Origin of the sequence: Streptomyces sp. NBC_00448, from assembly GCF_036014115.1 — a bacterium.
Taxonomy (GTDB): domain Bacteria; phylum Actinomycetota; class Actinomycetes; order Streptomycetales; family Streptomycetaceae; genus Actinacidiphila.
Genome location: NZ_CP107913.1, coordinates 7,478,186 through 7,593,528, shown reverse-complemented (window position 1 = coordinate 7,593,528; position 115,343 = coordinate 7,478,186). Strand labels below are relative to the sequence as shown.

The following is a 115,343-nucleotide window of genomic DNA, read 5'->3' as shown; positions in this document are numbered from 1 at the left end:
CCGGATCGCCGTCGGCCAAGTGCTGGGCGCGGGGCTCGGCTTCAGTGCCACCGTCGCTGCCGCGGTCCTGGCCACCGTGATCAGCCTCGGCACCACCAACGCCTTCATCGCGGCCGTCTCCCGGCTCGGCTACGGGCTCGGACGGGACGGCTGGCTCCCAACCCCTCTGGGGCGCCGCAACGCCGACGGGGTCCCGGTGGCCGGTGTGCTGACCGTGGGCGGGATCGGAGCGGCCGGTCTGGTGGCAACCCGGCTCGGCGGCTGGGGTACGGAGGACATCGTCGGCCTCCCGGCCTCGCTCGTGCTGGTGACCTACCTCATCGGCACGGCGGCCGGGGCCCGGCTGCTGAGCGGCCGGGCCCGCGGTTACGCCGTGACCGCCTTGGCCTTCACGGTCGTGATCGCGCCCTTCGCAGCGGGATACATCGCCGTCCCCGTGATCGTCGCGGCCGTCGCCCTCGGCTATCGGTGGAGCCGACACCGCTTTCCGCGCCGACCCGGCGGGGCGGAGTGAGGCCAGCGCGAGTTACCGGCGGGCCACGCCCCCCCCCCCCGCGCACGCCTTCACGGACTGCGAGTCGATGACCGCGGCCGTCGGCGCCGCTTCCCGCCCGGCCTGCTCGCGGACCTTCCCGCGCAGCCGGTCACGGAGTTCGGCGATCAGTCCGGCCTCGCGCCATCGTCGGAAGAAGGCGTAGACCCGGTCCCAGGCGGTTATGTGGAATCGGACTTGTCAAGGTCATTGGGCAGTGCCAGCGACTGCCGGCCCGCACTCGGGGGGAAGGTGGGCGACGACCGTCCCAGACGGTCCTGAACACGATCGAGCGCACCGTCGCCGCCGACGCCCGCGGGAGGGACGCGATCATCGAAGCCGCCACCGTGAAAGCGGCACTGACCGCGATGAAGACCGGCCGCCTCGCCCAGGAAGTCGCCCAGCCGCGCGGGGAAGCAACACCACGTAAGGACCTACGCGCAGACACCGAGTGGTTCGAGCGTGTCGCCGCCGCCTACGCACAAGAGGGGGCGATGTGAACGAGGACGCACGAGGCGCTGTCCAAATCACCTCGAAGCGCCGCGGTTGGAGCCTCCCGGCTACGCCAGAATGCCTACGGCCCGCTGGCGCGAGGCAGCGGGCCGTCGTGAAGAGCTACGTGCCACGTGAGGTGGCGGGGCGCAGAAGTCTTGCGCCCCGCCACCCGGTTACGGCTGGACGATGTCGAAGTCGGCGGCACCGGAGCGGACGAGGTCGAGGAAGGACGACCAGGCGCTCGGCGTCACGAGCAGTGCCGGCCCCTGCTTGTCCTTGGAGTCACGGATGCCGACGTTCTGCGTGAGGGCGGCGATCTCCACGCACGCGTTGCCCTCGGCTCCGCTGTAGGAGGACTTGTACCAGGAGGTCTCGGGAGCTATGTCGGTGGACTTCAGTGGAGTGTTGATGGTCCTGTCCTTCGCTGTAGTGCTTCCAGGAACTGCGGCGTCTCGTGGGGTGCGAGCGCCGAGGCCCGCAGTGCTTCGAACCTGCGGGAGAACCGTCCCACGTCGGGCTTCTTGTCGGTCACCCAGGCTTGGCCGTTGACATGGTCGGCCTGGACCATGCGCCCCAAGGGCTCTTCCAGATCGAGGATGATGAAGTTCTGGCTCGCGCGGTAGCCGGCTGACGAAGCCGGCAGCACCTGGACGGTGACGTGGTCGAGGCTGCTGAGCCGCGCGATCTCCTCGTACTGCCGCGCCATCACCTCTGCGCTCCCGATGGTGGCCCGCAACGCGTCCTCGGCCATGATGACCCACAAGGGCCGGGGCTCCTCTTCAGAGATGATCCGCTTTCGGAGCATCCTCAGTTCGACGTTGGAGTCGATGAACTCGGTGGTGATCTCGTCCGTCGCCTTGGCGCTCTGGAGCAGGGCGCGGGCGTACTCCTCCGTCTGAAGCAGTCCGAACACCAAGTTGGGCTGCCACGCGCTGATGGCGAGCGCATCGGTCTCCATGCCGACGTAGTCGCGCATGCCCTTTTGGAAGTGGGGGTTGTAGGGGACCCACCATCCTGCTTGCAGTGACTCGCGATGGATCGTCAGCAGGCTGTCGATCGTCTCGTCGTCCTGTTGGTAGTACTCCAGCAGGGAAGTGAGGTCTTTCGGGTTCGGCAGGCTGGTCCGACCGCTCTCGACGCGCCACAACTTCTCCTTCGAGAACCCGAGCGCGGAAGCGACCTCGGCCGTGCTGAGGCCGCGGTCCTCCCTCATCTTCTCCAGCACCTTGCCGAGGTGTACTCGGCGACTCGTGGGTCCTTTCGGCGCTGCCACGTTACGTCGTCCCTCCTCCGAGCTGGGCGCTGCGGCGCCCGAGTCCGGTCTGGTCGCCGTCGAGTCCGGTCTCACCGTACCCGGGCGACGGGTGGTCAACCTTGAGCTCCCTGCGGATTTCGAGAGCTCGTGCAACTGCATATACCAATGTCCGTCTGAATTGCACGAGCAGTTGCACGTCAACTCTGTCATGCATCAACCTGGTTGAGCCGAAGGGTTCCGAAGTACGGCAGCGCCGACGCGGAACGAATGACCTGACGGCTCCCCAACTGTCCACGCTGCGAAGGGCACAGCCATGGCCGGCGCCACTCAGAGCTACGAAGTTCGCCTCGACTCTCTCCGAGTCGCTGCGGGAAGTGTCGCGAGTACGTCGGATACACCTGTGGTGGCTCTTGAGCGAGTCGCGCCTCGCAGCGCAGCGGTGACCACGGACGTGCTTCAGCCCGGCGTGATGCGCCGCCTCGCGTGCGTCGCGTTGGACTGGTGGGGGCTGGAGGCGCTCAGCGACGACATCGCCCTCGTGATCAGCGAGTTGGTGACCAACGCACTTCAGCACGGGGGTGGTTCACCGGCTTCTGCCTCACCCACGATGCTCGCGATTCCGTGCGCGTCGAAGTGGGCCAGCGCTCGCCCTGCCGCCCGCATGTGCAGAGAGGTGACGCTGGAGACGAGTGCGGGCGAGGAATGCTGATCGTCTCGACGCTCGCCGACGCTTGGGGCGTGGGCGAGGCCGGCGACTCGGTGTGGTGCACGCTCTCCGCCCGGGCCGGTGAGGCGGCATGAGGCGAGTGCCCGACAGACTGAATCGGCCGCAGACGATGCTAGGCAGCCATCTCCCTGCGCAGTTCGTCCAGAGCTTGCCCGGCCGCAGCGTGCACGTCGGGCAGTTGTCGCTCGGCCGTTCTCATGACGCGCTGGAGCTGGTGCGGCAGTCGCTGCGTGGTGGCTTCATGAGTGGCCGCAACCAGCGCCTCGAAGGCGCCCTGGCGATCGGCTCCGCTCAGGCGAACATCTGCGGTGGTGATCATTGCGATCACGTGCCATTGCGGGGCCACCGTCGTGGTCGGCCTCGGAGCATCGTCCGCCAGTCTTATGGCCGCGCCGGTTCGGCCGGTCGCCACCAGGCCCCGCAACCGCACCTCGTGCAGCGAGTACGGATTGAAGAGGCTGGTGTGCGTCACCTGCCCCAGCGCGGAGTCGGCCTCCCGGATCACGCGGTCGAACAGCTCGGAGTCGCCCAACGCGCCTGCGGCGCGGGCCAGCAGGGGAAGCACGGCAGCACGTGCATCACGGTCGGGTGCCAACGCGGCCGCTTGGAGGAGGCGTTCGACCGCGGCTCCGCGAAGCCCCGCCTTGCGCAGTTCGTTGCCGTGCATGCGCAGCGCGTAGGAGGTGGTCTGCGGGTCGTCGATGAACCTGGTGATCTCCAGCGACTTCGCGGTCCAGTACGCCGCGGTGCCCAGCCGTTCTTCCGGCAGCACGTTGCCCAAGGCGACGCCGAGGCCGACCCGGGCGCGAGCGACCAGGTGCAGGAGCGCGCGCTCCGCGTGACCGTCGGCGACGCGGGCTTCCAGGCGCGCGACGAACGGCCACAGTTCGGCCACCGCGACGTCTGCCTGGCCGGACTGGCGTGCGATCTCGGCGAGCCGGACGGTGGATTCGCCGAGTTGAAGCACCAATTGGTGATCAGTGTCGGCCGCCGTCGTGACGCCCAGGACATGAGGTGGCAGCCCCAGCCGCTCGCAGACCCGCTCGATCGAGCCGAGGTCGGTCAGGCTTCGCCGGCCGGTCTCCAACAGGCTGACGTACGTCTTGTCGTACCCGAGCAGCATGCCCAACCGGGTCTGGTTGAGGCCGTTGGCAGCCCGGTAGAAGCGCAGGATGGCTCCCAAGTCACGTGTCTCAAGCACTGCTTGGGCCGCAGGCGTGGCCCAGCGCCACTGCCGTGCTGGCGCGCGGAGTCCGAAGTCCTCGGCCATCGCGGGTCACACCCGGTCGTACCAGGCGCGGATCGATGCCTTGTAGCCCGAGGGCATATGGAGGCCTGCCACCTCATCCTTGGTGAACAGGCCGACGTGCTTGTGCTCGTGGCTGGCCACCGGTTCCACCCGTGGGTCCAGGGCCACCGCACCGTACGTGACGATCAGCACGCGGCGCCCCGGAATCGGCTCGTAGATCCAGACGCCGTCGTCGATCAGGGGACCGACCTTGACCTGCCAGCCGGTCTCCTCCCAGACCTCCCGCGCGACCGCGTCCTGAGGTGTCGAGTCGGCGGCCTCACCGTTCTCCTGGTCGACGATCTCCAGTCGGCCGCCCGGCAGTTCCCACTCGTCGCGCTCGTTGCGCAGCAGCAGGACGCGGCTTCGGTCGTCGAGAACCACGGCCTTCACCGACACCGGCCACATCGGCGGCTTGTACGACGACATCATGCTCCTTCCGTAGCCGCGAGGCTTCGGACCGTAGCACGCGGTCCGCCCGGACGCGTTCGGTCGGTCGCTGCTTCGGAGTCGACAATCTGTCGCTTTACCGCTCCGACGCCTCGTGCCGACAGTGAAGCCATCATCGCGTCTCGGCCAAGGAGTTCAACGATGTCCGATACCCCTGAATCCACCGGGCTGTTTGCCAAGCGCTACATCGACCTACGAGCCACCACCGCGCTGACCGACGTCATCACTTCGCAACTGCGCGATGTCGGCCTGGTGACCCTGGACGGATTACAGTCCCGGGCCGCCGTGGTCGCGCTGGCCTCGGCTCTCATGCGCATCGCCCCTCACCGTGACAGCGAACCCGACGGGCTCACCGTCGTCCAGGACACGGGCCGCCACACTGCCCGGTCCGGGTTCGCCGGACTGACCAACGTGGAGTTGGCCGCGCACACCGAACGGTCCGGGGCTCCGGCGCCGCCCCGGCTGATGCTGCTGGCCTGTGGCCGGCCGGCGGCCTCGGGAGGCGAGTGCGTCCTGATCGACGGCCACGACGTCTACACCGACCTCGCGCGGCACCATCCCGACGCCGCGGAGGCGCTCTCGGACGAGCGAGCGGGTCTCTTCGGCGGCCAGAACGGTACCTTCTCCCCCGTCTTTCGGCACCACCCGAGTGATCGGATCTCCATCCGGCTCCGACTGGACGACCTCGCGCTGTGGAACCCCCTCGCCCGGCGTTTCATACCCGCCCTCACCGCAGCCATCTCACGTCACCGCCAGGCGATCCGCCTCGACACCGGCGACGCCTATCTGCTCGACAACCACCGCTGGCTGCACGCGCGAACCGCCTTCACGGGGCCCCGCCTGCTGTACCGCGCCCTGGGCACACCGTTCCTCGCGATGTCCGAGGGATTTCCGATCGACGCGCCCCGGCGGTGGTTGCCGCCGCTTTCGGAGTTGACCAGATGACCTATCAGCCACGGCGCCGATCCGGGTTCGGTACAGCACCGAGAGCTGCACGGACGCCTCGCCGCTCCCTCCCCCACGAACCGTTCTCCATGGGAAACAGTCGGTCCCCCACCTGGCCCTGACTCATTGCAGCGGCCCTATAGGCGCCCCGATACCCCGCTCCAGCGGCATGCCCACGCGTCACCCAACGCGCCGTACGTACTCACGTCCCCGTGCGCACGGCTGTGGGTAACCCTGCCGCCGCTGGAGCGGCCACTCCCCCGCTCCGGCCACGCCGAGTCAAGCAGGCAGCCACGCCCCCAACTCCCCTGGGGCATGACGGACTCACGGCGACTGCCCGTGGCCGGAGTGGGCTCCACCCCCTCTAGGAAGCCGTCACCGAAGGAGCCGAACACGATGCCCAGCCGCAGCCCGCAACGCTTCATCTGCGGCCGGCGAACCCTCATGCCGCCCCAACTCGTCACGACGGCAGTGAACATGGCCAACGCCGCAGACCCAAACTCGGACGACCTCGGTTACGTCGCGGACGATGCATACGACCTGCTGATCTGCACGCTCCAGCTCCACCGCGGGCCGGTGCACCACGGCGCGGTACTGAACCTGCGCGGGCCCGAGGCCGGCACGGTCTGGGCGGTCTGGCGCGACGACGTGGGCTCCAGCCTGGCCCTCGTGTTCCCCGACTGCCCCGCCCGATCCAACGGCGAAGCATGCAGCGAGTTCGCCGGGCACCCCGGCGCCCACAGCTGGGACCTGACCGACCCACCCCACCAACTCCGGTTCACCACGCAGATACCGCCCCCGCAGCCGCCCGGCCAACCCCGCCCGCCCGATGGCCGCCTGCTCCCCGCCACCACCCGATTCCCCCGACCCGCCACGAACAGGAACCCCGCACAATGAACGCGGTCCCCTCGCCCTCCGCCTTAGCTTGATGTTTAACCTCGTACGTCACCCGACCTGCTGATCTGCGGTTCTTTCCGGGACAGCCGAGGCGGCCGTTCTCCACGCTTCGAGATGTCGAGTAACGAAGCACGAGAGAACGGCCGCTGCGTATGAGTCTGCCTGTCCCGGGGTCCGCTGGTGATGCGTTGGGTGTCTTGTCCCGCTTTCGGGTCGAGTTCTACGAGTGTCTGTACGCCCGTGCAGACGCGCTCTTCGAGCTCACCGACGCGGTCTTGTGCAAGGACGGGCCCGTGCAGACCTTGGTCGACCTGAGTCTGGAGGCCGAGCACCGACGTGGGCACGGTGCCCTCTACCAGGCGCTGAACGCCGGCTGGGCCGAGCCGGCACGGCTGCGGAGCTTGCTGGCCTCGCTGCCCGTGCCGCGTGCGGTTGACGGGCGGATCGTGCTGGCCGTGGACGTCTCCACGTGGTTGCGCCCCGATGCCGAGACCAGCCCCGACCGGCTGTTCTGCCACGTCTACGGACGCGGCCGCAGCAAGGACCAGTTCATCCCCGGCTGGCCCTACTCCTTCGTGGCCGTGCTGGAATCGGGCCGGACCTCCTGGTGCCGCCTGCTGGACGCCCTCCGGCTCGGCCCGGCCGATGACGCCGCCGCCGTCACGGCCGCCCAACTGCGCGACGTCATCGAGCGGATCATCGCCGCGGGCCACTGGAGCGAGGGCGCCCCCGAGCTGCTGATCGTCGCCGACGCCGGCTACGACCTCGCCCGCCTGGCCCACCTGCTCGCCGACCTACCCGTGGAGGTATGCGGCCGACTGCGCTCGGACCGCGTGATGGCCCGCGACCCGGCCCCGCACAACGTCCGGCCACGATCCGGCCGTCCGCGCATGCACGGTGCCCCGTTCGCCCTGGCCAAACCCACCACCTGGGGCGACCCACACACCGAGACCCTCACCGACACCACCCGCTACGGCACCGCGACCGCCCAGGCATGGGACCGGCTCCACCCCCGACTCACCCGACGCTCCGCCTGGATCACCGACCAGAACACCGAACTCCCCGTCCTGCACGGCCTCGTGATCCGCCTCACCGTCGAGCACCTGCCCGGCGGACGGGATCCCGACCCGGTGTGGCTGTGGTCCTCACGCCCCGGGGCCGACCCCTCCCACGTCGACCAACTGTGGCGGTCCTACCTGCGCAGATTCGACCTGGAACACACCTTCCGCCTGATGAAGCAGACACTCGGCTGGACCGTGCCCAAGCTCCGTGACCCGACCAGCGCGGACCTGTGGACGACGCTCATCATCGCCGCACACACCCAGCTATGGCTCGCCAGGCCGGCCGCGCAGGACCTGCGCCGCCCATGGGAACGCCCACTTCCCTCAAACAAGTTGACCCCCGCCCGGGTCCGGCGGGGGTTTCGCAACATCCGCGCGAAGACCGCCCGCCCCGCGGCTGCGCCGAAACCCTCCCGCCCCGGCCCAGGACGCCCCCGCGGATCGAGCAACCATGCGAGAGTACCCCGCCACACGCCAGGAAAGACCGTCAAACGCGCCGAAACGCTCGACCAGCACTACGGCCGTCGACCATAAAGATCAAGCTTAGTCCCCGCTCTCCCAGGCCAGCGAGACGAACCGTTCCAGCCGTCCCAGGTCCAGTTCGAGGGCGAGCGAGACGCACACCGCCACGTGGTCCAGGTTCGCCGCCAGCACCTGGCCCTCCGACCGCTTCGACGACGTGGACCGGACGAACCGGGAGCGCCGGGGCAGCAGTTCCCGCACGAAACGGGGGTCGTGGCCGGCCGGATCGAGCGCGGCCCAGTCCCCGGTGCACACCACGCGCATCGGGTCCTTCGGCACGACGTACTCGGTGTCGGCGCGCGCCACGCCCTCGGCCGTGAACACATCACACCGTCCACGGTCCACCCGCACCACCCGCCCGGGCACCAGCCCACGCTCGGCGTACGGCACGAACTCCGCCTCCCACACGTCGTCCCAGCCGTAGGGCACGAGAGCATGTGAGGAGACATCACGAAAAGAGAAAGACAAGGGAAACCCTTCGAACAGGGCCCCGACCCGCGCGCCCACAGGCGCGACGAACAGCAGAAGAGGTCAGCCGGAGACCACAGAGGTGAACCGCACGATCAGCTGAATGTGGGCAACGCCCGTCACGGAAACAGCCATCGGGTCACACCTCCCAGGTCACACACACGACCGACACGGCCACCCAACCGGGCACCGCGCTGCGAACACCCGCACCGTAGCGGCTCCCCCACCACCCCCGCCACCCAATTACGCGCCCTGCCCAGCAACCGCAGCGCGCACCGCGCCTCCCCCACCGGCGGCTCCGAAGAACCCGCCAGAGCTTCGAGCCGCTCACCGCATTCCACATCGCACCCGCTCCAAGGGCGCCTGGCTCACACCGGGCTCACCCATGGGCGCCGGAACAGCGGCGCTGGCGCCGGCATTGGCGGCGGGCCGGGTTCGCATCGACGGTCGACGCCGTCGTGCGGCGCGGCGGATTCACGGAGCCGACGTGCGGCGGTGTGCGCATGTTCGGGACGTCCGGTCGCGGCACCACCGGACGAGGTCCGACGGCCCAGGTCTGGGCATGGGCCAGTGGAATATTAATGTGATGATTATGTGATCATAAGGCGGCTATAGTGCGGAGGTTGTCGCGCGGCCATGGGCCCGCCTCAAGGAGAGGACCCAGCCCTGCTCACGGTCGATCACGCACCGCGCCGCCACCGCATCCACTGGCGTGCCGACATGCCCCTGCTCGGCGGCATACGCCCACCCATCGCCATACTGCTCTGTCTGCTGCTGGCGGTTGCCGCCACCACCGTGCTCACCATCTCGCTGACCGGCCGACATGACGTGCCGCAGGCCACGCGCGACTCCGAAAGCGCGATCGCCGCCGATGCCGCCAGCTCGCTGCGCACCTCGGTGGAGGCCGAAGCCGACGCGCTGCGGCACGCGACCCGGACGTACAAGCCGGCGAAGAACGCCGCCCCGTCGGCGGTGGTCCGGGCGCTGCTGGCCACCCGGCCGACCGCGCGGGGCGCCGGCCTCTTCGATCCACGCACCGGGCATCAGTCCGCGGCCGGCGGCGAAACCCTGTCGCTGGTCGGGGTGGATGTGGTGGCACAGGACCACGACAGCCACGGCGGCGACATCCCGGCGCGGCTGACCCGCTCGGACGGTGGCACGCCCCGGCTGCTGTTCTTCAGCCGGATCAAGTTGCCCGATGCCGCGAAGGGCGCGGCCGCATCACGGCGGCGCACGTGGCTGCTGGTGGTCTCCGAGCCCGTGTCGCTGCCGCCGGTGCACGGCGAAGGGCGCACCGTCCGGCTCATCGACGTCGACGGGAACGTGCTCAACACCGGCGCCGCGGGGACCACGGCGCCCACCGCCGCCGACCGTGCTCTGGCCGAGACCGCCGCCGACACCGCGCACCGCGGACCCCGGACGACCGACACCTCCGGAAGTCTGCTGGGCGAGCGGGCAGCCGGCCGGCGCACCCTGGCCGGCTGGGCTCCGGTCGTCCCCACCGGGCATGCTGACGCCACCCGCGACCTCGGCCTGACGGTGCTCACCTCCCGCCAGGTCGCCTCCTCGACCGCCGGCGCCGGCCATGTGCGTTTTGCCGCGGTGGCGGCTGCGGTGCTCGTCCTCATCGCGCTGCTGGTCACCGCGGTGCTGACACTCACGCTGCAACGGCCGCTGCTGCGGCTGCACCTGTCGGCCACCCGGCTGGTCCGCGGCGCCCACAACGTACCGGGCGCCGACGCCGAGGAGGATGACCTGACCCGGCCGGTCCCCCTGCCGCGGTTCGGCGAACCCGCCCGCATCGGCCGCGCGTTGGAGTCGATCCGCCGTCAACTCACCGATCAGGCGGGACCGGCCCGGGTGCCGAGCCGCCGCCGCCTCGGGTCCCGGAGCGTCCTCGCCGTCTGCGCGGTGCTGATCGCCGCCTGGGCCCTGCCGATGCTGTTCCTGATCAACCGGGCGCAGGCAGCCACGAGCATCCCCGCCGTCGTCGTCGCCGACCAGCAGGCCCGCACCCAGGCCGCCGCCGACCGGGTCCGGCAGTCGCTCGACCAGCGCTACACCGACCTGACCGCCCTGACCCGTACCCTCGCGGGGCGGTCCCCGGACAAGGACCGGTCACCGATGCAGCGGGTGCTGGACGACCATCCGCAGTACCGGTCGCTGTACGTACTGGACCGCGCCGGAGCCATCCTGGAACGGGTCGGCGCGGAGCCGCTGCGCACCATCACCCACACGCCGACCGGTAGCGGTATCACCACCGTCAACACCTCGGGTCGTATCCCCTCGATCGCCGCCTACGCGCAGATCCCGCCGGCCACACCAGGCGCCGTGGCGAAGGCACACGATCCGGTCGTCCTCTTCGGCGAGATCGATGTGCGCGCGTTGGACCGCACGCTCTCCCGGCCGAGCCTGGGCAACGTTTGGCTGACCGATCAGCGGCACCGGGTGCTCGCCGCGAACGTCGGCTTCCGCGCCTTCCAGACGCTGCCCGACCACCGGCTGACACGGCTCGCCGTGCAGACGGAGGGCGCAGCCGGTACCGCGGGCGCTTCGAAGTCGGCGGTGCTCGACGCGGACGCCGCGCCGATCGGCAAGCAGTCGGTGGCCTCCGCGGCACCGTTGGCGCTGTCGGGGCCGGCCGCCGGACTGGACTGGCGGGTCGTCTCCGCCCGGCCGGCCGCTTCGCTGCGGTTGACCGCGTACCAGGTGCAGTGGCGCACCATGCTCGCCGGGCTGCTCGCGCTGAGCGCGGGGGTCGCCTGTCTGGGCTGGCTGCATATCGTGGCGGTCCGACCGCTGCGGGCGCTGGCCACCCTCGCGGAGCGGCTGGCCGGCGGCGACCGGCGCACCGTCCTCTACCCTGTCAACCACGACGAGACCGGCTCGGTGACCCGAAGCCTCGAACTGCTCCGGCAGGCCCTGGCAGCGACCGCCCGCCCGTCCGGTCCGGGTGCCCGTCTCCCCGTCCCGTCGGCCACCCGCGAAACCGCGCCACGGTCTTAGCAGAAACGAATCGACGTGCTGTTCCTCTATCTCGTGCTGCTGTCGTGCTGCACCGTGCTGCTCGTTGCCGGTGTGGTGGAACAGCGCCGCCACAACGCCTCGTTGGACCAGATACCGACGCGGGTGCTGGTCAACGGTATCCGCGGCAAGAGCTCGATCACCCGGCTGTGCGCGGGTGCGCTTCGCGGCGGCGGCATGGTCACCGTCGCCAAGACCACCGGTACCGCGGCCCGGTTCATTCACCCGGACGCCACCGAGGAGCCGGTGTACCGCAAGTTCGGCCTGGCCAACGTGGTCGAGCAGATCGGCATCGTGCGACGGGCGGCGACCTACCGGCCGGACGCGCTGGTGATCGAGTGCATGGCGGTGATGCCGGCGCTCCAGGAGATCAACCAGGAGAAGCTGATCCGCTCCACCATCGGCGTGCTCTGCAACGTCCGCGAGGACCATCTCGCCGAGATGGGGCCGACCCTGGACGACGTCGCCCGCTCCCTGTCGCGGTCCATGCCGATCGGCGGCGTCTGCGTCACCGCTGAGCGGGACCGGCTGCATATCCTGCGAGAGGAAGCCGCCAAGCGCGACTGCCGCCTGATCGCGGTCGATCCGCAGACCGTGACGGACGCGGAGCTGCGTGGCTTCAGTTGGTTCACCTTCAAGGAGAACGTCGCTATCGCGCTGGCCGTCGCCGAACTACTGGGCGTGGACCGGCAGACCGCGCTGCGCGGCATGTGGGACGCTCCTCCGGACCCCGGCGTGCTCTCCGTCGAGCGGTATGTGACCGCCGAGGGCAAGCGGCTTCGGTTCGCCAACGTCTTCGCGGCCAACGACCCCGAGTCCACGCTGATGAACGTCAGGCAGCTCGAGGAGCTCGGTGCGATCCGCCGTCCGCTGAACGTGGTGATCAACTGCCGTCCGGACCGTGTCGAGCGCAACGCCCAGATGGGCGCGATCATCCCCGACCTCGACCCGGAGGCGGTCTTCCTCATCGGCCACCCGGTCAAGAGCGCCCGCGACGGCATCCCCGCCGACTGGCCCGGCCGCGTTGTCGACCTGGGCGGCGATCGCCGAGACCCGCGCCTGCTGACCCGGGACATGCTCGCCGAACTCAGCTTCAGTTCCTCCCTGGTGGCGATCGGCAACATCCACGGCCAGGGCGAGCTGTTCCTGGAGTGCCTCTCGGAACTGCCGCTGGACGACACCGATGAACCGGTGACGTACGCCCTGGAAGGCGATCCGGAGGACACCATGCAGATCGCGGTGGGCCGCCCGCCGGAACCGGAGCCGTACAACTGGGTGGCCGCTCTGGACAACCCGACGCCGCACAGTCCGTACGCCGCCCTGCCCGCGCACGTGCCGAAGCCGCGTGAAGCCGAGCCGTACCCGTACGGCGCCGACGACCGCGACCACATGATGAGGAAGCCGCTGTGATCCCCGCCGATGTCACCCCGCAGATCGCCGCTCTGGGCATCGGTCTCGGCCTGGTCTTCTCACTGATCTGCTACCTCACCACCAACCTGTCGCCCGGTGGGATGATCACCCCGGGCTGGCTGGCGCTGACGTTGATCACCGACGTCGGCCGTGCCGGACTGATGGTCGGCGTGACGGTGCTGACCTTCGGCGCCACCAAGCTCCTCCAGCGCAACGTGATCCTCTACGGCAAGCGGCTGTTCGCGGCCGTGGTGCTGGTGGCGGTACTCCTGCAGGCCACCGTGATGCTCAGCCTTCAGCACGAGTACCCGCTGCTGTACACCACCCAGACGCTGGGCTTCATCGTGCCCGGCCTGATCGCCTACCAGATGGTGCGTCAGCCGATGGCTGCCACCGCGGTCTCCACGACCGCGGTGACGCTGGCCGCGTACGTCGTACTGGCCACCGGGCTGCTGCTCGGTGTGCTGCCCACCACCTGATCCGTCCCCGCGCCCCGCACCCGAAGCCGTATCCGAACCCGAGGAGACCGTGTCATGAGTCCCGATCCGTCGCACCGCGGCGTCCCGACGCGCGGAGTCGGCCGCCGCAAGGTCCTGGGCACCATTGCGGGCGTGGCCGTGGCCGGAGCGGTGGGCGGGTATGCCGTCGATCGTGCCCGCGGTCACGGCGACGGGTCGGACGCCGCCGCTCCGTCGCAGGACAGCACGCCGCCGACGGCCGTGCCCACCGGCGGATACCGGTACGAGCGCCTGTCCAAGCCCGCTCGCACGGTGGTCCGCTCCGCCGACGGCGGAGTGCTGGCCACCTTCACCGACGGTGCCCGCACGGCCGTGCTCACCGGCCCCACCCGAACCTGGAGCGAGCCGCGCACCACCAGCGCAGTGGTGCGCAGCGATGCCTGGGTACGGCTGATGCCGCACGAGTGGAGCCACGGGCGCGAGCAGACCGCGTGGTTCCGCGGCTGGTTCCCCAAGACGCTCGCCGACCGCGGCGCGGACGTCATCGCCACGGCCTTCGAGTACGGCGACGGCGCTCCCGTGCGCCGCAACGCGGATGGCCTGCGATACGCCGGCGACGCGGCCTTCGGCCCCAAGGTGCCCGGCGAATCGCAGACGTCCTTCCACTACCGCGACGAGAAGTCCGACTTCTACGACTACCTCGGCATCCCGTGGACCTTCCCCGACGGCACCCACATGACCCCCGAGCGGGCCCGCTACGGCGATGTCGACTGCTCGGGCTTCATGCGCCTGGTCTGGGGCTACCGCAGCGGCTACCCGATGCACACCACCAACACCCCCGGCATCGGCCTGCCCCGCCGCGCCTACGCCATCGCCGCCTACGCGCCGGGGGTGCTGCTGATCCCGGACACCAAACAACAGCCGACCGACCTGAGCACACTGCAACCGGGCGACCTGGTGTTCTTCGCCATCAACATCGGCAAGCCGCTGGCCGTCGACCACTGCGGGCTCTATCTGGGCCTGGACGACCAGGGACATCCGCGGTTCTACTCCAGCCGCTCGCAGGCCAACGGCCCCACGATGGGCGACCTGGCCGGCGTCGCCCGCCTGGACGGCACCGGCTTCTACGCGCAGGGGCTGCGAGTGGCCCGCCGGCTGTGAACCGCTGTTGTGCGTGCCCGGCTTCAGCGTCGGCCGGACGCCGACCGCAGCATGCCCGAACCGGCCGTGGCGGCGTTGCGGCCCGGCCGTAGTCCGTGCTCCAGGGCAGTTCGCCGGGCGGGGTAAGGGTGGTGACGCGGCCGGGCCTTGCCCCCTGATCTTGGACGCGGTCCACCAGCATGGTCAGCAGCCCGGCGGACAACGCGCTCGCCGGGTCCTTCCACGCAACGTTCGAGCCCGGGACCTTCCAGGGCCGAAAAGGCCGGCGTTCCAAGATCCGGGGTCAAGGCCCGGTCCGGTCGGCACCCGCTTGCCGGACACTCTCGCGGGCTTCATCGAGCCGCTCGGCCCCCTGGGGTGGCGCGGCGGGCGAGTATTCCTCTGCGCGGTGTTTCTTCGAGTGCCGCTCCGGTGGACGGTTCCGGGGAACCTTCGGCGGAACTCGCGGTCACGGAGGCGGCCCGGCGCCCGCATCGGGAACAAGGCGCATTGGTCTGGGAAGGGTCCGTCACCGGCTGCAGAACGTATCCGTGCCCCCATGCCGTGTCCAGGGTGAGGCCGACGATGGACAGCCGCTGCCGCAGGCGCATGATGTGCAGGTCGAACGCGTTTCGTGTCGGCAGGTCGGCTGACCGCTCACGCAGCCGCAGCAACAGTTCGTCGCGCTGCACCACTTCTCGAAAACGTTCGATGAACAGGCCCATCAGCCAGCTCTGCGTGGCGGTCAGGCCGACCGAGCGGCTGCCGAACCCCAGCACGTCGGCCGAGTTCAGCGAGGGACGGCGGGTGCGCACCCGCGTCCGCAGGGTGGCTATGCGGATGTCCAGGTCGTCCTGGGATATCGGGGGACGCACCCAGTCCTCGTACGGATGGACACATAAGGGCGGTGGTGCACCGCCTTCGACGACCAGGAGATGCGGGATACCGCCCCGTTGGCACTCTTCACGCAGTTCCGACTGGGCGGGCCATCTGATGAGCAGCACATCAGGAAACGTCGAGCGCGGTGACATTTTTCCTCCAACCCGAGAAACTTGCCGGTGGGCGGAAGTGGCGCGCCGATGCTGTTATCCCTTCGGTGTACTTCGGCGTGTCAATTCCTGCTTGCGTCGTGTGCTCTCCACCTTCGTCAGCCACAGCGACTGGCACAGGGCGATGAAGACCGCCCCCGCCAGCCAGAGGCACGCCGCATGGAACGAGCTGTCCGTGGCCGTGCCGTTCGTCTCCAGGACCATCACGAGCACGGCGGTGCCGACCGCCCCTCCCACCCGCTGGATGATGTTGGCCTCCGAGGTGGCGTCGGGGAGTCGTTCACGTGGCACGGTGGCGTACGCGACCGACAGGGACGGCATGGCGGAGAGCCCGAGGCCGAAGCCCACGGCGGCCTGCAGCGGCAGCAGGATCAGGTATCCCGTGCGCGCGTCGAGGAACGCCATCGGCAGCACGCCGGCCAGGCTCAGCGTCAGGCCGGCCGCGGAGACGATGCCGCCGCCGACACGGTCGGTGATCGGCCCGCCGAACGGCATCGACAGCGCGGACCCGCAGCCGATACCGAGCATGAGCAGCCCCGAGGTGACCACGCCCTCGTGGCGGATGAGCTGGTAGTACAGCGGCAGCAGGATCATCGTGCCGAGCAGGGCGGCGCCGGTGAAGAACACCGAGGTGGTCGCGGCCGTGTAGACGCGGTTGCGGAACAGCCGCAGGTCGAGCACGGGTGTGGCGACGGTGAGGCTGCGCCAGGCGAACAGCCCCATCGCGACGATCCCGGACAGCAAGGTGGCGAGCACCCGGGTGTCGGTCAGCCCCTGGCGCTCGGCGATGGTGATGCCGTAGAGCACCAGCGGCAGTCCCGCCGCGATCAGAAGGAAGCCGCCGAAGTCGAAGGGGCGCCCCTTGGTGGGGACGCCCCTGGGGACGAGCCGGGAGCCGAGGGCGAGGGCGACCACGCCGACCGGGACGTTGACCAGGAACAGCCAGTGCCAGGACAGCGACCGGATGAGCAGCCCGCCGATCGTGGGACCGATGACGGGACCGAGCACCACGACGATCTTCGTGGCGTTCAGCACCCGCCCCATCCGCTCGGGCCCCGCGATCTCGCCGATCACCGTCTGGCCGGTCGGCACGAGCAGGGCGCCGCACAGCCCCTGGACGGCGCGCAGGGCGATCAGTGCGCCGAGGTTCGGCGCCAGGGAACAGGCGGCGGAGGCCACGGTGAACCCCGCCAGCGCCCACAGCCAGAGCCGGCCGGCGCCCATCCGCCGGCTGAGCCACGCGGTGACCGGTAACGCGGCCGCGAACGCGATGAGGTAACCGGTGGCCACCCACTGGGCGTTGCTCAGCGGGGCGTGCAGCACCCCGGCGATCGTCTTGAGACCGACGTTGACCAGGGACGAGCCGAGGGTGGACATGAACGAGCCGGTGATCACCACCGCCGCGACGCGCCACACCTCCGCGGGGACCTTCGGCAGCGTGTCCGGTGGGCGTGGAGAGGACTGGGTCGTACTGGTCAAGGTCGGCTCCGCTCGCCGGGCGTTCGGACAGTGGCAGATCAAGATACGTGGGGAATCCTACTATTGATATTCCCATCAAAGAACTGACTGTTCCATGGGTTTTCCCATGGATGGTCTAGGGTGCGGTGATGACGTCGAACTCTCGGTCGACCCGGCCACGGCCGCCGGTACTGATGCAGCTGCCGGGATTCGCCCTGTCCCACCTGGGCCGGAAGATGCGGGGCGGGATGAAGAGCGCCTTCGCACAGGACGGGCTGTCCGCGCAGGCCCACTTCGTGCTGCTGTGCCTGACGGAGTACAGCGACATGTCGCAGCGCGAGCTGGCCGACCTGCTGCAGATGGATCGCAGCGACCTGGTCAGGCTGCTCGACGTGATGGAGGGCGAGGGCACCGTCCAGCGCAGGCCCGACCCCACCGACCGGCGGCGCTACGCGCTGTCCATCACACCGGGCGGGGTGCGGACGCTCGAACGCGGCGCTCATCTCGTCGACGAGGCGACCGACGCGGCTCTGGCGCGGCTGGACGCCGACGAACGGGAGACGCTCCACCGGCTGGTGCTCCGAGCGCTGGACGTACCCCACGAGTGAGGACCGCGGGAAGGACGCCCGCGCCGCCCCGCACGGGGGCGGCCGCCGCCGAACGATGACGCTCCGTCAGCCGGCCTCCGGCAACGGCGTCACCAGGGGGGCACGGCTCGACGCCCGGTCGATCGCGGCGCAGGCGGGACCGGTGGCGGCGGTCGTCACCAGGGCCATGACGACGTAGCCGAGGAACATCGCGGGCGTCAGCAGCCCGGCGTTGAAACCGGCCTGGAGCACGACGAGTTCGGTGAGCCCGCGGGTGTTGAGCAGCACTCCGATACGCAGGCACTCCAGTGGCGGCTCCTTGGCCAGTCGGGCCCCCGCGTATCCGCCGAGCACCTTGCCGCCGATGCCCAGGACCGTCACCAGCAGGACCGCGGCCCACGGCACCTCCTCGACCTGCCGGGCGAAGACCGTCAGGCCGGTGACGACGAAGAACACCGGCGCCAGCGCGCGCCCGGCCGCCGACACGAGGGCCACGATCCGCTCCCAGCCCTCGGCCGGCAGCGCGAGCCCGAGCAGCATCGCGCCGAAGAACTCGGTCAGGCCCGCCCGTTGGAGCGCGTACGAACAGCCCAGCGCGGCGCATGCCACCAGGACCGCGCACGCCCACGGCCACCGGTCCCGCAGCACCGCGACCGGTCGCAGGCCGACCAGGAACCGGAGCAGGAACAGCCCCGCCACGCCGCCGGCCGCCACGGCGAGCAGTCGCGGGAAGCGGCCGGAGCCGCCGGCCGCCATGCCGAGCGCCAGCGCGAGAAGGACCCAGGTCACCACGTCGACGACGAGAGCGGCGCCCAGGGCCAGCCGCCCCGCCGAGGTGTCGGTGAGGCCGCGCTCGGCCAGGATGCGGGCGAGAACCGGAAGCGCGGTGACCGTCAGGGAGACGGCGAGCAGCAGGGCGAGCGCGGGGGCGGGAGCGGTGCCGCGCAGCGCCGGCCCGCCGTGGGCGAGGACCCAGAAGGCCACCACCGACCCGGCCAGCAGCGGGATCAGGGTCGCGCCGGCCGCGATCACGGCCACGGCCCGGCCACGGCCCGCCCGGGCGCCGCGCCGCAGCTCGTGCCCGACGCCGGCCAGGAACAGCACCAGGCCGATGTGCCCGACCTGACGGAGGTCCGCCACCACGCCGGTCGGCAGGGCGGAGTCCAGCAGGCCGTGCCCGCCGATCGCGATGAGCACCGGTGCGGCGGCCAGCCCGAGCGTGATCTCTCCGATCACCTCGGGCTGCCGCAGGAGTCTGGCCGTGTGTCTGCCGAGCAAGGCGAGCAGGAGGACGACAGCGAGCGCTGCTCCGGCGTGCACGAGCGTGTCCATGGCTGCCCCTTTCGGCGTGCTGTACATGTTCGGGATCACAGAACGTCGGGTCCCACCACACCATCGCCGGGGTTCTCCGGAACAAGATTTCTTGCACGGTTCTTTCATCTCTATCCAGTTCCGAAAGATCGATGAAAGATGCCACGAAGGACCTTGCCCTGCCTGCCAGGGTGCTCTACAGCGAGAAGGCAACTTATTGACCACGGGGGGTCGACAGTGCCTAAAGAGTTCCTGCAGAAATTCAACAGCATCCGGAATTCGAAATTCCGGTTGGTGTGCTTTCCCCATTCGGGTGGATTCGCCGGCGGCTTTCGCGAATGGGCCGCTCTGACGCCGCCGGGAACCGAGCTCATGGCCGTGCAGTATCCGGGCCGGGCCGACCGGTTCGCCGAGCCCGCCGTCGGAATCCGTGAGACCGCTTCGCTGGTGGCGACCGAGCTGCTCGGACTGCCCGCCTCGCCCCTGATCCTGTACGGGCACAGCCTCGGCGCACTCGTCGCCTACGAGACGGCGGTGGCCCTGCGGGACGCCGGATCGCCGCCCACGCGGCTGTGCGTCTCCGGTTCACCCGGGCCCGAGGACGCGGGCGGCGGGACCACGCACCGGCTGACGGACGCCGAACTGTGGTCCGCGGTAAAGGCGTTCGGCACCATCGATCCGGAGTTCGCCGACGACGAGGAGTTCCGCGACCTCGTGCTGCCCGCGCTGCGGGCGGACGTGACGGCGAACGAGACGTACGCGCCGCGGGCCGGCACCGCGCCGCTGCGGTGTCCCGTCCGCTGCTACTACAGCCCCGACGACCCCCTGGCCTGCGAGGCACGGGTCCGGTCGTGGTCGGCCTGCACGACCGGGGAATTCACCCTGCGCGCCCGTCCCGGCGGCCACTTCCACCCGCGGGTCGACCCCCGGGGCCTGGTCGAGGACGTCGTGGGCGCCGACCGGCGGGAGCGGCATCGTGTCTGAGCCCCTGGCGCGCTTCGCGCACCGGCCGCTGGAGGGGATGTCCGTGCTGGTGACCGGAGCCGGCAGCGGCATCGGCCGGTCGGTCGCCGAGTGCCTGACGTCCGCGGGGGCCGGGGTGACCGCCGTCGGACGGCGCGCGGCACCGCTGGCCGAACTGGCCGCGCAGAGCGGCGAGGCGGTCCATCCGGTGACCGCCGACGTGGCCGAGAAGGGGGCCGCGGAGCGGATCGTCGCCGCTGCCGTCGCGCGCTTCGGACGGCTGGACGCGGTGGTGAACAACGCGGGGCTGGCCCGCTTCGGAGCCCTTCAGGACGCGGCGGACGAGGATTTCATGGCCATGCTCCGGGTCAATGTGTGGGCACCCGCCGAGATGATCAGGTGCGCGATTCCCCAATTGCGCAGGAATTCCGGCACGGTGGTGAACATATCCTCCGTGGGCGGCGTCCTGTCGATGCCGGAGCGCTCCTGCTACGGCGCGAGCAAAGCGGCACTCAACAGCCTGACCCGTTCCCTGGCCAGGGAACTCGCCCCGGAGATAAGGGTCAACGCCATTCTGCCCGGCCCGGTCGACACGCCGATGTGGCACGAGACCGGACTGTCGGATTCCGAAAGGAACGAACTGGCGCGGAAACTCACCGAGGCGACCCCGCTGCGGCGTTTCGGCCGCGGCGAGGAGATCGGCCGGTGGGTGTGCGCCCTGGTGGACCCCGAGATGGCCGGCTGGATGACCGGCGCGCTGATCCCCGTGGACGGCGGCCGGGCCGCATGACCGGCGAAGAACAGCGACAGCACCCGGAGGTGGCATGAATCCCAGCAGTGCAGCCGATGTGACCGACCAGACCCCACCGGCCGCCACCGTACCGTCGTCCGCCCTGCACGAGATCTTCCGTGCGGCGGAGGCGAAGGAGCGGCGGACGACGACGCCCGTACTGAAACTCCACGTCGGCGACCCCTACTTCGACGCGCCGCAGGAAGCGGCCGACGCGCTGCACGACGCTCTGCGGCGCGGTGACACCAAGTACACCGGCGTGGAGGGCATTCTCGCCCTGCGCGAGGCCCTGGCGGGCAAGTTGGCCGCCGAGAACGGACTGGACGCGCCGGTCTCCCGGATCTTCGTCACGCCGGGCTCCGCGCAGGGCCTGACCGCGCTGCTGCGGGCGCTGGCCGAGCCCGGTGCGGAGATCCTGCTGCCGGAACTGCACTGGCCGGTGCACCTGCAGCAGAGCCTCCTCGCCGGGCTCCGGCCGGTTTTCTACCCGCTCGGCCCGGGTTTCCGCCCCGACCCGGAGGCGATCCTGGCAGCGGCCGGCCCCCGCACCCGGCTGCTGCTGATCAACTCGCCGGCCAATCCGACCGGCGTCGTGCTCGACGCGCGAGCCCAGCGGGTCCTGCTGGAGGGGGCCCGTGAGCGGGGCTGGCAGGTCGTCAGCGACGAGGCGTACGAGCACTACGTGTACGAGGGCGAGCACTTCTCGATGGCGTCGCTGGAACGCGGCCTGCCCCAGGACCAGCGGATCGTGCACAGCGTCTACAGCTTCTCCAAGAGCGCGGCCATGACCGGATACCGCCTGGGCTACGTGGCCTGCGCGAACGACCGGACGGCGCACGCCATGAGCGTCGTCCAGGAGGCGGGCATCATCTCGCCCTCGACGCCGATCCAGTACGCGGGTCTCGCCGCTCTCGGCGCCCGGGACTCCGTCGCCGCCAACGCCAAGCTGGTCGCGCACAACCGCAACGTGCTGCTGCCGCCGCTGTGTGCGGCCGGCCTGCTCGCGGAACTGCCGGCCGGCGGCTGGTACGCCGTGCTGGACGTCTCCTCGACCGGGCTGGACGCGCAGACCTTCGCCGACCGGCTGCTGGAGACCCACTCCGTCGCGGTGGTGCCGGCGGCCGGGTTCGCGCTGCGGCCGAGGCTGTCCGCGGCGGGCCAGGTGCTGTCGCTCGACGTCCCCCAGTGGGCCCGGTCCCTGGTGCGCATCGCCTTCTGCGGCGACCCCGACCTGCTGCCCCTCGGAGTGGAGAAGATCATCCGCTTCGCCCGAACCTGCGAAGTGGAGCGGGCGCATGGCTGAACTGACGTACGCCGACTACCTGAACCTCGACACCCTGCTGTCCTTGCAGGTGCCCCGCACCACCGACAGCGGCAGGCGGGCGGTGATCCTCTCCGAGCAGTTCTTCGTCGTCGCCCACCAGTCCTGCGAGCTGTGGCTGAAGCAGATCATCGCCGACGTCGAGGCCGCGTCGGACTACCTGCAGCCCGAACACGGCCTCGCCGACGCCGAGTCGAGCGTGGAGTTCCTCGAACGCGCCGCGGAGCTGCTGCGCATCCTGGTGGAACAGGTCGCGGCACTGGAGAAGTTGCCGATCCGCCACTTCGCCGAGTTCCGCCCCTACGTGGGCAGCGCGAGCGGGGCGGAGTCGGAGCAGTTCCGCCACCTCGACGAGTTCCTCGGCGACGACCGGCGGTCGGGACGGCTCTACGAGGCCCTCACCGCGGCCGTGGCGCTCAGCGGCACCTCGGTCGGGGAAGTGTGCCGTCGCGGCCCGGAGGCCGGGGCGTACCACCGGATCGTCGAAGCGCTGCTGGACATCGGCAACCGCTACTGGCACTGGAAGCTCGGCCATCTGACGCTCATGTCGAAGATGATCGGCGTGGGGCCGGGAACCGGCGGCACCAGCGGTGCCGACTACCTGATGGCACGTGTCACCCTGCCCTTCACCGAACTGCGGCGGCTGCGCGGACAGCTCCACACCGAAGGCACCGCACCCACCGGGCTCGCGGACCGGACGACGGCATGAGCGGCAACCCGTTCGACGACGAGCAGGCGCGCTTCCGCGTCGTGGCCAACGAGGACGGACAGCACGCGCTGTGGCCGGAGTTCGCCGCGGTTCCCGCGGGCTGGCGCTGCGTGTCCGGCCCGGACGCCCGCGCCCGGTGCCTGGACTACATCGAGACGCACTGGACGGATCTGCGTCCCGTCCGGCTGTGCGGATGAGGGCGGAGGCCGCGGCCGTGCCCTCACGTATACCCGACTGCCCGCTGGCCAGGACGGCCGAACAGATCGGACCGTGGTGGACGTTGGAGATCCTCCACGAGACGTACGACGGCTTCACCCGGTTCGAGGAGATCCGGCGCAACCTGGGGATGCCCGCCGGCCTGCTGGCCGACCGGCTGTCCACACTGGTCACCGCCGGGCTGCTGACGACGGCGCCGGCCGACGAGACGAACGGCGGCGGAGACGGCCACACGGGCCGTGACGCCGACGCCGACGCCGATACCGATCCCGATCCGGACGCAGGCGCCGCCGCCGGCCGAACCGCCTACCGCCCCACCGCACTCGGACGCTCGCTGCGCCCCCTGGTCCTCGTCATGACGGCCTGGGGCAACCACCGGCTGCCGCCCGAGCGGCGCGGCCTGATCCTGGTGGACGCCCGCACCGGCGTCGAGGCGGACCCCGTCGTGGTCGACCGGAGCACCGGCCGGCCGCTCGACACCGCCGAGTTCATGTTCGCGACCGGCCCGGCGGCCGGCCCGGCCCTGCGCGAGCGCTATCCCCGCCGCCCCACCCCGCCCACCTCGGCATGACGCGCTCCGGCGCCGAGTGCCCGCTGCCACGCCGCGGCCCCCAGCCCCGGCCCCCGCCGGGCTCCCACCCGTCGCACGCCGAACAGGAGACCCCCCTATGTCCACCGATCCTGCCGGGACGCCACCGCGCTATCCCATGCCCCGCCCCGCGGGCTGTCCCTTCGCTCCTCCGGAGGAACTCCTGCGCCGCAGCCGCGAGGAACCCGTGTTCCCGGTGTCCCTGTGGAGCGGCAGGAGTCCCTGGTTGGTCACCCGCTACCAGGACGTCCGCACCGTGCTCTCCGACACCCGGTTCAGCGTCCACCGGGCGCTGCCCGGCTTCCCGGCCAGCTCGCTCGGCCAGGTGCTGCGCGACCGTATCGCGCCCACCTTCGTGGGCATGGACGATCCGGAGCACGCCCGGCACCGGCGCATGCTGATCGCCGAGTTCGGGGTACGGCGGATCGCCGCCCTGCGTCCGGTGGTCGAGGAGACGGTCGCGGACCTGCTCGACGAGATGGCCGCCCGCACCGGCCCCGTCGATCTGATGGAGGCCCTCGCGATCCCGCTGCCGTCCATGATGATCTGCCGCATCCTCGGTGTGCCCTACCAGGACCACGAGTTCATCGAGAAGCACCTGCGCGTCCGGCTGGACATCCACTCGGACGCCGACACGGTCACCCGCAGCAGCAACGCGATCGAGGCGTACTTCGTGGAGCTGATCCGCGCACGCGAACACGAGCCGACGGACGACCTGCTGGGCAGGCTGGCCCGGGACCGGGTACGGACGGGCGAGCTGTCCCGGCAGCAGGCGGCGTGGACGGCCGCGCTGTTGCTGGTCGCCGGCCACGCCACGACGGCCCACATGATCGGCCTCGGCACGATGGTCCTGCTGGCCGACCCGGCGCGGGCCGCGCTGGTGCGCGACGGCGACGAATCCCAGGTGGCCACCGCCGTCGAGGAGTTGCTGCGGGTGCTGACGGTGACCCACACGGGCCGGCGCCGGGTGGCGAAGGTGGACATGGAACTGGGCGGCGTCCGCATCCGCGCGGGCGAGGGGGTCATCGGGGCGGCCGAGCTGGCCAACCGCGATCCCGACCAGTTCCCCGACCCGCAGACCATCGACCTCGCCCGTACGCCCAACCACCACCTGGCGCTCGGCTTCGGCATCCACCAGTGCATCGGTGCCAGCCTCGCCCGCCTCGAACTGCAAGTCGCCTACCCGGCGTTGCTGCGGCGGTTTCCCGGGCTTCGGCTCGCCGTCCCAGCCGGCGACATCGAGGTCGTGGACGCGTCCGTCGTCCTGGCCTCGCCGGAGATACCGGTCACCTGGTGACCGTCCCCCAACACCGACCCGAGACGAGGGAACATGACGCAAAGCGTGGTGATCGTCGGCGGAGGCACCGCCGGCTGGATGACTGCCACCTACCTGAAGGCGCAGTTCGAGGACCGCGTCGCGGTGACGCTGGTGGAGTCGGCGAACGTGTCGACCATCGGTGTCGGCGAGGCGACCTTCAGTACGGTCCGGCGCTTCTTCGAAAGCCTCGGGCTCGCGGAACACGAGTGGATGCCCGAGTGCCATGCCACGTACAAACTCGCGATCCGCTTCGAGAACTGGCGGGCCCGAGGGCACCACTTCTACCACCCGTTCGAACGGCCCCGGATCGTGGAAGGGTACTCGCTCGCCGACTGGTGGCTGCACCGGAGCGGCGGCGGGCGCTTCGACCAGGACACCTCGGTACTGGCGGCGCTGTGCGACGCGCAGAGCTCACCCCGCTACCTCGACGACGCGCTGATGGAACAGGACTTCGTGGAGGACCGCGAGGACAGCATGTTCCGTGCCACGCCCGAGGGCCACACCACCCAGTTCCCCTACGCCTACCACTTCGACGCCACGCTCCTCGCGGGGTTCCTGGCCCGCTACGGGGCGGACCGCGGGGTGCGGCACGTGCGCGACGACGTGACCGACGTCGCCCTGGACGAGCGCGGTCGTATCCGGCACGTCCTGACGAAGGAGCACGGCCCGCTGGCCGGGGACCTGTTCGTGGACTGCACCGGCTTCCGGGGCCTGCTGATCAACAAGGCGCTCGGCGTGCCTTTCCGTTCGTACCAGGACAGCCTGCCCAACGACAGCGCGGTGGCCCTGCGCGTCCCCGTCGACATGAAGGCCCGCGGTATCAGGCCGTGCACCACGGCCACCGCGCAGGACGCGGGCTGGATCTGGACCATCCCGCTCTTCGGCCGGCTCGGCACCGGCTACGTGTACGCGAGCGACTACTGCAGCCCCGAGGAGGCGGAGCGGACCCTGCGCTCCTTCGTCGGCCCCGACGCGGACGCCCTGGAGGCCAACCACATCCGGATGCGTATCGGCCGCAGTGAGCGCTCGTGGCACGAGAACTGCGTCGCCATCGGGCTGTCGAGCGGCTTCGTGGAGCCCCTGGAGTCCACCGGGATCTTCTTCATCCAGAACGCCGCGGAACAACTCGTGCGGCACTTCCCGTCCGGCGCGGACGACGAGGGGCTGCGCGCCGCCTACAACCGGCAGGTCGCCCATGTCATGGACGGCGTACGCGAGTTCCTGTTCCTGCACTACTACGCGGCGGCGCGGCAGGACAACGACTACTGGCGGGACACCAAACACCGTCCGATGCCCGACGGGCTCGCCGAACGCGTGGAGCTGTGGCGGCACCGGCTGCCCGACCAGGAGTCCGTGTACCCGCACTTCCACGGCTTCGAGCCCTATTCGTACGTGGCGATGCTCCTCGGTCTCGGCGGTCTGCCCACCCGGCCGCTGCCCGTCCTGGACGTACTGGACGACACCGCCGCCCAGAAGGAGTTGCGGCTCGTGCGCGACCAGGTGCGCACTCTCGTCGGCCGACTGCCCAGCCAGTACGAGTACTTCTCGCACCTGGCGGCCCGGTCGGCCGGGACCGGAGGCTGAGTCCGTGGGACGCCCCTCGCCTCTCTCGCCCACCTCCCCCACCTCTACCGCCTCGCCCACCTCCGCCGCCTCGCCCACCTCCGCCGCGGCGACGGCCGACACGCGCCCGCCGGCCGTCGCGCCGGACCGGTTCCGTTCCCTGATGGCGACGTTCCCCTCCGGCGTGGCGGTGGTGACGGCGATGCGTCCCGGCGAGCCGCCACGAGGTCTGACCTGCTCCTCGCTGTCCAGCGTCGCTGTCGAGCCCGCCACCTTGCTGGTCTGCGTGCGGCAGGCCAGCCCCACTCTCGGGGCCCTGCTGGACACCTCGTCCTTCGCGGTCAACCTCCTGCACGACGGGGCCCGTTCGGCGGCACAGGTGTTCGCCTCCGGCGCCGCCGACCGCTTCGACCGGGTGCGGTGGACACACCGACCCGGCTTCGCGGGGCCGCACCTGGTGGACGACGCGCATGCCATCGCCGACTGCCGCGTCGCGCGCACCGTCACCGTGGGCGACCACACCGTGGTGTTCGGCGAAGTGTTCGAGGTGAGCCCGCCGCCCGCCCGGCAGCCCGGACCGCTGCTCTACGGGCTGCGCCGCTTCTGGTCCCTCGACCCGGAGCCCTGCCCGGTCAACCCCGCCCGCCACTGACATCGATCCGAACCAGGAGGACAGGCAATGGAGTTCGGCCTCTCACTGCTGCCCGACACCGGCCCGCAGGAGCGCTCGGGCCAGGAGTACTACGCGAACCTGCTGGAAGTCTGCCGGCAGGCCGACCGCCTCGGCTACGAGTACGTGAAGATGACGGAGCACTACCTCCGCCCGTACGGCGGCTACTGCCCCAGCCCGCTCGCCTTCCTCACCGCCGTCTCCACGGTCACCCGGCGGGTCCGGCTGATGACCGGAGGCATCCAGGCGTCCTTCCACCACCCGGTCCAACTGGCCGCGCAGACCGCCCAGGCGGACGCCATCAGCGGCGGCCGGCTCGACGTCGGCTTCGCCCGCGCCTTCCTGCCGTACGAGTTCGAGGCGTTCGGCGTGGACCTGGACAGCAGCCAGGAACGCTTCCGGCACACGGTCCGGGCGGTCCTGCGGCTGTGGACCGAGCCGTCGGTCAGCGAGGACACCCCGTACTTCTCGTACCGGGACGCCACCTCCTATCCGCCGCCCGCCCAGCGACCGCACCCGCCGGTGTGGGCCGCGGCGCTGGTCACCCGCTCCAGCTTCGAGTGGATCGGTGACATGGGCCTCAACCTGCTCATCTCCTCGCCGCCGCGCACCGACGACCTGGCCGCGACCCGTGAACTGATGGACGTCTATCGGCAGCGCTTCGCGGCCGGCGCGGGAGACGGACGCCGCCCGAAGGTCGCGGTGAGCGTCCCGCTGCTGCTCGCCGAGTCCGACGAGGACGCCCGGGAAGAGGGCAGGACCCTGCTTCGCCGGCACTGGTCCCGGTTCAGCGAGGCGGCGGCATCCTGGCAGAACCGCACCTCACCCGCGTACGAGGGCTACCAGGCCGCCGTGACGAAGAAGTTCGGCAACGCGGTGGGCGACGCCGAACTGGAGTCGACGGCTGTCTTCGGCAGCCCGGACCGGGCGCTGGAGAGGATTCGGGCCATCCAGGAGGCGCTCGGGCCGGAGGTGCTGCTGTGGCAGATCGACTTCGGCCAGCAGTCGCTGAAGTCCATGGAACGCACCCTGACCCTGTTCGCCGACCAGGTGCGCCCGCGCCTGGCGGAAAGCTGAGGACACGGAGAGGAAACGCTATGGAACCCGACACGGCGAACCACCCGGTGCTCCTGTTCCCGGAACTCTTCGAGGCGGCGGTGGGGCGCGCCCCGGACGCGGTCGCGGTGGTGCACGGGGACACCACTGTCACCTACGGCGAACTGAACGACCGCGCCAACCGGCTGGCACGACGGCTGATCGCGCTGGGCGTCGGCCCGGACGCCCTGGTCGCCGTGGCGGTGCCCCGGTCCGTGGACCTCGTGACCACGCTGCTCGCCGTGCTCAAGGCGGGCGGCGGCTACCTCCCCCTGGACCCGGCCCACCCCGCGCAGCGCCTCGCCGGCATGACCGCCGACGCCGCGCCGGTCCTGCTGGTGCGCGCCGGACGGACCGGGGTCGCGGCACCCGGCGTGCCCGAACTCGTGCTGGACGATCCTGACACCCGGGCGGCGTGCGGGCGGGAGTCCGCCGGTGACATCCGGCAGGAGGAGCGGCTGTCGCCGCTGACGTCCGACCACCTGCTGTACGTGATCTTCACCTCCGGGTCCACCGGCACTCCCAAGGGCGTGGCGGTGACCCATCAGGGCGTTCCCGACCTGGTCGCCACCCAGCGGGCCCGGTTCGGCGCCCGGCCCGGGGAGCGGGTGCTGCAATGGGCGTCGGTGAGTTTCGACGCCGCCTTCTGGGACCTCTCGCTCGCCCTGACCTCGGGCGCCACGCTCGTGCTCGCGGACGCCGAAGCGGTCCTGCCCGGACGCCAGTTGACCGATCTGATGATTCGCCACGACATCACCCACGCCGTGCTGCCGCCCGCCGTGCTGAGCCTCACCGACAGCGCGAGCGTCCTCAAGGGCGGAACCATCATGTCGACCGGCGACGCCTGCACCCCGGCCCTCGTACGCGCCTGGGCGCCCGGGCGGCGGATGTTCAACGGATACGGTCCGACCGAGGTCACCGTCGGGGCCACCATCTCGGGGCCGCTGGCGGCCACGGACGACGTCACCATCGGCGTCCCCTGGACCGGCGGCCGGGTGTACGTGCTGGACGAGCGGCTGCGGCCGGTCCCGGAGGGCGAGGAGGGCGAGCTGTACCTCGCCGGGGCCGGCCTGGCGCGCGGCTACCTCAACCGTCCCGGGCTGACGGCCACCCGGTTCCTCCCCGACCCGTTCGGTCCGCCCGGGAGCCGGATGTACCGTTCCGGCGACCGCGGCGGACTGCGCGCGGACGGCGAGTTGCTGTTCGCCGGGCGGGCCGACGGACAGGTCAAGCTGCGGGGTGTCCGTATCGAACTCGGGGAGGTGGAGGCCCGGCTCGCCGACCATCCGGAGGTCGAGGTGGCGGCGGCCGTGGTCGACGGTGTCCTGGCGGACGCCGTGCTCGTGGCGTACGTCCAGCCGCGGCCCGGCCGCGTGCCGGACCCGGCCGCCCTGCGCCGGCACGTCGCCCAGGCGCTGCCCGCCGCCATGGTGCCGGCGAGCGTGGTGGTCCTCGACACCGTTCCCCTGACCGTGAACGGCAAGATCGACCGGCGGGCCCTGCACGACCGGCCCCGGGTGACGGTTCTCCACCCGCCCACCGCGACCGCGGGGGAGGGCGGGTCCGCCGAGGACGGGTCCGCTGGGGACGAGTCCACCGAGCAGGCCCTGTGCCGGTTCGTCGCCGAGCTGCTGTCGCTGCCCGCGGTGCGCCCCGGTGACAACCTGTTCGAGCTGGGCGGCAACTCCCTGGTCGCGGCCAAACTGGCGATCCGCATCCGCGGCGAGCTCGGACTCGGCGTCACCATGCGATCGGTGCTGCAGGCACAGACGCTCACCGAGCTGGCACAGGCGGTGCGGGGCGCAACGGCACCGGTGGCGGCGTCCGCGGTGAACGCGCCCGGCCGGTCCGAGGAGCGGTCGCGATGAGCGCGGGCTCCACGGCACGGGCCTTCGACCTCACCGATCCGGCGACCTTCGCCGGTGACGAGCAGCACTCGTTCTGGAGCGAGGTGCGCCGTACCAGCCCCGTGTACTGGCACGAGGGGGCGGACGGGCGCCCGGGGTTCTGGGTGGTGGCCTCCCACGCCGACGTACAGGGGTGCTACAACAGCCCGAAGACGCTCGGTTCGGCGCGCGGCACGGTCCTCGGCGTCCTGCTGCGCGGCGACGACTCCGCCGGGGGCCGGATGCTGGCGGTCACCGACCGGCCGCGCCACCGGCAGCTGCGCAACCTGATGCTGCGGGCCTTCTCACCCCGCATGCTCTCGGACGTCGCGGAGCGGGTACGGAGCCGTACGGCGGCGTTGGTGGCCGAAGTGGCCGGGCCGGGCACGTTCGACTTCGCCACCGAGGTCGCCGACCACCTCCCCATCCAGACGATCTGCGACCTCCTCGCGATCCCCTGGGAGGACCGCGGACAACTGCTGGAGTGGAACAAGCGGACCCTGTCCTCGGCCACCGCGGAGCCCGACGAACTCGACGCGCTCAGCGCCCGCAACGAGATCGTGCTCTACTTCATGGACCTCGCGGCGCGGCGCCGGGTCCGGCCGGACTCCGACGTGGTCAGCATGCTGGCGACCGCCGAGGTCGAGGGCGCCCGACTGCCCCTGGAGAACATCGCGCTCAACTGCTACAGCCTGATCCTGGGCGGCGACGAGTCCTCGCGCATGGCCGCGATCAGCGCGGTGCACGCTCTCGCGCTCCATCCCGGACAGTGGCAGGACCTGCGCGAGGGGCGGGTGCCGCTGGACACGGCGGTGGAGGAGCTGCTGCGTTGGGCGACGCCGGCACTGCACTTCGCCAGGACGGCGGCCGTCGACACCGTCATCGGCGGGCAGCGGATCAGGGCCCGGGACATCGTGACGCTGTGGAACGTCTCCGCCAACAACGACGAGGACGTCTTCGACTCGCCGCGCACCCTGAACCTGTCCCGTACCCCCAACCAGCACATCGCCTTCGGCCGCGGCCCCCACTTCTGTCTCGGCGCCTTCCTCGGCCGGGTGAGCCTGCACGCCCTGCTCGCCGCGCTCGCCACCACGGTGGAGGAGGTGGAACTCGCCGGTCCGCCGGTCCCGGTCTACTCCACCTTCCTCCAGGGCTACCGAAGCCTGCCGGTGCACCTGGCCTGAGGGCACACAGGCCCCTCGGCCGCCGCCGTGAGCCACCGTGTAGGCTGATCGTTCACCCGAATGACGGCCACCGTTCACGAATTGGCCGTCAGGAGTTCATCGTCTACATTTCTGTAGACACTCTGCCTCCACGGTGACGACCGGCCAGGAACGGACACGGTCCGAGCCAGTTCCGAAAGACGGTGCTGATGACCGCAGGCTCCGCACTGCTGGCCTTCGACGGGTCGCACATCGACGGTTCGCTGTTCACCTCGATCACGGACCTGGCCCGTGACACCCGGTGGCTCAACGGCTTCGTCGAATGGTGGACCAACGTCCAACTGGGGGTCTTCGCGGTCCTCATGGTCGTGGGCTGGTGGCGGGCCCGGCGGCGGGACGGCGCCGCGATGACGCTGGCACTGGCCGTGCCGGTCAGCGTCGGCGTGGCCTTCGCCTGTGCGGAGGTGGTCAAGAAGATCGTGGCCGAGCAGCGGCCGTGCCGCTCGCTCCCGCACGCCTTCATCGTCGAGACCTGCCCCGTGCCCAACGACTACGCGTTCCCCAGCGGTCACACCACGGTGGCCGCCGCGTCCGTGGCCGCGCTCTTCCTGCTGGACCGCCGGCTCAGCGCCATCGCCGTGCTCTTCGCGGTGCTCGAAGGCTTCACCCGGGTCTACGTCGGTGCCCACTACCCCCACGACGTCATCGGCTCCGCGCTGCTCGCCCTGCCCGTCGCCTACCTCACCAGCCTGGCGCTGCGCCGGGTGGCGACCCCTACGGTGACCCGGCTGCGGGAGCGGCTGCCGATTCCCCTGCTGGTCGCCGCCGACCACCGACCGTCGGACCGGGAGCCGATACGGCCCGCGGACCCCACGCACGCGACGCACGCCACGCATGCCACGCCGTCCGACCACTCCACGGCGTCGGAACGGGCCACCCGCGCCACGCAGTCGCCCCCTTCGCACGGACAAGGCCGGCACGCCCGCCGCTGAGCGAGCGGAAGACGCGGCGGGCGGGTCTGTCCCCCGCGACGCGGATCTCGACGCTCGCCGCCCGCCGGAGTCAGGGGCGGCGGGCCAGGAAGACGAACTCCCGGCCCGGCCGGTCGGGCGCGTCGCGGACCTCCTCCGTCACGAAGCCGGCCGCGGCGAGGTCCCGCTCGACCTCCTCCCGCTCGCGGAAGCGCAGGGTCGAGTCCGACGTCAGGACCTCCCCGTCGGTCGCGAAGACGTAGGTCCAGCGGAACGTCACCAACGGCAGGCTGACGTCGGTCAGTCGGACCCAGGTCTCGACGGCGCCGACACCGGGGATCTCGGTCACCCCGTACGTGGACTCGCGGTTCCACTCCTCCCAGCCGCGCCGGGCCGGATCGCGGGTCTCGAACACCAGGTGCCCGCCGGGCCGCAGGGCTTCGTAGGCGCCGCGCAGGGTCCGCCGCCACGCCCGCGGATCGACGATCTGCTGGGCGGCGTTCGCCGTCATCGTCGCGAGGTCCACCGCCAGCGGCGGCAGGTCGGTGGCGTCGCCGTGCAGCCACCGCACCCGCTCGGCCCCCGGCTTGGCCCGGGCCACCTCCACGGACGCCAGGGCCGGGTCGACCCCGACGACCTCGATCCCGCGATCGGCCAGCAGCAGGCCGAAGACCCCGGTCCCGCAGCCGATGTCCAGCACGCTGCGTGCCTCGAACTCCGCCGCGATCCGCAGATACGCGTCGAGGTCGCCGCGGTCGGGGTCGAGCGGGTCGTAGATCGCGGCGAGCCGTGGATGCCCGAAACTCTCGTCAGCCATGGGCCGAACCTAGGGGAAGCGAGTCCCGGCGGCACCCTGTTTTCGGGCGGCGGACCGGTGCCGCGCCGACACGGCGTCGCCCTCCTCCCGCGTCGCCCTGGACCTGGACCCTTGATCCGGCGGAACGCGCGGCGCCCGGGAAGGCACTACACTCGGTGGCCGACGTTGATCGTCGGGTGAATCACCGAACGGCTCTACCGAGGAGACCAGGCATGGCGGGTGACGACGACATCTCCGGGTGAGACCCGGAGCTGACCGGCCACCGGCAGGCGCGTGGAAGCGCCGCCGCCGTGGCTGTGCCGTCGTGCCCATTTCCCGATGCCCCCAGGGCAGAGGTCTCCGTCTGCCCTCGTGACACCCCGAGGTCCTCCCATGTCCGACGCTTCCGTCGTCTGCACGAACCTGTCCTTCTCCTGGCCCGACGACACACCGGTCTTCGACGGCCTCTCCTTCACCACGGGCGGCGGCCGCACCGGCCTGGTCGCGCCCAACGGCGCCGGCAAGAGCACGCTGCTCCGGCTGATCGCCGGCGAACTGCGGCCCAGCGGTGGGTCGGTGACCGTCACCGGCACGCTCGGCCACCTGCCGCAGACCCTCCCCCTGACCGGTGACCTCACGGTGGCCGAGGTGCTGGGGGTCGCCGCGGTGATCCGGGCGCTGGACGCGGTCGAGTCCGGCGACGTGGACGAGCGGCACTTCACGGTGATCGGCGACGACTGGGACATCGAGGAGCGCACCCGCGCGCAGCTCGACCGGCTCGGCCTGCCCGGCCTCGCGCTCGACCGCCGGCTGGGCACCCTCAGCGGCGGTCAGGTCGTCTCGCTCGGCCTCGCCGCCCAACTCCTCAAGCGCCCCGACGTGTTGCTGCTCGACGAGCCCACGAACAACCTCGACCTCGACGCCCGCCACCGGCTGTACGACGTGCTGGAGGAGTGGCACGGCTGCCTGCTGCTGGTCAGCCACGACCGCGCGCTGCTCGACCGTATGGAGCGCATCGCCGAACTCGACAGCGGTGAACTGCGCCTGTACGGGGGCAACTTCACCGCGTACGAGGAGGCCGTGCGGGCCGAGCGGGAGGTCGCGGAGAAGAACGTCCGCAGCGCGGAGCAGGAGTGGAAGCGGGAGAAGCGGGAGTTGCAGCAGGCCCGCGAGCGGGCCGAGCGCCGCGCGGGCAACGCCGCCCGCACCCTCAAGAGCGCGGGCCTGCCGCGCATCTTCGCCGGCACCATGAAACGCGGCGCCCAGGAGTCCGCGGGCCGGGCCGGGCAGACGCACGCCGCCCGGGTCGGCGACGCCAGGGCCCGGCTCGACGACGCCGAGCGGGCGCTGCGCGACGAGCAGGGCATCACCCTGGAACTGCCGGACACCGAGGTCCCCGCCGGGCGCACCGTCTTCCTCGGCGAGGGGATGCGGGTACGGCTCGGCGGCCGGGAGGTGTTCGCCGGCGCGGGAGTCGACCTGACCGTCCGGGGGCCCGAGCGCATCGCGCTGACCGGCCCCAACGGCGCGGGCAAGACGACGCTGCTGCGGCTGATCCAGGGCTCCGTCGGCCCCGACGACTCATCCGGAGCCGACGCCGGTACCGATTCCGAAGCCGGTACCGGTTCCGACCCCGGCTCCGGCGCCCGGCTCGACGCACGGAGCGGGCGGATCAGGCGGGCCGACGGACGGATCGCCTACCTCTCGCAGCGGCTGGACCTGCTGGACCTGGACCGTACGGTCGCCGAGAACTTCGCCGCGTTCGCGCCGCACCGTACGGAGGCGGACCGGATGACCCTGCTCGCGCGCTTCCTCTTCCGCGGTGCCCGCGCCCACCTCCCGGTCGGGGTGCTGTCCGGCGGCGAGCGGCTGCGCGCCACCCTCGCCTGCGTGCTGTGCGCGGAGCCGGCCCCGCAACTGCTGCTCCTGGACGAGCCGACGAACAACCTCGACCTGGTCAGCGCCGGGCGGCTGGAGAGCGCCCTGACGGCGTACCGGGGCGCGTTCGTGGTGGTCAGCCACGACGAGCGGTTCCTGGAGCGGATCGGCGTGGACCGGTGGCTGCGGCTGGCCGGTGGCGAGTTGACCGAGACGGGGGCGCCGCCCGCATGACCCGGGAACCGGCCGGACGCTGGTCGCCCTTCGCCCGTCGCCCGGCGCGGCTGATCCGCTCGGGAAGGTCAGCTCGGGAAGTCAGCTCGGGAAGGTCAGCCGCTCGACCACGTGTTCCGCGATGGCCAGGCACGAAGTGGCCGCGGGAGAGGGGGCGTTGCGTACGGCGGTGACCGGGCCGAGTGCGGAGATCCTGAAGTCGTCGACGAGGTCGCCGTGTTCGTCGAGCGCCTGCGCGCGGACGCCGGCCGGCGCGGCCACCAGGTCCGCGGGGGTCAGGGCGGGGACGTAGCGCGCGGCCTCGGCGGTGAAGGCGCGCTTCGACAGCGAACCGTGCAGTTCGTGCAGCCCGGCCCGCCAGTGCCGTCGGGCCAGCCGGCGGGTGCCGGGCCAGGCCAGCGCCCGGCCCAGTTCGCGCGGGTTGACGTCGCGGCGCCGGTAGCCCTCGCGGGCCAGCGCGAGCACGGCGTTCGGGCCGATGTCGACACTCCCGTCCACCCGGGGCGTGAGGTGCACGCCGAGGAACGGGTACGCCGGGTCCGGCACCGGGTAGACCAGCCCGCGCACCAGCCCGGCCCGCTCCGGACGGAGCCGGTAGTACTCGCCGCGGAACGCCAGGATCGCGGGCGAGGGCGCGTCACCCGCCAGTCGCGCCACCGTGTCGGACTGCAGTCCCGCGCAGATCACCGCACCGCGCAGCGCGTACGCCTGCGGGCCGCAGACCACGGTGACGCCGTCGCCCGGCCCGGGCCGGATCGCGGTGACCTCGCTGCCGAGCAGCAGCCGCCCACCGGCCGCGGCCACCTCGCCGGCCATCGCCCGCGCCACCGCGCGGAAGTCGACGATGGCGGTGGTCGGGGAGTGCAGCGCGGCCAACCCCCTGACCTCGGGCTCGATGTCGCGCAGCGCGGCCGGGTCGAGCCGGCGCACCCCGGGCACGCCGTTGGCGCGGGCCCGCTCCTCCAGCACGCCCAGCCGCTCCACCTCGGCGGGCGAGTGCGCGACGACGACCTTGCCGATCTCCCGGTACGGCAGCTCGTGCCGCGCGCAGAAGTCCTTGAGCAGCCCGACCCCGCGCCGGCACAGCGTGGCCTTGAGCGAGCCGGGCGGGTAGTACAGGCCGGAGTGGACGACACCGGAGTTGTGCCCCGACTGGTGCACGGCGACCTCCGCCTCCTTGTCGAAGACGACCACCTCGGCCCCGCGCAGGGCCAGTCGGCGCGCCACGGCCAGGCCGACCAGCCCGGCGCCCACCACCCCGACGGGCTTGGCCGGGGTACGGCCGCCGGTGGCCGGCCGGGGTCCTGCGTCTGCTGACATCGCGGCCGTACCTTCTTCCGCTGCTTCCACTGCTTCCGCCGGATCGCCCGTCACGTGCCCCGAGCATAGAAGCGACCGGACCGAACCGTACGGTTCACGCGGGCAGCGCGGCCAGCCACTCCGTGAGGTGCCGGTTCACCTCCTCGGGACGCTCCTGCTGGAGGAAGTGGCCGCCGCCGTCGAGGAGATGGGAGCCGACCAGGCCCGGCAGGGTGACCGGGTACGCCTTGATCGCGTCGGCCAGCCAGGTGGTGGACGCGTCCAGGGAGCCGCCCAGGAACAGGGACGGCTGCGTGATGGCGGCGCCGTCGTACGCGGCGAGGTCCGCCCAGTCCCGGTCCATGCTGCGGTAGCGGTTCAGCGCGCCCGTCAGCCCGGTCCGCTCGAACTCACCCGCGTAGAAGTCGAGTTCGTCCTCACTGAGCCAGCCGGGAAGACCGGAACCGGCACCCGGGCCCGAGCCTGCCACGGCGGGGAAGCGGTCCCGCAGCCGCCCGCCGCGCGTCACGAAGTGCGGGTCCGGCGCCCCCGGCGGCGGCATCGTCTCGGCGGACAGCGCGGCGTAGAACCCGGCCAGCCAGCCGAGCACGTCGGGCTCGATCTCGGCCTCGGCGCGGCCGGGCTGCTGGAAGTAGGAGACGTAGAACTCCTCGTCGCCGCCCATCCCGGCGAAGATCTCGCTGGGCCGCGGGCCGCCGCGCGGGGCGTAGGGCACGCTCAGCAGGCCCACCGCGCGGAACACGTCCGGCCGGAGCAGCGCGCTGTTCGCCGCGATCGTCGCGCCCCAGTCGTGGCCGACCACCACCGCGGAGCGCTCGCCCAGCGCCTCCACCACCGCGGCGTTGTCCGCCACCAGCTCCAGCATCCGGTACGCCGCCGGGTCCGCCGGCTTCGAGGACCGGCCGTAGCCGCGGACGTCGATCGCGACCGCGCGGTACCCGGCCGCGGCCAGCGCGGGCAGTTGGCGGCGCCAGGAGTACCAGGACTCGGGGAAGCCGTGCACGAGCAGTACCAGCGGCCCGCTCCCCCGTTCCACCACGTGGGTGCGCCCCGCGGGTGTCGCGATCATCCGGTGCGTGCCGAGTCCGTCGCCGGTGTGCTGGGTCATGGGTCCTCCCTGATGGGGATGGGGATGCGGATGCCTGGCCGGGTGCCGGGCGGGCCTCCCGGACCGCCCGGACCCGATCATCCGGCGAACCCTCCCCGACCCGCGATCCGCCTTGCCGATCCGGCAAGAAGACATCGGACCGTACGGGAGCCGGCGCCCGACGGCGGCACGCCAGACGCGCGGGCCGGGCGACGCGCGGGCCGGGCGACGCGACGCGACGCGGCAAGGGGCCCGAACAGCCGGCCCTTGCTGCCAGACTGGGGCGATGGAGCCCAGTCACTTCCGTGTCACGCGCGTCAGGCTCAAGCAGTACCGCAGCCTCGCCGAAGCAGACGTCCGGCTCGGGGACCTGGCCTTCCTCGTCGGCCCCAACGGCGCGGGGAAGAGCAACTTCCTCGACGCGCTGCGGCTGGTGTCCGACGGGGTCGGCGGCTCGCTGGCGGAGGCGCTGCGCGAGCGCGGCGGCGCGGCGCAGGTACGGCGCAGGGCCCCGGGCCACCCGGACCGCTTCTCTGTGCGGCTGTCCTTCGAGGGCCCCGACGAGGGCCGCGGCCCGCTCACCGGCACGTACGGCGTGCAGGTCGCGGCCGCGCGCAAGGGCGGGTTCCGGATCACCCGGGAGCGCTGCGAGGTGGCGGCCGGCGAGGCCCGCGCCGCCTTCCGGGTGGCGGACGGCACGCTGACCACGAGCACCGAGCGGAAGCTGCCGCCGGCCGACCCGGGCCGCCTGCTGCTGGCGGAACTCGGCCGGCACAAGGCGTTCGCGGCGGCGCACGCGGGGCTGGCGGGCATCCGGTCGTTCAGCCTCGACCCGGCGGCCATGCGGGCGCCGGCGCCGCCGCAGGACGGCCGGGCGCTGCTGCGCGACGGCGCGAACGCCGCCGCCGTGCTGCACCGGCTGCGCCGGGTCGCCGACGGGGCGGATCTGCGCCGCCTCGACAGCTATCTGCGGCGGATCGTGCCGGGCCTGCGCGGCACCCGCCGGCGGGTGCTGGAGGGCGCGGAGACCGTGGAGTTCACCCAGGACACCGCGGGCTCCGCCCATCCCTGGAAGTTCACCGCGCCCTCGGTGTCGGACGGCACGCTGCGCGCCCTCGGCGTGCTGCTCGCGCTCTTCGCGCCGGTCGACGGACGGTACGGAGTGGTCGCCGTCGAGGAGCCGGAGACCGCGCTGCACCCGGCGGCCGCCGCCGTCCTGCGGGAGGCGCTGCGCGACGCGGCCGACCGGCGGCAGGTCCTCGTCACCAGCCACAGCCCCGAACTGCTCGACCACGAGGACGTCGAGGCGGCGTCCGTGCGCGCGGTCCGCGCCGAGCAGGGGCGCACCACGATCGGCGAACTCGACGAACCTGCCGCGTTCGCGCTGGGCGCCGGACTCGACACGGCCGGGCACCTCCTGCGCACCGAGGGGCTGGTCCCCCGCCCGTCGCCGGCCGCCGACCACGAGCCCGCCACGGGCGCGACGGCGACGTAGCGCCGCCGGCACGGCGCTCAGCCGACCGGGCGCCCCGAACCGCCTTGCGAGGAAAGGGACTTCGCGGGAACGTCCACGGGGAGCCGTAGGCGCGCGGGTGGGCACGGGGTCAGGAGTTCCAGCGGGCCGCGAGGGTGGGGGGCTTGCGGAAGACGAGGCCGCGCGGGGCACTCGGGCGGCTCGCGTCGAGCCGCAGGTGGGGAAGCCGTTCGAAGCAGGCCCGCAGGGCGACGCGGGCTTCGAGCCGGGCCAGGTGCGCGCCGACGCAGAAGTGCGGGCCGTGCGCGAACGCCAACTGGAGCCGGGCGTTGGGGCGGTGGACGTCGAAGCGGTCCGGGTCGGGGAAGACCGCGGGGTCGCGGTTGGCGCCGGCCAGCGAGACGGTGACCAGGTCGCCGGCGCGGACCCGTATGCCCGCCAGGTCCGTGTCGCGGGTGGCGTAGCGGTCCACGACGGCGGCGCCCGGCTCCAGCCGCAGGGACTCCTCGACGGCGTTGTCCAACAGGTCGGGATCGGCGAGGAGTTGGGCCACCAGGTCGGGCTCGCCGAGGATGTGCAGCAGCGCGTTGGCGATCATCGCCTCGGTGGTCTCGATGCCGCCGAAGAGCAACACGGCCGCGTTGGAGGCCAGTTCGGGCAGGTCGAGCCGGCCGTCGGCAGCGGCGGCCACCAGCAGGGAGTCCGCGGAGCCCGCGTCGAGGGTGCCGGCGACCGCCGCGCGCAGCGCCTGGTACGCGGCCGGACCCTCGGCTCCCGCGTCCTCGCCGTGGGTGAGCCGGTCGACGGCCCGCACGATCTGGTCGTACCAGCCCAGGATGGCCGGGACGGGGACGTCGGTCAGCCCCAGCACCTCGGCCATCACCACCGCCGCGAGCGGCCCGGCGAAGTCCCGGCGCAACTCCGCGGCGCCGCGCGGCGCCAGGCCGTCGAGCAGCCGGTCGGCCTCGCGCCGTACGGTCTCGCCGAACGCGGCGTGCACCGCGCGCGGCCGGAACGGGGCCACGAACGGGTCCCGGTGGCGGGCGTGTTCGGGTCCGTCCAGCGAGAGCATGCTCGGGCCGACCACCCGCGCCGTGGTGAACCTCGGGTCGTCCACGGTGAACGCGGCGGCGTCCCGCATGACCTCCACGGCCAGTGCCCGGCCCGTCACCATCCATCCGCCGAGCGCGGGCAGCCACACCACGGGTGCGCGTTCGCGCAGTTCCGCGAGGTGCGGGTGCGGGTCTTCGGCGAGTTCGGCAAGGGTGACCACGTCACGACCCTAACCGGCCCTGCCCCGGCGCCCCCCGCCCGGGCCGCTCCGGGCTGCCCCGGGCTGCCCCGGGCCGGGCGGTCAGTAGCCGCGGCGCAGCGTCGTCGTGTGGGCGTCCTTGAGCCGGTTGGCGCGGCGGCGGCGCTCGTCGGAGAGTTCGGCGACGGCGTGGACGACGGCGGAGAGCACGGCCGCGACGGAGGGGTCGGCGACCTGTGCGGCGAGGTCGGGCGGGAGGTCGACGGGGTCGGCGGGGTCGGGCGCGGGAAGGCCCGCCGACGGGTCCGGCGGCGGGGGCGACGGGTCGGGCCGGTGCCCGGTGACGCCGATGGTCGTGGCGAGGGCGACCAGCACCGGCTCGTCGGCCGCCCAGCGGTGGCCGGCCCGGCGGCGGTCGTCGGTGTCCAGCAGCACCATCCGGCTGCCGCCGAACGCCCACCAGCGCCGCCGGCGCTGCCGGGTGAGCCGGCCCTCGTCGGTGAAGGCGGCCAGATACACGGCGGGCAGCCCGCGGCCGCGGCGCCACAGCCAGTCGTCGAGGGTCTCGAACGGCAGCGTGCGGGACATCGCGACGGCGGCCTCGCCCAGCAGCCGGTCCTCGTGCGGCAGCCGCGCCCCCGGCACGATCCGGCCGCGGTCCAGGGTGGCCGCGCCCGCCCGCAGCAGGTCGACCAGCTCCGCACCGGCGAGCCCGAGCGACAGATCGCCGCGCTCCACGGTCCGGCTGGACGGCATGTCCATCGTGACGGTCAGAAGATCACGCGCTGTGGTCATGGCAGGCTTCCCGTTCCGGGCGACGGCGACCGGCACACGGTCGCTCTCCCGCCGGCCCACCTGCCCGATTATCCCTCCCCCCGGCCCGTCCGGGCAGTCCGACCCGGCGGTGCGACACACGTGGGCCCGGCCGGGCCTACGCCGCCGGCGTCGCGGGCGGCAGCGGGATCGTGAAGTCGTCCTCGACCGGCGGGTCGAGTTCGTGGGCGCGCAGCCCGGTGGCGGCGTAGCACCGTATCCGGATCGACTCGGGGGTGACGTCCAGGCGGAGGAAGTTCTTGAAGAACGGCGGGCTGTAGGTCGCCGAGCCCGGGGAGAGCACCTGGGTGAGCGTGCGGCGGACGGGCAGCCGGAGCCGGAACCGGGATCGGCGGTGCGGGTGGGACGCGACACCCAGCACGGACGCGACGAAGCGGGCCCTGAGCGTCACCGTGCGGTCGGAGGCGCGAACCGGGGTGGTGCCCAGCCGGTGCGCGACGACCGCGGACGCCTGGTCGGGGGTGAGGTCGAAGAGCCGCCGCAGCCGCAGCCTGCGCCCGTAGAGCCGGCTGTAGAAGGCGAGCGAGTCGCCGCGCATCGGGTAGCAGCGGAAGTCGTCCTCACCCACGCCGCCGACCGAGACCCGCGGGATCGTGTGGGTGGCGTGCATGAACGCCCCGCCGCCACCGGAGACGACGTACTCGATCCGGCGGCCACCGACGTCCACCGGGTAGTGCTGGTAGTTGTGGATGTCGCCGCCGATCGCGGCGACGAAGTGGTGCGCGGGGTCGCGGACGACGTCGTCCACGGTGCCGCCGCCGGCTATCGCGCACGGGTGGTGTGCGCCGTCGACGTAGATCGGCGAGCCGGTGACCAGGATCTTCGGCCGCGGTCCGCGCGCGACCCGGCGCAGCCACTCGCCCTGTTCCCGGTCGATGTCGCCGAGCAGCCCGGTGTCGATGCCGATGATCCGTATCGGCCCGCTGTCCATCGCCCAGTACGGGCCCGGCTGGGACGCGGCCTGCACGGGGGCGGAGCGCAGCTGCCGGGCCTGGTCCAGCAGCGCGTCGTCGGGGGTGTCGGGCCGGGCCCACAGCAGGCCCCGCCACCACGCGGCCGACAGCGGGCGGGCCCGGGCGGCGGGCGGCAGGGCCGGGGCGCGGCAGAACACCCGCATGAAGCCGGTGAGGCCGTCGTACCAGTCGTGGTTGCCGGGTATCGCGTAGATCGGCGCGTCGTAGTCGCGGTAGGGGCGGAAGAACTTCGTCGGGTAGTCGTTGCCGGTGCCGACCGGGTAGATGACGTCGCTGCACACCACCGCGTAGCGGGTGCCGGCGCCTTCCTTGAGCAGGCCGGGGACCACCGCGTACTGCGGGCCGTCGCCCTCGCCGGTGTCGCCGAGCAGCATGAAGGAGAACGTGTCGGGGTCGTCCCGGGTGATCACCAGGTCGCCCTCGGCGGCGCCGCGTTCGGTCTGGGCGCCGACCCAGCGCTGCCGGTCGGTCCCGGTCGGGTCGCCGAAGATCGAGGCGAGCGGGCCGTTGCGGGCCCGCCACAGGGTGGCCGGGTTCAGCCAGGAGAGTTCGACCACCCGGGGCGGCATCAACTCCCGGTAGCGGCCGGGTTCCTGGTCCTGCCAGCCGGCACCGGCCGACGAGTCACGCGAGGAGGCGGGCATCGGCGCACTGTGGCACACTCCCGGGCCCGGGTCCAGGGACGGTGGCCGGGCTACGACGGGTCCCGGCCGCGCGTCGTACGGCCCGGCGCCGGTGTCAACAGCGCGTCAAGGTACGGGTGATCGGCGCCAGGAAGTCGTCAACGCGCCCGGCCGCACGGCGTGCCCTCGGCTTGCGTGGACCGGATGATCCCGGAACACGACCCGGCCGGGCCCTCGGCCCGCCGCCCGGCGCCCACGCACGCCCAGGCCCAGAACCCGGAACAGGACCCGGAACAGGTCCAGCCGCGAGTGCCCGCGCCCTTCTCGCAATCCTCGGGCTCCCGCTCCTCGGGCTCCCACGCCGCGAGCTCCCACCCCTCGGGCTCCCACGCCGCGAGCTCCCCGCCGACGGGCTCCCCGCCCACGGGCGACGCGTGGGAACCCGCCGGGTGGACGGGCCGGCGCGGGCTGCTCAAGGTGTTCCTGGGCGCGGCCCCCGGCGTCGGCAAGACCTACCGGATGCTGGACGAGGGCCACCGCAGGGCGGAGCGCGGCACGGACGTGGTGGTGGCGCTGGTGGAGTGCCACCAGCGGCCGCACACGCTGGCGCTGGTGGAGGGCCTGGAAGTGGTGCCCCGGCTGGAGCGGGAGTACCGCGGCACCGTGGTCGGCGAGATGGACCTGGCGGCGGTGCTGGCCCGCCGCCCCGAGGTCGCGCTGGTGGACGAGCTGCCGCACTCCAACCCGCCCGGCATGCGCAACGCCAAGCGCTGGCAGGACGTCGAGACGCTGCTCGCGGCGGGCATCGACGTGGTCACCACCGTCAACATCCAGCACCTGGAGTCGGTCAACGACGTGGTCGAGAAGATCACGGAGGTGCCGCAGCGCGAGACGGTGCCCGACGAGATGGTGCGCCGCGCCCACCAGATCGAGCTGGTGGACATGCCGGCGGAGGCGCTGCGCCGCCGGATGGCGCACGGCAACGTCTACGGCGCGGAGAAGGTCGACGCGGCCCTCGCCAACTACTTCCGGATCGGGAACCTGACCGCGCTGCGGGAGCTGGCGCTGCTGTGGGTGGCGGGGCGGGTGGACGAGGCGCTGCACCACTACCGCAGCGAGCACGGCATAGGGCGGGTGTGGGAGACCAAGGAACGCGTGGTGGTGGCGCTGACCGGCGGCCCGGAGGGCGAGACGCTGATCCGCCGGGCGGCGCGGATCGCCGACCGGTCGGCGGGCGGCGCCCCGCCGGGCATCGACGGGGGCCGGGACCTGCTGGCGGTGCACGTGGCGCGCAGCGACGGGCTGGCGGTGGGCGCCTCGCCGGCCGCGCTGGCCCGGCAGCGGCAGCTCGTGGAGAGCCTGGGCGGCAGCTACCACTCGGTGGTCGGCGACGACGTGCCGGTGGCGCTGCTGGAGTTCGCCCGCGGGGTGGGGGCGACCCAGCTGGTGCTGGGCACCAGCAGCCGGCGGCGGTGGGAGCGGCTGCTGACCGGGCGGGGCATCGGCGAGACCACGGTGGGCAGTTCGGCGGACATCGACGTGCACATGGTCACCCATGAGCGGGCCGGGCACGGCCGGCTGCTGCCCTCGCGGCGCCGCACCCTGACCACCTGGCGGCTGGTGGCGGGGCCGGTGAGCGGGCTGGTGCTGCCGCTGGCGCTCACCGCGGTCCTCGCGGGCAACCGCGGCAGCCTCAATCTGACCAGCGAGGCGCTGCTGTTCCTGCTGGCGGTGGTCGGGGTGGCGTGCTTCGGCGGGGTGGTCTCGGCGGTGGTGGCGTCGGTGACCGCGTCGCTGCTGCTGAACTACTACTTCATCCCGCCGGTGGGGCAGTTCACCATCGCCGAGCCCAACAACATCCTGGCGCTCGCGGTGTTCGTGGTGGTCGCGGGCACGGTCGCGGCCGTCGTGGACCGCTCGCTGCGGCTGTCGCGCCGGGCGGCCCGGGCCACCGCCGAGGCCGAGACGCTGTCGTCCCTGGCGGGCAGCATCGTCCGCGGCGGCGACGCGCTGCCCGCGCTGCTGGAACGGGCCCGCGAGACGTTCGGGATGGACAGCGCCGAACTGGTCCCGGCGGAGCCGAGCGGTACGGCCCCGGCGCAGGCGAGCGGTACGGGCCCGGCGGGCAGCGGCGATACGGCCGTCGGCGGCGGTACGGCGGGCAGCGGCGGTCCGCAGGGCCCCCGCGGCACAGCCACCGGCACCACGCCCCCCACCCCCGCCACCGCGGCCACCCCCGCCTCCGGCATCAGCGCCGCCACCGGCACCGGCCCGTGCGACGGCAGCGCGGGCGCCGCCGTCCGGGTGCCCGCGGGCGACGGCATGGTGCTGCTGCTGCGCGGCCGGCCGCTCTCCGCCTCCGACCAGCGCGTGCTGGCCGCCTTCGCCGCCCACGTGTCCGGGGCGGCCGAGCGGGCCAGGCTCGCCGAGGCCGCCGCCGAGGTGGAGCCGGTGAAGGCCGCGGACCGGATGCGTACGGCGCTGCTCGCCGCGGTCAGCCACGACCTGCGCACCCCGCTGGCGGTCGGCTGGGCCGCGGTCAGCTCGCTGCGCAGCCAGGACGTGGAGTTCTCGGCCGAGGACCGCGAGGAGCTGCTCGCCACCGCCGAGGAGTCGCTGGCCCGGCTGAGCCGGCTGGTGGACAACCTGCTGGACATGAGCCGGCTCCAGGCGGGCGCCCTGCGGCTGCGGCTGCGGGCCACCGCGCTGGAGGAGGTGCTGCCGGCCGCGCTGGAGTCGCTGCCCGCCGACGCCCCGGGCATCGACACCCGCGGCCTGGAGCGGGCCCCGGCCGTCCTGGCCGATCCACCGCTGCTGGAGCGCGTGATCGCCAACCTGCTGGCCAACGCGGTACGGCACGCGCCGGCCCGGCGGCCGGTCGTGCTGACCGCGAGCGCGCTGGGCGGCCGGGTGGAGCTGCGGGTGATCGACCGCGGCCCGGGGATGCCCGCGCGGGACCGTGAGCGGGCCTTCGAGCCGTTCCAGCGGATGGGCGACCGCGACAACGGCACCGGGCTCGGCCTGGGCCTGGCGCTGGCCCGCGGCCTGGCCGAGGCGATGCACGGCTCCCTCACCCCCGAGGACACCCCCGGCGGCGGCCTGACGATGGTGCTGTCGCTGCCCGCCGCGGGTCCCGCGCCGGAGCCGGTCCCCTACCCGGACCCCGACCCGGAGCGGCCGTAGTCGCCGGCTCTGCCCGGTCCCCGCCTCGGCCGTGCCCCGGCGTCAAGACGCCGTCAAGGCCGCAGGTGAGCGCGTCAGGAAGGCGCTAACGGGGAGTTCCCGGCCGGCCGGGGAGGGATTCAGTAAGGAGGCCGACCGGCAACCGGTCGGCATCGCCCACCGGCCGGCGCACGGCTCGTGGGCGGTCCCGTCCCCTTCGACCGACTGCCCGGGGTGCCTTCGCATGCCAGACCTCCTGTTCATCCTTCTCACCGTCGCGGTGTTCACCGTCATCGGCCTCATAGCCAAGGGGGTGGAGCGGCTGTGAGCGCGGAGAACATCGTCGGACTCGTCGTCGCCGTGGCCCTGGTCGGTTACCTGGTGCTGGCCCTGATCCACCCGGAGAAGTTCTAGTGAACGACACCCTCGCGGGCTGGCTGCAGATCCTCGCGCTGCTCGCCGTACTCGCCCTGTCCTACCGGCCGTTGGGCGACTACATGGCCCATGTGCTGACCTCCGCCCGGCATCTGCGGGTGGAGCGGCTGATCTACCGCGTCGGCGGGGTCGACGGCGACGCCGACCAGCGCTGGCCGGTCTACCTGCGCAGCGTGCTGGCGTTCTCCGCGGTCTCCGTGCTGTTCCTGTACGGGCTGCAACGGCTCCAGAACCACCTGCTGCTGGCGATCGGCATGAAGGCGGTGACGCCGGGCGTGGCCTTCAACACCGCGGCGTCGTTCGTCACCAACACCAACTGGCAGTCGTACTCGGGCGAGACCACGATGGGCCACCTGGTGCAGATGGCCGGGCTCGCGGTGCAGAACTTCGTGTCGGCCGCGGTGGGCATCGCGGTCGTCGCGGCCCTGATCCGCGGCTTCACCCGCAAGCGCACCGACCGGGTCGGCAACTTCTGGGTGGACCTGACCCGGATCGTGCTGCGGGTGCTGCTGCCGATCGCGTTCGTCTTCGCGATCGTGCTGGTCGCGGCCGGCGCGGTGCAGAACTTCCACGGCGTGCAGTCGATCTCCACACTCGTCGGCGACCACCAGAGCCTCACCGGCGGACCGGTCGCCTCGCAGGAGGTGATCAAGGAACTCGGCACCAACGGCGGCGGCTTCTACAACGCCAACTCCGCCCACCCGTTCGAGAACCCCAACGCGTTCACCAACCTGGTGGAGATCTACCTGCTGCTGGTGATCGCGGTCAGCCTGCCGCGCACCTTCGGCAAGATGGTCGGCGACAAGCGCCAGGGCTACGCGATCCTCGCCGTGATGGCGCTGATCTGGGCCGCGTCGGTGGCCGTGATCACCGTCAACGAGCTGCACAGCGTGCACAGCGCGGCGGGCCACGCGGCCGGCGGGATGATGGAGGGCAAGGAGCAGCGGATCGGCGTGTGGGGGTCGGCGCTGTTCGCCACGTCCACCACGCTGACCTCGACCGGCGCGGTCGACTCCTTCCACGACTCGTACTCGCCGCTCGGCGGCGGCATGACGATCTTCAACATGATGCTGGGCGAGATCGCGCCCGGCGGCACCGGCTCCGGCCTGTACGGCATCCTCGTCCTGGCGATCATCGCGGTCTTCGTGGCCGGGCTGATGGTCGGCCGCACCCCGGAGTACCTGGGCAAGAAGCTCGGCGGCCGGGAGATGAAGTTCGCGTCGCTGTACATCCTCACCACCCCCGCGGTGGTGCTGGTCGGCGCGGGGCTGGCGATGGCGCTGCCCGGTGAGCGGGCCGGGATGCTCAACTCCGGTGCGCACGGCTTCTCCGAGGTGCTGTACGCCTTCACCTCCGCCGCCAACAACAACGGCTCGGCGTTCGCCGGTCTGTCGGTCAACACCAACTGGTACAACACCGCGCTCGGCCTGGCGATGCTCGTCGGCCGGTTCCTGCCGATGGTGTTCGTGCTCGCGCTGGCCGGCTCGCTCGGCAAGCAGCAGCCGGTGCCCGCGACCGCGGGCACGCTGCCCACCCACCGGCCGCAGTTCGTCGGCCTGCTCACCGCGGTGATCGTCATCGTGGTCGGGCTCACCTACTTCCCGGCGCTCGCGCTGGGACCGCTCGCGGAAGGTCTGCACTGATGTCGTCCCTGACCACTCTGGAACCCCCCGCGTCACCGGGGCCGGCGCCGCAGCGCCAGGAGCAGCACCGGGTCTCCGGCGGCATGCTGGACCCCAAGCAGCTGCTCACCTCGCTGCCGGACGCGTGCCGCAAGCTCGACCCCCGGGTGATGGTGAAGAACCCGGTGATGTTCGTGGTCGAGGTCGGCTCGGTGCTGACCACCCTGGACGCGATCAAGGACCCGAGCGTCTTCGCCTGGGTGATCACCGTGTGGCTGTGGCTGACCGTGGTGTTCGCCAACCTCTCCGAGGCGGTCGCCGAAGGGCGCGGCAAGGCGCAGGCCGAGACGCTGCGCCGGACCAAGACCGCCACCGTCGCCCGCCGGCTGGCCTCCTTCCGGCCCGGCGCGCCGGGAGCGGAGGAGGAGGTGCCCGCCTCCGCGCTGCGGCTGGGCGACCACGTGGTGGTCGAGGCCGGGCAGACCATCCCCGGTGACGGCGACGTCGTGGAGGGCGTCGCGTCCGTCGACGAGTCCGCGATCACCGGCGAGTCCGCGCCGGTGATCCGCGAGTCCGGCGGCGACCGCTGCGCGGTGACCGGCGGCACCTCGGTGCTCTCCGACCGGATCGTCGTGAAGATCACCTCCAAGCCCGGTGAGACCTTCATCGACCGGATGATCGCGCTGGTGGAGGGCGCGGCCCGGCAGCGTACGCCGAACGAGATCGCGCTCAACATCCTGCTGGCGTCGCTGACCATCGTCTTCCTGCTCGCCGTGGTGACGCTCCAGCCGTTCGCGATCTACGCGGGCGCCGAGCAGTCGCTGGTGATCCTGGTGTCGCTGGTGGTGGCGCTGATCCCGACCACGATCGGGGCGCTGCTGTCGGCGATCGGCATCGCCGGCATGGACCGGCTGGTGCAGCGCAACGTGCTGGCGATGTCCGGGCGCGCGGTCGAGGCCGCGGGTGACGTGACCACGCTGCTGCTGGACAAGACCGGCACCATCACCCTCGGCAACCGGCAGGCCGCGGAGTTCCTCCCGGCCGAGGGTGTCACCGCCGAGCAGCTCGCCGACGCGGCCCAGCTGTCCTCGCTGGCCGACGAGACGCCCGAGGGCCGCTCGATCGTGGTGCTCGCCAAGGAGCGCTACGGGCTGCGGGCCCGCGCCGAAGGACGGCTGCCGCGGGCGGAGTTCGTGCCGTTCACCGCGCAGACCAGGATGAGCGGGGTGGACCTCGCCGAGGACGGCGGGCAGCGCAGCCTGCGCAAGGGCGCCACGAGCGCGGTGATGCAGTGGATACGGGACAACGGCGGCCGCCCAGCCGAGGACGTCGGCCCGCTGGTCGACGCGATCGCGGGCGGCGGCGGCACCCCGCTGGTCGTCGGCGAGGTCGTCCGCCGGGACGGGACGGCCACCGCCAAGGTGCTCGGCGTGATCAACCTCAAGGACGTCGTCAAGGCCGGCATGCGCGAACGCTTCGACGAGCTGCGCCGGATGGGCATCCGCACCGTGATGATCACCGGCGACAACCCGCTCACCGCCAAGGCCATCGCCGACGAGGCCGGCGTCGACGACTTCCTCGCCGAGGCCACCCCCGAAGACAAGATGGCGCTCATCAAACGGGAGCAGGCCGGCGGCAAACTCGTCGCGATGACCGGCGACGGCACCAACGACGCGCCCGCCCTCGCCCAGGCCGACGTCGGCGTCGCCATGAACACCGGCACCTCGGCCGCCAAGGAGGCCGGGAACATGGTGGACCTGGACTCCAACCCCACCAAGCTCATCGAGATCGTCGAGATCGGCAAGCAACTGCTCATCACCCGGGGCGCGTTGACGACCTTCTCGATCGCCAACGACGTCGCGAAGTACTTCGCGATCATCCCGGCGATGTTCGCCGGGGTCTACCCGGGCCTGCGCCACCTCAACGTGATGGACCTGCACAGCCCGACCTCGGCGATCACCTCCGCGATCGTGTTCAACGCGCTGATCATCGTGGTGCTGATCCCGCTGGCGCTGCGCGGGGTGCGCTACAAGCCGTCGTCGGCCTCGGCGCTGCTCAGCCGCAACATCTGGGTGTACGGCCTGGGCGGCCTGGTCCTGCCGTTCGTCGGCATCAAACTCATCGACCTCGTCGTGCAGTTCATCCCCGGACTGAACTGAGAAAGGGGAACCCCTCATGCGTATCGTGCGCAGTCATCTGGCGGCCCTGCGGATGCTCCTGGTCTTCACCGTGCTCTGCGGGCTGGCGTATCCGCTGCTGGTCACCGGCGTCGCCCAGGCGGCGTTCCCCGCCAAGGCGAACGGCTCGCAGGTGAAGCTGGACGGCAAGGTCGTCGGCTCCAGCCTGATCGGGCAGAACTTCGACCTGCCCAAGAAGAACCCGAACGACCCCGACGAGGTGGCGAAGCCGGACCCGAAGTGGTTCCAGCCGCGGCCGTCGTCCGGCGGCTACGACCCGCTGGCCTCCGGCGCCTCCAACCTCGGCCCGAACGACCCCGACCTGGTCAAGGCGATCAAGGAGCGCCGGGCGGCGGTCGCCGCGTTCGACGGGGTGAACCCGAAGGACGTGCCGCCCGACGCGGTCACCGCCTCCGGCTCCGGCCTGGACCCGGACATCTCGAAGGCGTACGCCGCCGAGCAGGTCGACCGGGTGGCCAAGGCCCGCGGCCTGAGCACCGCCGAGGTGCGCCACCTGGTCGCGGCGAACACCCACGGCCGGCCGCTGGGCTTCCTCGGCACGCCGTACGTCGACGTGGTCACCCTCAACCTGGCGCTCGCGAAGCTGGGTTGACCATGACGCGCATCCTCGTCGTCGATGACGAACCGCAGATCGTCCGGGCCCTGGTGATCAACCTGCGGGCGCGCCGCTACGAGGTGGACGCCGCCTACGACGGCACCACCGCGCTGCGGATGGCCGCCGACCGGCACCCGGACGTGGTGCTGCTCGACCTCGGCCTGCCCGACATGGACGGCGTGGACGTGATCGCCGGGATACGGGGCTGGACCCGGGTGCCGATCATCGTGCTGTCGGCCCGGCACAGCTCCGACGAGAAGGTGGAGGCGCTGGACGCCGGCGCGGACGACTACGTCACCAAGCCGTTCGCGATGGACGAGCTGCTGGCCCGGCTGCGGGCGGCCGAGCGGCGCCGCTCCGACCAGGAGCAGGGGCCGGCGGCCGCCCGGCTGGAGACGGCGGCCTTCACCGTGGACCTGGCCGCGAAGAAGGCGACCCGGCACGGTGCGGACGTCCGGCTGACCCCCACCGAGTGGCATCTGCTGGAGGCTCTGGTCCGCAACCCGGGCCGGCTGGTCAGCCAGAAGCAGTTGCTGCGGGACGTGTGGGGGCCCTCCTACCGGACGGAGACGAACTACCTGCGGGTCTACATGGCGCAGTTGCGCCGGAAGCTGGAGGACGACCCGACCCGGCCCCGGCACTTCGTCACCGAGCCGGGCATGGGCTACCGGTTCGAGCCGTAGGGCACAGCTTCGGGCCGTAGGGCACAGTGCGGCCGGAACGACGGCGGCCGGAACGACGGCGGCCCCACCTGCTCCGACGCGATCGTCGTGCGATCGCACAAGCAAAGGTGGGGCCGCTGGTTGTTTGGATTATGCAATGCGACAGCAGACTTTCTCCTGGCAGATGCGGAACTATCATCTTGCACGTGCCCGCGCCCGGCGGCGCGGCGGAGAGGGAGAGTTTCTGTGACCACCCGACGTATCCGGTCCGCCCGGACCACCCGTGCCGCACGGTCCCGTGGCCTGTGCGCGGTGGCCGGCGGTGCCGCGCTGCTGCTCGCGCTCTCCGCCTGCTCCTCGTCGTCCTCCTCGGACAAGTCGACGTCCTCCGAGAAGCCCTCGTCCGGCGCGTCGGCCACCGGCGCGCAGAAGAAGGTCTCCGGCACCGTGGTGGTGTTCGCGGCGGCCTCGCTGAAGGAGACCTTCACCGCGCTCGGCAAGGACTTCCAGCAGGCGTACCCCGGCACGAAGGTCGTCTTCAGCTTCGGCGGCAGCGACCAGCTCGCGGCGAGCATCACCGGCGGCGCGCCGGCCGACGTGTTCGCGGCGGCCAGCCCGGCCACCATGAAGACCGTCACCGACAAGGGGGACGCGGCCGGCACGCCCGCCGACTTCGTCCGCAACCAGCTGGAGATCGCGACCCTGCCAGGCAACCCGAAGCAGATCCGCACCCTGAAGGACCTCACCAAGTCCGGCCTTTCGGTCGTGCTGTGCGCGAAGACCGTGCCGTGCGGCGCCGCCGCGCAGAAGGCGCTGAGCGCCAGCGGCCTCAAGCTCACCCCGAAGTCGTACGAGCAGGACGTGAAGTCCGCGCTGACGAAGGTGGAGCTGAAGGAGGCCGACGCGGCGGTGGTCTACCAGACCGACGTCAACAGCGCGGGCAGCAAGGTGCAGGGCGTGAACTTCCCCGAGTCCGCGAAGGCGATCAATGAGTACCCGATCGCCCCGCTGAAGGACGCGCCGAACCCTGACGGCGCGGCGGCGTTCATCGCCCTGGTGAAGTCCGCCGAGGGCCAGAAGGTGCTCACCCAGGCGGGCTTCCTCAACCCGTGAGCCCCGCGGTGAAGAACGCGGGTGCCACGGCACCGGGACGGCTGTCCCGGCCGCGGCGCCCGCGCGGTGGGGGCGGCGCCGTCCCGCTGCCCCTGCTGCTGCCCGCCGTGGTCGGCCTGGCGTTCCTGCTGGTGCCGCTGCTGGCGCTGCTGGTGCGGGCCCCTTGGCGGGGCATGCCCGACCTGCTGACCAGCTCCGCGGTGTGGCAGGCGCTACGGCTGTCGCTGGAGACGGCGACTTCGGCGACGGCCGTGGCGCTGGTGCTCGGGGTGCCGCTGGCCTGGCTGCTGGCCAGGACCCGCTTCCCCGGCCGCCGGCTCGTACGGGCCCTGGTGACGCTGCCGTTGGTGCTGCCGCCGGTGGTCGGCGGGGTGGCGCTGCTGCTGGCGCTCGGCCGCAACGGGATCGTCGGCAAGTGGCTCGACTCGTGGTTCGGGATCACCCTGCCGTTCACCACGGCCGGGGTGGTGGTCGCGGAGGCGTTCGTGGCGATGCCCTTCCTCGTGATCAGCGTGGAGGGCACGCTGCGGGCCGCCGACAGCCGGTACGAGGAGGCCGCGGCGACGCTGGGCGCGTCCCGCTTCACCGCCTTCCGCCGGGTCACCCTGCCGATGATCGCGCCCGGGGTGGCGGCCGGCGCGGTGCTCGCCTGGGCGCGCGCGCTCGGCGAGTTCGGGGCCACGATCACCTTCGCCGGCAGCTTCCCCGGCCGTACCCAGACCATGCCGCTGTCGGTCTACCTCGCGCTGCAGGACGACCCGGACGCGGCCGTCGCGCTGAGCCTGGTGCTGCTCGCGGTCTCCATCACGGTCCTGGCCGGCCTGCGCGACCGCTGGACGGGGGCGAGCGCGGTATGAGCGCGGGCGAGGGCGGTACGGGCACGGGTGCACGCGGTACGGGCACGGGCGAGCACGGCGACGGGGCGGGCGAGCGCGCTACGGGCGAGGGCGACGCGGAGACCGGTCTCGACGCGCGTCTCGTGGTGGACCGCGGGACCTTCCGGCTCGACGTGGAACTGTCCGCGGCCCCCGGCGAGGTGCTGGCGCTGCTCGGCCCGAACGGCGCCGGCAAGACCACGTCGCTGCGCGCCCTGGCCGGGCTGACCGAGCTGACCCGGGGGCATCTGCGGCTGGACGGCCGGGTGCTGGAGCAGCCCGAGCGACGGGTGCGGGTCGCGCCCGAGCGCCGCCCGGTCGGCGTGATCTTCCAGGACTACCTGCTCTTCCCGCACCTGAGCGCCCTGGACAACGTGGCGTTCGGGCCGCGCTGCCACGGCGCCACCCGGTCCGAGGCGCGCGCGCTCGCCGCCGGCCTGCTGGACCGGATGGGTCTGGCCGACCACGCGCACGTCAAGCCGCGCCGGCTGTCCGGCGGCCAGGCCCAGCGGGTCGCGCTGGCCCGGGCGCTGGCCACCGCCCCGCGGCTGCTGCTGCTCGACGAGCCGCTGGCCGCCCTGGACGCCGGCGCCCGGCTGGACGTACGCGCCGAACTGCGCCGGCACCTGGCCGCGTTCGAGGCGGTCGCGGTGCTGGTCACGCATGACCCGCTGGACGCGATGGTGCTCGCCGACCGGCTGGTGGTGGTCGAGCACGGCACCGTGGTGCAGCAGGGCACGCCCGCCGAGATCGCCCGCCACCCGCGCACGGACTACATCGCGCGGCTGGTCGGCCTGAACCTGTACCGGGGCGAGGCGGACGGCCATCTGGTCCGGGTCGGGCCGCGGTTCACGCTGACCGGCTCCGAGGAGCTGACCGGACCGGCGTTCGTGGCGTTCCCGCCCAGCGCGGTCACCCTGCACCGGCAGCGCCCCGACAGCTCCGCGCGCAACGCCTGGCGGGCCCGGATCACCGGCATGGAGTCGCACGGCGCGCAGTTCCGGATCGCGCTGGCCGGCGCGGAGGACGGCCTGCCGCTGGCCGCGGACCTGACCGCGCCCGCGGTCGCCGAACTCGACCTGCGCGAGGGCGCGGAGGTGTGGGCGTCGGTGAAGGCCGCCCAGACGCACGCCTACCCGGCCTGACCGCGCCCGCGCCGCAGAGGTCCGAACCATGTTCACATCGATGGCCAGCACTTGAGTCCGTGACCCCCAACGGGCATGCCGGATCAGCCAATTGACTTTCGTTCAGCCCCTTGACTGCACTGTCGTCACCGCGCGATCCTCCCGTACCACGGACAGGAAAGTTTCCTTACCCCGCACCGCTACCCGCACCCGCACCCCCACACCCCCACCGCGGACCGAGGAGCCCCCATGCGCGACAGCATCCCGCACCGCACTCCCCCGCCGGCCGGCGGCCGGAAACGCTTCCGGCGCGCCACGATCCTGGTCGCCGCGGCAGCCGCGCTCGGCACCGCGGTCGCCGCGCTGCCCGGTACCGGCACCGCCTCCGCCGCCGCCTCCACCACGGCCTCCGTCGCCGCGAGGCCCGCCGCGCACGCCGCCCCCGCCGTGGCCGCCGCGCCGACCACCTTCACCCACCCCGGCGTGATGGTCAGCCTGCCCCAACTCGACTACGTCAAGGGCAAGGTGCAGGCGAACGCCGAGCCGTGGAAGGACGCGTACGACCAGATGATCGGGAGTTCGTACGCCTCCCTGTCCCGCACCCCCAAGCCGCGCGCCAACGTGGAGTGCGGGTCCTACTCCAACCCCAACTACGGCTGCACGGACGAGCGGCAGGACGCGATCGCCGCGTACACCGACGCGCTGGCCTGGTACATCACCGGCAACAGCGCCTACGCGCAGAAGTCCATCGACCTGATGAACGCCTGGGCGTCGACCATCACCGAGCACACCAACAGCAACGCCCCGCTGCAGACCGGCTGGGCGGGCTCGGTGTGGCCGCGCGCCGCGGAGATCATCCGCTACACGTACGACGGCTGGTCCTCGGCGGACATCGCCAAGTTCTCCGACATGCTGCGCAACGTCTACCTGCCCGAGGTGATCAACGGCTCCAACAGCAACGGCAACTGGGAGCTGACGATGATGGAGGCCGCGGTCGGCATCTCCATCTTCCTGAACGACTCGTCCGACTACGACAAGGCGATCGCGCGCTACCTCAACCGGGTGCCGGCGTACATCTACCTGTCCTCGGACGGTTCGCTGCCCAAGACCGTGCCGGGCAGCGGGCTGAACACCTCGGCGCAGATCATCAGTTACTGGCAGGGCCAGTCGACCTTCGTCGACGGTCTGACCCAGGAGACCTGCCGCGACTTCACCCACACCGGGTACGGCATCGCGTCCATCTCCGACATCGCCGAGACCGCGGCGATCCAGGGCCAGGACCTCTACCCCCAGGTCGGCGAGCGGCTGCGGCAGGCGCTCGGCTTCCAGTCGAAGTACGAACTGGGCACCACGCCCCCGTCCTGGCTGTGCGGCGGACAGCTCGACCTCGGGCTCGGACCGGTCACCGAGGTCGGCTTCAACGCCCTCCACAACCGGATGGGCATCGCGATGACCAACACCCAGACCCTCACCGAGTCCCGCCGCCCCGCAGGCACGAACAACCTCTTCGTCGCCTGGGAAACCCTGACGAACGCCGACAACCCGGCGGTGGTGCCGGGCGGGTGAACGGCAACCCGCCGCCGCGGCTGAGGTCTCGTTCCCGGCTGACCGCCGGCGGTGGCTGGTCGCGCAGTTCCCCGCGTCCCTCGGTTCGTGCGGCTCCTCCGTGAAAGGAGAGTCACCCTGCCAAGGGGCGCGGCCGTCGCGGTGTCCGTTTCGTTCAAGACTCGCCTCGGGGGCGGCGCCTAGCGTGGGTGGCATGAACGCACACATCACGCCTCGCCTCGACCTGGTCTCGCTCACCGTCGCCGACATGGCCGCATCGCTGGCGTTCTACCGCAGGCTCGGGCTGGAGTCGCCGGATGACGCCGACGGGCAGCCGCATGTGGAGGTGGTGCTGCCCGGGGGGTTGCGGGTGGCGTGGGACACCGTGGAGACGGTGCGCTCGTTCGACCCGGGGCGGACGCCGGCGGTCGGGGCGCGGGTGGCGCTCGCCTTCGACTGCGCGAGTCCCGAAGGGGTGGACGCCTGCTACGGCGAGCTGACGGACGCGGGTCACGAGGGTCACCTCAAGCCGTGGGACGCCTTCTGGGGCCAGCGGTACGCCGTCGTCCACGACCCGGACGGCAACACGGTGGAGCTGTTCGCGGCGCTGCCCTCGGTCGCCACGGGCGCTACCTCCTGACCAGTTCGCCCAGCGGCACGCCGGCCAGCGCGCGCACCTCGCGGGAGAGGTGCGGCTGGTCGGCGTAGCCGGCTTCCGCGGCCACGTCGGCGAAGGGCGTGCCCGCGCGGGCGAGTTCCAGCGCCCGCTGGAGGCGGAGGACGCGCGCCAGCGTCTTCGGCCCGTACCCGAACGCAGCCTCGCAGCGGCGCCGCAACTGCCGCTCCCCCAGGCCGGTCCGGCCGGCCACCTCCGCGACCGTACGCCCTGCCGCCAGCGCCCCGGCCACCCGGCGCGGCAACGGGTCGGCCGGGCCCACCTCGCGGGTGCGGAGCGAGACCCACCGCTCCAGCACCGCCACCGGATCGTCCCCGGCGCGCTCGGCCAGCTGCCGGGCCCGTGCCCCGGGCCACAGGTCCGCCAGCGGCACCCGCAGGTCCCGCATCTCGCGCGCGGGCACGCCCAGCAGCCCCGGGCCCGCGCCCGGCGCGAAGCGCAGTCCGGCGTAGGCGGCGCCCGGCCGGTCCTGCGCGGCGTGGGCCGCGGTGTCGGGGCCGGCGACCAGGAGAGTGCCGTCGTGCCAGATCAGGTCCATGCAGCCGTCGGGCAGCACGCGGTACTCACCGCCGCCGTCCGTCCGCGACCACACGGTGACCCCGGCGACCGGGTGCGCCCACTCGCTGTACACCCCTCCATTGTCGCCCGGCCGCGCCGGTCATCCGGCGGGCGGCCCGCCGTCGCCCCGGGGACGCGGGTACCGGGGGTTCACCGGCGGAAGGGGCGGCAAGGGCGGCGGGGGCGGCGGCACGCGCGGAGCGGGCGGGGCCGCGGACAGGGACTGCGGGGTCGGCGGGGCCACGGGGGGCGGCGCCTCGCCCGGATAGTCACGGGCGTCGGGCGCCGGCGGGCGGCGGCGCGGGGTGGCGCCGGGGCGGCTGGGCCGCAACCGGGCCCGGATGTCCAGGTGCGGGTGGAAGTCGGCCCAGCGCTCCGGGTACTCCGCCGGCGGCAACTGCGCCTCGCGCTCTTCCTCCTCGTCGGTGCTCGGCGCCGCGTGCCGGGCCCGGCGGGCGGCCGCGCGAGCCACCACGGCCTCCGCGGCGGCCTCCCGCAGCCGGGCGTTCTCCTCGCGGGCCGCGGAGGTGGCGACCGAGGGCCACACCCGGTCCACGGCCGCGTTGACCGCCGCGCCGACCAGGACCGCGAACGCGGACACACCTATCCACAGCAGCACCGCGACGGGCGCGGCCAGCGAGCCGTAGATCGTGTGCCCCTCGACGGCGTGGGTGAGGTAGATCCGCAGCACGAAGCTGCCGAGCACCCACATCAGCAGGGCCACCAGTGCGCCGGGCACGTCCTCGTACCAGGGCGATCTGACCGGCACCGAGACGTGGTACAGCGTGGTGAGGAAGGCGATCGAGGCGAACAGCGCGGCCGGCCAGTACAGGATGTGCTCGGTCGCGCTGCCCCCGGGCAGGTACCGGGTCAGCGTGCCGGGCCCGACCACGACCAGCGGCAGCACGGCCGCGCCGACCAGCAGCGCGGCCACGTACAGCAGCAGGGACATCAGCCGGGTGCGGACGATGCCGCGGCGGCCCTCCAGGCCGTACATGATGGTGATGGTGTCGACGAAGACGTTGACGGCGCGGGAGCCCGACCACAGGGCGATCAGGAAGCCGATGGAGATCAGGTCCGGCCGGCGGCCGTGGAAGACGTCGTCCACCAGCGGCTTGACCAGCTGGTTGACGCCCTTGTCGGAGAGCACCGTCGAGGACGCCTTGAGGATGTTGTGCCGGATGTGGTCGATCGTGTCGAGGCCGACCACGGTGTCGACGTAGCCGAGCGCGCCGACCAGCCCGAGCAGCAGCGGCGGCAGCGACAGCAGCACGAAGAAGGCCGCCTCGGCGGCGAGTCCGGTGACGCGGTACTCCATGCAGGAGTCCACGGTGTCCTTGAGCAGCAGCCAGGCCATCCGGCGTTTGGAGACATTCCGGTACAGCGCGCGGGCCCTTCGCCACCGACCCGGACGCCGATGGCTTCTTTCGTCTGCTGCTTGCACCCCCTTACGTTAGCTGGCATGACTGCCCCCACTCACACGGTCACGAACCAGGTGCCGCCCCTGGTCGGCCATGACGTGTACAGCACCGACCGCGCGCTCGCCGAAGGTGTGGCGCGGCACGCGGACCCGGTGCGGCTGGCGGAGATCACCGACGAGTTGAGCGACCTGGGCAAGGCCGCGGGTTCCGCTCAGGCGCAGCGGTGGGGCGAGGAGGCGAACACCTGCACCCCTGTGCTGCGCACCCACGACCGGTACGGCAACCGGATCGACGAGGTGGACTTCCATCCGGCCTGGCACCGGCTGCTGGGCCACGCGGTCTCCTCGGGCCTGACCGACGCCTGGTCGCGGCCCCAGGGCCATCTGCGGCGGGCCGCGGGGTTCATGGTGTGGACCCAGGCCGAGGCCGGGCACGGCTGCCCGGTGTCGATGACGCACGCCGCGGTGCCCGCGCTGCGCACCGACCCGGAGCTGGCCGCCGAGTGGGAGCCGCGGCTCGGCTCGCACGTCTACGACCACCGGCTGGTCGCCCCCGGGCAGAAGCCGGGCGCGCTGTTCGGGATGGGCATGACCGAGAAGCAGGGCGGCTCCGACGTCCGCTCGAACACCACCACCGCGCGGCCGCTCGCGGAGGACGGCAGTTACACCCTCACCGGGCACAAGTGGTTCTGCTCGGCGCCGATGTCGGACGGCTTCCTGGTGCTGGCGCAGGTGCCGGCGCCAGACCGGGACCAGGACCGGCTGACCTGCTTCCTGGTGCCGCGGGTGCTGGACGACGGCACCCGCAACGTCTTCGCGATCCAGCGGCTGAAGGACAAGCTCGGCAACCGCTCCAACGCCTCCTCCGAGGTGGAGTTCGCCGGCACCTGGGCACGCCGGGTCGGCGAGGAGGGTCGCGGGATCGCCACGATCATCGAGATGGTGGCCGCCACCCGGCTGGACTGCGCGCTGGGTTCGGCCGCGCTGATGCGGCAGGCGGTCGCGCAGGCGGTGCACCACGCCACCTACCGCAGCGCGTTCGGCGGGCCGCTGATCGACAAGCCGCTGATGCGCAACGTCCTGGCCGACCTGGCGCTGGAGTCGGAGGCGGCCACCACCGCGGTGCTGCGGCTGGCGGCGGCGTACGACACGGACACCCCGCGGGAACGCGCGCTGCGCCGGCTCGCGGTGGCGGTCACCAAGTTCTGGGTCACCAAGCGGTGCCCGTCGGTGGCCGTCGAGGCGCTGGAGTGCCTGGGCGGCAACGGCTACGTGGAGGAGTCCGGCATGCCGCGGATCTTCCGGGAGTCGCCGCTGAACTCGGTGTGGGAGGGCTCCGGCAACGTGCAGGCGCTCGACGTGCTGCGGGTGCTCCAGCGCGAGCCGCAGGCGGTGGACGCCTTCCTCGCGGAGATCGGGCTCGCGCACGGCGCGGACCACCGGCTGGACACCGCGGTGAAGGACCTGCTCTCCGACCTCGCCGACCTGGAGGGCATCGAGGCGCGGGCCCGGCGGGTCGTGGAGCGGATGGTGCTGGTCTTCCAGGGCTCGCTGCTGGTGCGGTTCGCGCCCGCGCCGGTGGCCGACGCGTTCTGCGCGTCGCGGCTGGGCCGGGACTGGGGCGCGACGTTCGGCACGCTGCCGCGCTCGGTCGATCTGGCGGCGCTGGTGGACCGGGCCAGGCCGGTGGAGGGGTGAGGGTGACCGGGGAGTCGCCCGGGGAGCAGGGACCCCCACGACGGCACCTGCGGAGCAAGGGAGGACACCCACGAGGGCACCCACGAAGTGAGGACAGCCGCGAGGGCACCCGGGCGGGCGGGCGCCGGTCCGGCCGGTGGGGGTGGCACCGCGCCGACTCGGCACCACCCCCAGTACACGGCCCGTACCCGACGGGGCTCCACCGACCGCGAGTTGGACCTGTGCGGGGTCGGTGACGTGCCGTCACTGTCGGTCGAATTCGCGTAGGCTCGCAACCGTTGCAGAAGGTTGCACGCGGCCCCGGTGCGCCCGGTGGCCGCGGCTACGCGGGCGCACCGACCACCGGAACACGGCAACGGGGCTGAGCGGGGGCGAGATGGCACACCTTCGGATCGGTGCGGTGCGGTCGGCCGGCACCGGAGAGCGGACCTCGGAGCGCCTGCTGGCGTCGGCACGGGAGGCCGCCCTGGCCGGTCAGGCACCGTGCACGGCACCGCGCACGGTGATCGGCGAGTCGTGGACGCGGATGCTGCGGCTGGGCGTGGACCCCGACATCGGAGAGCCCGACCGCATCCTGAGCACCGACGACGTCGAGCAGCGCCGGCGGTCCACCCCGCTCGCGGACATCCTGCCGAGCCTGCGCGACGGCCTGGTCTCGGTCGCGAACGCGGACCGGCACATCATGGTGGTCACCGACGCCGAGGGCCGGGTGCTGTGGCGCGACGGCAACCTCGCGCTCAGCAAGAGCGCCGACCGGCTGGGCTTCGCCGAGGGCGCGTCCTGGGCCGAGGGCTCGGTGGGCACCAACGCGATCGGCACCGCGCTGGTCACCCGTACCCCGTTGCAGGTGCACTCGGCCGAGCACTTCGTCCGCACCCTGCACCACTGGACCTGCGCGGCCGCGCCGCTGCACGACCCGCGCGACGGCCGGTTGCTGGGCGTGGTGGACATAAGCGGTCCCGCCACCCGGGCCCATCCGAGCACGCTGGCGCTGGTGTCGGCGGTGGCCCGGGTCGCGGAGGGCGAACTGCGGGCGCGGCACTGGGAGGCGGTGGAGCGGCTGCGGTCGGTGGCGGCGCCGCTGCTGACCCGGATCTCCGGGCAGGCGCTGGCCGTGGACCGGAACGGGTGGACGGCGGCGGTGACCGGGATGGCCGGCACGGACCGGGTCGCGCTGCCCGTGCAGGTACGGCCCGGGCAGGCGTGGCTGCCGGCGCTGGGGCTGTGCGAGCTGGACCCGCTGCCGGGCGGCTGGCTGATCCGGGTGAGCGCCCGGGAGCGGCCGGCGGCCGGGAACCGCGTGGTGCTCGATGTGAGCGGGGCGCAGGGCAGCGAGGTGACCGTGCACGGGCCGGCCGGCAGCTGGACGCAGCAGCTCAGCCCGCGCCATGCCGAGCTGCTGTTCGTGCTGGCGCTGCACCCGGGCGGGCGCAGCGCGGCGCAGCTCGCCGCGGACCTCTTCGGCGACCCGAGCCGTACGGTGACCGTCCGCGCGGAGATGTCGCGGCTGCGCCGCACCCTCGCGGGCGTGCTGGCGCACCGGCCGTATCGTTTCGCCGACGGGGTACGCGTGGAGGTGCTGCGGCCGGTCCGCGAGGGGGAACTGCTCCCCCACTCGCTGGCCCCGGCGGTGCTCGCGGAGCGGGGGTGAGCGGTCCGCGAGGCAAGCGGTGCCCACTATTCGGGATGAAGTGGTCCACATCGTGGATGTCGGTGGACTGGCCGAATACCCGCGTGCCACGCTTTCGTCATGTCACGCACTGGAATCGCCTTGGTAGGTCGGCCGCACGTCGACTTCTGCCGCGTGTCCAGCGCCATCTGTCCGGCGGGCTGAGCACCTAGCGGCGCGTACCGCGCCGACCCCGCCGTCCCCGCCGTCGTGGATGCGCGAGAGCCGCCTGCCGTGATCGGGTGAGCCGTGATGCCCTGCGCCCGCGCAGGCCCCGGGTCAGCCCGTGCCGCATGCCGCCCCGCGCCGCACCGACCCGTATACACGCCTGCCCGAAGGACGCATCGCCATGGCTTCCAGCCCCGACTCCCCCCAGCCCCCGGCCGGGAGCGCCGCTCCGAACGCCGCTGCCGCCCGCCGCAGGACCGGACGGCACCGCGGTGAAGGCCAGTGGGCGATGGGCCACTTCACGCCGCTGAACGCCAACGAGCAGTCCAAGAAGGACGACGACGGTCTCAACGTACGGACCCGGATCGAGACGATCTACGCGCACCGCGGCTTCGACTCGATCGACGGTTCCGACCTGCGCGGGCGGATGCGCTGGTGGGGCCTGTACACCCAGCGCAGGCCCGGGATCGACGGCGGCCGCACCGCCGTGCTGGAGCCGGAGGAGCTGGACGACAGCTTCTTCATGATGCGGGTGCGGATCGACGGCGGCCGGCTGACCGTGGCCCAACTGCGGGTGATCGGCGAGATCTCGCAGGAGTTCGCCCGCGGCACCGCCGACCTCACCGACCGGCAGAACATCCAGTACCACTGGATCAGGATCGAGGACGTGCCGGAGATCTGGCGCCGGCTGGAGGCCGTGGGCCTGTCCACCACCGAGGCGTGCGGCGACGTGCCGCGGGTCATCCTCGGCTCCCCCGTCGCGGGTATCGCCGAGGACGAGATCATCGACGGCACCCCCGCGATCGACGAGATCCACGAGCGGTACATCGGCACCAAGGAGTTCTCCAACCTGCCGCGCAAGTTCAAGACCGCGATCTCCGGCTCCCCGCTGCTGGACGTGGTGCACGAGATCAACGACATCGCGTTCGTCGGCGTGGACCACCCCGAGCACGGCCCCGGCTTCGACCTGTGGGTCGGTGGCGGGCTGTCCACCAACCCCAAGCTGGGTGTGCGGCTCGGCGCGTGGGTGCCGCTGGGCGAGGTGCCCGACGTGTGGGCCGGGGTGATCGGCATCTTCCGCGACTACGGCTACCGGCGGCTGCGCGGCCGCGCCCGGCTGAAGTTCCTCGTCGCGGACTGGGGGGCGGAGAAGTTCCGCCAGGTGCTCCAGGACGAGTACCTCAAGCGGCCGCTGCTGGACGGCCCCGGGCCCGAGCAGCCGGCGCAGGTGTGGCGCGACCACATCGGCGTGCACCGGCAGAAGGACGGCCGGTACTACGTCGGCTTCGCGCCGCGGGTCGGCCGGGTCGACGGCGCCGCCCTGACGAAGATCGCCGAACTCGCCGGCGCGCACGGCTCGGACCGGCTGCGCACCACCACCGACCAGAAGCTGATCGTGCTGGACGTCGAGGAGGACCAGGTCGCGTCGCTGACCGCCGGGCTCGAAGCGCTCGACCTCCAGGTCGCGCCCTCGCCCTTCCGGCGCGGCACCATGGCCTGCACCGGCATCGAGTTCTGCAAGCTGGCGATCGTGGAGACGAAGGCGCGCGGCGCCTCGCTGATCGACGAACTCGAGCGGCGGCTGCCGGACTTCGACGAACCGATCGCGATCAACATCAACGGCTGCCCCAACTCCTGCGCCCGTATCCAGACCGCGGACATCGGGCTCAAGGGCCAGCTCGTCACCGACGCCGACGGCAACCAGGTCGAGGGCTACCAGGTGCACCTCGGCGGCGGCCTCGGCCTCGACCCGGGCTTCGGCCGCAAGGTCCGCGGCCTGAAGGTCACCGCCACCGAACTGCCCGACTACGTCGAGCGCGTGCTGGGCCGCTTCCAGGCCGGGCGCACCGACGGCGAGCGCTTCGCCCAGTGGGCGGCCAGAGCGTCGGAGGAGGAGCTGTCGTGACGGAGCGAGCCGCGCCGTTCTACTGCCCCTACTGCGGCGACGAGGACCTGCGCCCCTCGGAAGAGGGGCACGGCTCGTGGGAATGCCGGGCCTGCAACCGCGCATTCCAGTTGAAGTTCCTCGGCCTGCTCGCCGAGGGCTTCAAGGGACCTTCCCCGCACGGCTCTTCCGACGGAGGCGCACCGTGACCACCGCACCGCACACCGCGCAGGACCTGGAGCGGCTGGCCGAACAGGCCGGCCGCGACCTCGAGGAGGCGTCCGCACTCGACGTGCTGCGCTGGGCCGCCGACACCTTCGGCCGCCGCTTCTGCGTCACCTCCTCGATGGAGGACGCCGTCGTCGCGCACCTCGCCGCGCGCGCCATGCCCGGCGTGGACGTCGTCTTCCTCGACACCGGCTACCACTTCCCGGAGACCATCGGCACCCGGGACGCCGTGGACGCCGTCATGGACGTGAACGTGATCACGCTCACCCCGGCGCAGACCGTCGCCGAGCAGGACGCGCAGTACGGCGCGAAGCTGCACGACCGCGACCCCGACCTGTGCTGCGCGCTGCGCAAGGTCGCCCCCCTGGAGGCGGGCCTGCGCGGCTACGACGCGTGGGCCACCGGGCTGCGCCGCGACGAGTCCCCGACCCGCGCGGGCACCCCGGTGGTCGGTTGGGACGCCAAGCGCCGAAAGGTGAAGATCGCCCCGATCGCCCGGTGGACACAGGAAGACGTGGAAACATACGTCGCTCAGCACGGAGTTCTCACCAACCCGTTGCTGACGGACGGCTACGCCTCGGTGGGCTGCGCCCCCTGCACCCGCCGGGTGCTGGAGGGCGAGGACGCCAGGTCGGGCCGGTGGGCCGGGCTCGGCAAGACCGAGTGCGGCATCCACCTGTGAACACACCTGTGAAAGCTGTGCGCACGCCCCCGGACGCGACTGCCCACGGCCGCACCGAGCCGGCGACCACCGAGCCCAAGACAATCGAGCCCACGACGATCGAGCCGACGACCACCGAGTCGACGAACCAGGAGGACCGGATGAGCGGCGGAGCCACGGTATGGCTCACCGGGCTGCCCAGCGCGGGCAAGACGACCATCGCCACCGCCCTGGCGGAGCAACTGCGCTCCGAGGGCCGGCTGGTCGAGGTGCTGGACGGCGACGAGATCCGCGAATTCCTCTCCGCCGGGCTCGGCTTCACCCGCGAGGACCGGCACACCAATGTGCAGCGGATCGGCTTCGTCGCCGAACTGCTCGCCTCGCACGGCGTGTTGGTGCTGGTCCCGGTGATCGCGCCCTACTCCGACAGCCGCGAGGCGGTCCGCAAGCGGCATCAGAGCCGCGGCACCGACTACGTCGAGGTGCACATCGCCACCCCCGTGGACGTCTGCGCGGTGCGCGACGTCAAGGGGCTGTACGCCAAGCAGGCCGCGGGCGAGCTGACCGGGCTCACCGGGGTCGACGACCCGTACGAGGTACCGCAGCACCCCGATCTGCGCATCGAGACCCAGGGCAGCAGCGTCGCGCAGTCGGCGGCCGCCGTGTACGCGTACCTCGGGGACAGCGGCCGCATCGCGAGCGAAAGAGGTAGGGCATGACGACGACCGTCGCGCAGAGCGGGGCGACCGCCAGTCCGTACGCGCTCACGCACCTGGACGCGCTGGAGTCGGAGGCGGTGCACATCTTCCGCGAGGTCGCGGGCGAGTTCGAGCGGCCGGTGATCCTCTTCTCCGGCGGCAAGGACTCGATCGTGATGCTGCACCTGGCGCTGAAGGCGTTCGCGCCGGCCGCGGTGCCGTTCTCGCTGCTGCACGTCGACACCGGCCACAACTTCCCCGAGGTGCTGGAGTACCGGGACCGTACGGTCGCCGAGCACACGTTGCGGCTGCACGTCGCGAAGGTGCAGGACTACATCGACGACGGGCGGCTGCGCGAGCGCCCGGACGGCACCCGCAACCCGCTGCAGACCGTGCCGCTCACCGAGGCGATCCAGCAGCACCGCTTCGACGCGGTGTTCGGCGGCGGCCGGCGCGACGAGGAGAAGGCGCGCGCCAAGGAGCGGGTCTTCTCGCTGCGCGACGAGTTCTCCCAGTGGGACCCGCGCCGCCAGCGCCCCGAGCTGTGGTCGCTCTACAACGGCCGGCACGCCCCCGGCGAGCACGTGCGGGTCTTCCCGCTCTCCAACTGGACCGAGCTGGACGTGTGGCAGTACATCGCCCGGGAGCACATCGCGCTGCCGCAGATCTACTTCGCGCACCGGCGGGAGGTCTTCAACCGGGCCGGCATGTGGCTGACCGCGGGCGACTGGGGCGGCCCGAAGGCCGACGAGCCGGTGCAGACCCGGCTGGTGCGCTACCGCACCGTCGGCGACATGTCCTGCACCGGCGCGGTCGACTCCGACGCCACCACACTCGAAGCGGTGATCACCGAGATCGCCGCCTCCCGGCTCACCGAGCGGGGCGCCACCCGCGCCGACGACAAGATGTCCGAGGCCGCGATGGAAGACCGCAAGCGCGAGGGGTACTTCTAGCCATGACCGGCACCACGAGCCCGATCACCGCCGAGCAGCTGTCGGCCACCACCCTGCTGCGCTTCGCCACCGCCGGCTCCGTCGACGACGGCAAGTCCACCCTGGTCGGGCGGCTGCTGCACGACTCCAAGTCGGTGCTCACCGACCAGTTGGAGGCAGTGCAGCGGGCGTCCCTGGTGCGCGGCCAGCAGGCCCCCGACCTGGCGCTGCTCACCGACGGACTGCGCGCCGAGCGCGAGCAGGGCATCACCATCGACGTCGCCTACCGCTACTTCGCCACCGCCCGGCGGCGGTTCATCCTCGCCGACACCCCCGGGCACGTGCAGTACACCCGCAACATGGTCACCGGCGCGTCCACCGCCGAACTGGCCGTGGTGCTGGTGGACGCCCGCAACGGCGTGGTCGAGCAGACCCGCCGGCACGCCGCGGTCGCCGCGCTGCTGCGGGTGCCGCACGTGGTGCTGGCGGTCAACAAGATGGACCTGGTCGACTACGCCGAGCCGGTGTTCGCCGCGATCGCCGAGGAGTTCACCGCGTACGCGGCCTCGCTCGGCGTGCCGGACGTCGCCGCCATCCCGATCTCCGCGCTCACCGGGGACAACGTGGTGGAGCCGTCGGCGAACATGGACTGGTACGGCGGCCCGACGGTGCTGGAGCACCTGGAGACCGTCCGGGTCGGCCACGACCTGACCGGCTGCCCGCCGCGCTTCCCGGTGCAGTACGTGATCCGGCCGCAGACCGCCGAGCACCCCGACTACCGCGGCTACGCCGGGCAGATCGCCTCCGGGCTGCTGCGGGTCGGCGACCCGGTGACGGTGCTGCCCTCGGGCCGTACCACCACGATCGCCGGGATCGACGCGCTCGGCACCGCGGTGGACACCGCGTGGGCCCCGCAGTCGGTGACCGTGCTGCTCACCGACGACGTGGACGTCTCCCGCGGCGATCTGATCGCGCCGACCGCCCACGCGCCGGCCGTCACCCAGGACATCACCGCCACCGCGTGCCACCTGCACGAGCGGCCGCTGCGGGTCGGCGAACGGGTGCTGCTCAAGCACGCCACCCGCACGGTGAAGGCGATCGTGAAGGAACTGCCGTACCGGATCGACCTGTCGCACGGCCTCGCCCACGAGGAGAACCCGGCGGCGCTGGAGGTCAACGACATCGGCGCGGTGGTGCTGCGCACCGCGGAGCCGCTGCCGGTGGACGCCTACGCCGAGTCGCGGCTGACCGGGTCGTTCCTGCTCATCGACCCCGCCGACGGCGCCACGCTGACGGCCGGCATGGCGGGCGAGCCGTTCGCCGCCCGCCCCCAGGCCCCGGCCGCCGACGACGACGGATGGGACTTCTGACGGTGTCTCAACTGGCTCAGGAAGCCTTCTCGGGCTTCGCGAAGGAAGGCGGGCGGGTCGGCAGCGGCCGGCTCGGCGCCGGGACGGGCGGGGTCGCACGATGTGCGGCCTGACCCGCCCGGCCGCGACCCGCACCACCGCCGCGGCCACCGCCGTACGCCGCGCACACCGCGCTCCTGCCGGGTGCGCCGCGTACCCGCTCCGTCCGCCGGACCCGAGACGCACCCGCCGTGCCCGGCACGCCCTGCCGCGGCACCGCTTCCGAGGACCTGACGCCACTCCGGCCGCGCCCTAGCCCCATCGGGCGCGACACGCCGGGCCTTACGAAGGGACACACCCGTGTCTGCCCTGCCCCGCATATCCGCCCCGCGCTCCTCCCGCCGCCGCAGACTCGTCGCCGCGGCCGCCGCACTGCCGATCCTCTTCGGCGCTCTTTCCGCCTGCGGCTACGGCTCCAGCAAGTCGAACGACGACGCCACCACCGCACCGGCCGCCGCCGGCGGCAGCACGAGCGCGAAGAAGCTCTCCACCGACGAGGTGAAGATCGGCTACTTCCCGAACCTCACCCACGCCACCGCCCTGGTCGGCCTGAAAGAGGGCTTCTTCCAGCAGGAGTTGGGCAGCACCAAGATCAAGCAGTCCACCTTCAACGCGGGCCCCGCGGAGATCGAGGCGCTCAACGCCGGCTCGATCGACATCGGCTGGATCGGCCCCTCGCCGTCCATCAACGGCTACACCCAGTCCAAGGGCTCCGACCTGAAGATCATCTCGGGGTCGGCCTCGGGCGGCGTCAAGCTGGTGGTCAACCCGAAGAAGATCAAGACCATCGCGGATCTCAAGGGCAAGAAGATCGCCACCCCGCAGCTGGGCAACACCCAGGACGTGGCGCTGCTGAACTTCATCAGGTCCAAGGGCTGGAAGGTCGACGCGCAGAGCGGCAAGGGCGACGTGTCGGTGGTCCGCACCGACAACTCGCTGGCCCCGCAGGCATACGCGAGCGGCTCCATCGACGGCGCGTGGGTGCCGGAGCCCACCGCGTCGAAGCTGGTGGACGAGGGCGCGAAGGTGCTGCTCGACGAGAGCACGCTGTGGCCGAACAAGCAGTTCGTGATCACCAACGTGATCGTGTCGCAGAAGTTCCTCAAGGCGCACCCCGACGTCGTCGAGGCGGTGCTGCGCGGCTCGGTGAAGACCAACGCGTGGATCAACGCCAACCCCGACAAGGCGAAGGCGGACGCGAACACCCAGATCAAGGCGCTGACCCAGAAGTCGCTGCCGGCCAGCCAGCTCGACCCGGCGTGGAAGTCCATCCAGGTGCTCGACGACCCGCTGGCGGACACCGCCAAGGCCGAGGCGGAGCACGCGGTGTCGGCGGGCCTGCTCAAGGCGCCGAAGCTGGACGGGATCTACGACCTCACGCTGCTCAACAAGGTCCTCAAGGAGCAGGGCAAGCCGACGGTGAGCGCCGCCGGGCTCGGCACGCAGTAGCCCCCTGCTCCGCGCGGCCGGTCCCGACGGCCCGGACAGCCCGGACGGCCCGGCCGCGTCGGCAGGTCAGCACACCTCAGCACCGCGACCTCGCGGCACCACCGCGAAGCCGTACCGCGGCACCGCACCCCGCAGCACCCGACCGACCCCATCCCTTGCGCAACCGAGGACCCCAGGAGGTGACCACCATGGCCGACACCCTCACCGGCCCCGCGGCACCGCCGGCGGGACCCGCCGGGTACGCCGCGCGCATCGACCATGTTTCGAAGGCGTTCGGCAGGCCCGGCGCCCAGCAGCTCGTGCTGGACGACATCACGCTCGACGTGGCGCCGGGCGAGTTCGTCTGCCTCCTGGGTGCCTCGGGGTGCGGCAAGTCCACCCTGCTGAACCTGGTGGCCGGCCTGGACAAGCCCTCGGCCGGCGCGATCGACGCGCCCGGCGGGCGACCCGCGCTGATGTTCCAGGAGCACGCGCTGTTCCCGTGGCTGACCGCGGGCAAGAACATCGAACTGGCGCTGCGGCTGCGCGGGGTGCCGCGCGAGGAGCGCAGGGCGGAGGCCGAACGGCTGCTGTCCCTGGTCCGGCTCGGCGACGCGTACGGCAAGCGGGTGCACGAGCTGTCCGGCGGGATGCGGCAGCGGGTGGCGCTGGCCCGGGCGCTCGCCCAGGACAGCCAACTGCTGCTGATGGACGAGCCGTTCGCGGCGCTCGACGCGATCACCCGGGACGTGCTGCACGACGAGCTGACCCGGATCTGGTCCGAGACCGACCTGTCGGTGCTGTTCGTGACCCACAACGTGCGCGAGGCGGTCCGGCTCGCCCAGCGGGTCGTGCTGCTGTCCTCCCGGCCCGGCCGGATCAACCGGGAGTGGACCATCGACATCCCGCAGCCGCGCCGTATCGAGGACGCGGGCGTGGCCGACCTGTCCATCGAGATCACCGAAGAACTCCGGGGGGAGATCCGCCGCCATGGCCAGCACTGACACCGGAGCGAAGGACACCGCGCCGCTCGACGGGAACGAGCGGGCGGACGACGAGGCGCGCGCCCAGCGGTCGGCGCGGGACCTGTCCGGCCTGGAGGCCGGCCTGGACGCGCTGGAGACCGTCTCCGTCGGCCGCACCCCGGTCGGGCAGGTGCTGCTGAAGAAGGTGCTGCCGCCGCTCAGCGCGGTCGTGCTGGTGCTGGTGGTGTGGCAGCTGTGCGTGTGGGGCAAGGTCGCCGACCCGACGAAGCTGCCCAGCCCGCACGCGGTGTGGCAGGAGCTGGCGGACCGGTGGAACGCCGGCGACCTGTTCTCGATCATCTGGACCAGCGTGGAGCGCGGTCTGCTCGGCTTCCTCGCCGCGCTGGTGATCGGCACCCCGCTGGGCCTGCTGGTCGCCCGGGTGCCCTTCGTCCGGGCCGCCATCGGGCCGATCCTGTCCGGGCTCCAGTCGCTGCCGTCGGTGGCGTGGGTGCCGGCCGCGGTGATCTGGCTGGGCCTGAGCGACTCGGCGATGTACGCGGTGATCCTGCTCGGCGCGGTCCCCTCGATCGCCAACGGCCTGGTGGCCGGCATCGACCAGGTCCCGCCGCTGTACCTGCGGGCGGGCCGCACCATCGGCGCGACCGGGCTGCGCGGCGCCTGGTTCATCCTGCTGCCCGCGTCCCTGCCGGGCTACGTGGCCGGGCTGAAGCAGGGCTGGGCGTTCTCCTGGCGCTCCCTGATGGCCGCCGAGCTGATCGCCTCCTCGCCCGACCTGGGCGTGGGGCTGGGCCGCTACCTGGAGAACATGCGCGAGGCGTCCGACATGGCCGGCGTCTTCCTCGGCATCCTGCTGATCCTCGTGGTGGGCATAGCGATCGACCTGATCGTCTTCAGCCCGCTGGAGCGCTGGGTGCTGCGCAGCCGCGGCCTGACCGCGAGGGCCCAGTAGCCGTGCGCCCGCCCCGTACGGACCCGCCCGCGCTGCTGGTGATCGCGCACGGCTCGCGCGACCCGCGGCACGCCGCGACCGTACGGGCGCTGACCGCGCGGGTGGCGACGGCCCGGCCGGGGCTGCGGGTGGACACCGCGTTCCTCGACTTCGACGCGCCGTCGGTGCCGGACGCCGTACGGCGGCTGGCGGCCGACGGCGTGTCCGACGCGGTGGCGCTGCCGCTGCTGCTGACCCGGGCGTTCCACGCCAAGACCGACATCCCGGCGGTGCTTGCCGGGTCGGCGGCCGAACTGCCGGGTCTGCGGCTGCGCACCGCGGCCGTGCTCGGTCCCTCGCCGCTGCTGACCGCCGCCCTGGAGCGGCGGCTGCGGGCGGCCGGGGTGCGGGCCCGTGACCGGGCCGGGACCGGCGTCGTCCTGGCATCGGCCGGCTCCACCGACCCGGAGGCGAGCGCGGTGATCGCAGCAATCGCGCGGGAGTGGCGGCGTACCGGTTGGTGCGCCGTGCGGCCCGCGTTCGCCTCCGCTTCCCTGCCGCGCACCGAGGACGCGGTGCGCGCGCTGCGCGCGGAAGGGGTGCGCCGGATCGCGGTGGCGCCTTACGTGCTCGCGCCCGGGTTCCTGCCGGACCGGATCGCCCGGGGCGCGCGGGAGGCGGGCGCGGACGTGCTCGCCGACGTGCTCGGCCCGGCACCCGAGGTGGCCGAGCTGCTGCTGCGCCGGTACGACGAGGCCCGCCTCGGGGCCCCTACCGCGCTCCCTCTCGGCCGCCTCGCCCTCGCCTGACCCGCCCGCGCCCCCGCGCCGACCTGCAATCACGCCTTCGCACCGGCCCGCCCCCAGCCATTACGTGTAAGGGGCACCCGCCCAGATGATCAGGGCCGCCGACCTGGGTGTGTCAGGGAGCGGGCTCGCGACACCCTGCGACTCCGCCTCCTGCGTTGTCGTCGGTCGGCGACGCTCCGCGTGGCCTCCCTCCTCCGCCTTGGACGCGAAGCCCCTTGACGCCGCTCCCTGATCCACTCCCTGACACACCCAGGTCGTTACCCCTCCGGTCGAAGGGGGGCTGTCCCCACCCTTGAGAGGGAGAACGCCTCACCTGAAGTCACCAGTTGGCCGGATGGGTCGGCGCCCCCCGAGCTCATAGCGTCATGGGTGGAAAGAGCGGCAGGTCACAGGCCGCCACCCACGACGATCCTTCAAGGGGGACACCGTGAGTCGCGCTCGCGCACACGGCAGCAGAATGGGCATCGCGGCGGCCATGGGCGGCTGGAGCGCCCGGCACCGCTGGGCGGCAGTCGGCGGCTGGCTGCTCTTCGTCATCGCGGTCATGGTGATCGGCCAGTCCGTGGGCCGCTCCGACATCGACGAGAACCGGTCGATGGCCGGCGAGGTCAACCAGGCCGCGACCATCACCGACGACGCCGGGCTGAAGGACAAGGCGTCCGAGATGGTGCTGGTGCAGACCGCGCACGGCAGCGTCACCGACCCGGCGGTCCGCACCGCGGTCGACGACGTGATGAGCGCGGTGCGCTCCACCGGCCTCGCGACGGCGATCACCTCGCCGTACGACACCCAGGCCATCTCCAAGGACCACCACTCCGCCCTGGTCCGCTTCGACATGCGCGGGTCCGCCGACGACGCCCCCGACCATGTGCAGCCGGTACTCGACGCGGTCGCCAAGACCCAGAGCGCCCACAAGGACCTGCGGATAGAGGAGTTCGGCGACGCCAGCGGCGAGCACGCGGTCGACAACGCCTTCGGCAGCGACTTCAAGACCGCGGAGTACTCCGCGGTGCCGGTCGCGCTGGCCATCCTGCTGATCGCGTTCGGCGCGCTGGTCGCCGCGCTGCTGCCGGTCGCGCTGGCGATGACCGCGTTCCTCGGCGCGGGCGGGGTGGTCGCACTGGTCAGCCACGCCATCCCGATGAGCGACACCGCCAACTCGGTGATGCTGCTGGTGGGTCTGGCGGTCGGCGTCGACTACTGCCTGTTCTACCTGCGCCGGGAGCGCGAGGAGCGCGCCGCGGGCCACGACGCCGAGACCGCGCTGCGGATCGCCGCGGCCACCTCCGGCCGGGCCATCCTGATCTCCGGGTTCACCGTGATCGTGGCGATGGCCGGGATGCTCTTCACCGGCATCGGCGACTTCAAGGCGATGGGCATGGCCACGATGATCGTGGTGGCGATCGCGATGTTCGGCTCGGTGACGGTGCTGCCCGCACTGCTGTCACTGCTGGGCCAGCGGGTCGAGAAGGGCCGCATCCCGTTCATCGGCCGCAAGTCCCGTGGCCGCGGCCGCGGCCACGCCCCGGCGGCGAACAACGGCAGCCGCTTCTGGCGGACCGTGCTGCGGCCGGTGCTGCGCAACCCGAAGGCCTCGACCCTGATCGCCGGCGGCGCCCTGGTGGCCCTCGCGATCCCGGCGTTCTCGATGCACACCGCGAACCTGTCCACGTCGCAGGAACTGGGCGACAGCCTGCCGATCATCAAGACCTACGAGCACATCAACACCGCCTTCCCCGGCGGTCCCGACCCGGCGCACGTGGTGGTCAAGGCCGACGCGATCAACTCGCCGCAGGTCAAGAAGGCCATCGCCGACTTCCGCGCCGAGGCGGTCAGTTCGGGCGCCAGCACCGGCCCGGTCACCGTCACCGTGCACGGACCGCAGAACATCGCGCGGATCGACGTGCCGCTGGCCGGCGGCAGCGACCGGTCCAAGGCCGAGGCCGACGTACGGCTGCTGCGCGACCACGTGCGGCCCGACACGCTCGGCAAGCTCGACGGGGTCCAGGCGCCGATCACCGGTGACACCGCCTCGTCGATGGACTTCACCCACAAGATCACCAGCAGCGTGCCGCCGGTGTTCGCGTTCGTGATCGTCTTCGCCTTCCTGCTGATGCTGCTCTCCTTCCGGTCCCTGACCATCGCGCTGACCTCGATCGCGCTGAACCTGCTGTCGGTGGGCGCGGCCTACGGGGTGCTGAGCCTGGTCTTCCAGCACGGCGTCGGCGCCTCGCTGGTCGGCGCGCACAGCAGCGGCGCCGTGGTGGCCTGGCTGCCGCTGTTCCTCTTCGTGATCCTCTTCGGGCTGAGCATGGACTACCACGTGTTCGTGGTCTCCCGAATCCGCGAGGCGCGGATGCGCGGCCTGACCACCAAGGCCGCGATCGAGCACGGCATCACCACCACCGCGGGCGTGGTCACCAGCGCCGCCGTCATCATGGTCGCGGTCTTCGCGATCTTCGGGACGCTGTCGATGCAGAGCATGAAGCAGATGGGTGTCGGCCTGGCCTTCGCGGTGCTGATCGACGCCACCGTGATCCGCGGGGTGCTGCTGCCGGCGGTGATGACGCTGCTCGGCGAGCGGAACTGGTACCTGCCGCGGTGGATGCGGCGGATGCCCGACCTGACCCACGACGAGTCGGTGCTGCCGCTGCCGCCGGTCGCCGAGAGCCGGCCGCCGCTGCCGGTCCCGGACCGCGTCTGACCAGCACCGACAGACCCAAAGTGCCCCCGCGCCGCGTCGGCTCGGGGGCACTGTCGGTGCCCGCGGGTACGGTGGGCCCATGAGCGTACGGCAGAGCGCGAGCAGGGCCGCGGCGGCCGGGTCGACCCGGTCCGGCGGTGGGATCGAGGGGCGCCTGGAGGCGCACCGGGCCGAGTTGACCGGGTACTGCTATCGCATGCTCGGCTCCGCCTTCGAGGCCGAGGACGCGGTGCAGGAGACGATGGTGCGGGCCTGGCGGGGTGCCGACGGCTTCGAGGGCCGCGCGAGCCTGCGCTCGTGGCTGTACCGCATCGCGACGAACGTCTGCCTGGACAGCCTGAAGGCGGGCAAGCGCCGGGCCCGGCCGATGGACCTGTCGCCGGCCTCGCGGGCCGACGCGGCGCTGCCGGACCGCACCCCGGAGGCGGACTGGGTGGAGCCCGTGCCGGACCTGCGGGCGCTGCCGTCGGCGGGCGACCCGGCCGACGTGGTGGTCTCCCGCGAGAGCATCCGGCTGGCCTTCGTGGCCGCCCTCCAGCACCTGCCGCCGCGGCAGCGGGCCGTGCTGATCCTGCGGGAGGTGCTGGCCTGGAAGGCGAGCGAGACCGCCGAACTCCTCGGCACCACCGTCGCGTCGGTCAACAGCGCCCTGCAGCGCGCCCGCGCCACCCTGGCGGACGCCGGGCTCTCCGACACCCGCCCGGCCGCGCCCGAGGGCTCCCAGGGCGCCCCGCACGCCCCGGCGACGGCCGCCATGGACAAGGAGCGGCAGGCCCTGCTGGACCGCTATGTCGACGCCTTCGAGCGGTACGACCTCGACGCCCTCACCAGCCTGCTGCACGAGGACGCCACCATGACCATGCCGCCGTACCCGCTGTGGCTGCGGGGAGCCGGGGAGATACGCGCGTGGCTCGCCGGCACCGGCCGTGAATGCGAGGGCTCCCGGCTGCTGCCGGTCGCGGCGAACGGCGCACCCGGTTTCGGCCAGTACCGCCGCGACCCGTCCGGGCACGGCCACCGCGCGTGGGCGCTCCAGGTGCTCGACATCTCAGACGGGCGCGTCACCGGGCTCAACGCGTTCCTGGACACCGAGCGGCTCTTCCCGCTCTTCGGGCTCCCACTCGAACTGCCCAGCGAGCCCGGCGAGTTCGAGCAGTCCACGTAGCGGGGCCGAGGCGCCGCGCAGCCGCACCCGGTGACCGGCCCGGCGAGCGGCCAGCGCGACATGGGCCAGCGCGGACAGCGTGGCCCGGTCGGCGGCGAGGCCGGCCACGTCCAGGGGCACCACCGCCATCGCCCCTCCTCGGTTTTCGCGTCCCGCATCCCGTTTCCTGTCCCGTTTCGGTCACCCGAACGGGCCTGCACGTGATACGACCAGTGCCGGGGTCGTAACTCATCGGTACTACGGGTACGTATTCGCGACAGGTTTCAGCGGACTTCCCGGAAATCTGCAGCGAATCCACCGAGTGCGGGTGCGAGACTTGCCGTTGCCCCGCCGCATGGCCGATTCCTTCGGCATATGCGAACGGGCGGTGCGGGTGGGCCGCATGGCAGAGAAGCGAGAGGCTGGGCATGGCGGACGCGGTGTTCACGCAGGACCGGGCGCGGGCGGTGCTGGACGCTGCCGGGCACCGGGAGGCCGATCTGCTCTCCTTCGGGGAGAACGCGGTCTTCGCCGCCGGGCGGCTGGTGATCAAGGTGGGGCGCGGCGCCGATCTGCTGGACCGGGCCAAACGCGAGGTGCGCACCGCGGATTGGCTCGCCAAGCACGACGTGCCCGCGGTGCGCTCCGCCGAGTCCGAGGTGCGGCTGGTGGAGGGGCACCCGATCACGTACTGGCAGCGGCTGCCGGAGTCGCTGCGGCCCGCCGCGACCGTCGACGTGGCACCGCTGCTGCGGCTCGTCCACGCCCTGCCGGAACCGGACTTCGGGTTGCCGCCGCGCGATCTGCTGGCCGGGGTGGAGCGGTGGCTGCGGGCGGCCGGCGACGCGGTGGACCCGGCCGACTCGGCGTATCTGCGCCGCCGCAGGGACGCTTTCGCGCAGGCCGCGGCCGACCTCGTGCCGCGCCTGCCGCGCGGCCCGATCCACGGCGACGCGCTCCCCCGCAACGTGCATATCGGGCCGGACGGGCCCGTCCTGGTCGACCTGGAGACCTTCTCCTCCGACCTGCGCGAGCACGACCTGGTGGTCCAGGCGCTCAGCCGCGACCGCTACGGGGTGCCCGCCGCGGACTACGCCGCCTTCACGGCCGCCTACGGCTGGGACGTCACCACCTGGGACGGCTACGAGGCGCTGCGCGGCGCCCGGGAGACCGCGGGGTGCGCCTGGGTCGCCCAGCACGCCCCGGCGAACCCGGCGGCCCGCACGGAGTTCCGCCGGCGCGTGGCCTCGCTCCGCGCGGAGGACCCGTCCGTACGGTGGTATTCGTTCTAGCCGAACCCGTCAACGGGCAGCCCCTTGCGGTCTGACGGTGCGTTGTGGCTGGTCGCGTCCCCCTGCGGGGTGGCTGCCTCGTCCTCGTCTGACGGTGCGTTGTGCCTGGTCGCGTCCCCCTGCGGGGTGGCTGCCTCGTCCTCGTCTGACGGCCCGTGGGTGGCTTGTCGCGCAGTTCCCCGCGCCCCTGATTGTTGCCCTCTTCCGCGCGGCTCAGCCACCCCGTGGCGTGGAACCGTCAGCCGACGACGGCGTGCAACCCCATCAGGGACGCTGGGGGAGGAACCGCGCGACAAGCCACCCACGGGCCGCACGTTCCGGCACTCACGTGGCCGGGCAGCCCGGGGGCGCAGGGGCACCCTGAACCCCGTACACCGAGAACTTCACGCACTCACGGCGGAGCCGTCACCCGTGGACCGGGTGGGCCGGGCGGAGGGGCCAGTGCGGGTCCACCACAGCGGCAGCGTCCTTGCGGCGAAGCCATCCCTGGAAGTCCTCGGCCCACGCGGCGTACCAGAGCCGTTGGCGCTCCTGGAGGTCCCACAGATCGGCCTCGCCCGCCTCGGCGAACCGCAGCGCGACCGCCCGGGCCACCCGGACCGCCGCGAGGGCGTCGGCGCCCGCCTCGTGGGCGCCGTCGAGTACCACGCCGTACACCGCGCACGCGGCCTCCAGCGTGCGCTTGCCGCGCCGGTAGCGGTCGAGCGCGCGGTCGATGACGAGCGGGTCGATCACCGGCCCCGCGGTCCCCTCGCCGGAGGCGAGCCTCGGCAGGGCGTACCGCGCCAACTCCTCGTCCAGAAGGGTGAGGTCGAAGGGCGCGTTGTAGACGACGACGGGCACCCGGGCCGCCCAGTAGCCGCGCAGCGCGTCCGCGACCTCGGCGACGACCTCGGGTGCGGGCCGCCCGTGCGCGGTCGCCCGCTCGGTGCTGACGCCGTGTATGGCGGTGGTCTCCGCGGGGATCGGCACGCCCGGGTCGGCGAGCCAGCTGCGGCGCCGCACCGGCTCCCCCGCCTTGACCTCGGTGACCGCCGCGGTCACGATGCGGGCCTGCCGCGGATCGGTCCCCGTGGTCTCCAGGTCGAAGCCGACCAGCAGATCCTCGTGCCATGCCATGGCGTGTCCTTCCAGCCGTTCTCCCCCGTGTGCCCTGCCATCATCGCCTGACCCACTGACACTCCCGGCAGCCGGGCAGCACCGTTCCGGCGCCCGCGGCGTGGTAGGGCCCGTCCTTCGGCGGCGGGTCAGGACACCGGACGGGAGTCGGTCCAGATGCCCTCGAACTCCTCGCGGTAGACGTCGAACAGGCCGCCCTCAGCCGGCTTGTCGTCGTTGACCACCCGCCGGGTGCCGCCGCGCAGCACCAGCACCGGCACCTCCATGCCGCGGGCCCGCCGCAGGTAGGTCTGCACCACGGCGAGTCCGTCGGTGCTGTCCCCGTCCACGAGGTACGCGGTGAAGCGCGGTGTCTCGTCGAACACCTGGATCTCGAACGCGCCCTGGTCGCGCACCCGGGCGCGGACCCGCCGCATGTGCAGGATGTTCATCTCCACCGACCGGCTCAGCTCGCCGCGCCCGAGGCCGAGTTCGCGCTCGCGGCGGCGTACCGCGCTGCTGGCCGGGTTGAGGAAGAGCAGCCGCACCCGGCAGCCGGACTCCGCGAGCCGGACCAGCCGCCGCCCGGAGTAGTTCTGCACCAGCAGGTTCAGGCCGATGCCGACCGCGTCCAGCCGTCTGGCCCCGGCGAAGAGGTCCTCGACCGGCAGTTGGCGCTGGAGCCGTACCCGGTCGGGGTAGACGCCGACCACGTCGGAGTAGCGGTCGGCGACCAGCTCCTCCACCGCGTCCACCGGCAGCCGCTGCTTGGCCGTACGCGAGGGTCCCGAGCCCAGCAGCTCCAGCAGCCGCGCGGAGGAGCGCTCGACCTGGTCCAGCACGGTGCGCGACAGCGCCCGGTTGCGGGAGACCACGTGCCGGGCCACTTCCAGCTCGTCCAGGGCGAGTTCGAGCTCGCGCCGGTCGTCGAAGTACGGCTCGAAGCACGGCCAGTGCTGCACCACCAGCTCGCGGAGCTGGGGCAGCGTCAGGAAGCTGAGGACGTTGTCGTCGGCGGGGTCGAGCAGGAAGCCCTTGCGGCGGCTGACCTCGCGGACCGCGACGGCCCGCTGCACCCACTCGTGGCCGGCCGGTCCCGCGGCGGCGACCACCCACTCGTCGCCGTGCACCGGCTCGTAGATCGGCCGCAGCACCGCGTTGACCACGGCCCGCAGCCGCTGCTCGACGAGGTTGAGCCACACATAGGCCCGGCCGGCCCGGCGGGCGCGGGTGCGCACCTCGGCCCACGCGTCGGCGCCCCAGTCCAGTTCCGCGCCGATCTCCAGCGGCGCGGCGACGGAGACCACGCCTGGCAGCGTGGGCACCCCGTCGTCCGGGGCATCCCCCGTGACGTGCCGGTCACCCTGCTCACCGCCACCCGGGAGCATCAGACCTCCGGACGTCACCACCTCACCGCCTCCCACCCCCGTCCACGATCAAGGAAGGGTACTGCGGTGCGGGGGGTGTCGCAGCCGGAACGACCCTACTTGACTACTAGCAGACAACCCCATCAGCCGTTCCGTCGCAGGCCGTTGCCGCAGTGTCACCCTCGGGAGGGAGCGGGATGGGAGGATGCTGTCGCAACGTCACTGCCGGTCGTGCGGCCACCCGCCGCGCGGCCGGTCCCCGGAGCGGAAGAGTCCTCACATGCAAGTCTGGCCGGGTCAGTCGTACCCGCTCGGTGCCACCTTCGACGGCGCGGGCACCAACTTCGCCGTCTTCTCCGAGGTGGCCTCGCGGATCGAGCTGTGTCTCCTGCAGGACGACGGCTCCGAGACGGCGGTGGAACTGCGGGAGGCGGACGCCTTCGTCCGGCACGCCTACCTGCCCGGGGTGATGCCCGGCCAGCGGTACGGCTTCCGGGTGCACGGGCCGTACGACCCGGCCCGCGGGCACCGCTGCAACTCCGCGAAGCTGCTGCTGGACCCGTACGCCAAGGCGGTGAGCGGCGGCATCGACTGGGACGAGGCGGTCTACGGCTACCGGTTCGGGCAGCCCGACTCCCGCAACGACCTGGACTCCGCCCCGCACACGATGTCGTCGGTGGTGGTCAATCCGTACTTCGACTGGGCCGAGGACCGCCCGCCGCGCATCGACTACCACAAGACGGTCATCTACGAGGCGCACGTCAAGGGCCTGACGATGACCCACCCGGGGCTGCCGGAGGAGATCCGCGGCACCTACGCGGCGCTGGCGCACCCGTCGGTGATCAGCCATCTCGTCGAACTCGGCGTCACCACCCTCGAACTGATGCCGGTGCACCAGTTCATCCAGGACCACCGGCTGGCCGACGCCGGGCTGGCCAACTACTGGGGCTACAACACCATCGGCTTCTTCGCCCCGCACAACGGCTACTCCTCGCTGGGCGACCGCGGCCAGCAGGTGCTGGAGTTCAAGACCGCGGTGCGCGCGCTGCACCGGGCGGGCATCGAGGTGATCCTCGACGTGGTCTACAACCACACCGCCGAGGGCAGCCACCTGGGCCCCACGCTGTCGCTGCGCGGCCTGGACAACGCGTCGTACTACCGGCTCGGCGGCGACAAGCGCTATTACACGGACACCACCGGCACCGGCAACAGCCTGCTGATGCGCAGCCCGCACGTGCTCCAGCTGATCATGGACAGCCTGCGCTACTGGGTGACCGAGATGCACGTCGACGGGTTCCGGTTCGACCTGGCGGCCACGCTGGCCCGGCAGTTCCACGAGGTGGACCGGCTGTCGTCCTTCTTCGACCTGGTGCAGCAGGACCCGGTGGTCTCCCAGGTGAAGCTGATCGCCGAGCCGTGGGACGTCGGCGAGGGCGGCTACCAGGTCGGCAACTTCCCGCCGCTGTGGACGGAGTGGAACGGCAAGTTCCGTGACACGGTGCGCGACCTGTGGCGCGGCGAGAGCGCCACGCTGGCGGAGTTCGGCTCGCGGCTGACCGGCTCCTCCGACCTCTACCAGGACGACGGCCGCCGCCCGCTCGCCTCGATCAACTTCGTCACCTGCCACGACGGCTTCACCCTGCGCGACCTGGTGTCGTACAACGACAAGCGCAACGACGCCAACGGCGAGGGCAACCGGGACGGCGAGAGCTTCAACCGGTCGTGGAACTGCGGCACCGAGGGGCCGACCGAGGACCGAGCGGTGCAGGCGCTGCGGCTGCGCCAGATGCGGAACTTCATCGCCACCCTGATGCTCTCGCAGGGCGTGCCGATGCTCAGCCACGGCGACGAGTTCGGCCGCACCCAGCGCGGCAACAACAACGTCTACTGCCAGGACAACGAACTGGCCTGGATCGGCTGGCCCGGCAAGCCCGGCAGCAGCGAGGCCGACGACGAGGCGCTGAAGCTGCACGAGTTCGTCAAGACGATGGTGTGGCTGCGCCGCGACCACGCGGTCTTCCGGCGCCGCCGCTTCTTCCACGGCCGGCCGGTGCAGGGCACCCACGACGAGCTGTCGGACATCGCCTGGTTCACCCCCGACGGGCGGGAGATGACGCAGCGGGACTGGCAGGCCGCGCACGCCAGGTCGCTGGTGGTGTTCCTGAACGGCAACGCGATCTCCGAGCCGGGCCCGCGCGGGGAGCCGGTCACCGACGACTCGTTCCTGCTGCTGTTCAACGCGGCGCCGCGCGCGCTGGAGTTCGTGCTGCCGGTCAACCACGGCAAGGAGTGGCAGCTCGTGATCGACACCGAGCGGCCGGACGGGGTGCCGCCGGGCGGCGGTGAGAAGGTCAGGGGCGGGGACTCCCTGCTGCTGGCCGATCGCAGCATCGTGGTGCTCCAGCGGCCGCCGGACTGACCGGCGCTGACCCGTACGGGTGACATGCGGCGGGCGCCCGGGTGACAGCGGGCGGCCGGGCTCGGGCGGCGCGCACGGGCGGGCGGGCCGTGTCGGGCGGCGCGGGCCGGTTCGGGCCGGCCTGGCGCGCCTGTTCGGCCGATCCGGGGTAGAGAAGACCTCATGACGGCTTTCCCGGCGCCTCCTGTGGTGCCCGCCTCGACCTACCGGATACAGCTGCAGCCCCGGTTCACCTTCGCCGACACGGCCGCCCGGGTCCCGTACCTGGCCGCGCTCGGCGTCACCCATCTGCACCTGTCGCCGGTCCTGGAGTCGGTGCCCGGCTCGACGCACGGGTACGACGTGGTGGACCACACCCGTGTGCGCGCGGAGCTGGGCGGTGAGCAGGGGCTGCGGGAGCTGTCCGCGCGGGCCCGGGCGCACGGCCTGGGCCTGGTGCTGGACGTGGTGCCGAACCACATGGCGGTGCCGGCGCCGGAGCACCTCAACGGTCCGCTGTGGGAGGTGCTGCGGGACGGTCCCTGCTCGCGGTACGCCGACTGGTTCGACATCGACTGGGCGGCGCGCGGCGGGCGGGTGCTGCTGCCGGTGCTGGGCGAGCCTCTGCCGGACGTGCTGGGCGAGCTGGCGGTGGTGGCCGACAAGCGCGCCGAGCGGGCGGAGGAGGGCGCGGGAGCGGCCCCGGCGGGGGCGGGCACGGGAGCGGCGGCGGGGGCGGGCTCCGGGGGCGGCAAGGTGCTGGCGTACTACGAGCACCGCTTCCCGCTGCGGGCCGGCACCGAGGAGCTGCCGCTGCCGGAGCTGGTGGCCGCGCAGCACTACGAACTGGCGTACTGGCGGGCTGCGCGCACCGAGCTGAACTACCGCCGCTTCTTCACCATCTCCGACCTGATCGCGGTCCGCGTGGAGCGGCCGGAGGTGTTCGAGGCGACCCATGCGACGGTGCTGCGGCTGCTGCGGGAGGGCGTCGCCGAGGGGCTGCGGATCGACCATCCGGACGGGCTCGCCGACCCGGCGGGCTATCTGGAGCAGTTGGCGCAGGCGAGCGGGGGCCGCTGGACGGTGGTGGAGAAGATCCTCCAGCGCCGGGAGCAGCTGCCGGCGGACTGGCGGTGCGCGGGCACCACCGGATACGACGCGCTCGACCGGATCGACGGGCTGTTCACCGATCCGCGCGGGGCCGCCCAAGTGGCCGACTTCTACCGCGAGTTCACCGGGGTGTCGGACGACGCGGGCGGGCGCTGGCAGCCGACGGTGCGGCGGGCCGCGTACCGGGTGGTGGGCCGGGAACTGGCCGCGGAGGTCGCGCGGCTGGTGCGCGGCGCGGACCGGGCCCAGCGGGCGCACCAGGTGGCGGGCCCCGTCGCGGAGGTAAGCCCCGCACGCCAGGACGACGCCCCTGACGTCAGGACCGACCACCAGGATGCCGACCCTTACGCGCCGCCCTACGCGCCGGAGGTCCTGGCGGACGCGCTGCGCGAACTGCTGGTGCGCATCCCTGTCTACCGCTCCTACGTACGGCCCGGCGCCGAGCCCGCGGACGCCGACGTCATCATGCTCACCCATGCCGCGAAGCGGGCGATCGGCGACTGCGGATGGCGGCTTGCCCCCGCGCTCGGCATGCTCCGCGACCTCGCGCTCGGCCGGCTCGACGCGGCCGGCTGCGCCCCCGGCCCGGACGCCGACGACTTCGTCGTCCGCTTCCCCCAGGTCGCCTCCGCGCTGCACGCCAAGTCCGTCGAGGACGCCGCGTTCTACCGGTACGGCCCGCTGCTGCCGCTGTGCGAGGTCGGCCGCGATCCCGGGTCGCCGGCCGTCTCCCCCGAGCAGTTCCACGCCTACTGCGAGCAGCGGCGGCGCACCCGGCCCGCCACCGGCACGGTGCTGTCCACCCACGACACCAAGCGCGGCGCCGATCTGCGGCTGCGGCTGGCGGTGCTGTCCGAGTGTCCGGACGCCTGGCGGGAGTGGCTGACCGCCGGATCGAGCCGCGCCGGGCGGAGCGGTGCCGCCGCGCCCGACCGGCACACCGAGTACACCGTCTACCAGACCGCGCTCGGCCTCGGCTCGGGCGACCCCGACCGGCTGGTGCCCGCCGCCCTGAAGTCCGTACGCGAGGCGGGCCTGCGCACCACCTGGACCGAGCAGGACGGGGACTACGAGACGGCGGTCGCCGACTTCACTCGCGAGGGCCCGTGCGGGGCGCGGCTGGACGACGTGGGCACGTTCGCCGCGGGCCTGGAGCCGTACGCCACCGCGAACTCGCTCGGCGCGGCCCTGCTGCACCTGACCATGCCCGGCGTGCCCGACCTCTACCAGGGCACCGAGTTCCCCGTGTACACGCTCGTCGACCCCGACAACCGCGGCCCGCTGGGCGAGGCCGAGCCCGGCACGGTCCGGACCGGCGTCGACCGCATCCTGGAGCGGGTGCTGGACGGCGCCGAGCCGCAGGGCCCCGACGAGGTGAAGCTGCGGCTGACCGCCGTCGCGCTGCGGCTGCGCCGCGACCACCCCGAGTGGTACGGCCCGCAGGCCGGCTACGCCCCGCTGAGCGCCGACGGCCCGGCCGCGGCGCACTGCGTGGCCTTCGTCCGCGGCGGCGCGGCCCTGACCGTGGTGACGCGGCTGTCCCGGCGGCTGGAGGAGTCCGGCGGGTGGCGCGGCAGCGTCCTGCCGCTGCCGCCGGGCCGCTGGCACGACCGGATCGTGGGCACCGTCCACGAGGGAGCGGTCCCGCTCGCCGACCTCCTCGACACCTCCCCGGTGGCGCTGCTCACCCGCGAGTGACGACCTGGTGCACGAGAGGCGGTGGATCGGCGAACGGCGTCATGGGCTTCGGCTGCAAGGCGCCGAAGTGTCCTCAGGGCGGTTTCCTGAGGGCATTTCGGCAGCGCCGCAGACGGAGTCGCAGGGCGTCGCGAGCCCGCCGCCCCTCGTGCACCAGGTCCTTCAAGTACCCCGCGCCGCCCCGCCCGGTTGCTCCGGGTGACCCCGCCTCCGGCGGGTTCTCCCGAGCCCGGCCTAGCCGTCCGACACCGCGTCGATCGCGGCCAGATGACGGGCCACCGGGCCGGCGGTGAACATGCCCGTGCCCGCACCCGCGAGTTCGCCCGCGGCCGGCAGCAGGCGGGCGCGCGCCTGGCGCAGGGCGGGCAGGTCGCCCAACTCCGCGGCGAGGACGGCCTGGAGGCAGCACAGCGCCTCGTACGTGAGGTCGGCGGGCGGCTCGGGGAGCGCGCGCAACGCGTCGCGGGCGTCGTCGCGGCGGCCGGCGCGGAGCAGCAGGAAGGGCTCGGCCCAGGGCCGGTACGGTCCCCAGTCCGCGCCGGGTTCCGCCTGCTCGGCGGCGGCTGCGACGGACCCGGCACCGGCGCCTTCGGCGAGGGGCAGGCAGAGCAGCGCGAGGGGCAGCAGGCCGCGCCGTACCCCTGGCATGCCCGCGCCGTCGAGCCGTGCGTCGGCGGCCCGGTAGGCGGCCTCGGCCGGCCCCGACCGCCCGGCGACGGCGAGCCGCAGCGCGGCGTACCACTCGGTGAAGACCCCGACCAGCGGCAGTTCGTGCCGCTCGGCCAGGCGGTCGGCGGCCGCGGCGTGCGCGTCGGCAGCGGGGAGGTCGGCGAGCGCCGCGCGCGCCTGCATCCGGATCAGGTGCCCGAGCACCTCGAAGGTGGCCAGGCCGTGCCGGGCGGCGAGCGCGACGAGTTCAGCGCCGACCGCGTCGCGGCGCGGCGCGAGGCCGGCGCGGGTGCAGGACTGCATGAACACGCCGTTGAGCGCGTAGGCGAGCAGCGCGGGGTCGTCCAGCCGGCGCGCGGTCTCCTCGGCTTCCCGGGCTGCCTCGGGGCCGCGCGGGGAGCGGGTGCCGCGCATCTCGACCGCGATCGTGGCGAGCAGGCGGCAGCGCGCGACGTCGTACGGTGCCGCCCCGCCACCGGAAGCGCCCGGGAGCGGCGGCCCCGCGGGCAGCGCGGCAAGGGTGCGCTCCGCCGCGGCCACGATCCGCTCGGCCGCCTCGGGGTCGTCGCCGCGGGTCCAGATCGCCGGCACGTCGTAGCCGCCGATCACCCGGGTGGTCAGCTCGGGATCGCCGAGTTCCTCCGCCGCGGTGATCGCGGCGAGCCGGTGCCCCCGGGCCGCTTCGAGGCCGCCGCCCCCGGTGACCGCGAGGTTGCGGATCAGGCCGACGGTCGACTCCAGGCGGGCCCTGGCGCCACCGCCGACCGTACGGTCGTAGGCCGCGGCCGCCTGCCGCCACAGCCGGTCGGCGGCCGTGGCGGGCGGATCGGGGTCCGGGGCGGCGTACGGTTCCGGGCGCGGCTCCTGCGGCAGGTCCAGGTGCGGGTCCTGGGCCAGGATCTCCGCCTCCAGCCGGCGCAGCCGGGGCCCCGGGTCCACGCCCAACTGGCCGACCAGGATGGCCCGCGCCCTGCGCAGCACCGCCAGCGCGTCGCCCTGGCGGCCGGTGCGGTACAGCGCGAGGGCCAGCAGCCGCCACGCGTCCTCACGCCACGGGTGCTCGGCCAGGTGCGCGTCCAGGTCGGGCACCGCTTCCGCGGCCAGGCCCAGCGCGAGCCTGGCCTCGGCCGCGCGTTCCCCGGCCTGGAGCCGGAGTTCGACCAGCCTGGAGCGTTCGGCGCGGGCCCAGCGCGCGTCGGCGAACTCGGCGTAGGCCGGGCCGCGCCACAGGCCCAGCGCTTCACGCAGCCGCTCCAGCGCCTGACCGGGCGGCAGCGTGGCGGCGGCGCTCACCGCCGCCTCGAAGCGCCACGCGTCCACCGCGTCCGGCGCCGCGCGCAGCGCGTACCCGGGGCCCTCCGTCACCAGCAGCGTCGCCGGGGCTCTGGGCGGGCGGTCCGGTTCCAGCGCCTTGCGCAGCGCCGCCACGAACGTCTGCACGGCACCCACCGCCCCCGCGGGCGGCTCCTCCCACAGGTCCTCGACCAGCCGGCCCACCGGCACCACCCGCCGCCGCGCCACCACCAGCCGCCCCACCACGGCCGCGTGCCGCGGTCCCCTCAGCGCGACCCGCTCCCCGCCCCGCTCCGCCACGACGGCCCCGAGCACCCCGAACTCCACCTCCGCCATCCCCCCACGCTAGTGGCCCCCGAGCTCGCCGCACCTCCCCGCCACCACGGTCCCGGCCCTCGCCCACAGCGTGAGCAGCCGGACGTACTCCTCGGTGCGTTCGGCACTGGCGGGGTGGTTCATGAGGGTCCGGATCTGGTCGTTGATCGCGGCCTCCGTCGGGCGCACGGTCTCCGCGGCGAGCAAGGTCGGGGGCACCGTCACAGGCTACGCGTTACCGGATAAACGGCCGATATACGCCCAGCTCAGGAGGTATGGGGACGAGTGGTCGCCGACCGGTGCCCCGCCGTCGGCGCTGATTCGTTGCTGATCGGGGCGGGGCAGGCTCGACATGTCAGAGATATCAGACGTACCCGCGGAACGAGACGAGAGCAGCGCACCATGGCACCGAGCATCCCGAACTTCGAGCAGCAGCGCGTCAAGGTCGCCGACGGCGTCACCCTGAACGTCGCGGTCGGCGGCGCCGGCCGCCCCCTCGTGCTGCTGCACGGCTTCCCGCAGACCCATCTGATGTGGCGGCACGTCGCCGCAGACCTCGCGGCGGACCACACCGTGATCTGCCCGGACCTGCGCGGCTACGGCGCGAGCGACAAACCCGCGGACCCGGACGGCACCGCGTACGGCAAGCGCACGATGGCCGCCGACACGGTGGCGCTGGCCCGGGCGCTCGGGCACGAGCGGTTCGCGCTCGCGGGACACGACCGGGGCGCGCTGGTCGCGTTCCGGGCCGGTCTCGACCACCCGTCCGCGGTCACCCACCTGGCCTGCCTCGACGTGCTGCCGACGCTCGACATGTGGGCGGCGATGCACGGCACCACGGCCGCGGTCGGCTTCCACCTGTACCTGATGGCGCAACCTCCGGGCCTGCCCGAGCAGTTGATCGCGGGTGCGGCGGACGCGTTCTTCGGGCACTTCCTCGACGCCTGGACGGGCGACCCGGCCGCGATCCCCGCCGACGTGCGCGCCGCGTACCTCGACGCCTGCCGCGCCGCGATCCCGTCGATCGTCGCGGACTACCGCGCCTCCGCCGGGATCGACGTCACACACGACCGGGCCGACCGCGACGCGGGGAACCGGCTGCGGATGCCGGTGGCCGTGCTGCAGCAGGACTGGGGTGCCGCGCTCGGCTACGACGCCCGGGCGCTGTGGGCCGCGTGGGCCCCCGACCTGGTGCACACCACGGTCGGCTGGGGCCACTTCATGGCGGAGGAAGCCCCCAAGGAGGTCGCCGCCGCGCTGCGCGAGCTGCTGGCCCGCTGAACCGCGTCGGGGGTCCGTTGAACCGCGTCGGGGGTCCGTCCACCCGTCGACGCGGCCCCGCCGACGCGGCCCCCGCCGGCCGGATCGGGCCGCGTCACCCGCCGGGCGCCCCGCGTCAGATGCGGGGGCGGGAGCGGGCGTCCGGGGAGGGCCGCCCCATGAGGGCGGGCACCGAGCGTCCGGCGCGCTTGTAGGTGCGCATGAGCAGGGCGGTCTCCACCCGGCGCAGCCCCCGCAAGCCGGAGAAGGCCCGCGCGTGGAAGTCGTGCGCGGCGGCCACCGTGGCGTGGCCGCTGTAGCCGAGCACGTTGCTGCGTCCCGTCGTGACCCCCAGGTACCGCACGGAGGGCTCGTGGGCGAGCCGGCGGAGGGTGGCGTCGAGGTGGGTGTGTTCGACCTCGAGCCGGAGGTCCTCGGGTCTCCGCCGGGTACCCGAGGACCTCCGGCTCCGCGAACACTCGTAGCTGGAAGACGTGCGAGGACATCAGCCCGGGCGAGGCGCCGGCGCGTTGTCGACTCGCTCAGGCTCAGCCGGGTCGCCAGGCTGCTGACGGGCATCCGCGCGTCCTCGGCCAGGAGATCCACCAGCTCGCGGTCGATGGCGTCGACGTCGATGGGGGGCGGGGGCTGCCGCCCGTACATCGCCGGCCGGCGCAACCGGGTGTGCTCCGTCTCGTAGGGGGACCAGTCCACCGCCGTCAGCAGGAGCCTCAGCACGAGCGCGGAGTGGATGCCCAGCACCCCCGGCAGCCGGCCCACCGTGCGGTCGATGACCTCGATCAGCTCGGCCTCGTCCTTGACGGCCTGGTCGCCGCGAACTACGACTGCCGGGCGGAGACGGCCGGGGACCTCGCGGAGCTCCAGGCCCGCATCCGTGCCTGCTTCGAGGGCGGCGCGCTCGCCACGGGCGCCGAACTCGCCATGGAGGCGGTGGGCAACGACTACGCCGACCTGCGCCAGGACCTCGACATGTGCGCCGCCTACCGGGACGCGGCGGAGGGCCTCGGGCGGGTGATCACGGACCACCCGACCGGAATGCGCAGCGGTTCCACCGACATGGGCAACGTCTCCCACCTGGTGCCCACGATCCACCCGTCCCTCGGCTACGACTGCGGCGACACCATCATGCACAACCCCGAGTTCACCCGGTACGGCACCAGCGCCGCCGCCGACCGCGCGGTGCTCGACGGCGGGCTCGTGATGGCCTGGACGGTCATCGCGCTGGCCGCGGACACCGGTCAGCGGGCGCGCCTGCTCGACCGGTTGGCGAGCCGCGCCGCCCCGGCCCGCTGACCCTCCCCCGCGCGCACCTCGCCGGCTCGGCGGGCGCACCCTCACACCTGCCGGGTCGGCAGCACGACCACCTGTCGCAGGTTGACCCGGGCCGGGCGGCTGGTGGCATAGCCGATCAGGTCCGCGATGTCCTGCGGCGTCATCGCCTCGACCGCGTCGAACATGCCGTCCAGCGCGGCGCTGAGCCCGGGGTTGTCGATGTGCCCGGCCAGTTCCGTGGCGGTCAGGCCCGGCTCGATGTTGGTCACCCGGACATCTCGGGGGCCGAACTCGGTGCGCAGCGAGGCCGAGAGCCGGCTGAGCGCGGCCTTGGTGGCGCTGTAGACGGCGTACTCGGGGAAGGTCACGTGCGCGCCGATCGAGGAGACGTCGACCAGGTCGGCGACGCCGTTCCCGGCCGCCGCGGCGATCAGGTCGGCGCGGAAGGCGTCGATGACGCGCAGCGCACCGGTCAGGTTGGTGTCGATCATCCGCGTCCACTCGTCCACGCGGCCCGCGTCGACCGGGTTGGGCAGCATCACCCCGGCGGCGTTGACCACCAGGTCCACCCGGCCGAGCACCTCGCGCACCCGCTGGGCGGCGGCCGCCACGGACGCCTCGTCGGTGATGTCCGCGGTGACCGCGAGGGCCTGGCCGCCGTCGGCGGCGATCTTCGCGGCCAGTTCCTCCAGCCGCTCGGTGCGGCGGGCCAGCAGCGCGACCCGCGCCCCGCCCGCCGCCAGCAGCCGCGCGGTGGCCTCGCCCATGCCGCTGGCGGCTCCGGTGACGACGGCGGTGCGGCCCGAAAGGTCGTACGGCGCAGTGCTGTTCATGAGGAGGGTCCCCCTGTGAGTGGGCCAGGTCCCGCTACGGGTCCGGCGCTGTCGGGGCCGCTGCGGTGGTCCGGAGCGGCGTTGCCCTCACTGTGCTGCGCCCCCGGCGGCGTACCCAGGGTGACGCTGCACCTGGGTATGCCAGTACCAGGTTCGGCGCGGGCCGCTCGCCTAGGGTCGTCCCATGGACAACTCGCTCGGCGACTACCTGCGTTCGCGCAGGGCGCGGATACAGCCGCAGGATGTGGGGCTGCCGGAGTACGGCCGGCGGCGCGTGCCGGGGTTGCGGCGCGAGGAGGTCGCGCAGCTCGCCGGGGTGAGCGTCGACTACTACATCCGGCTGGAGCAGGGCCGTGGCAGCAGCCACGTCTCGGACGCGGTGCTCGACGCGGTCGCGCGGGTGCTGGGACTGGACCCGACCGAGCAGGAGCACCTGCGGGACCTGGCCAGGCCGGGCCGGACCGGGCGCGACGCCAAGGGACCCAAGGGACCCAAGGGACCCGGGCGGCCGGCGCAGCGGATACGGTCCGGGGTGCGGCTGCTGCTGGACCGCATGACGGACGTCCCGGTGTTCGTGCTCGGCGACCGGATGGACGTGGTGGCCTGGAACGCGCTCGGCGCGGCCGTCAACGGCTTCGCGCCGAGCGGCACTTCGGGCAGTGCCGCGGCCGGTTCCGGCCCTTCCGGCCCGCCGAACATGGCCAGGAGCACCTTCCTCGACCCGGACGCCCGCACCTTCTACCGTGACTGGCCCGCGGTCGCCGCCGAGACCGTCGCACACCTGCGGCTGTACGCGGGCCGCCGGCCCGACGACGAGCGGCTGGCCGCGCTGGTCGGCGAACTGTCCGTGCGCAGCGAGGACTTCCGGCGGCTGTGGGCGGACCACCAGGTCAAGGAGAAGACGTACGGCGTGAAGCGGCTGCGCCATCCGCTCGTCGGTGACCTGGACTTCGGGTACGAGACGCTGGCGCTGCCGGCCGAGCCGGACCAGTTGCTGGTGGCGTACACCGTGCCGCCGGGCTCACCGACCGCGGAAAGGCTTGCGCTGCTGGCCAGTTGGAGCGCGGACGGGAGCGGCGCGGATTCCGGTGCGGGGGCCGCGGGCGAGGCCGGGCCGCCGGAACAGCCCGAGCAGCCCGAGCAACCCGAGCAACCCGAGCAACCCGACAGGCTCGACCGCCGACCCTGACGGCGGCCCTCTCAGCGCCGGGCCGTGGCCGTATCCCCGTCGGCGGGACCTCCGGCAGGATCTCCGGCGGGACCGTCCGCGGCGTCCCCGGGCGGCTCGTACGGGTGGGCGGCCAGCAGCTCCGCGAAGGCCGCGCCCGCGCCGCCGAGCGGCTCCCGGGCGATCACGAACAGGCCGCGCCGCCAGGGCGGGTCGAGCCGGACCGTCGCGCACTCGGGCGGGGCCGCGTAGGAGGGCACCGCCACGACGCCGACCCCGGCGGCCGCCATCCGCACGGCGGTCGAGGTGTGCTCGGTGCGGACGGCGGTGCGCGGGGTGAAGCCGACCTTCTCGCAGGCGAGGTCGATGAAGGGGCGCCCGTCGACCACCGGCTCCATCGCGCACCGCACCCACGCGCGCTCGGCGAACGCGGCCAGCGGCACGACCCGTTCGGCGGCCAGCGGGTCGCCCGGCGGCAGCACCATCACGATCTCCTCCGCGCCGATCGGGGCGAGCGTCATGCCGCCGCCGGTGCGGGTCGCGGCCGGTCCGGGGTCGTGCCCGACCGCGAGATCGGCCACCCCGCGCTCCATCGCCTCGACCAGGTCCTCGCCCCGGGAGTACTCGCGCAGCACCAGCCCCACCGCGGGCCGCTGCCGCCGCCAGCGGGCGAAGACGGAGGGCAGCAGCCCGGCGGCGATGGAGTGCACCGCGGCGATGTGCAGTTCGCCGCCTTCCGCCCCGGCGGCGGCACGGGCGGCGCGCTCGGCGCGTACGGCGCTGCGCACGGCGAGTTCGGCGTGCGGCAGGAAGGCCCGGCCCATCGGGGTCAACCGCACCCCGCGCGGCAGGCGTTCGACCAGCTCGCCGCCCATCTGCCGTTCCAGCGACTTGAGTTGGTGCGACAGAGCGGGCTGGGTGACGTGCAGCGCCTCGGCGGCGCGGGTGAAGGAGTCCGCGTCGACGACCGCGAGGAAGTACTCCATCTGCCGCAGGCTCATCCCGGCACCTTTCGCTCACCCCCCGGCCGGTACCCGGCACACCGCCGACCGGCCGCTATGCACAACGTGCATCGTATCGACACAATCCTGGACTTGGACTCATGGCACCGGCCGGCCGGAGACTGGCCGCCATGGAACCCCGCACCGCACCGCGCCACCAGGCCCGGGCCCAGGCCCCCGACGACCCCGGCACCGCCGACGTCATCGTGATCGGGGGCGGCACCGGCGGCTACAGCACCGCGCTGCGGGCCGCGGCGCTCGGCCTCGACGTGCTCCTCGCCGAACGCGACCTGCTCGGCGGCACCTGCCTGCACCGCGGCTGCATCCCCAGCAAGGCGATGCTGCACGCCGCCGAACTCGTGGACGGCATCGCCGAGGCCCGTGAGCGGTGGGGGGTGAAGGCGACCCTGGACTCCGTCGACTGGGCGGCGCTGACCGCGACCCGCGACGGCATCGTGGCCCGCAACCACCAGGGCGTCACCGGCCACCTCGCGCACGCGGGCGTACGCGTCGTGCACGCCTCGGCGAGCCTGCGCGGGCCGCGGACGGTCAGCTCCGGCGGGACCGCGTACACCGCGCGGCGCGGGATCGTACTGGCCACCGGGTCGCGGCCGCGGCTGCTGCCGGGCCTGTCCCCCGACGGCCGGCGGGTGGTGACCAGCGACGACGCGCTGTTCGCACCGGGGCTGCCGGAGTCGGTACTGGTGCTGGGCGGCGGCGCGATCGGCGTCGAGTACGCGTCGCTGCACCGCTCGATGGGCGCCCGGGTGGTGCTGGTGGAGGCCGCCGACCGGCTGCTGCCGCTGGAGGACGGGGAAGTGTCGCGGCAACTGGCGCGCGGGCTGAAGAAGCGCGGTATCGAGGTGCTCACCGGCACCCGCCTGGAGGACGCCGCGACCCACGCCACCGGGGTGCGGGCGACGGTGCGCACCGCGCGGGGCCGGGTGGTGGAGCTGGACGTCGAGCGGCTGCTGGTCGCCGTGGGCCGGGAGCCGGTCACCGACGGCCTCGACCTGGCCGCCGCCGGGCTCGGCCGGGACCCGCGCGGCTACATGGCCCCGGCGGACTGGGATCGGCTGGAGACGTCGGTGTCCGGCATCCACGTGGTCGGCGATCTGCTGCCACCGCCGTCGCTCGGCCTGGCGCACGCGTCGTTCGCGGAGGGCCTGGTGGTCGCCGAGACGCTGGCGGGGCTCGGCCCGGCGCCGGTGGACTACGCGGCGGTGCCGCGGGTGACCTACTCCAGCCCGCAGACGGCGTCGGTCGGCCTGACCGAGGAGCAGGCGCGGGCCGAACGGGGCCCGGACCAGGTCGTGATGAACTCGATGCCGCTGACGGCGGTCGCGAAGGGCATGGTGCACGGGCTGGGCGGCAGCGTGAAGGTGGTCGCGGAACGGGGCGGGCCGGTGCTGGGGGTGCACCTGGTCGGGCCGAACGTCTCGGAGATGATCGCCGAGAGCCAGCTGGTGGTGGGCTGGGAGGCGGAGCCGGCGGACGTGGCGCGGCACGTCCACCCGCACCCGACGCTGTCGGAGGCGGTCGGCGAGGTGTTCCTGACGCTGGCCGGGCGGGCGCTGCACCAGGTGGGATGAGCGAAGCCCGGGCGGGGAGGGCGGAACCCCGGCCGGGCGTCGGGCACCCGGCCGGGAGGGCGGCACCCGGGCGGGACGAACCGAGCCGGGGCCCGGAAAAAGCGGTGGCACCCGCCGGGCAGAGCGGGCTAGGGTCGCGGAACACGTCCAGCCAGGACCCGGAAGAGGAGGCGAGAGCGATGTCGACATCCACTGTGCCGCGCTCCCGCCCGTCCGCTGGACGTTCGTGACCCGACCGGGAGCGCACCGCTGACTCCCGAAGGACTCACATGTCTGATCTGGTACTTCGCTCGCTCACCGCGGGCGAGTCCGCCCTGTTCGCCTCCCTCCCCGTCGCGGAGAAGCTCGGCCGCGCCCTGCTCGGCCAGGAGTTCGCGCTGCTCGACGCCGGCGGGGAGTACCGCCCCGAGTGGTCGTGGGTCGCGCTGCGCGACGGCGTCGTGGTGGCCCGCGCCGCGTGGTGGGCCAAGCCCGGCGACACCGAGCCGGTCGCCCTCGACTGGTTCGACTTCGCCGACGGCGAGCGGTCCGCGGCCGTCGAACTGCTGCGCGCCGCACCGCTGTCCGCCGAGTACGCGCTGATCCTGCCGCCCGGCTGGCGGGAGAGGCCCGGCGTGCGCGCCGCGTACGAGGCGCGCGCCGCGGCCGTCGAGGCGGCCGGGATGCGCAAGCTCGTGGAGCGCTACCGCTACACCTGGACCGCGGGCGAGGACCCGCTGCCCGCCCGCACCGGCCGGCTGGTCTACCGGCCGGAGCCCGACGACGCCGCCTTCCGCGCGGTGATGGCCCGGATCATGACCGGCACGCTCGACGCCCACGACCGGTTGATGCTCGACGAACACGGCCTGGACGCCGCGTTGGACGAGACCCTCGGCGTCCTCGACTGGATGCCCTCCCCCAACGACTGGCGGCGGGTCGCCTACACCCCGGACGGCGAGGTGGTCGGCGTGCACATCCCGGCGGAGAACCCGTCCATGCCGTGCATCGGCTTCATCGCGGTCGTCCCCGAGCAGCGCGGCCACGGCTACTCCTACGACCTGCTGGTGGAGTGCAGCCACGACCTGGTGGACCGCGGCGCCACCCGGATCGCCGCGGCCACCGACCAGCCGAACTTCCCGATGGCCCGCAACTTCGCCCGGGCCGGCTATCCGATCACCCAGGAACGGGTGGACTTCGTCTAGACGAGGCGGTCCCCGGGCATGCATGTGCCCGGGGACCGGGTTCGGTGACCGGGCGCCTCACCGCAGGGACGAGACCGCAGGGACGAGAGACCGTAGGACCAAGGCCGTAAGGACGAGCGGGACCGGATAGGACCACGAAGCAGGGCCGGGACGACCGGGCCGGACGGGAGCCGTTGCGTGCTGTTCGAGGTGTGGGCGCCGAACGCCCGCCAGGTGGAGGCGCTGATCGACGGGCAGGCGTACGCCATGGGGCCCGACCCCGCGCGCACCGGCTGGTGGCGGGCCGAGCTCGCGGCGGGGCACGGCACCCGGTACGCGTACCGGGTCGACGGCGGGCAGCCGCTGCCGGACCCGCGCTCGCGGCGGCAGCCGGACGGCCCGGACGGACCGAGCGCGGTGGTCGACCAGGACGCCTACGGGTGGAGATCGCCGTGGCCGGGCCGCGGGCTGCCGGGCGCGGTGCTCTACGAGCTGCACGTCGGCACCTTCACCAGCGAGGGCACCTTCGACGCGGCGGTGGAGCGGCTGTCCCACCTGGCCAGGCTCGGCATCACCCATGTGGAGCTGATGCCGGTCTGCCCCTTCCCCGGCACCAACGGATGGGGGTACGAAGGCGTGTCGCTGTGGGCGGTGCACGAGCCCTACGGCGGCCCCGATGCGATGAAGCGCTTTGTCGACGCGGCACACGCGCACGGCCTGGGCGTCGTGCTGGACGTGGTGCACAACCACCTCGGCCCCTCGGGCAACCACCTGCCGCCGTTCGGCCCGTACTTCACCGACCGGCACCACACCCCCTGGGGCGACGCGGTCAACCTCGACGCGCCCGGCTCCGACGAGGTGCGGGACTTCCTGATCGGCAGCGCGCTGGCCTGGCTGCGCGACTACCGCCTCGACGGCCTGCGGCTGGACGCGGTGCACGCGCTGGTCGACACCCGCGCGCTGCACTTCCTGGAGGAGCTGTCCACCGCCGTGGACGGGCTGTCGGCCGCGCTCGGCCGCCCGCTGTTCCTGATCGCCGAGTCCGACCTGAACGACCCGCACACCACCGCGCCGCGCGAGGCCGGCGGCCTGGGCCTGCACGCGCAGTGGAACGACGACTTCCACCACGCGGTGCACACCGCGGTCACCGGCGAGGCGCAGGGCTACTACGCCGACTTCGCCGCGGCCGGCCCCGCCGCCCTCGCGAAGGTGCTCACCCACGGCTTCTTCCACGACGGCACCTGGTCGTCCTTCCGCGGCCGCCACCACGGGCGCCCGCTGGACGTGCCGACGGTGCCCGCGCACCGCCTGCTGGGCTACGCCCAGACCCACGACCAGGTCGGCAACCGCGCGACCGGCGACCGGCTGACCGCGCGGCAGCTCGGCACCGCCGCCGCGCTGGTGCTGACCTCGCCGTTCACCCCGATGCTGTTCATGGGCGAGGAGTGGGGGGCGACCACGCCCTGGCAGTTCTTCACCGACCACGACGACCCGGAGCTGGCCGCGGCCATCACCCGGGGGCGGCGGCGGGAGTTCGCCGAGCACGGCTGGGCCGAGGAGGACGTGCCCGACCCGCAGGACCCGGCCACCCGGAACCGCTCCTGCCTGGACTGGGCGGAGGCCGAGAAGCCCGCGCACCGCGAACTGCTGGAGTGGTACCGGGCCCTGATCGCCCTGCGCCGGGCCGAACCCGCGCTGACCTCGCCCCAGTTGGACACGGTCACCGCCACCGCCGGCGGCCGGACGCTGCGGATCGCCCGCGGGCCCTTCCGCGTGCTGGTGAACTTCTCCGACGCCCCCGCGCGCATCCCGCTCAACACGCCCTGCGACATCCTGCTGGCGCGCCCGGCCTGCCGCACCCTGCCCGGCCCGGCCGTCCAGCTCCCCGCGCGCGGTGCGGCGGTGCTGCGCGCCCGCGACACGGCCCCCGGGCGGACTACCGTGGAGGGATGAGCGACACGCACCCGGACCAGCGGCCCGCACCCGACGACCCCGCGGACGACCCGACGGAGCCCCGCGCCGACTGCGTGCTGTGCGGTGAACCCACCGAGTACCCCAACAGAACCAAGGGCGCGACGCTCTGCCCGGTCTGCGCGTGGCAGGAGGCCCAGCGCACCGCCTGCTCGGGCTGGGCCGCGGGCGGGGTCAGGTGGCGAGCAGTAGCTTGCGGTACTTGTCCACGTCCAGATCCGGTTGCGGGTACGCCGGGTCGATCCGCTCCAGGTGCTCCAGCAGCAGCCGGCTGATCGCCCAGTTCCGGTACCACTTGCGGTCGGCCGGCACGACGTACCAGGGCGCGGCCTCGGTCGAGCACCGCTCCAGCGCCACCTGGTACGCCTCCTGGTAGTCCGGCCACCGCTCGCGTTCCTCGACGTCGGTCGGGCTGAACTTCCAGTGCTTGTCCGGCCGGTCCAGCCGGGCCAGCAGCCGGGCCCGCTGCTCCTGGGGGCTGATGTGCAGGAAGACCTTCAGCACGGTCACCCCGCCGTCGGTGAGCGACTGCTCGAACCGGTTGATCGCGGCGTAGCGACGGCTCCAGACCGACCGGGGCACCATGTCGTGCACCCTGACGATCAGCACGTCCTCGTAGTGCGAGCGGTCGAAGACGCCGATCTCGCCGGGGTGCGGGAGCGCTCTGCGGATGCGCCACAGGAAGTTGTGGCGGCGCTCCTCCGCGGTGGGCGCCTTGAACGCGCGCACCCGCAGGCCGGCCGGGTTCAGCCCCGACACCACGTGCTTGACGGTGCCGCCCTTGCCGGAGGTGTCCATGCCCTGCAGCACCAGCAGCACGCGGCGCTGGTCGCCGCCCACGGCGCTCTGCGCGAACAGCCGCTCCTGCAGTTCGGCGAGGTGCGGGCGCATCCGCTCGATCTCGGCGAGGCCGTGCTTCTTGTTCTTCGGGCCGCCCGGGGTCCCCCGCGGGTCGTACGCCGACAGGTCCACGGGGCCGCTGCCCGGCTCCACGCGCAGCAGCGTACGCAGTTTCTTCGCCATGACCCGATCCTCCGTCCATTCCGCCCGGGCCGCCCGTTCATCTCGCGGAAGGAGCCGCACATACTCAGGGGCGCTGGGGGTACCTCCCGGCGAAGCCAGGGGGAGAACGGCGCGACAAGCCCCCACCGGCAGGTGGTCCCTCAACCGACAGCACCACCCACCCCGGGGGGTCAGGCCAACCGAGAAGCTTCGCGAGCCAGCGAGGTAAGGCGTGAGACGGCCCGGAAGTACTTCTTCCGGTACCCCCCGCGGAGCATCTCCGCGGAGAAGAGCTGGTCGAAGGGCACCCCGGAGGCCATCACGGGCACCTCACGGTCGTAGAGCCGGTCGGCGAGCACCACCAGACGCAACGCGGCGGCCTGGTCCGTCACCTGCCGCACCCCCCGCAGGAAAACCGCGTCGATCCCGTCGACGAGGGCCCCGTACCTGCTGGGATGCACCTTCGCGAGGTGCTCCGCGAGCGGCCCGAAGTTGTCGAGCGCCGCACCGGGCGTACGGGCGGCGGCCGCGGTGACCTGCTCGTCGGTGTACGGGTCGGGCGCCTGCGGCAGCCCCCGGTGCCGGTAGTCGTCCCCGTCGATCCGCAGCGAGGTGAACCTCTCGGACAGCCCCTGGATCTCCCGCATGAAGTCGGCGGCGGCGAACCGGCCCTCGCCGAGCTTGCCGGGCAGCGTGTTGGAGGTCGCGGCGAGCCGTACCCCGGCCGCGGCGAGCCGGGCCAGCAGCGTGGAGACCAGGACGGTGTCGCCCGGGTCGTCCAGCTCGAACTCGTCGATGCAGACCAGGCGGTGGGAGCTGAGCGCGTCGACGGCCGGGCGGAACCCGAGCGCGCCCACCAGGTTGGTCAGCTCCACGAACGTGCCGAACGCCTTCTGCGCGGGCGGCGCGTCGGTGGCGTGCCACAGCGACGCGAGCAGGTGCGTCTTGCCGACGCCGTAGCCGCCGTCCAGGTAGATCCCGCCGGGGGTCGCGGGCCGCTCGGGCGCCTTGCCGCGGAACCACCTGCGCCGGGCGGTTCCCTGCGCGGGTCCGCCGAGCCCGGCCGCGAACTCCTCCAGCGCGCGCACCGCACGGGACTGGCTGGGCTGCGCCGGGTCCGGGACGTAGGTCGAGAAGCGCACGGAGTCGAACCGCGGCGGGGGCACCAGCTCGGCGAGCAGCCGCCCGGCATCCAGGTGCGGGTCACGCTCCGTGAGCGCGACCGGTGCGGCTATTCCTGCGGCGACATCCCCTGGCACGACATCCCACCCTACCGGTAGGGGCCCGGCGTCCCGCGCACGGGTGGCGGGCGGGCGAAGGAGGGCACTCGGCCGCCGGACGTGACCAGGTGGGCGATTCCGGCACGGCGCGGCGCGAGGTGACGGGCCGGCGGGTGGGAGACTGCAAAAATGCAGCAACTGTTCCCCCCGCCAGGACCGGACACGGCGAACCCGGTGGACCTGGTGCACACCTACGCGTACCCCCCGCGGGAGGCGGGCCCGTATCTGCGGGCGAACATGGTCTCCTCGCTCGACGGCGCGGCGACCCACGACGGCACGTCGACCGCGCTCTCCTCGGCCGCCGACATGCGGATCTTCGGCACCCTGCGCGCCCTGGCCGACGCGGTCGTGGTCGGCGCGGAGACGGTCAGGAACGAGGGGTACCGGCCCGGAAAGGCCCGGCCGTCGTTCGCCGAACGGCGCGCGGCGGACGGCCAGACCCCGGCTCCGGCCATCGCCGTGATCAGCCGGCGGCTCGACCTGGACTTCGCGGCACCGCTGTTCACGGCCGCGACCACGCCGACGCTGGTGCTGACCGGCGCGGGCGCGGACCGCAAGGAGCTGGCCGCGGCCGAAGCCGCGGGAGCGCGGGTGGTGGTCGCCGGGGACGGCGACGGCGTGGACCCGGCCCGCGCGGTGCGCGAACTGGCCGCGTTGGGCCTGTCCCGGCTGCTGCACGAGGGCGGCCCGCGGGTGCTCGCACAGTTCGCGGCGGCCGGGGTGGTGGACGAGCTGTGCCTGACGGTGGCACCGTTCGCCGTCGGCGGTGACGCGCCGCGGATCATGAACGGGCCAGGTGTCGCCGGTCCGGCCCGGTTCGTACCGGTGTCGGTTCTGGAGGAGGACGGCTTCCTGTTCACCCGCTACGTCAAGCAGACGGAGGCGCAGGTCACGGCATAAGGCACTCTCCCGGGGGACGCGCGGCGGAAAAAAGCGGATTCGTTCGTTCCGCTTCGCGAACCGCGGGAAGAATGGAATCGGCGCCCGGTGAAGATCGGGGCCTCGTTCGCGAGAGAGAAGGACGCGTCCGTGTTCACGACCGTACTCATGATCGAGAAGCCGCTCGCCGCGGCCGATGTGGAGCTGGTCACCACGCTCCACGGCGACGAGCAGGTCTCCTTCGTCGTGCTCATGCAGCCCCGCGGCGACCAGGACCGCCTGCTGCGCGCCGTGGACGACGTGGCGCTCGGCTACCTCGACGACGCCGCCCGGGAGAACGAGGTGCCGGAGGGCCAGGACGCCTTTCCGCCCGCCGAGCGCTCCCTCGCGCACTCCGTGGAGGCGCTGCGGGCCGCCGGGGTGCCGGCCGAGGGCGAGGTGGTGGAGAGCCACCCGCTGGACAAGCTGAAGGCGGTGGTGGAGGAGCACCAGGCCGACGAGGTGGTGGTGCTGACCGCGCCGCACTTCGTGGAGGAGTTCTTCCACCGCGACTGGACCTCACGGGCCCGGCACAAGGTGGGCGTGCCCGTGCTGAAGCTGTTCGCGCAGCACGACTGAGCCGGCGGCACTCCCGTCAAGAAAACTACACAGCACTAGTGTCACAATCGGGGCTTCGGAACATGGACGTACCACCCTCTGGAGACCCGCGCATGAGCCCGTCCGGCCCGCCCGTACCCCCCGACCTGGACCGACCGCACTTCATCGGCATCGGCGGCGCCGGGATGTCGGGGATCGCGAAGATCCTCGCCCAGCGGGGGGCGCGGGTGGCCGGCAGCGACTCGAAGGACTCCGAGACCGCGCAGGCGCTGCGGGCGCTGGGTGCCACCGTGCACATCGGCCACGACGCGGCACACCTCGCGCCCGACGCGTCGGCCGTGGTCGTGTCCAGCGCGATCCGCGCGGAGAACCCGGAGCTGGTCGCGGCCCGCGAGCGCGGGCTGCCCGTGGTGCACCGCAGCGACGCGCTGGCCGCGCTGATGGCGGGCACCGTCCCGATCGCGGTGGCGGGCACCCACGGCAAGACCACCACCACCTCGATGCTCGCGGTCGCGCTGACCTCGCTGGGTCTGGAGCCGTCGTACGCGATCGGCGGCGACCTGGACGCGCCGGGGTCCAACGCGCACCACGGCGGCGGCGGGATCTTCGTCGCCGAGGCCGACGAGTCCGACCGCAGCTTCCACCGGTACGCCCCGCAGGTCGCGGTGGTGCTCAACGTCGAGCTGGACCACCACGCCAACTACGCCTCCCTGGAGGAGGTGTACGAGTCCTTCGAGGAGTTCGTCGGCAAGGTGCGGCCCGGCGGCACCCTGGTGGTCTCGGCCGACCAGCCCGGCGCGGTCGAGCTGACCGCCCGGGTCCGGGACGTCGGCGGTCTGAACGTGGTGACCGTCGGCGAGGCCGAGGGCGCCGACGTCCGTATCACCCGGATCAACCCGCGCGGCCTGACCAGCGAGGTCAGCGTGCTGCTCGACGGCCGGATGCTCACCTTCACGGTGTCCGTGCCCGGCAGCCACTACGCGCACAACGCGGTCGCGGCGCTCGCCGCGGGCATCGCGGCCGGCGCCCCGGCCCGCAACCTGGCGTCCGCGCTGGCGAAGTACACCGGCGTCAAGCGCCGCCTCCAGCTCAAGGGCGAGGCCGCGGGCGTACAGGTGATCGACTCCTACGCGCACCACCCGACGGAGATGGCCGCCGACCTGGCCGCGATCCGCCAGGCCACGACCACCGCCTCCGGGCCGGACGGCGCCGCGGCGGGCGGCGGCGGCCGGGTGCTGGTGGTCTTCCAGCCGCACCTGTTCAGCCGTACGAAGGAGCTGGGCACCGAGATGGGCGGCGCGCTGGCCCTGGCGGACGCCTCGCTGGTGCTGGACATCTACCCGGCCCGTGAGGACCCGATCCCCGGCGTCACCAGCGAGCTGATCGTGGCCGCGGCCCGGACCGCGGGCGCCGACGTGACCGCCGTGCACGACCGGGACGCGGCCGTGGAGCAGGTGGCGGGAATGGCGAAGCCCGGTGATCTCGTTCTCACCATGGGGGCGGGTGACGTGACGGACCTCGGTCCCCTGATTCTCGCCCGGCTCGCCGACTGAGGCCGTCCGAGGCCGACTGAGGAGGTTCACATGTCGCAGGATGCGCGCAAGTACCAGGTCGACAAGACCGACGAGCAGTGGCGCTCCGAGCTGTCGCCGCAGGAGTACGCGGTGCTGCGCCAGGCCGGCACCGAGCGCCCGTTCACCGGTGAGTACACCGACACCAAGACCGAGGGCGTCTACTCCTGCCGGGCCTGCGGCGCGGAGCTGTTCCGGTCGGACACGAAGTTCGAGTCGCACTGCGGCTGGCCGTCCTTCTACGACCCGGCCGACTCCGACGCGGTGGAGCTGATCGAGGACCGCTCGATGGGCATGGTGCGGGTGGAGGTGCGCTGCGCGAACTGCGGCTCGCACCTGGGCCACGTCTTCGAGGGCGAGGGGTATCCGACCCCCACCGACCAGCGCTACTGCATCAACTCGATCTCGCTGCGGATGGCCCCCGCCGAGAGCTGACCGCGCCCCCGCCGGCAGGCCCCCGGTGACGGCCTGATCCGCTCCCTCCCGCACCCCCGGGTCGTAAGGTGATCGGCACACACCGAACCGGGGGGATGGGCCGTGGACGACAGCACCGAGGGCACCGGAGCCGACCGCGGAACCGGAACCGGGGCCGGGATCGAGGCCGGCGGAGCGGCCGATCGTTATGACGTCCTGGTCGTCGGCGGTAGCGGCATCGACACCATCGTCCGGGTCGACGAGCTGAAGATCCCCGGCAGCGACTCGGTGTCGGTGCCGCCGGTCCGTGACTACGTCGCGCACACCGGCAACGGCGTGGCGCTGGGCTTCCACGCGCTCGGCCGCCGCACCAAGTTCGTGGACTTCCTCGGCGACGACGCGCCCGGCCGGATGATCCTCGCCAAGTACGCGGCGGTCGGCCTGGACTTCGACCACCTGGTGGCCCCCGCCGGCACCCCGCGCAGCGTCAACCTGGTCGACGCCGAAGGCCGCAGGTTCTCCTTCTTCGACGGCCGGCACCCCGCCGACCTGCTGATGCCGCTCTCCTTCTGCGGCCCGTACCTGGACCGGGCCCGGCATGTGTACCTGGCCCGCTCGCACGTCAACCGCGAGCTGTTCGACGCGGCCCGCCGGCGCGGTGTGCCCGTGTCGACCGACCTGCACACCTGGGACGGCGCGGACCCGTCGGCCCACCCGTGGGCGTACGGCGCCGACTACGTGTTCATGAGCGCCGCCACCGTCAAGGAGGGGGTGGCCGACGTGCTGCGCGACATCGTCGCCCGCGGCCGGGCCCGGCTGGCGGTGGCCACCGACGGCGCCGACGGTTCGTACGTCCTGGACCGCGCCCGGCCCGACCTGGTCCGGCACGTTCCCGCGGTCCGCCCCGAACGGCCGGTGGTGGACAGCAACGGCGCGGGCGACGCGTATGTCACCGCCTTCCTGCACACCCTCTTCGACGGCGGCGACCTCGACCAGTGCGCGCTGGCCGGTTCGGTCTCGGGGGCGTTCGCCTGCGGGCACCACGGCACCCACGAGGCGCAGATCGGGGCCGACGAACTGGCCGCGAGCTGCCTGCGCGCACGCGCGTCCGGGGCAGCGGACGGGACGGCTGCGGCGGGCGGCGCCGTGGCGGACGGCGCCGCTGTCAGCGGGTGAGCCTGGCGGCCGGCCGGCGCGGCGCGAACTTCGACACAACCGCCTTCGCCGGACGGCGACTTCAGGCCCGCGCGTTCCCCAGCCGGGCCACCGTCCGCACCGACCCGCCCAGCGCGAGGGCCGCCACGCAGACCGCCACCGCGAGTGCGGCCACCGGGTAGTGCACCGCGCCCGACTGCGACCCGTGCACCAGCGACGTCACCGCGGCCTGCGCGGGCGAACCGCTGGTCAGCAGCACCGCGCCCGCGCCGAACGCCGTGACCAGCACCGACCAGCCCGCCCCCGGCAGCAGCGGCGAGTTGGTCAGCGCGCCGACCGCCGTACCGAGCAGCACGGAGACCGCCGCGGCCATCAGCCCGGCCAGCAGCGCCGGCCCGATCGGGATGTCCGCCCGCATGTCGTCGGTGTGCGCGCCGCTGATCGCGGTGACCACCAGCGTGCCGACCAGCCCGAGCAGCCCGGACCCGCCCAACGCGGCCAGCAGCGCGCCGAGATGGGCCCGGCCCGGCCCCACCGCCGAAGCCGTGCAGGCCCGCGCGGCCGGCGGCTCGCCCGTCGCGCACACCCGCACCAGCCACGCGGCCACCGGCAGCAGCAGCGCGGCCGCGTACCCCAGCGAGCCGAGCAGCGCCTCTCCACCCGCGACGCCGATGGCCAGCACGGCGCCGTAGAAGATCAGCGGCGGCAGGAAGCGGTGCGAGCGCAGCAGCAGGTCGGCCTGGTACCGCACGAGCGCGCCGAGCCTGCGGTACGGTCCGCCCGTCCCCCACGCTCCGTCCACGGCCGGTACGGACACGGGGGGTGCCTTCGCGGCGGGTACGGACACGGCCGGTACGGTCGCCGCGCCGATACGGGGCCGCGGCACGCCCCCGCCGCGTACGGCCTCGATGTGCCAGGGCGGCTCCGCGCCGAGCAGGGCCCGCAGCACACCGTCCGACGCCTCCGCCGGCACCTCCACCCCGATCCGACCGCCGCCCTCCCGCCACGGCCCGAACGGCTCGACCGCGGGCGGCACTTCACCGCTCCCGGCGGCCTCGACGACGACGCGGCCCCCGGTGCGGTGCCCAGCCCCCGGCCGCTCCCGGCCCGGCACGTCGGCCGCCCGGACCGCACCGCCCGGCGTCACCGCGTACACCGCGGTCGCCTCTCCCGCCAGGCGGCGCGGGTCGTGGTCGACGTAGAAGACGGTCGCGCCCGCGCCGACCCGTTCGCGCACCACGTCGTCGAGGACATCGCGGGCGGACGTGTCCAGGCCGGTCCACGCCTCGTCGAGGACGAGCAGCTCCGGGTCGGCGAGCAGCGCCTGCGCGACGGCGACCTTCTGGCTGGTGCCCTTGGACAGCTCGTCGAGCGGGGTCCCGGCGTACCCGGTGATGCCGAAGCGCTCCAGCCAGTGCAGGGCACGGGCACGGGCGGCAGCGGAAGGCAGGCCGCGGATCGCGCCGAGGTGGGTGAGGTAGCGCAGCACCGGAAACGGCAGCGCCGCGGGGAAGCGCTCGGGCACGTACGCGGTACCGGCTTCCGGCCGCCCGGTCAGGCGCCCGGCGGTCGGCAGGTCCACACCCGCGACGATCCTCAGCAGCGTGGACTTCCCGCTGCCGTTGGCGCCCTCCACCCGCACCAGCGAACCGCCCGGCACCTCCAGCGAGACATCCCTCAACACCCAGGGCCCGCGCACCCCGTAGCGCCGCCCGACCTCATCGAGCCGCAGCCCGTTCGTCTCCAGCACACCCCCATCCTGACCCACCCCGCGGGGGGCGCACAGGTCCGATGGGAGACTGACCGGGTGAGCAGCCCCTTCCAGCACGAGGCGGTCGACCGCGACGCCGCGCCCCAGTACGTCCTGCCCCTGGTGGTCCGGATCGAGCGCGAGGCGCCGCCGGCCCGCACCGACGCCCTGCAGACCGCGGCCCGGGCCGTCCTGACCCTGCTGTCCGACGAGCGGGCGACCGACGAGGACGGCGAGTGGACGGAGGTGGTCCACGCCTGGCAGGACGCCCGCATCCGCAAGGTCGTACGGCGTGCCCGCCGCGGGGAGTGGCGCCGGGCCGAGGCCCTGCCGGGTATCACCGTGACCGGCGAGACCGCGGAGGTCCGGGTCTTCCCGCCGGTCCCGCTCGACGGCTGGCCGAAGGACCTGGCCAAGCTCCAGGTGTCCGGCACCGAACTCGACGACCCCGAGCCGCCCCCGCCCGCCGACCCGGCCCACCCCGTCCTCTGGATGGCGCCCGACATCACCATGTCCGCCGGCAAGGCCATGGCCCAGGCCGGCCACGGCGCCCAACTCGCCTGGTGGGACCTCTCCCCCGAGGAGCGCCGCGCCTGGCGGGAAGCGGGGTTCCGACTTGCCGTGCGCACGGCAACCCCTGCGACCTGGCGGGGCCTGACCGGGTCCGGGCTTCCCCTCGTCCGCGATGCGGGCTTCACCGAGATCGCTCCCGGGTCGGCGACCGTCGTCGCGGACGTTCCGGCGCTTCGGGGCTAGGCCGTGTTTTGGAAGTAGCGCCGTCCGCCCAAAGGGCGGGGGCCGTGGCGTCTGGTGCGTGCGATCGCAAGGCGGAGGGTTGTCCTCGTAGTGGGCCTACTCGGACAAGCCCGACAACGAAGCGAGCGTGCGTGCCAGGCGCCACGGGATGGGGGCACCTCCCCCGCCGAAGGCAGGGGGGGAGGGACTTCCAAAACACGGCCTAGCCGGACCCTCCGGCGTGGTGGGGTGGGTCCGGCTGTTGAGGACCACCCGCCGGTGGGTGGCTTGTCGCGCCGTTCTCCCCCCAGAGCTTCGCCTGGGAGGTACCCCCACGCGCGCCCAACGGGGCAGCCCGGAGGGTCAGTTCCGGCCAGTCAGCTCCGGCCGGCCCGGAGGGTCCCGCTCAGGCCAGCCCGGCGACGAGTTCGGCGACGGGGCGGCGGCGCCCCGTGTAGAAGGGCACCTCCTCACGGACGTGCAGCCGCGCCTCGGAAGCACGCAGGTGCCGCATGAGGTCCACGATCCGGTACAGCTCATCCGCCTCGAACGCGAGAATCCACTCGTAGTCGCCCAGCGAGAAGGACGCCACCGTGTTGGCCCGCACATCGGGAAAGCCCCGCGCCATCTTGCCGTGGTCGGCCAGCATCCTGCGACGGTCCTCGTCAGGCAGCAGGTACCAGTCGTAGGAGCGCACGAACGGGTAGACGCTGACATACGCGCGCGGCTCCTCGTCCGCGAGGAACGCCGGCACGTGCGACTTGTTGAACTCCGCCGGCCGGTGCAGCGCCATGTTGGACCACACCGGGGCCAGCGCCCGGCCGAACGAGGTGCGGCGGAAGAGGTTGTACGCGTCCTGGAGCGCCTCGGCGGTCTCCGCGTGCCACCAGATCATCAGATCGGCGTCGGCCCGCAGCCCGGACAGGTCGTAGGTGCCGCGCACGGTGACGTCCTTCGCGGCGAGCTGCGCGAACAGCTCCTCCACCTCGTCCGCGTAGCCGGTGCGGTCGGCCGGCAGCACGTCCTTGAGCCGGAACACCGACCAGAGCGTGTAGCGGATGACCTCGTTGAGATCCTTGGCCTTCTTGCCCGCGTTGGCGGGCCGGTTCTGGGTGGCGTCGGCCGCGGCTGCTGCTGCGGCGGAGTCGAGGGCGCGATCGGCGGTCGAATCGGTCATACGGCTATTCTCCCGCGCCGCCCGCGCCGCCCGGCACCAGGGTGGCCAGCACCTCGGCGGCGGCCCGGCGCCCGCTGCCGACGCAGGCGGGGATGCCGACCCCGTCGTACACCGCGCCGCACAGCGCCAGGCCCGGCAGCTTCGCGGCCTGCTCGCGCAGCCGCCGCACCCGGTCCACGTGCCCGACCGCGTACTGCGGCAGCCCGCCGTCCCAGCGGGTGACCCGGGCGGCGATCGGCGCGGCCCGCAGGCCCACCGCCTCGCCCAGGTCCTCCCGGGAGAGCCGGACCAGGTCGGTGTCGTCCCAGGCGAGGTCGGCGGTGTCGCCGTGCCGTCCGACCGAGGTGCGCAGCACGAACGTCTCGCCGCCGGCCTCGTCGAGCCAGCCCCACTTGCGGCTGGAGAAGGTGGCCGCCTTGATCGTCCGGCCGTCCACCGGAGGCACCAGGAAGCCGCTGCTGAGCGGGAGTTGGAGCACGTCGCGGCGGCGGAAGGCCATGGTGACCAGCGCCATGCTCGCGTACTCGACCGCGCCCAGCTCCGCCGCGGCGGCCGGTGCCTCCTCGGCGAGCAGCGCGGCGGCGACGGGTGCGGGCGCAGCGATCACCACCGCGTCGGCGGTCAGCTCGCGACCGTCCAGACCGACCCGCCACTCGTGCGGGCCGGTGCGCCGCAACTCCCGTACCGGGGTGCCGGTCGCGATCCTCACGCCCGCGGCGCGGCACGCGTCGGCCACCGCGAGCGGCAACCGCCCGATCCCGCCGCGGATGCCGTTGAAGACCGGGCCGCCGGTCGAGGCGGCGGCCGCCTTGCGCTGGATGCCGCGGGCCGCCTCGATCAGCGAGCGGCTGTCGCGGGCGGCCGCGTAGAGCTGCGGTACGGCGGCACGCAGCGAGATCTCGTAGGAGTTGCCCGCGTAGACGCCGCCGAGCAGCGGTTCGACCAGCCGGTCCACCACCTCGCGGCCCAGCCGGGCGGCGACGTAGGCGCCGACGCCCGTGTCCTCGCCGATGTCGGTGCGGGGCAGCACGTGGTCGAGCGGGATACGGGCCAGGCCCGCGGCCGACAGCACCCCGGAGGCGGCGAGCGGGGCGAGGTCGCCCGGCACGCCCATCACATGGCCCTGCGGCATCGGGCGCAGCCGGTCGCGGGTCCACAGGGTCGCGCCCCCGACAGCGGGCGGCTGGAGGTCGTCGGCGAGCCCGACCTCGCGGGCCAGTCGCACCGCCTCGGGCCGCCGGGCGAGGATCGACTCGGCGCCGAGGTCCACGGGCGCGCCGGCGATCTCGTCGGCGTACAGCTTGCCGCCCAGCCGCTCCGCGGCTTCCAGCAGCGTGACCTGGGCGCCGCCCTTGGCGAGGTCCAGGGCCGCGGTCAGTCCGGAGATCCCGCCGCCGACCACCACGACCCGCCCGGGGACCCGTGCCGGGCCGTTCGCGGCGCCGCGCCCGTCGCCCTGATTCCCTCGGCTGTCCCGGCCGTCACGCGTCTGGCTCATGGCTCCACTGTCGCAGACGCCGGAACGAGTTCCGAACGTGACCCCTTCGGAACCGCGCGCCTGAAACCCGCCGCGGGCCGGGCCCGTCCAACCGTCGATCGCGACCCAACAGCCCTGACACCGGGGGGATTTGATGACCCACACGCAGATCTGGCGAAGAAAGGACCGGGCTCGGCCGCGGCGCCTCGGGCGCAGGGGCGCGGCCGGTCTCGCGCTGCTGCTGGCCGCGGCCGTGGCCGTCGGGGGGTGCAGCGCATCCAGCGGCAGCGACTCGTCCGGGGCGAAGTCGGCGGACGCGGGAGCGAAGCGGGCGGCCGACGCGCCCTTTTCCGCGGCGTCGACCGCGCCCTCCGGCGCGACCGGCTCCGGCAGCACCGACTCCGGCGCCGCGCACGGCAGCGCACCCGGCGGCACTCCGACGGGGACGCCGACGCCGGCCAGCTACCTCGTGCGCACCGCGACCCTCGGCGTCCGCACCCCGCACGTGCAGGACCAGCTCGCCAAGGCCCGGCAGTACGCCACCCGGGCCGGCGGCTACGCGGGCGACGAGACCACGACCGTCGACGCGAGCGGCCGGGCCACCTCCACGATCCAGCTCAGGGTCCCGCCGGACGCGTACGACACGGTGCTCGCCGAACTCGGCGGGCTCGGGCGCCTGCTGGAGCGCAAGGTGAGCGTGGCGGACGTCACCGGGCAGGTCGTCGACGTCGGCAGCCGGATCACGTCGCAACGGGCCAGCGTGGCGCGGGTGCGGGCCCTGATGGACAAGGCGACCGACCTGGACGACGTGGTGAAGCTGGAGAGCGAGCTGAGCACCCGGGAGTCGGCGCTCGAAGCGCTCGAAGCGCAGCAGACGTCGCTCAGGTCGCGTACCGACCTCGCGACGATCACGCTCAAGCTCTCCGAGCCGCCGGCCGCTCCGGCGCGGGCGAAGCCCCACCACCCCAGCGGTTTCTGGACCACCGTCGGGCATGCCTTCGGCACCGGCTGGCACGGGTTCCGCGTGGCGGTACGAGGGGTGCTGGTCGCCTTCGCGGTCGTCCTCCCCTTCGCCGCCCTGGCCGCCCTCGGGTTCCTGATCTACCGCCTCGTCCGTCGAAAGCTGGTCCGCCGGGTGCCCTGAGCCTCCAGGGTGGTGCGTTACCGCGCAGTCGCCGTGTGGACGTAGTCGACGAGGCGGGTGAGCGCGTCGGGCGGCGTGCTGGGGATGACCCCGTGGCCGAGGTTGAAGACGTGGCCCGTGCCGGACGCGCGGGCCGCGTCCAGCACTTCCGCGGCCTTGGCCTCGACCGCGGCGGTCGGGGCGAAGAGGACGGAGGGGTCGAGGTTGCCCTGGAGCGCCTTGCCGGGACCGACCCGGCGTGCCGCCTCGTCGAGGGGCACCCGCCAGTCGACGCCGACCACGTCCGCTCCGGCCTCGCCCATGAGCCCGAGCAACTCCCCGGTGCCGACACCGAAGTGGATGCGGGGCACGCCATAGTCCTTGACGGCGTCGAAGACCTTCACGGAGGTGGGCATGACGTAACGCCGGTAGTCCGCGGGGGCGAGCGCGCCGACCCAGGAGTCGAAGACCTGCACCGCGCTGGCGCCCGCCTCGATCTGCACCTTGAGGAAGCTCGCGGTGATGTCGGCGAGCCGGTCGAGCAGCTCGCGCCACAGCTCGGGCTCGCCGTACATCATCGCCTTGGTGCGCTCGTGGTTGCGGGACGGGCCGCCCTCCACGAGATAGCTGGCCAGCGTGAAGGGCGCGCCGGCGAAGCCGATCAACGGGGTGGCGCCGAGTTCCGCGGTGAGCAGCCCGATCGCCTCGGTGACGTAGGAGACGTCGTCGGGCTCCAGGTCGCGCAGCCGGGCCAGGTCGGCGCGGGTGCGGATCGGGCTGCCGATCACCGGTCCGACCCCGGGCTTGAGGTCGACGTCGATGCCGATCGCCTTGAGCGGCACCACGATGTCGCTGAAGTAGATCGCCGCGTCCACGCCGTGCCGCCGCACCGGTTGCATGGTGATCTCGGCGATGAGTTCGGGCCGGGTGCAGGACTCCAGCATCGGGATGCCCTCGCGTGCCTTCAGGTACTCGGGCAGCGAGCGCCCGGCCTGGCGCATGAACCACACCGGGGTGTGCGGCACGGACTCGCGCCGGCAGGCGCGGATGAACGGGGAAGCAGCGGTCTGCTGGTGCGCACTCACATCCCGAATCCTCCCACGGCCCGTGACACCGCCTCGCCCGGGTCACCGCCCTCCCCGGGACGCCGTTCCTCCCCTGCTCCTCCCCCGCCGAAGAACCGCGCGCGGACCCCCGCGGATGGCGATTCGGCGGCAGCACGCCGTGACACAAGGGGTGTTGGTGCGGGCGTGCGACCGGGTGGCGGCCTAGTCTTCCGGGCATGGCTGCGGTTCACGGGCACTCGCCGGACGAGGCTCCCTTCTCCTTCCGGCGCGCGGTGGACGGTCTGCGGACCGCCCGGGCCCGCACCGAGGTACGGATCGAGGAGGTGCCGGCGCCGCGCCGGCTCGCCTCGTACGCCTTCGCGCTGGAGGCGACGGTGCTCGCCGACGGGGAGGAACTGGCCGACGGCCGGCTGGTGCTGCTGCACGAGCCGGACGGCCATGACGCCTGGCACGGCGAGTTCCGGCTGGTCACGCTCACCCGGGCCGAGTTGGAGCCGGAGATGGCGGGCGACCCGCTGCTGCCGGAGGTGAGCTGGTCCTGGCTGACCGGCGCGCTGGCGGCCCGCGGCGCGGCGTACCACGAGCCGAGCGGCACCGTGTCCCGCGCGTCCTCGCACTACTTCGGCGGCCTGTCCGAGCGCAGGGACGACACGCAGATCGAGATCCGCGCGTCGTGGACGCCGTACGACCGGCCGGGCCTCGGCGGTCCGGACACGGCGGCGCACCTGGTGGCCTGGTGCGACCTGCTGTGCGCGTGCGCGGGCCTGCCGCCGACCGACGGTCCCGACCCGTCCGGGCGGCCGGTGAGCGGCGTGGTGCCGCTGCCGAAGCGCAGGACCTGACGGTCCGTCCCGGCGCTGTTCGATCGGCCGTCCGATTTGCCGGAATTGTTCTCCAACAAATCGTGATCTTTCCCTAAAGCCGGGAGCAAATGCTGCCGAAGGAGACTGTGACCGTTTCAGTCCCCTTTGCACAGGAGGCCCGGTGTCCGTTCTTCTCGAGCAGCCCACGAGCCTGGTCGCCTACCGTCCCAGCAAGCCGACGGCCATGGTCGTCGTGGCCGATCCCCGGGTTCGCTCCACTGTCACCCGACACCTGTGGGCGCTCGGAGTCCGGGACGTGATCGAGGCTTCCTCCATCGCCGAAGCCCGCCCCAGGGTCGGCAACCCGCGCGACATCTGCGTCGCCGACGTCCACCTGCCCGACGGCTCCGGCCTCACCCTGCTCGCCGAGACCCGCGCGGCCGGCTGGCCCAACGGCCTGGCGCTCTCGGCCGCCGACGACATCGGCGCGGTGCGCAACGCACTGGCCGGCGGCGTGAAGGGCTACGTCGTCACCGGCACCCGCAACACCGCGGGCGCGCTGGCCGGCCGCCCGGGCCTGGCCCCGCTGGGCGCCACCGCGGCCCGTATGCAGCGCCGCCCGCCGGGCGTGCCCGGCCACCCGGGCGGCTACCGCGAGCTGTCCGGCCGCGAGGTCGAGGTGCTGCGGCTGGTCGCGGAGGGCCAGTCGAACAAGGCGATCGGGGTGTCGATGGGCCTGTCCGCGCTCACCGTCAAGAGCCACCTGGCCCGGATCGCCCGCAAGCTCGGCACCGGCGACCGGGCCGGCATGGTCGCGGTGGCGCTGCGCACCGGCATCATCCACTGACCCCGGGACCCGTCGGCGGCCCTGGGCGGAACGTTCCGCCCAGGGCCGCCGCGGCCTGCCGGACACCGCCTCGACACCCCCCGTCCCCGGCCATGACGTCGGCCGGTCTGCAATCGTGCTGCGACGGAGATCCACCACGGCGGCTCACCACGGCTACCCTTGACAGGTGACCGACGCCAGAGAGACCGCAATCCAGGAATCATCGGCGCCGGTCCCGCTGCTGGACCCGCGCGAGGGAATCCCGCCGGTGACCGCCAGCCCGGAGGCCCTCGCAGAAGTCGTCGCGGCGTTCGCCGCAGGTTCCGGTCCGGTCGCCGTCGATGCCGAGCGCGCCTCCGGCTACCGGTACGGACAGCGGGCCTATCTGGTCCAGCTGCGCCGCACCGGGGCAGGGACCGCGCTGATCGACCCCGTCGGATGTCCCGACCTCTCGTCCTTGGGCGAGGCGCTGAACGGCACCGAATGGGTGCTGCACGCAGCCACCCAGGACCTCCCGTGCCTGTTCGAGCTGGGCATGCGGCCGAGCTCCCTGTTCGACACCGAACTGGCCGGACGGCTGGCCGGGTTCGCCCGGGTCGGCCTGGGCGCCATGGTGGAGAACGTGCTGGGCTTCACGCTGGAGAAGGGCCACTCCGCAGTCGACTGGTCCACCCGACCGCTGCCGGAGCCGTGGCTTCGGTACGCGGCACTCGACGTGGAGCTGCTGGTCGACCTGCGCGACGCCCTGGAGGAGGAGCTGCGCGGCCAGGGCAAGCTCGACTGGGCGCTCCAGGAGTTCTCCGCGATCGCCGCGGCCCCGCCGCCGCCTCCCCGGGTCGATCCCTGGCGCCGTACCTCCGGCATGCACAAGGTGCGCCGCCGCCGGCAGATCGGCATCGTGCGCGAGCTGTGGCAGGCGCGGGACCGTACCGCCCGCGAGCGGGACGTCTCTCCCGGGCGGGTGCTCACCGACGCGGCGATCGTCGCCGCCGCCCTGGAGACGCCGCCGAACGTCCACGCACTCGCCGCGCTGCCCGGTTTCGGCCATCGGATGGGCCGCCGCCAGCTCGAGCAGTGGCAGGCCGCGATCGACCGCGCCCGGGCCCTGCCGGAGCGCGAACTCCCGCAGCCCACGGCCGCGTACACCGGCCCCCCGCCGCCGCGCGCCTGGGCCGACAAGGACCCGGCCGCCGCCGCCCGGCTCTCCGCGGCCCGCGCCGCGGTCTCCGCGCTCGCCGAGGAGCTGAACCTCCCCCAGGAGAACCTGGTCACGCCGGACACCGTCCGGCGGATCTGCTGGGCGCCGCCGTCCTCGATCACCCCCGAGGTCGTCGCGGACACCCTCGCCTCCCTCGGCGCCCGGCCCTGGCAGGTCGCCCTCAACACCCCCCTGCTCACCCAGGCCCTCACCACCCAGCCGCCCTCCCCGGCCGCGGAGTAACCCCCGGGAAGGGAAAGGTCGCCCACCTCCAGGCGGCCCTTCGGTGTGACCTACGCCGCAGCCCGGCGTAGAAGTAGGCACCCGGGTTACCGATGAGTAGCATGAGGTGCGTCAGACGCGTCCACTCCTCGGAGTGCGTCCACCCGCACGCTCAGCATCCGCCCGGGTTCGCCGGTGAGCGAGCCAAAAGACGCGCCGGTGTCGAAAGGGACAACACGCGGAAGCCCCGAGGAACGAGGGGCTGAGCATGATCGACCGTCGACACCGGGTCGAAGCGTCTGGAGGCGAGCCGAACACAAAGAAAGGTGGCATCGTGCCTCGTACCGCGAGGGAGGTCGTCTTCGTCGACGGCGTCCGCACCCCGTTCGGCAAGGCGGGCCCGAAGGGTAT

The 115,343-nt window shown here is 73.1% G+C and carries 100 protein-coding genes and 3 pseudogenes (2 of these 103 running past the window's edge); 73 read left to right on the top strand and 30 right to left on the bottom strand.

The genetic code is table 11. The features are described from left to right. Positions 1-514 carry the 3' portion of an APC family permease gene (locus OG370_RS32675; RefSeq protein ID WP_328470615.1) on the top strand. Its footprint begins 803 nt before the window's first position, so only the last 514 of its 1,317 coding nucleotides appear in the window; the start codon falls outside the window, past its left edge; the stop codon is at positions 512-514. A gap of 164 nt (positions 515-678) precedes the next feature. After that, positions 679-1,032, top strand: a complete 354-nt coding sequence (locus tag OG370_RS32670; RefSeq protein ID WP_328474644.1) for a DUF6545 domain-containing protein — start codon at positions 679-681, stop codon at positions 1,030-1,032. 168 nt (positions 1,033-1,200) lie between these two features. On the opposite strand, the gene OG370_RS32665 is transcribed toward OG370_RS32670, so the two are convergent. Both OG370_RS32665 and OG370_RS32660 read right to left on the bottom strand, forming a co-directional pair. Beyond that, positions 1,201-1,410 (bottom strand): DUF397 domain-containing protein, encoded by a 210-nt coding sequence (locus OG370_RS32665; RefSeq protein ID WP_328474642.1) that lies wholly within the window; start codon positions 1,408-1,410, stop codon positions 1,201-1,203. A gap of 11 nt (positions 1,411-1,421) precedes the next feature. Continuing rightward, complete coding sequence (locus OG370_RS32660) at positions 1,422-2,252, bottom strand: helix-turn-helix domain-containing protein (protein ID WP_328470613.1); 831 nt, start codon at positions 2,250-2,252, stop codon at positions 1,422-1,424. A gap of 469 nt (positions 2,253-2,721) precedes the next feature. Here OG370_RS32660 and OG370_RS32655 point away from each other — a divergent pair, with 469 nt between their 5' ends. Beyond that, entirely contained in the window at positions 2,722-2,991 is a 270-nt protein-coding gene (locus OG370_RS32655) for a hypothetical protein (protein ID WP_328470611.1), read from the top strand. Positions 2,992-3,121: 130 nt separating this feature from the next. Here the strand turns inward: OG370_RS32655 and OG370_RS32650 are convergent, their stop codons facing one another. Then, positions 3,122-4,279: a helix-turn-helix domain-containing protein gene (locus OG370_RS32650; protein WP_328470609.1), complete on the bottom strand. Its 1,158-nt coding sequence runs from the start codon at positions 4,277-4,279 to the stop codon at positions 3,122-3,124. Between the two features lie 6 nt (positions 4,280-4,285). Continuing rightward, positions 4,286-4,726: an NUDIX hydrolase gene (locus OG370_RS32645; protein WP_328470607.1), complete on the bottom strand. Its 441-nt coding sequence runs from the start codon at positions 4,724-4,726 to the stop codon at positions 4,286-4,288. A 162-nt stretch (positions 4,727-4,888) separates the two neighbouring features. On the opposite strand from OG370_RS32645, the gene OG370_RS32640 reads away from it, so the two are divergent. From OG370_RS32640 to OG370_RS32630, 3 genes are all read left to right on the top strand, one after another. Then, complete coding sequence (locus OG370_RS32640; protein ID WP_328470605.1) at positions 4,889-5,692, top strand: TauD/TfdA family dioxygenase; 804 nt, start codon at positions 4,889-4,891, stop codon at positions 5,690-5,692. 396 nt (positions 5,693-6,088) lie between these two features. Further along, positions 6,089-6,589, top strand: a complete 501-nt coding sequence (locus tag OG370_RS32635) for a hypothetical protein (protein WP_328470603.1) — start codon at positions 6,089-6,091, stop codon at positions 6,587-6,589. Positions 6,590-6,741: 152 nt separating this feature from the next. Next, positions 6,742-8,184 carry an NF041680 family putative transposase gene (locus tag OG370_RS32630; RefSeq protein WP_328470601.1) on the top strand — a complete coding sequence of 481 codons (1,443 nt, stop codon included), beginning with the start codon at positions 6,742-6,744 and terminating at the stop codon, positions 8,182-8,184. 15 nt (positions 8,185-8,199) lie between these two features. On the opposite strand, the pseudogene OG370_RS32625 reads toward OG370_RS32630, so the two are convergent. Then, positions 8,200-8,640, bottom strand: a pseudogene (locus OG370_RS32625) (ribosome small subunit-dependent GTPase A); the annotation flags it as partial. A 720-nt stretch (positions 8,641-9,360) separates the two neighbouring features. Here OG370_RS32625 and OG370_RS32620 point away from each other — a divergent pair. From OG370_RS32620 to OG370_RS32605, 4 genes are read left to right on the top strand one after another with little or no spacing between them, the layout of a single operon-like run. Further along, positions 9,361-11,646 carry a cache domain-containing protein gene (locus tag OG370_RS32620; protein ID WP_328470600.1) on the top strand — a complete coding sequence of 762 codons (2,286 nt, stop codon included), beginning with the start codon at positions 9,361-9,363 and terminating at the stop codon, positions 11,644-11,646. A 15-nt stretch (positions 11,647-11,661) separates the two neighbouring features. Further along, a complete protein-coding gene (pgsB, locus tag OG370_RS32615; RefSeq protein ID WP_328470598.1) occupies positions 11,662-13,074 on the top strand; it encodes a poly-gamma-glutamate synthase PgsB in 1,413 nt (470 codons plus the stop codon). Continuing rightward, positions 13,071-13,553, top strand: a complete 483-nt coding sequence (locus tag OG370_RS32610; protein ID WP_328470596.1) for a poly-gamma-glutamate biosynthesis protein PgsC/CapC — start codon at positions 13,071-13,073, stop codon at positions 13,551-13,553. Before pgsB ends, OG370_RS32610 begins: the two co-directional genes overlap by 4 nt. 54 nt (positions 13,554-13,607) lie before the next feature. After that, positions 13,608-14,693, top strand: a complete 1,086-nt coding sequence (locus OG370_RS32605; protein WP_328470594.1) for an NlpC/P60 family protein — start codon at positions 13,608-13,610, stop codon at positions 14,691-14,693. A gap of 332 nt (positions 14,694-15,025) precedes the next feature. On the opposite strand, the gene OG370_RS32600 is transcribed toward OG370_RS32605, so the two are convergent. Then, positions 15,026-15,676 (bottom strand): helix-turn-helix domain-containing protein, encoded by a 651-nt coding sequence (locus OG370_RS32600; RefSeq protein ID WP_328470592.1) that lies wholly within the window; start codon positions 15,674-15,676, stop codon positions 15,026-15,028. Positions 15,677-15,757: 81 nt separating this feature from the next. After that, positions 15,758-17,200, bottom strand: coding sequence for an MDR family MFS transporter (locus tag OG370_RS32595; RefSeq protein WP_328470590.1), 1,443 nt, complete (start codon positions 17,198-17,200; stop codon positions 15,758-15,760). 128 nt (positions 17,201-17,328) lie between these two features. On the opposite strand from OG370_RS32595, the gene OG370_RS32590 reads away from it, so the two are divergent. Continuing rightward, on the top strand, positions 17,329-17,787 hold the full coding sequence (locus OG370_RS32590; RefSeq protein ID WP_328470588.1) for a MarR family winged helix-turn-helix transcriptional regulator: 459 nt from the start codon (positions 17,329-17,331) through the stop codon (positions 17,785-17,787). Positions 17,788-17,853: 66 nt separating this feature from the next. Here the strand turns inward: OG370_RS32590 and OG370_RS32585 are convergent, their stop codons facing one another. After that, complete coding sequence (locus OG370_RS32585) at positions 17,854-19,098, bottom strand: cation:proton antiporter (RefSeq protein WP_328470586.1); 1,245 nt, start codon at positions 19,096-19,098, stop codon at positions 17,854-17,856. Positions 19,099-19,236: 138 nt separating this feature from the next. Between OG370_RS32585 and OG370_RS32580 the strand changes: the two genes are divergently transcribed. The 13 genes from OG370_RS32580 (at position 19,237) to OG370_RS32520 (ending at position 32,352) form a co-directional block, all read left to right on the top strand. Next, positions 19,237-20,061, top strand: coding sequence for a thioesterase II family protein (locus OG370_RS32580; protein ID WP_328470584.1), 825 nt, complete (start codon positions 19,237-19,239; stop codon positions 20,059-20,061). Beyond that, positions 20,054-20,830, top strand: coding sequence for an SDR family NAD(P)-dependent oxidoreductase (locus OG370_RS32575; protein ID WP_328470582.1), 777 nt, complete (start codon positions 20,054-20,056; stop codon positions 20,828-20,830). The genes OG370_RS32580 and OG370_RS32575 overlap by 8 nt, the downstream gene beginning before the upstream one ends. Positions 20,831-20,864: 34 nt before the next feature. After that, on the top strand, positions 20,865-22,133 hold the full coding sequence (locus OG370_RS32570; protein WP_328470580.1) for a pyridoxal phosphate-dependent aminotransferase: 1,269 nt from the start codon (positions 20,865-20,867) through the stop codon (positions 22,131-22,133). After that, positions 22,126-22,860, top strand: coding sequence for a tryptophan 2,3-dioxygenase family protein (locus OG370_RS32565; RefSeq protein ID WP_328470578.1), 735 nt, complete (start codon positions 22,126-22,128; stop codon positions 22,858-22,860). The genes OG370_RS32570 and OG370_RS32565 overlap by 8 nt, the downstream gene beginning before the upstream one ends. Next, positions 22,857-23,057 carry an MbtH family protein gene (locus OG370_RS32560; protein WP_328470576.1) on the top strand — a complete coding sequence of 67 codons (201 nt, stop codon included), beginning with the start codon at positions 22,857-22,859 and terminating at the stop codon, positions 23,055-23,057. The genes OG370_RS32565 and OG370_RS32560 overlap by 4 nt, the downstream gene beginning before the upstream one ends. A 17-nt stretch (positions 23,058-23,074) precedes the next feature. Then, positions 23,075-23,647, top strand: a complete 573-nt coding sequence (locus tag OG370_RS32555) for a winged helix-turn-helix transcriptional regulator (protein ID WP_328470574.1) — start codon at positions 23,075-23,077, stop codon at positions 23,645-23,647. Positions 23,648-23,744: 97 nt separating this feature from the next. Further along, positions 23,745-24,962, top strand: a complete 1,218-nt coding sequence (locus OG370_RS32550; protein ID WP_328470572.1) for a cytochrome P450 — start codon at positions 23,745-23,747, stop codon at positions 24,960-24,962. A gap of 33 nt (positions 24,963-24,995) precedes the next feature. Beyond that, positions 24,996-26,567, top strand: coding sequence for a tryptophan halogenase family protein (locus OG370_RS32545; protein WP_328470570.1), 1,572 nt, complete (start codon positions 24,996-24,998; stop codon positions 26,565-26,567). A 142-nt stretch (positions 26,568-26,709) separates the two neighbouring features. Continuing rightward, positions 26,710-27,198 (top strand): flavin reductase family protein, encoded by a 489-nt coding sequence (locus tag OG370_RS32540; RefSeq protein ID WP_328470568.1) that lies wholly within the window; start codon positions 26,710-26,712, stop codon positions 27,196-27,198. Between the two features lie 27 nt (positions 27,199-27,225). Then, a complete protein-coding gene (locus tag OG370_RS32535) occupies positions 27,226-28,293 on the top strand; it encodes an LLM class flavin-dependent oxidoreductase (protein WP_328470566.1) in 1,068 nt (355 codons plus the stop codon). A gap of 20 nt (positions 28,294-28,313) precedes the next feature. Beyond that, the gene (locus OG370_RS32530; RefSeq protein WP_328470564.1) at positions 28,314-30,179 is read left to right on the top strand and encodes a non-ribosomal peptide synthetase; all 1,866 of its coding nucleotides are present in this window, start codon (positions 28,314-28,316) and stop codon (positions 30,177-30,179) included. Continuing rightward, positions 30,176-31,381: a cytochrome P450 gene (locus OG370_RS32525; protein WP_328470562.1), complete on the top strand. Its 1,206-nt coding sequence runs from the start codon at positions 30,176-30,178 to the stop codon at positions 31,379-31,381. The genes OG370_RS32530 and OG370_RS32525 overlap by 4 nt, the downstream gene beginning before the upstream one ends. A gap of 188 nt (positions 31,382-31,569) precedes the next feature. Further along, positions 31,570-32,352 (top strand): phosphatase PAP2 family protein, encoded by a 783-nt coding sequence (locus OG370_RS32520; RefSeq protein ID WP_328470560.1) that lies wholly within the window; start codon positions 31,570-31,572, stop codon positions 32,350-32,352. A 70-nt stretch (positions 32,353-32,422) separates the two neighbouring features. Here the strand turns inward: OG370_RS32520 and OG370_RS32515 are convergent, their stop codons facing one another. Further along, positions 32,423-33,148, bottom strand: a complete 726-nt coding sequence (locus OG370_RS32515; RefSeq protein ID WP_328470558.1) for a class I SAM-dependent methyltransferase — start codon at positions 33,146-33,148, stop codon at positions 32,423-32,425. Between the two features lie 372 nt (positions 33,149-33,520). On the opposite strand from OG370_RS32515, the gene OG370_RS32510 reads away from it, so the two are divergent. Beyond that, positions 33,521-35,239 (top strand): ABC-F family ATP-binding cassette domain-containing protein, encoded by a 1,719-nt coding sequence (locus OG370_RS32510; RefSeq protein WP_328470556.1) that lies wholly within the window; start codon positions 33,521-33,523, stop codon positions 35,237-35,239. 81 nt (positions 35,240-35,320) lie between these two features. On the opposite strand, the gene lhgO is transcribed toward OG370_RS32510, so the two are convergent. Together lhgO and OG370_RS32500 are read right to left on the bottom strand one after the other, a co-directional pair. Next, a complete protein-coding gene (gene lhgO / locus OG370_RS32505) occupies positions 35,321-36,559 on the bottom strand; it encodes an L-2-hydroxyglutarate oxidase (RefSeq protein ID WP_328470554.1) in 1,239 nt (412 codons plus the stop codon). Between the two features lie 94 nt (positions 36,560-36,653). After that, positions 36,654-37,667, bottom strand: a complete 1,014-nt coding sequence (locus OG370_RS32500) for an alpha/beta fold hydrolase (protein WP_328470552.1) — start codon at positions 37,665-37,667, stop codon at positions 36,654-36,656. 265 nt (positions 37,668-37,932) lie between these two features. Here OG370_RS32500 and OG370_RS32495 point away from each other — a divergent pair, with 265 nt between their 5' ends. After that, complete coding sequence (locus OG370_RS32495; protein WP_328470550.1) at positions 37,933-39,141, top strand: AAA family ATPase; 1,209 nt, start codon at positions 37,933-37,935, stop codon at positions 39,139-39,141. Between the two features lie 109 nt (positions 39,142-39,250). On the opposite strand, the gene OG370_RS32490 is transcribed toward OG370_RS32495, so the two are convergent. The 3 genes from OG370_RS32490 to OG370_RS32480 all read right to left on the bottom strand — a co-directional run bounded on the left by OG370_RS32490 (position 39,251) and on the right by OG370_RS32480 (position 42,824). Next, positions 39,251-40,393, bottom strand: a complete 1,143-nt coding sequence (locus tag OG370_RS32490; protein ID WP_328470548.1) for a cytochrome P450 — start codon at positions 40,391-40,393, stop codon at positions 39,251-39,253. Between the two features lie 81 nt (positions 40,394-40,474). Next, on the bottom strand, positions 40,475-41,167 hold the full coding sequence (locus tag OG370_RS32485) for a GPP34 family phosphoprotein (RefSeq protein WP_328470546.1): 693 nt from the start codon (positions 41,165-41,167) through the stop codon (positions 40,475-40,477). Positions 41,168-41,303: 136 nt separating this feature from the next. Next, positions 41,304-42,824, bottom strand: a complete 1,521-nt coding sequence (locus OG370_RS32480) for a metallophosphoesterase family protein (RefSeq protein ID WP_328470544.1) — start codon at positions 42,822-42,824, stop codon at positions 41,304-41,306. Positions 42,825-43,007: 183 nt separating this feature from the next. On the opposite strand from OG370_RS32480, the gene OG370_RS32475 reads away from it, so the two are divergent. From OG370_RS32475 to OG370_RS32425, 11 genes are all read left to right on the top strand, one after another. Continuing rightward, positions 43,008-45,986, top strand: coding sequence for a sensor histidine kinase (locus OG370_RS32475; RefSeq protein ID WP_328470542.1), 2,979 nt, complete (start codon positions 43,008-43,010; stop codon positions 45,984-45,986). Between the two features lie 303 nt (positions 45,987-46,289). Next, positions 46,290-46,379: a K(+)-transporting ATPase subunit F gene (kdpF, locus tag OG370_RS32470; protein ID WP_328470540.1), complete on the top strand. Its 90-nt coding sequence runs from the start codon at positions 46,290-46,292 to the stop codon at positions 46,377-46,379. Then, positions 46,379-48,043, top strand: a complete 1,665-nt coding sequence (gene kdpA / locus OG370_RS32465; protein WP_328470538.1) for a potassium-transporting ATPase subunit KdpA — start codon at positions 46,379-46,381, stop codon at positions 48,041-48,043. The genes kdpF and kdpA overlap by 1 nt, the downstream gene beginning before the upstream one ends. Next, positions 48,043-50,181, top strand: coding sequence for a potassium-transporting ATPase subunit KdpB (gene kdpB / locus OG370_RS32460; RefSeq protein WP_443060788.1), 2,139 nt, complete (start codon positions 48,043-48,045; stop codon positions 50,179-50,181). Before kdpA ends, kdpB begins: the two co-directional genes overlap by 1 nt. 16 nt (positions 50,182-50,197) lie before the next feature. Further along, complete coding sequence (gene kdpC, locus OG370_RS32455) at positions 50,198-50,812, top strand: potassium-transporting ATPase subunit KdpC (protein WP_328470536.1); 615 nt, start codon at positions 50,198-50,200, stop codon at positions 50,810-50,812. Between the two features lie 2 nt (positions 50,813-50,814). Then, complete coding sequence (locus tag OG370_RS32450; RefSeq protein WP_328470534.1) at positions 50,815-51,498, top strand: response regulator; 684 nt, start codon at positions 50,815-50,817, stop codon at positions 51,496-51,498. Between the two features lie 240 nt (positions 51,499-51,738). Beyond that, positions 51,739-52,590: a molybdate ABC transporter substrate-binding protein gene (modA, locus tag OG370_RS32445; RefSeq protein ID WP_443057235.1), complete on the top strand. Its 852-nt coding sequence runs from the start codon at positions 51,739-51,741 to the stop codon at positions 52,588-52,590. Next, positions 52,587-53,447 carry an ABC transporter permease gene (locus OG370_RS32440; protein ID WP_443056968.1) on the top strand — a complete coding sequence of 287 codons (861 nt, stop codon included), beginning with the start codon at positions 52,587-52,589 and terminating at the stop codon, positions 53,445-53,447. Before modA ends, OG370_RS32440 begins: the two co-directional genes overlap by 4 nt. Continuing rightward, the gene (locus OG370_RS32435; protein ID WP_328470532.1) at positions 53,444-54,610 is read left to right on the top strand and encodes an ABC transporter ATP-binding protein; all 1,167 of its coding nucleotides are present in this window, start codon (positions 53,444-53,446) and stop codon (positions 54,608-54,610) included. Before OG370_RS32440 ends, OG370_RS32435 begins: the two co-directional genes overlap by 4 nt. A 228-nt stretch (positions 54,611-54,838) precedes the next feature. Next, positions 54,839-56,155, top strand: a complete 1,317-nt coding sequence (locus tag OG370_RS32430; protein WP_328470530.1) for an alginate lyase family protein — start codon at positions 54,839-54,841, stop codon at positions 56,153-56,155. Positions 56,156-56,348: 193 nt separating this feature from the next. Next, positions 56,349-56,774: a VOC family protein gene (locus OG370_RS32425; protein WP_328470528.1), complete on the top strand. Its 426-nt coding sequence runs from the start codon at positions 56,349-56,351 to the stop codon at positions 56,772-56,774. On the opposite strand, the gene OG370_RS32420 is transcribed toward OG370_RS32425, so the two are convergent. Beyond that, positions 56,764-57,441 carry a helix-turn-helix transcriptional regulator gene (locus OG370_RS32420; RefSeq protein ID WP_328470526.1) on the bottom strand — a complete coding sequence of 226 codons (678 nt, stop codon included), beginning with the start codon at positions 57,439-57,441 and terminating at the stop codon, positions 56,764-56,766. The two genes, OG370_RS32425 and OG370_RS32420, sit on opposite strands and share 11 nt — an antisense overlap. Positions 57,442-57,468: 27 nt before the next feature. Next, a complete protein-coding gene (locus OG370_RS32415; RefSeq protein WP_443060787.1) occupies positions 57,469-58,812 on the bottom strand; it encodes a YihY/virulence factor BrkB family protein in 1,344 nt (447 codons plus the stop codon). 18 nt (positions 58,813-58,830) lie between these two features. Between OG370_RS32415 and OG370_RS32410 the strand changes: the two genes are divergently transcribed. From OG370_RS32410 to OG370_RS32335, 16 genes are all read left to right on the top strand, one after another. Then, positions 58,831-60,486: an acyl-CoA dehydrogenase family protein gene (locus tag OG370_RS32410; protein ID WP_328470522.1), complete on the top strand. Its 1,656-nt coding sequence runs from the start codon at positions 58,831-58,833 to the stop codon at positions 60,484-60,486. 376 nt (positions 60,487-60,862) lie between these two features. Further along, positions 60,863-62,137 carry a helix-turn-helix domain-containing protein gene (locus OG370_RS32405; protein ID WP_328470520.1) on the top strand — a complete coding sequence of 425 codons (1,275 nt, stop codon included), beginning with the start codon at positions 60,863-60,865 and terminating at the stop codon, positions 62,135-62,137. A gap of 99 nt (positions 62,138-62,236) precedes the next feature. Continuing rightward, positions 62,237-62,320, top strand: coding sequence for a putative leader peptide (locus tag OG370_RS32400; protein WP_322899662.1), 84 nt, complete (start codon positions 62,237-62,239; stop codon positions 62,318-62,320). Positions 62,321-62,504: 184 nt separating this feature from the next. Then, positions 62,505-64,229: a nitrite/sulfite reductase gene (locus OG370_RS32395; protein WP_328470518.1), complete on the top strand. Its 1,725-nt coding sequence runs from the start codon at positions 62,505-62,507 to the stop codon at positions 64,227-64,229. Then, positions 64,226-64,417: a hypothetical protein gene (locus OG370_RS32390; RefSeq protein WP_328470516.1), complete on the top strand. Its 192-nt coding sequence runs from the start codon at positions 64,226-64,228 to the stop codon at positions 64,415-64,417. The genes OG370_RS32395 and OG370_RS32390 overlap by 4 nt, the downstream gene beginning before the upstream one ends. Beyond that, on the top strand, positions 64,414-65,118 hold the full coding sequence (locus tag OG370_RS32385) for a phosphoadenylyl-sulfate reductase (protein ID WP_328470515.1): 705 nt from the start codon (positions 64,414-64,416) through the stop codon (positions 65,116-65,118). Before OG370_RS32390 ends, OG370_RS32385 begins: the two co-directional genes overlap by 4 nt. A 98-nt stretch (positions 65,119-65,216) precedes the next feature. Beyond that, positions 65,217-65,816: an adenylyl-sulfate kinase gene (gene cysC / locus OG370_RS32380; RefSeq protein ID WP_328474633.1), complete on the top strand. Its 600-nt coding sequence runs from the start codon at positions 65,217-65,219 to the stop codon at positions 65,814-65,816. Beyond that, a complete protein-coding gene (gene cysD / locus OG370_RS32375; protein WP_328470514.1) occupies positions 65,813-66,748 on the top strand; it encodes a sulfate adenylyltransferase subunit CysD in 936 nt (311 codons plus the stop codon). Before cysC ends, cysD begins: the two co-directional genes overlap by 4 nt. A gap of 2 nt (positions 66,749-66,750) precedes the next feature. Beyond that, on the top strand, positions 66,751-68,097 hold the full coding sequence (locus OG370_RS32370) for a sulfate adenylyltransferase subunit 1 (RefSeq protein WP_328470513.1): 1,347 nt from the start codon (positions 66,751-66,753) through the stop codon (positions 68,095-68,097). A gap of 339 nt (positions 68,098-68,436) precedes the next feature. Continuing rightward, positions 68,437-69,585 carry an aliphatic sulfonate ABC transporter substrate-binding protein gene (locus tag OG370_RS32365; protein WP_443060786.1) on the top strand — a complete coding sequence of 383 codons (1,149 nt, stop codon included), beginning with the start codon at positions 68,437-68,439 and terminating at the stop codon, positions 69,583-69,585. A 179-nt stretch (positions 69,586-69,764) separates the two neighbouring features. After that, the gene (locus OG370_RS32360) at positions 69,765-70,568 is read left to right on the top strand and encodes an ABC transporter ATP-binding protein (protein ID WP_402448636.1); all 804 of its coding nucleotides are present in this window, start codon (positions 69,765-69,767) and stop codon (positions 70,566-70,568) included. Continuing rightward, positions 70,555-71,502, top strand: a complete 948-nt coding sequence (locus tag OG370_RS32355; protein WP_328470511.1) for an ABC transporter permease — start codon at positions 70,555-70,557, stop codon at positions 71,500-71,502. The genes OG370_RS32360 and OG370_RS32355 overlap by 14 nt, the downstream gene beginning before the upstream one ends. 2 nt (positions 71,503-71,504) lie before the next feature. Continuing rightward, positions 71,505-72,290, top strand: coding sequence for a sirohydrochlorin chelatase (locus tag OG370_RS32350; protein ID WP_328470510.1), 786 nt, complete (start codon positions 71,505-71,507; stop codon positions 72,288-72,290). Between the two features lie 457 nt (positions 72,291-72,747). Next, entirely contained in the window at positions 72,748-74,994 is a 2,247-nt protein-coding gene (locus tag OG370_RS32345) for an MMPL family transporter (RefSeq protein ID WP_328474628.1), read from the top strand. A gap of 79 nt (positions 74,995-75,073) precedes the next feature. Beyond that, on the top strand, positions 75,074-76,159 hold the full coding sequence (locus OG370_RS32340) for a sigma-70 family RNA polymerase sigma factor (RefSeq protein ID WP_328470509.1): 1,086 nt from the start codon (positions 75,074-75,076) through the stop codon (positions 76,157-76,159). Positions 76,160-76,566: 407 nt separating this feature from the next. After that, positions 76,567-77,430 (top strand): aminoglycoside phosphotransferase family protein, encoded by an 864-nt coding sequence (locus OG370_RS32335; protein ID WP_328470508.1) that lies wholly within the window; start codon positions 76,567-76,569, stop codon positions 77,428-77,430. Positions 77,431-77,835: 405 nt separating this feature from the next. Here OG370_RS32335 and OG370_RS32330 read toward each other — a convergent pair whose 3' ends face one another. After that, positions 77,836-78,549 (bottom strand): 3'-5' exonuclease, encoded by a 714-nt coding sequence (locus tag OG370_RS32330; protein WP_328470507.1) that lies wholly within the window; start codon positions 78,547-78,549, stop codon positions 77,836-77,838. Positions 78,550-78,677: 128 nt separating this feature from the next. Next, complete coding sequence (locus tag OG370_RS32325; protein ID WP_443060785.1) at positions 78,678-79,934, bottom strand: SAV2148 family HEPN domain-containing protein; 1,257 nt, start codon at positions 79,932-79,934, stop codon at positions 78,678-78,680. Between the two features lie 241 nt (positions 79,935-80,175). Here OG370_RS32325 and glgX point away from each other — a divergent pair, with 241 nt between their 5' ends. Then, positions 80,176-82,314, top strand: coding sequence for a glycogen debranching protein GlgX (glgX, locus tag OG370_RS32320; protein WP_328470506.1), 2,139 nt, complete (start codon positions 80,176-80,178; stop codon positions 82,312-82,314). Between the two features lie 162 nt (positions 82,315-82,476). Then, positions 82,477-85,101, top strand: a complete 2,625-nt coding sequence (locus tag OG370_RS32315; protein WP_328470505.1) for an alpha-amylase family glycosyl hydrolase — start codon at positions 82,477-82,479, stop codon at positions 85,099-85,101. A 234-nt stretch (positions 85,102-85,335) separates the two neighbouring features. Here OG370_RS32315 and OG370_RS32310 read toward each other — a convergent pair whose 3' ends face one another. Further along, positions 85,336-87,399, bottom strand: a complete 2,064-nt coding sequence (locus tag OG370_RS32310; protein ID WP_328470504.1) for an AfsR/SARP family transcriptional regulator — start codon at positions 87,397-87,399, stop codon at positions 85,336-85,338. Positions 87,400-87,408: 9 nt separating this feature from the next. Further along, entirely contained in the window at positions 87,409-87,597 is a 189-nt protein-coding gene (locus OG370_RS32305) for a hypothetical protein (RefSeq protein ID WP_328470503.1), read from the bottom strand. 183 nt (positions 87,598-87,780) lie between these two features. Between OG370_RS32305 and OG370_RS32300 the strand changes: the two genes are divergently transcribed. Beyond that, on the top strand, positions 87,781-88,659 hold the full coding sequence (locus OG370_RS32300) for an alpha/beta fold hydrolase (RefSeq protein WP_328470502.1): 879 nt from the start codon (positions 87,781-87,783) through the stop codon (positions 88,657-88,659). 115 nt (positions 88,660-88,774) lie between these two features. Here OG370_RS32300 and OG370_RS32295 read toward each other — a convergent pair whose 3' ends face one another. Further along, positions 88,775-89,002 (bottom strand): hypothetical protein, encoded by a 228-nt coding sequence (locus OG370_RS32295; RefSeq protein ID WP_328470501.1) that lies wholly within the window; start codon positions 89,000-89,002, stop codon positions 88,775-88,777. 158 nt (positions 89,003-89,160) lie between these two features. Further along, positions 89,161-89,301 (bottom strand): annotated as a pseudogene (locus OG370_RS41580) (AsnC family transcriptional regulator); the annotation flags it as partial. An 84-nt stretch (positions 89,302-89,385) separates the two neighbouring features. Here OG370_RS41580 and OG370_RS32290 point away from each other — a divergent pair. Next, entirely contained in the window at positions 89,386-89,952 is a 567-nt protein-coding gene (locus OG370_RS32290) for a hypothetical protein (RefSeq protein WP_328470500.1), read from the top strand. Positions 89,953-89,993: 41 nt separating this feature from the next. On the opposite strand, the gene OG370_RS32285 is transcribed toward OG370_RS32290, so the two are convergent. Beyond that, positions 89,994-90,764, bottom strand: coding sequence for an SDR family oxidoreductase (locus OG370_RS32285; RefSeq protein ID WP_328470499.1), 771 nt, complete (start codon positions 90,762-90,764; stop codon positions 89,994-89,996). A gap of 184 nt (positions 90,765-90,948) precedes the next feature. On the opposite strand from OG370_RS32285, the gene OG370_RS32280 reads away from it, so the two are divergent. Beyond that, entirely contained in the window at positions 90,949-91,953 is a 1,005-nt protein-coding gene (locus OG370_RS32280) for a helix-turn-helix domain-containing protein (RefSeq protein WP_328470497.1), read from the top strand. Between the two features lie 11 nt (positions 91,954-91,964). On the opposite strand, the gene OG370_RS32275 is transcribed toward OG370_RS32280, so the two are convergent. Continuing rightward, positions 91,965-92,933 carry a LysR family transcriptional regulator gene (locus OG370_RS32275; RefSeq protein ID WP_328470495.1) on the bottom strand — a complete coding sequence of 323 codons (969 nt, stop codon included), beginning with the start codon at positions 92,931-92,933 and terminating at the stop codon, positions 91,965-91,967. A 131-nt stretch (positions 92,934-93,064) separates the two neighbouring features. On the opposite strand from OG370_RS32275, the gene OG370_RS32270 reads away from it, so the two are divergent. The 4 genes and pseudogenes from OG370_RS32270 to OG370_RS41575 form a co-directional block, all read left to right on the top strand. After that, entirely contained in the window at positions 93,065-94,525 is a 1,461-nt protein-coding gene (locus OG370_RS32270) for an FAD-dependent oxidoreductase (protein WP_328470493.1), read from the top strand. 269 nt (positions 94,526-94,794) lie between these two features. Beyond that, the gene (locus OG370_RS32265) at positions 94,795-95,706 is read left to right on the top strand and encodes a GNAT family N-acetyltransferase (RefSeq protein ID WP_328470491.1); all 912 of its coding nucleotides are present in this window, start codon (positions 94,795-94,797) and stop codon (positions 95,704-95,706) included. Positions 95,707-95,883: 177 nt separating this feature from the next. Continuing rightward, positions 95,884-97,638, top strand: a complete 1,755-nt coding sequence (gene treZ, locus OG370_RS32260; protein ID WP_328470489.1) for a malto-oligosyltrehalose trehalohydrolase — start codon at positions 95,884-95,886, stop codon at positions 97,636-97,638. Next, a pseudogene (locus OG370_RS41575) lies at positions 97,635-97,814 on the top strand (hypothetical protein); the annotation flags it as partial. The gene treZ and the pseudogene OG370_RS41575, both read left to right, overlap by 4 nt. A 16-nt stretch (positions 97,815-97,830) precedes the next feature. Here the strand turns inward: OG370_RS41575 and OG370_RS32255 are convergent. Next, complete coding sequence (locus OG370_RS32255; protein WP_328470487.1) at positions 97,831-98,679, bottom strand: polyphosphate kinase 2 family protein; 849 nt, start codon at positions 98,677-98,679, stop codon at positions 97,831-97,833. Positions 98,680-98,849: 170 nt separating this feature from the next. After that, positions 98,850-99,893, bottom strand: a complete 1,044-nt coding sequence (gene zapE, locus OG370_RS32250; protein WP_443060910.1) for a cell division protein ZapE — start codon at positions 99,891-99,893, stop codon at positions 98,850-98,852. A gap of 174 nt (positions 99,894-100,067) precedes the next feature. Here zapE and OG370_RS32245 point away from each other — a divergent pair, with 174 nt between their 5' ends. The 5 genes from OG370_RS32245 to OG370_RS32225 all read left to right on the top strand — a co-directional run bounded on the left by OG370_RS32245 (position 100,068) and on the right by OG370_RS32225 (position 104,575). Beyond that, positions 100,068-100,838, top strand: a complete 771-nt coding sequence (locus OG370_RS32245) for a pyrimidine reductase family protein (RefSeq protein ID WP_328470483.1) — start codon at positions 100,068-100,070, stop codon at positions 100,836-100,838. A gap of 129 nt (positions 100,839-100,967) precedes the next feature. Further along, positions 100,968-101,435: an indole-3-glycerol phosphate synthase gene (locus tag OG370_RS32240; protein WP_328470481.1), complete on the top strand. Its 468-nt coding sequence runs from the start codon at positions 100,968-100,970 to the stop codon at positions 101,433-101,435. A 92-nt stretch (positions 101,436-101,527) separates the two neighbouring features. Further along, positions 101,528-102,967, top strand: coding sequence for a UDP-N-acetylmuramate--L-alanine ligase (murC, locus tag OG370_RS32235; RefSeq protein WP_328470479.1), 1,440 nt, complete (start codon positions 101,528-101,530; stop codon positions 102,965-102,967). Between the two features lie 30 nt (positions 102,968-102,997). Continuing rightward, entirely contained in the window at positions 102,998-103,420 is a 423-nt protein-coding gene (msrB, locus tag OG370_RS32230; RefSeq protein WP_328470477.1) for a peptide-methionine (R)-S-oxide reductase MsrB, read from the top strand. 102 nt (positions 103,421-103,522) lie between these two features. Further along, positions 103,523-104,575, top strand: coding sequence for a carbohydrate kinase family protein (locus OG370_RS32225; protein ID WP_328470475.1), 1,053 nt, complete (start codon positions 103,523-103,525; stop codon positions 104,573-104,575). Positions 104,576-104,636: 61 nt separating this feature from the next. On the opposite strand, the gene OG370_RS32220 is transcribed toward OG370_RS32225, so the two are convergent. Beyond that, complete coding sequence (locus tag OG370_RS32220; RefSeq protein ID WP_328470473.1) at positions 104,637-106,304, bottom strand: ATP-binding cassette domain-containing protein; 1,668 nt, start codon at positions 106,302-106,304, stop codon at positions 104,637-104,639. A gap of 57 nt (positions 106,305-106,361) precedes the next feature. On the opposite strand from OG370_RS32220, the gene OG370_RS32215 reads away from it, so the two are divergent. Further along, positions 106,362-107,060, top strand: coding sequence for a peptidyl-tRNA hydrolase (locus OG370_RS32215; RefSeq protein ID WP_328470471.1), 699 nt, complete (start codon positions 106,362-106,364; stop codon positions 107,058-107,060). Positions 107,061-107,445: 385 nt separating this feature from the next. Here OG370_RS32215 and hemQ read toward each other — a convergent pair whose 3' ends face one another. Both hemQ and hemG read right to left on the bottom strand, forming a co-directional pair. Then, entirely contained in the window at positions 107,446-108,216 is a 771-nt protein-coding gene (gene hemQ, locus OG370_RS32210) for a hydrogen peroxide-dependent heme synthase (protein ID WP_328470469.1), read from the bottom strand. 4 nt (positions 108,217-108,220) lie between these two features. Then, positions 108,221-109,714 (bottom strand): protoporphyrinogen oxidase, encoded by a 1,494-nt coding sequence (gene hemG / locus OG370_RS32205; RefSeq protein WP_328470467.1) that lies wholly within the window; start codon positions 109,712-109,714, stop codon positions 108,221-108,223. Positions 109,715-109,847: 133 nt separating this feature from the next. On the opposite strand from hemG, the gene OG370_RS32200 reads away from it, so the two are divergent. Next, positions 109,848-110,837: a DUF4349 domain-containing protein gene (locus OG370_RS32200; protein WP_328470465.1), complete on the top strand. Its 990-nt coding sequence runs from the start codon at positions 109,848-109,850 to the stop codon at positions 110,835-110,837. A 17-nt stretch (positions 110,838-110,854) separates the two neighbouring features. Here OG370_RS32200 and hemE read toward each other — a convergent pair whose 3' ends face one another. Next, positions 110,855-111,910 carry a uroporphyrinogen decarboxylase gene (hemE, locus tag OG370_RS32195; protein ID WP_443060909.1) on the bottom strand — a complete coding sequence of 352 codons (1,056 nt, stop codon included), beginning with the start codon at positions 111,908-111,910 and terminating at the stop codon, positions 110,855-110,857. 188 nt (positions 111,911-112,098) lie between these two features. Here hemE and OG370_RS32190 point away from each other — a divergent pair, with 188 nt between their 5' ends. The 4 genes from OG370_RS32190 to OG370_RS32175 form a co-directional block, all read left to right on the top strand. Beyond that, positions 112,099-112,725 carry a DUF3000 domain-containing protein gene (locus tag OG370_RS32190; protein WP_328470461.1) on the top strand — a complete coding sequence of 209 codons (627 nt, stop codon included), beginning with the start codon at positions 112,099-112,101 and terminating at the stop codon, positions 112,723-112,725. A 142-nt stretch (positions 112,726-112,867) separates the two neighbouring features. Continuing rightward, entirely contained in the window at positions 112,868-113,533 is a 666-nt protein-coding gene (locus tag OG370_RS32185) for a response regulator transcription factor (protein WP_103884949.1), read from the top strand. 166 nt (positions 113,534-113,699) lie between these two features. Next, complete coding sequence (locus OG370_RS32180) at positions 113,700-114,953, top strand: ribonuclease D (RefSeq protein WP_328470458.1); 1,254 nt, start codon at positions 113,700-113,702, stop codon at positions 114,951-114,953. Between the two features lie 313 nt (positions 114,954-115,266). Continuing rightward, a protein-coding gene (locus OG370_RS32175; protein ID WP_328470456.1) for a thiolase family protein crosses the window boundary here: on the top strand, positions 115,267-115,343 show its 5' portion. The gene runs 1,144 nt beyond the window's last position; the window shows 77 of its 1,221 coding nt (coding positions 1-77); its start codon is at positions 115,267-115,269; the stop codon falls past the right edge of the window.

What these genes read in the sequence shown, in the direction of transcription:
- OG370_RS32650 (WP_328470609.1), bottom strand. Translation starts at nt 4,279, where the DNA reads ATGGCCGAGGACTTCGGACTCCGCGCGCCAGCACGGCAGTGGCGCTGG.
- OG370_RS32310 (WP_328470504.1), bottom strand. Translation starts at nt 87,399, where the DNA reads ATGGCGGAGGTGGAGTTCGGGGTGCTCGGGGCCGTCGTGGCGGAGCGG.
- OG370_RS32480 (WP_328470544.1), bottom strand. Translation starts at nt 42,824, where the DNA reads ATGCCCGCCTCCTCGCGTGACTCGTCGGCCGGTGCCGGCTGGCAGGAC.
- OG370_RS32300 (WP_328470502.1), top strand. Translation starts at nt 87,781, where the DNA reads ATGGCACCGAGCATCCCGAACTTCGAGCAGCAGCGCGTCAAGGTCGCC.
- OG370_RS32345 (WP_328474628.1), top strand. Translation starts at nt 72,748, where the DNA reads ATGGGCATCGCGGCGGCCATGGGCGGCTGGAGCGCCCGGCACCGCTGG.
- murC (WP_328470479.1), top strand. Translation starts at nt 101,528, where the DNA reads ATGAGCCCGTCCGGCCCGCCCGTACCCCCCGACCTGGACCGACCGCAC.
- OG370_RS32400 (WP_322899662.1), top strand. Translation starts at nt 62,237, where the DNA reads ATGTCACGCACTGGAATCGCCTTGGTAGGTCGGCCGCACGTCGACTTC.
- OG370_RS32515 (WP_328470558.1), bottom strand. Translation starts at nt 33,148, where the DNA reads ATGGCTGACGAGAGTTTCGGGCATCCACGGCTCGCCGCGATCTACGAC.
- OG370_RS32255 (WP_328470487.1), bottom strand. Translation starts at nt 98,679, where the DNA reads ATGGCGAAGAAACTGCGTACGCTGCTGCGCGTGGAGCCGGGCAGCGGC.
- OG370_RS32200 (WP_328470465.1), top strand. Translation starts at nt 109,848, where the DNA reads ATGACCCACACGCAGATCTGGCGAAGAAAGGACCGGGCTCGGCCGCGG.
- kdpC (WP_328470536.1), top strand. Translation starts at nt 50,198, where the DNA reads ATGCGTATCGTGCGCAGTCATCTGGCGGCCCTGCGGATGCTCCTGGTC.
- OG370_RS32270 (WP_328470493.1), top strand. Translation starts at nt 93,065, where the DNA reads ATGGAACCCCGCACCGCACCGCGCCACCAGGCCCGGGCCCAGGCCCCC.
- OG370_RS32630 (WP_328470601.1), top strand. Translation starts at nt 6,742, where the DNA reads ATGAGTCTGCCTGTCCCGGGGTCCGCTGGTGATGCGTTGGGTGTCTTG.
- msrB (WP_328470477.1), top strand. Translation starts at nt 102,998, where the DNA reads ATGTCGCAGGATGCGCGCAAGTACCAGGTCGACAAGACCGACGAGCAG.
- OG370_RS32335 (WP_328470508.1), top strand. Translation starts at nt 76,567, where the DNA reads ATGGCGGACGCGGTGTTCACGCAGGACCGGGCGCGGGCGGTGCTGGAC.
- OG370_RS32550 (WP_328470572.1), top strand. Translation starts at nt 23,745, where the DNA reads ATGTCCACCGATCCTGCCGGGACGCCACCGCGCTATCCCATGCCCCGC.
- OG370_RS32245 (WP_328470483.1), top strand. Translation starts at nt 100,068, where the DNA reads ATGCAGCAACTGTTCCCCCCGCCAGGACCGGACACGGCGAACCCGGTG.
- glgX (WP_328470506.1), top strand. Translation starts at nt 80,176, where the DNA reads ATGCAAGTCTGGCCGGGTCAGTCGTACCCGCTCGGTGCCACCTTCGAC.
- OG370_RS32330 (WP_328470507.1), bottom strand. Translation starts at nt 78,549, where the DNA reads ATGGCATGGCACGAGGATCTGCTGGTCGGCTTCGACCTGGAGACCACG.
- OG370_RS32395 (WP_328470518.1), top strand. Translation starts at nt 62,505, where the DNA reads ATGGCTTCCAGCCCCGACTCCCCCCAGCCCCCGGCCGGGAGCGCCGCT.
- OG370_RS32450 (WP_328470534.1), top strand. Translation starts at nt 50,815, where the DNA reads ATGACGCGCATCCTCGTCGTCGATGACGAACCGCAGATCGTCCGGGCC.
- OG370_RS32275 (WP_328470495.1), bottom strand. Translation starts at nt 92,933, where the DNA reads ATGAGCCTGCGGCAGATGGAGTACTTCCTCGCGGTCGTCGACGCGGAC.
- OG370_RS32645 (WP_328470607.1), bottom strand. Translation starts at nt 4,726, where the DNA reads ATGTCGTCGTACAAGCCGCCGATGTGGCCGGTGTCGGTGAAGGCCGTG.
- OG370_RS32590 (WP_328470588.1), top strand. Translation starts at nt 17,329, where the DNA reads ATGACGTCGAACTCTCGGTCGACCCGGCCACGGCCGCCGGTACTGATG.
- OG370_RS32190 (WP_328470461.1), top strand. Translation starts at nt 112,099, where the DNA reads ATGGCTGCGGTTCACGGGCACTCGCCGGACGAGGCTCCCTTCTCCTTC.
- OG370_RS32635 (WP_328470603.1), top strand. Translation starts at nt 6,089, where the DNA reads ATGCCCAGCCGCAGCCCGCAACGCTTCATCTGCGGCCGGCGAACCCTC.
- OG370_RS32485 (WP_328470546.1), bottom strand. Translation starts at nt 41,167, where the DNA reads ATGACCACAGCGCGTGATCTTCTGACCGTCACGATGGACATGCCGTCC.
- OG370_RS32540 (WP_328470568.1), top strand. Translation starts at nt 26,710, where the DNA reads ATGGCGACGTTCCCCTCCGGCGTGGCGGTGGTGACGGCGATGCGTCCC.
- OG370_RS32510 (WP_328470556.1), top strand. Translation starts at nt 33,521, where the DNA reads ATGTCCGACGCTTCCGTCGTCTGCACGAACCTGTCCTTCTCCTGGCCC.
- OG370_RS32640 (WP_328470605.1), top strand. Translation starts at nt 4,889, where the DNA reads ATGTCCGATACCCCTGAATCCACCGGGCTGTTTGCCAAGCGCTACATC.
- OG370_RS32265 (WP_328470491.1), top strand. Translation starts at nt 94,795, where the DNA reads ATGTCTGATCTGGTACTTCGCTCGCTCACCGCGGGCGAGTCCGCCCTG.
- lhgO (WP_328470554.1), bottom strand. Translation starts at nt 36,559, where the DNA reads ATGTCAGCAGACGCAGGACCCCGGCCGGCCACCGGCGGCCGTACCCCG.
- OG370_RS32605 (WP_328470594.1), top strand. Translation starts at nt 13,608, where the DNA reads ATGAGTCCCGATCCGTCGCACCGCGGCGTCCCGACGCGCGGAGTCGGC.
- hemG (WP_328470467.1), bottom strand. Translation starts at nt 109,714, where the DNA reads ATGAGCCAGACGCGTGACGGCCGGGACAGCCGAGGGAATCAGGGCGAC.
- OG370_RS32585 (WP_328470586.1), bottom strand. Translation starts at nt 19,098, where the DNA reads ATGGACACGCTCGTGCACGCCGGAGCAGCGCTCGCTGTCGTCCTCCTG.
- OG370_RS32475 (WP_328470542.1), top strand. Translation starts at nt 43,008, where the DNA reads ATGATCCCGGAACACGACCCGGCCGGGCCCTCGGCCCGCCGCCCGGCG.
- kdpB (WP_443060788.1), top strand. Translation starts at nt 48,043, where the DNA reads ATGTCGTCCCTGACCACTCTGGAACCCCCCGCGTCACCGGGGCCGGCG.
- OG370_RS32580 (WP_328470584.1), top strand. Translation starts at nt 19,237, where the DNA reads ATGCCACGAAGGACCTTGCCCTGCCTGCCAGGGTGCTCTACAGCGAGA.
- OG370_RS32495 (WP_328470550.1), top strand. Translation starts at nt 37,933, where the DNA reads ATGGAGCCCAGTCACTTCCGTGTCACGCGCGTCAGGCTCAAGCAGTAC.
- OG370_RS32500 (WP_328470552.1), bottom strand. Translation starts at nt 37,667, where the DNA reads ATGACCCAGCACACCGGCGACGGACTCGGCACGCACCGGATGATCGCG.
- OG370_RS32355 (WP_328470511.1), top strand. Translation starts at nt 70,555, where the DNA reads ATGGCCAGCACTGACACCGGAGCGAAGGACACCGCGCCGCTCGACGGG.
- OG370_RS32370 (WP_328470513.1), top strand. Translation starts at nt 66,751, where the DNA reads ATGACCGGCACCACGAGCCCGATCACCGCCGAGCAGCTGTCGGCCACC.
- OG370_RS32545 (WP_328470570.1), top strand. Translation starts at nt 24,996, where the DNA reads ATGACGCAAAGCGTGGTGATCGTCGGCGGAGGCACCGCCGGCTGGATG.
- OG370_RS32525 (WP_328470562.1), top strand. Translation starts at nt 30,176, where the DNA reads ATGAGCGCGGGCTCCACGGCACGGGCCTTCGACCTCACCGATCCGGCG.
- OG370_RS32410 (WP_328470522.1), top strand. Translation starts at nt 58,831, where the DNA reads ATGACTGCCCCCACTCACACGGTCACGAACCAGGTGCCGCCCCTGGTC.
- OG370_RS32620 (WP_328470600.1), top strand. Translation starts at nt 9,361, where the DNA reads ATGCCCCTGCTCGGCGGCATACGCCCACCCATCGCCATACTGCTCTGT.
- OG370_RS32315 (WP_328470505.1), top strand. Translation starts at nt 82,477, where the DNA reads ATGACGGCTTTCCCGGCGCCTCCTGTGGTGCCCGCCTCGACCTACCGG.
- cysD (WP_328470514.1), top strand. Translation starts at nt 65,813, where the DNA reads ATGACGACGACCGTCGCGCAGAGCGGGGCGACCGCCAGTCCGTACGCG.
- OG370_RS32280 (WP_328470497.1), top strand. Translation starts at nt 90,949, where the DNA reads ATGGACAACTCGCTCGGCGACTACCTGCGTTCGCGCAGGGCGCGGATA.
- OG370_RS32530 (WP_328470564.1), top strand. Translation starts at nt 28,314, where the DNA reads ATGGAACCCGACACGGCGAACCACCCGGTGCTCCTGTTCCCGGAACTC.
- OG370_RS32565 (WP_328470578.1), top strand. Translation starts at nt 22,126, where the DNA reads ATGGCTGAACTGACGTACGCCGACTACCTGAACCTCGACACCCTGCTG.
- OG370_RS32425 (WP_328470528.1), top strand. Translation starts at nt 56,349, where the DNA reads ATGAACGCACACATCACGCCTCGCCTCGACCTGGTCTCGCTCACCGTC.
- OG370_RS32535 (WP_328470566.1), top strand. Translation starts at nt 27,226, where the DNA reads ATGGAGTTCGGCCTCTCACTGCTGCCCGACACCGGCCCGCAGGAGCGC.
- OG370_RS32340 (WP_328470509.1), top strand. Translation starts at nt 75,074, where the DNA reads ATGAGCGTACGGCAGAGCGCGAGCAGGGCCGCGGCGGCCGGGTCGACC.
- OG370_RS32405 (WP_328470520.1), top strand. Translation starts at nt 60,863, where the DNA reads ATGGCACACCTTCGGATCGGTGCGGTGCGGTCGGCCGGCACCGGAGAG.
- OG370_RS32430 (WP_328470530.1), top strand. Translation starts at nt 54,839, where the DNA reads ATGCGCGACAGCATCCCGCACCGCACTCCCCCGCCGGCCGGCGGCCGG.
- OG370_RS32570 (WP_328470580.1), top strand. Translation starts at nt 20,865, where the DNA reads ATGAATCCCAGCAGTGCAGCCGATGTGACCGACCAGACCCCACCGGCC.
- OG370_RS32285 (WP_328470499.1), bottom strand. Translation starts at nt 90,764, where the DNA reads ATGAACAGCACTGCGCCGTACGACCTTTCGGGCCGCACCGCCGTCGTC.
- OG370_RS32560 (WP_328470576.1), top strand. Translation starts at nt 22,857, where the DNA reads ATGAGCGGCAACCCGTTCGACGACGAGCAGGCGCGCTTCCGCGTCGTG.
- hemQ (WP_328470469.1), bottom strand. Translation starts at nt 108,216, where the DNA reads ATGACCGATTCGACCGCCGATCGCGCCCTCGACTCCGCCGCAGCAGCA.
- OG370_RS32435 (WP_328470532.1), top strand. Translation starts at nt 53,444, where the DNA reads ATGAGCGCGGGCGAGGGCGGTACGGGCACGGGTGCACGCGGTACGGGC.
- OG370_RS32520 (WP_328470560.1), top strand. Translation starts at nt 31,570, where the DNA reads ATGACCGCAGGCTCCGCACTGCTGGCCTTCGACGGGTCGCACATCGAC.